Here is a 113,248-nt window from a genome sequence, read left to right as displayed (position 1 = left end):
TCGGCAAAGCGACGCGCTTCGTCCAGGTCCGGCTTGGCGGTTTCGCACCAGATCAGGTCGGCGTACGGCGCGTAGGCCAGGCCGCGAGCGATGGCCTGGTCGAGGCCGGCGCGCACTTTGTAGAAGCCTTCCTGGGTACGTTCGCCCGTCACGAACGGCTGGTCGTACGGGTCGCAGTCCGACGTCAGCAAGTCAGCGGCGTTGGCATCGGTACGGGCCAGGATGATGGTCGGGGTGCCTGCAACGTCAGCAGCCAAACGAGCAGCAGTCAGCTTCTGTACGGCTTCCTGAGTCGGCACCAGTACCTTGCCGCCCATGTGGCCGCATTTCTTCACCGACGCCAGTTGGTCTTCGAAGTGCACGCCGGCAGCGCCAGCCTCGATCATGCTCTTCATCAGCTCGTAGGCGTTGAGTACGCCGCCGAAACCGGCTTCAGCGTCCGCCACGATTGGTGCGAAATAGTCGATGTAGCCTTCGTCGCCCGGGCCTTTACCGGCTTTCCACTGGATCTGGTCGGCGCGGCGGAACGAGTTGTTGATGCGCTTGACCACGGTTGGCACGGAGTCCACCGGGTACAGCGATTGGTCGGGGTACATGGATTCAGCGGAGTTGTTGTCCGCTGCCACTTGCCAGCCGGACAGGTAGATCGCCTGGATACCGGCTTTTACCTGCTGGACTGCCTGGCCGCCAGTGAGGGCGCCCATGCAGTTGACGAAATCTTTTTCGGGACGGAAGGACGGCTTGGCACCCTGGGTGACCAGCTTCCACAACTTCTCGGCGCCGAGTTTTGCAAAGGTGTGCTCAGGTTGAACCGAGCCACGCAGGCGGACGACGTCAGCAGCGGAATAAGCGCGGGTTACGCCTTTCCAGCGTGGGTTTTCAGCCCAATCTTTTTCAAGGGCTGCAATTTGCTGTTCGCGTGTCAGTGCCATGGGAAAAACCTCGTCGCATAGGTCTAGGTGGAAAATTCCATTTGCCAGCCACGTACTCGGTGCGTGGTGATGGCTGCTCGCTGACCAGAAGCTTGGCGGTCAAGCCGGGTTTGGCGGGGAGGGCGACGGGATGAACGACAGGCTCAAGGGGGAGTTGAGCAGGTAAGGGCGAACTGCGAACGGTCTTCGGGCATCGTGGGCCTTTGTACGATCCATCAGTGTGTAGCCGGGTTACCTGGTTAGCTTCCGTCCCTCGGGACAACTTCGTTCCAGTCGCAACCTCGTCAAACACACCTTGTGGGCGGTACAGACACGAATCGGCTCAGGTGGGTAGCTTAGAGCGGCGATCCGAAGGCCCTTGCCAGGGCCCCTGATTAGCGGGAGCGAGGCCATCATGCACAGGCTTTTTTGGATCGTCAAATGTTTTGTAGTGCTTTTTTTAAAGCACTACATCTTTAGTCTAAGACGACTCGTCAGTCAGTTTTTGGTGCTTCAGTTCAAGGTGTCGACCTTGACCCGCAAAGTCAGGTCATCACGGCCTTGAGTAGAGTAATTGCGGGTTGTAGAGGATTTGTCGGCCTGGGTCTCACGGTTGATGCCGGCCAGGGGGATCCACTCGCCCAGCCTGCCGCTGACAGTTGTGTCGGTACTCTGAACGTTCACTACATCGGGACGTTCCTGGCTCATGCGGTCACGGTTGGTGCTGATGGCCAGGTGCACGGTCTCGCCGGTGACGCTGGCGGTGACGTAAAAGCCCTGGGTGACGTTGCGATACTGGGTCTGGTTTTGCGGGCGGCCGTAGGCGTCGGGCTGAGTAGTGGTCAGCGGTACGCTCTGGCCAACCTGGATCAGCGCGGGCACGCCTTCGCTGGCCTGGATCTGCTGGATGCCGCCGTCGCGGCTGGCGGTACCGTAGCTGATGATGCGCGTCTGGTTGTCGCCGCTGTTCTGCTGGTTGTTTTCGTTGGTGTCGACGGTAATCAGCAGGCGCTTGGCGGGTGTGTCCAACTGCGCGAGCAGCGCGCGCAGGTCCTCGATCTTGCCCGGGTCGGCTTTCACAATCAGCTGGTTGCCGTAGGCGCTGACGCTGCCGTCCTTGCCGATGAAGTTCTGCGCCACTGGCAGCAGGTCGGCGCTGGTGCGGTTGCTCAGGTTGACGACCGCGGTGTCGGCGATTGCCGAGGCGCTGACAGTCAGGAGGAGGGCGGTGAGCAGGGTGCGTAGGGACATGTCCGTTATCTCTGCGAGTCATTTAGCGTGATAGTGCCAGTTTGTCGGCCTGGCAGGTCGCAAGTTTAGTCGTGAGCCGGCTTGGTGCAGTGAGCGGCCTCGTTGTGGTGAGCGAGCTTGTTGTGGCGAGCGGGCTTGCCCCGCGTTGGGCTGCGCAGCAGCCCCAATAAAAAACGCCGCGTTCTTTCAGAAAGAACGCGGCGTCTGGTTTTAGGGCCGCTGCGCAGCCCAGCGCGGGCCAAGCCCGCTCGCCACAGGGATCAGCCTTCGCGCACCATGTCCACATGCGGAATCCCGACTTCAAGAAACTCATCGCTGACAATCTTGAAACCCAGCCGCTCATAGAACGGCGCCGCATACACCTGCGCACTCAGAAACTGCTTGGTCTGGCCGCGTTGCTCGGCCAGCCCAATCACCGCTTCCATCAGCTTGTCGCCAACCTTCAGGCCGCGCCAGTCCTTGAGCACCGACACGCGCCCGATCTCGCCACTGGGCAGCAGGCGCGCAGTACCAATCGGAAAATCGCCTTCGAACGCCAGAAAATGCACGGCGTCGGCGTCGTCCGCGTCCCACTCAAGCTCAGGTGGAACCGATTGCTCAGCGATAAATACCGCTTCACGAATGCGCCGAATCTCGTCGATATCCTTTCGCCAGTCCGCGACACTTACGTGAATCTTATTCATCGGCAAATCCCAGGCTTCCTTGCTTGACCAATTCGCACAGCAGGTCGCGACCGTCTTCGTCTGCGAGCCACTCGCCGAGGTTTTCGCTGTGCAAGGCGTCGGCCGAGCACACCAGCTTCAACAGCTCGCGCAGTTTGCCTGGCAGGTAACGGCTCTGACCGCTGGCGAACAGCAGTACATCGTCATCGACTTCCGACCACGCCATGCGCGCGCTTGGGTTGCGCACCAGGATCGCGCCGCCTTCCAGGCTGTTGACGAAGTCCTCTTCGCCCAATTCTTCGCCCGCCACCAGTTCAGGGTAGCGCGGCTCGGTCATGAACTGGCCAAACCAGGTCAGCAGCATGCGCTCGTCGCTCATGTGCTCGGCCAGCAGGCTCTTCAGGCGGTCCAGCGCGTCACCCTGGATCTGGTGCGGGTCGCTTGCCGGCTGGGCGTCGGCGTCGGTGTAACGCTCTTCGTCCGTCAGGTACTGGCTGAGGAAGTCGGTGAAGTGGGTCAGCACTTCAGCGGCGCTTGGCGCGCGAAAGCCTACCGAATAGGTCATGCAGTCATCTTCGGCGATACCGAAGTGTGCCAGGCGCGGCGGCAGGTAGAGCATATCGCCCGGTTCCAGCACCCATTCTTCGCTTTGTTCGAACTCGGCGAGGATGCGCAGGTCGGCATGCTGCAGCAGCGGGCTTTCGGAGTTGCACATCTGGCCGATTTTCCAGTTCCGCTTGCCTTGGGCTTGCAGCAGGAACACGTCGTAGTTATCGAAGTGCGGGCCAACGCTGCCGCCGGGTGCGGCAAAGCTGATCATCACATCGTCGATGCGCCAGCTTGGCAGGAAGCGGAAGTGCTCCAGCAACTCGGCGACTTCCGGCACGAACTGATCGACGGCCTGCACCAGCAGGGTCCACTCACGCTCGGGCAGGGTGCTGAAGGCGTCTTCGGCGAATGGGCCGCGACGCAGCTCCCACGGGCGTTCGCCGTGTTCGATCACCAGGCGCGATTCAACTTCTTCTTCCAGGGCTAAGCCGGCCAGTTCGTCGGCGTCGATCGGGCTTTCGAAGTCAGGGATGGCCTGACGGATCAGCAACGGTTTTTTCTGCCAGTAGTCGCGCAGGAATTCGCGTGCCGTGATGCCGCCCAGAAGTTGAAGAGGAATATCAGGATTCATGTGTAACCTATTGAAAGAAAGCACTTTTAAGACAGGAATAAAAACGCCCGGCGCGGCCGGGCGTCTCAAGAGGGCTTGCGCGAATCAGATGCGCTTGGCTTGGGCCACCGCGTTGCCGATGTAGTTGGCCGGGGTGAGCAGTTTCAGCTCGGCCTTGGCAGCGGCTGGCATCTCCAGGCCGTCGATGAAAGTTTGCAGCGCCTCGGGGCTGATGCCCTTGCCGCGCGTCAATTCTTTAAGCTTCTCGTACGGGTTTTCGATGTTGTAGCGGCGCATCACGGTCTGAATCGGCTCGGCCAACACTTCCCAGCACGCGTCCAGGTCAGCGGCGATTTTCTGCTCGTTGAGCTCAAGCTTGCTGATGCCTTTGAGGCTGGCTTCGTACGCGATCACGCTGTGAGCGAAGCCCACGCCGAGGTTGCGCAGTACGGTGGAGTCGGTCAGGTCGCGCTGCCAGCGGGAGATCGGCAACTTGCTGGCCAGGTGCTGGAACAGGGCGTTGGCGATGCCGAGGTTGCCTTCGGAGTTTTCGAAGTCGATCGGGTTGACCTTGTGCGGCATGGTCGACGAACCGATTTCACCGGCAATGGTGCGCTGCTTGAAGTAGCCCAGGGAGATGTAGCCCCAGATATCGCGATCAAAGTCGATCAGGATGGTGTTGAAGCGCGCAATCGCGTCGAACAGCTCGGCGATGTAGTCGTGCGGTTCGATCTGCGTGGTGTACGGGTTGAAGCCCAGGCCCAGCTCGTCTTCGATGAAGGCGCGGGCATTTTCTTCCCAGTCGATTTCCGGGTAGGCAGAGAGGTGGGCGTTGTAGTTGCCCACGGCGCCGTTGATTTTGCCCAGCAGCGGTACGGCGGCGACTTGAGCGATCTGACGCTCCAGGCGGTACACCACGTTGGCCAGTTCTTTGCCCAGCGTGGTCGGCGAAGCCGGTTGGCCGTGGGTGCGCGACAGCATCGGCACGTCGGCGAAACGGATCGCCAGTTCGCGGATGGCGTTGGCGGTCTGGCGCATCAGCGGCAGCATCACGTCATCGCGGCCTTCGCGCAGCATCAGGGCGTGGGACAGGTTGTTGATGTCCTCGCTGGTGCAGGCAAAGTGGATGAACTCGCTGACCTTGGCCAGTTCCGGCAGCTTGGCCGCTTGCTCTTTGAGCAGGTATTCGATGGCTTTTACGTCGTGGTTGGTGGTGCGCTCGATCTCTTTGACACGCTCGGCGTGCTCCAGAGCGAAGTTTTCCGCCAGGGCGTTCAGCACCGCGTTGGCTTCGGCGGAGAACGCCGGCACTTCGCTGATGCCAGGGTGGGCGGCCAGGCGCTGGAGCCAGCGCACCTCAACCAGAACACGAGCACGGATCAAGCCGTATTCGCTGAAAATAGGGCGCAGGGCCTGGGTTTTGCCGGCGTAGCGGCCGTCAACAGGGGAAACCGCAGTGAGCGAAGAAAGCTGCATGGGGTGTTCTCGGACAGTCGGGCAACGAAATGGGGCGCGTATCATACATGAAAAAATCCGCCGGTCCGTTGCCAACTGACCGGCGTATTACGCGTGAGGCGATAAAAATCCTGGTTGCTGCGACTTATTCGTTGCGCATCAACGGGTAAAGCTCTTTGAGCAATTTGCGTCGGCTGATCACCAGTTGCCAACGATGACCGCCCAACTGGCGCCACAACCGTGCCGAACGGATACCGGCCAGGAGCAGGGCGCGGATTTTAGAGGCATTGTTCGGTTGCTGCAGGTTGCGCATGTCGCCGTGCACCTGGATGCGTTGGCGCAAGGTGCTCAAGGTGTCCTGGTACAGCGCGCCGCAGGCGGCGATCACGTTTTCGTGGGCCGGGCCGAAGTGCTCGACCTGGGATTGGATCTGCGGCAGGCGCTTGCCGATGGTCTCGAGCATGTCGTCACGCTTGGCCAATTGGCGCTCAAGGCCGAGCATCGACAGGGCGTAGCGCAGGGGTTCGCGCTGCAAGGTGCTCGGATCGCGCTCCAGTGCGCCGATCAGCGCGCGATAGCCTTCGCGCAGCGCCAGGTCGTCGCCGCCATAGACTTCCAGGGTGTCCTTGGGGTCGCGGATCAGCAGGCTGCCGAGCATGCAGGTCAGGCCTGCCTCAGTCACCTGGCCGGTCTTGGCGATCTTGTCGACCAGTACCGCAGCGAGGAAAACCCCACCGAGTGCGGTCAGTTGCTCCTGGGTCGGGCTCATGCCGGGTTGCTCCAGGGTTCGGCGACTTCAATCACACCGCCCCCCAGGCAAATTTCGCCGTCATAAAACACCACGGACTGGCCAGGCGTGACCGCGCGTTGCGGGTCATCGAACGTGGCGCGATAGCCACTGGCGGTTTTCTCCAGGGTGCAAGGCTGGTCGCTCTGGCGATAGCGCACCTTGGCGGTCAGGCGGCGCGGCGTGCTTAGGTCGATCGGGTTGACCCAATAGATCTCCGAGGCCAGCAGCGCGCCCGAGAACAGCAGCGGGTGTTCATTGCCCTGGCCAACGATCAGCACATTGTTTTCCAGGTCCTTGACCAGCACGTACCACGGCTCTTCACCTGCGTCTTTCAAACCGCCGATGCCCAGGCCCTGACGCTGGCCGATGGTGTGGTACATCAGGCCGTGGTGGCGACCGATGACATCACCTTCGGTGGTTTTGATTTCACCCGGTTGCGCCGGCAGGTACTGCTTGAGGAAGTCGCTGAAGCGGCGCTCGCCGATAAAGCAGATTCCGGTGGAGTCCTTTTTCTTGGCGGTGGCCAGGCCGTGTTTCTCGGCGATCCGGCGCACTTCGGGTTTTTCCAGCTCGCCCACCGGGAACAGGGTCTTGGCGATCTGTTCGCCGCCGACGGCGTGCAGGAAGTAGCTCTGGTCCTTGTTCGGGTCCAGGCCTTTGAGCAGTTCGGTGCGGTCATCCACGTCGCGACGGCGCACGTAGTGGCCGGTAGCAATCAGGTCCGCGCCAAGGATCATGGCGTAGTCGAGAAACGCCTTGAACTTGATTTCGCGGTTGCACAGGATGTCCGGGTTCGGCGTGCGGCCGGCCTTGTATTCGGCCAGGAAGTGCTCGAACACGTTGTCCCAGTACTCGGCGGCGAAATTGGCGGTGTGCAACTTGATGCCGATCTTGTCGCACACGGCCTGGGCGTCCGCGAGGTCGTCCATGGCGGTGCAATATTCCGTTCCATCGTCTTCTTCCCAGTTCTTCATGAACAGGCCTTCCACCTCATAACCCTGCTCCATGAGCAGAACGGCGGAAACGGAAGAATCCACGCCGCCGGACATACCGACGATGACGCGCTTCTTTTGTGTGTCAGAAGGGGCTGGATCACGCATAGGATTTCAACGGGTGTCTTTAAAAAGGACGCGATTCTAGCAGGCTCGCGTCCGCAAGGCTAAAGAGAAGGGCGGATCAGTTCCAGACTGTGGCGCTGGCCGCTCAAATAATCATCGATGCAACGGATGATCAACTCGCTGCGCCAGTCGTCGCGCAGGGCCATCAGCTCGTCGCGGGTCAGCCAGCGGGCGCGGACGATGCCGTCGTCCAGTTGATAGTCCGGGTGGTGTTTCAGCGCCTTGGCGGTGAAGCAGACCCGCTGGTAGGTCACGCCATTGCTGGGCGCGGTGTACAGGTAGATCCCGACAATGCCGGTGGCCTCGACGTCCCAGCCGGTTTCTTCAAGGGTTTCGCGCACGGCGGCTTCGGTCAGGGTTTCGTTCGGGTCCAGGTGGCCGGCGGGCTGGTTGAGCACGGCGCGGCCGCCCTTGAGTTCCTCGACCATCAGGAAGCGGCCGTTGTCTTCGACGAGGGTGGCGACGGTGATGTGGGGTTGCCAGGTCATGGGAGGCCTCGATTCAAGATATGACGCGGTGTTTGGGCACAATTGCGGTCAGTGTGGGAGGGGGCTTGCCCCCGATGACGGTGTGTCAATTACCAATAGCTCGACTGATCCATCGCTTTCGGGGGCAAGCTCCTTCCCACATTTGATCCGGTTTCTTGCGTTGAACGGCACAAACAGAAACCCCGGCACGGGGCCGGGGCTTCTTTGCATCCTTACAACCTTACAACCTTACAACCTTACAACCTTACAACCTTACAACCTTACTTCAACTTGGCAATCGCCGCGTTGAGGGTGTTGCTTGGGCGCATGGCTTTGCTGGTCAGCTCCGGGTTCGGCGCGTAGTAGCCGCCGATGTCCACTGGCTTGCCCTGCACGGCGTTCAACTCGGCAACGATGGTCGCCTCGTTGTCGCTCAGGGTTTTGGCCAGTTCGCCGAACTGCGCTTGCAGTGCAGTGTCTTCGGTCTGGGCGGCCAGGGCTTGAGCCCAGTACAGCGCCAGGTAGAAGTGGCTGCCGCGGTTGTCGATGTTGCCGACTTTGCGCGATGGCGACTTGTTGTTGTCCAGGAACTGGCCAGTGGCCTGGTCCAGGGTCTTGGACAGCACCAGGGCTTTCGGGTTGTTGTAAGTGACACCCAAATGCTCAAGGGATGCTGCCAGGGCCAGGAACTCGCCCAGGGAATCCCAGCGCAGGAAGTTCTCTTCAACCAGCTGCTGCACGTGTTTCGGAGCCGAACCGCCGGCGCCGGTTTCGAACAGGCCACCGCCGTTCATCAGCGGCACGATCGACAGCATCTTGGCGCTGGTGCCCAGTTCCATGATCGGGAACAGGTCGGTCAGGTAGTCGCGCAGTACGTTGCCGGTCACCGAGATAGTGTCCAGGCCTTTGCGGGTGCGCTCCAGGGTGAACTTCATCGCGTCGACCGGCGACATGATGCGGATGTCCAGGCCGTCGGTGTTGTGGTCTTTCAGGTAGGCCTGAACTTTCTCGACCACGACGCCGTCGTGCGCGCGCTGTGGGTCCAGCCAGAAAATGGCCGGGGTGCTGCTGGCGCGGGCCCGGTTGACGGCCAGTTTGACCCAGTCCTGGATCGGCGCGTCTTTGGTCTGGCACATGCGGAAGATGTCGCCGGCTTCAACAGCCTGTTCCATCAGCAGGTTGCCCTTGCTGTCGGTGACGCGGACAACGCCGTCAGCCTTGATCTGGAAGGTCTTGTCGTGAGAGCCGTACTCTTCGGCTTTCTTCGCCATCAGGCCAACGTTTGGCACGCTGCCCATGGTGGTTGGGTCGAAAGCGCCATTGGCCTTGCAGTCTTCGATGACGGCTTGGTAGATGGTGGCGTAGCAGCGATCCGGGATCACCGCCTTGGTGTCGTGCAGCTGGCCGTCGGTGCCCCACATCTTGCCGGAGTCACGGATCATGGCCGGCATCGAGGCGTCGACGATCACGTCGCTCGGCACGTGCAGGTTGGTGATGCCTTTGTCGGAGTTGACCATCGCAAGCGATGGGCGAGCGGCGTAGACCGCCTGAATGTCGGCTTCGATCTGCGCTTGCTGCTCGGCCGGCAAGGCCTTGATGCGAGCGTACAGGTCGCCGATGCCGTTGTTCAGGTTGAAGCCGATCTGCTCCAGCACGGCAGCGTGCTTGGTCAGGGCGTCTTTATAGAACTCGGCAACGATCTGGCCGAACATGATCGGGTCGGAGACCTTCATCATGGTGGCTTTAAGGTGAACCGACAGCAGCACGCCTTGTTTCTTGGCGTCTTCGATTTCGGCGGCGATGAACGCGCGCAGGGCTTTTTTGCTCAGCACGGCGGTGTCGATGATTTCGCCAGCTTGTACCGAAGTCTTTTCTTTCAGCACGGTAGCGGTGCCGTCTTTGGCAACCAGCTCGATCTTCACCGCGTCAGCGGCTTCGATCTGTACGGCTTTTTCGCTGCCGTAGAAGTCGCCGTTGCTCATGTGAGCGACGTGCGACTTGGAGTCTGCAGCCCAGGCGCCCATTTTGTGCGGGTGCTTGCGTGCGTAGTTCTTGACCGACAGCGGTGCGCGGCGGTCAGAGTTGCCTTCGCGCAGTACCGGGTTCACGGCGCTGCCCTTGACCTTGTCGTAACGTGCACGGGTTTCTTTTTCCGCGTCGGTGGTTACGGTTTCCGGGTAGTCCGGCAGGGCGTAGCCCTGGGCCTGCAGCTCCTTGATCGCCGCTTGCAGCTGCGGGGTCGAGGCGCTGATGTTAGGCAGCTTGATGATGTTGGCTTCAGGCGTAACGGCCAGGTCGCCCAGTTCGGCGAGGTGGTCCGGGATAGCCTTGGTGCCCAGTTGCTCGGGGAAGCTTGCGAGGATGCGCGCGGCGAGGGAAATGTCGCGGGTTTCCACAGCAATATCAGCGGAAGCGGTGAAGGCCTCTACGATAGGCAGCAATGAATAGGTGGCGAGGGCTGGGGCTTCGTCGGTGAAGGTGTAGATGATCTTCGAGCGGGTGGGCATATTCGGATTAACTCTCTTCTTTGCTGAAAGCGTGCGCAGAAACTCGAGATGCGCCGGGTGGAGCGCGTTCGTTCAAAGTCATCCATGAGCGAAATGTCGAGGTTTCTTCGCGGTGATGTTGGGTTGCATCAGTCGAGCGTCAAGCGGGTGGACTATTGTAATAGTCCTGCTTTCTGGCTGAAGGCTACTGTCTAGAGCGGTCAGCTGTCGTGACTCTTGGGTCAGCGGCGGCATTATACATACGTCGCTATGCTTACGCCGAGCCTTCATACAAAAGGTGCGTCGTCCATTGGTCTAAAGGTCGCAGGTTGCCAGGTACGACTAACGTCGCGCGATGTGCTCAAGATTGGCGATTTTGCCTTTGCTTTCAGGCTTGTAGGCGACCAAATATGCTGTTTTCGATGCAAATGAGCGTGGCGTGAGGTTTCAGTCGCCATATATCTGGAGTAGGCTCGAACGCAGCCAGATGTTCAATCCATAGATGGAGTTCAGCATGGGATACAAGAAGATTCAGGTTCCGGCAGTCGGCGACAAAATCACCGTCAATGCAGACCATTCTCTCAATGTTCCTGACCAACCGATCATCCCTTATATAGAAGGCGACGGTATTGGCGTCGACATCAGCCCGGTGATGATCAAGGTGGTCGACGCCGCTGTTGAAAAGGCTTACGGCGGCAAGCGCAAGATCTCCTGGATGGAGGTTTACGCGGGCGAGAAAGCGACTCAAGTCTACGATCAGGACACCTGGCTGCCCCAGGAAACCCTGGATGCGGTCAAGGATTACGTGGTCTCCATCAAGGGGCCCCTGACCACGCCGGTCGGCGGTGGCATTCGTTCGTTGAACGTGGCCCTGCGTCAACAACTCGACCTGTATGTGTGCCTGCGCCCGGTGCGCTGGTTTGAAGGTGTGCCCAGCCCGGTCAAAAAGCCTGGCGATGTCGATATGACGATCTTTCGTGAGAACTCCGAGGATATTTACGCCGGCATCGAGTGGAAGGCCGGCTCGCCGGAAGCGATCAAGGTGATCAAGTTTCTCAAGGAAGAAATGGGCGTCACCAAGATCCGCTTCGACCAGGACTGCGGGATTGGCGTCAAGCCGGTCTCCAAAGAGGGCACCAAACGTCTGGCGCGTAAGGCCCTGCAATATGTGGTGGATAACGACCGTGATTCGCTGACCATTGTGCACAAAGGCAACATCATGAAGTTCACCGAGGGCGCCTTCAAGGAGTGGGCCTACGAAGTGGCGGCTGAAGAATTTGGTGCAACGCTGCTCGACGGTGGGCCGTGGATGCAGTTCAAAAATCCTAAAACCGGCAAGAACGTGGTGGTCAAGGACGCCATTGCCGATGCCATGCTTCAGCAAATTCTGCTGCGTCCGGCCGAATATGACGTGATCGCGACCCTCAACCTGAACGGTGACTACCTTTCCGACGCCCTGGCGGCGGAGGTGGGAGGGATTGGTATTGCGCCGGGGGCCAACCTGTCCGATACCGTGGCGATGTTCGAAGCCACCCATGGCACGGCGCCCAAGTATGCGGGCAAGGATCAGGTCAACCCGGGCTCATTGATCCTGTCGGCGGAAATGATGCTGCGCCATATGGGCTGGACCGAAGCCGCCGACTTGATCATCAAGGGCACCAATGGCGCGATTTCGGCCAAGACCGTGACCTATGACTTCGAGCGCTTGATGGACGGCGCCAAGCTGGTGTCGTCATCGGGTTTTGGTGATGCGTTGATTTCGCATATGTAAATCGCGGGCCATAAAAAACCGGCCATTCTGAAGTCTCGGAATGGCCGGTTTTTTTGTGGGGCACTTACTGAAAAAACTGATCAGGCCGTTTGCTTCTTCTTTGATTGAGTGGGCTGATCTGTCTTGAGCTTCTTTTCGTGCATTTCTTCAGGTGGTTGCGCCTCTGTTTGCGCCTCAGCCGCCGAGATTGCAATCGCGTGCAGTCCCTTGGGCCCCTGAATGGTTTCAAATGTCACTGCTTGGCCCGCTTTCAGCGTCTTGTACCCGTCCATGGTAATCGCTGAATAATGCGCAAAGAGATCTTCTTCGGGTTTTCCTTCTGCATTTATGAAACCGTAGCCTTTGGCATTGTTAAACCATTTGACCTTGCCATTGATCTTGACGCCAGACATACCATATCCCTCTGCACCAGACTCCATCACTGGAGTATCATCCAGTTTATCCGTCCTAACCCGAATAAATAAGGTTGACTGCGCGGACCTTTTTTACCCACTGTGGGCTCTATTGGTTGTAACACTGATTCGCCGATAGTCAAGGCGACCATTGGGTCAGAGTTGAAATTCTGACAGGTCGCCCCCATCACTGTACTTGAACCACTGACGAACCTTTCTTTCCATGCATGCAAACAGCCAGATTCGACTAACATTCAATCAGGATCGCCCGGATCAGGAACATGACGACGACGGTTCTGCGGGCATTGCTGTTCAGGAAGCGAAGCCTGCCTTACAGGCGCCGCCGATGTACAAGGTGGTTTTGTTCAATGATGACTACACACCGATGGATTTCGTGGTCGAAGTGCTCGAGGTGTTTTTTAACCTGAACCGCGAGTTGGCGACCAAGGTAATGCTGGCCGTTCACACAGAAGGACGGGCAGTATGTGGAGTGTTTACCCGCGACATCGCCGAGACAAAGGCCATGCAGGTCAACCAGTACGCCAGGGAAAGCCAGCATCCGCTACTCTGTGAAATCGAGAAGGACGGTTAACGCCGACCACTTGGGTATGAGGTGAAGCTATGTTAAACCGCGAGCTCGAAGTCACCCTCAATCTTGCCTTCAAGGAGGCCCGTTCGAAGCGTCATGAATTCATGACCGTCGAGCACCTGCTGCTGGCACTTTTGGATAACGAAGCTGCCGCCACCGTGCTACGTGCGTGCGGCGCCAACCTCGACAAACTCAAGCATGACCTGCAGGAGTTTATCGACTCCACTACGCCACTGATCCCCGTGCATGACGAGGACCGCGAAACCCAGCCAACCCTGGGCTTCCAGCGGGTCTTGCAGCGTGCGGTATTCCACGTCCAGAGCTCCGGCAAGCGTGAAGTCACAGGCGCCAATGTGCTTGTGGCTATCTTCAGCGAACAGGAAAGCCAGGCAGTGTTTCTGCTCAAGCAGCAGAGCGTTGCGCGTATTGATGTCGTCAACTACATCGCCCACGGTATCTCCAAGGTGCCAGGGCACGGCGATCATTCCGAGGGTGAGCAGGATATGCAGGACGACGAGGGCGGTGAGTCTTCTTCTTCAAGCAACCCGCTGGATGCCTATGCCAGCAACCTCAACGAGTTGGCGCGCCAGGGGCGGATCGATCCGCTGGTGGGCCGCGAGCTTGAAGTTGAGCGTGTAGCGCAGATCCTCGCGCGTCGTCGCAAAAACAACCCATTGCTGGTGGGCGAGGCGGGCGTGGGTAAAACCGCGATTGCTGAAGGCCTGGCCAAACGTATTGTCGATAATCAGGTGCCTGACCTGCTGGCCAACAGTGTCGTCTACTCCCTTGACCTGGGCGCATTGCTCGCCGGGACCAAGTACCGTGGCGACTTCGAGAAGCGCTTCAAGGCGCTGCTCGGTGAGCTGAAAAAGCGTCCGCAGGCGATCCTGTTTATCGATGAGATCCACACCATCATTGGTGCCGGTGCGGCTTCCGGTGGGGTGATGGACGCCTCCAACCTGCTCAAGCCGTTGCTGTCGTCGGGTGATATCCGCTGCATCGGTTCAACCACCTTCCAGGAATTTCGCGGGATCTTCGAGAAAGACCGCGCCTTGGCGCGTCGCTTCCAGAAAGTCGACGTGTCCGAGCCTTCGGTTGAAGACACCATCGGTATCCTGCGTGGGCTCAAGGGGCGTTTCGAAGCGCACCATGGCATCGAGTACACCGATGAGGCGTTGCGCGCAGCGGCCGAGCTGGCGTCACGCTACATCAATGACCGGCATATGCCGGACAAGGCCATCGACGTCATCGATGAGGCGGGTGCCTACCAGCGCCTGCAACCCGTCGAGAAGCGCGTGAAGCGCATCGACGTGCCTCAGGTCGAGGACATCGTGGCGAAGATCGCGCGGATTCCGCCAAAACACGTCACCAGTTCCGACAAGGAACTGCTGCGTAACCTGGAGCGTGACCTCAAGCTCACCGTGTTCGGTCAGGATGCGGCCATCGACTCGCTGTCCACCGCGATCAAGCTGTCGCGCGCGGGCCTCAAGTCGCCGGACAAGCCGGTCGGTTCGTTCCTGTTCGCAGGCCCTACCGGCGTCGGCAAGACCGAGGCAGCGCGGCAGTTGGCCAAGGCCATGGGCATTGAGCTGGTGCGCTTTGACATGTCCGAATACATGGAACGCCACACGGTGTCGCGCCTGATCGGTGCGCCTCCGGGCTACGTCGGTTTCGACCAGGGCGGTCTGTTGACCGAAGCAATCACCAAGCAGCCGCATTGCGTGTTGCTGCTCGATGAAATCGAGAAGGCCCACCCGGAAGTCTTCAACCTGCTGCTGCAGGTCATGGACCACGGGACCCTGACTGATAATAACGGGCGCAAGGCGGACTTCCGCAACGTGATCGTGATCATGACCACCAACGCCGGTGCTGAAACCGCCGCGCGGGCTTCGATCGGCTTTACGCATCAGGATCATTCCTCTGATGCGATGGAAGTGATCAAGAAAAGCTTCACGCCGGAGTTCCGCAACCGCCTGGACACCATTATCCAGTTTGGTCGCCTCAGCCATGAGGTCATCAAAAGCGTGGTGGACAAGTTCCTTACCGAGCTTCAAGCGCAGTTGGAAGACAAGCGCGTGCAGCTGGACGTAACGGACGCGGCGCGCAATTGGTTGGCGGAGGGTGGTTACGACGCGGCAATGGGCGCTCGCCCAATGGCACGTCTGATCCAGGACAAGATCAAGCGGCCACTGGCCGAAGAGATCCTGTTCGGCGAGCTCTCCGACCATGGTGGCGTGGTGCATATCGATCTGAAGGACGGCGAGCTGACCTTCGATTTCGAAACCACGGCCGAAATGGCCTGACATCGCTGACCGCAACAAAGCAAAAAGGCGCCCAAAGGCGCCTTTTTGCTGTCTGTCTCAAGCACTGAAGATCAACTGTGGGAGCTGGCTTGCCTGCGATTGGATGGGTCAGTCAGCGACGCGCTTACTGTCATACCGCTATCGCCAGGCAAGCAACTCCCTTATTAATCGCGCACACACAAAAACGCCCGGCAGAACCGGGCGTTTTGTATTGACTTGATTAACGAGCGCGGTAAGTGATGCGCCCTTTGCTCAAGTCATAGGGCGTCAGCTCGACGCGCACCTTGTCACCGGTAAGAATACGAATGTAGTTCTTGCGCATCTTGCCGGAGATATGCGCGGTTACGACGTGCCCATTTTCCAACTCCACACGAAACATGGTGTTGGGCAGGGTGTCGACGACAGTGCCTTCCATTTCGAAGCTGTCTTCTTTCGACATGCAGTAAAGCCCTCGGTATCCAGTGAATGGCCCGGTGCAACTGCGCCAGGCAAAAGCGGCGTGCATTGTGCCCGAAAAAGGGTGTTTAAGCCAAGGGGTTCTAGTTAAGCGTGACCCATCTTTGATTAATAAGTAGCTCAATCGGCCGATATTGGGTCTTGTAGTTCATCTTTTTGCAGTTTTTTATCCAGTAACCGAGGTACACCGCCTCCAGTTCCAGGCGCAAGGCTTCACCGATTTGCCACAAAATTGCAAAGCGTCCCAGGCTGCGACGTTCTTCGCTTGGCTCGTAGAACGTGTACACCGCGGACAGGCCGTTGGGCAGCAGATCGGTCACGGCCACCGCCAGCAGGCGTCCGTCCAGGCGAAACTCATAGAACCGAGAAAACGGCAGGTCGCGCACCAGGAACGTCGAAAACTGATCGCGACTGGGTGGGAACATATCGCCGTCGGCATGGCGTTGTTCGATGTAGCGCTGGTAGAGATCGAAATATTCTTCGCTGTACTGAGGCTTGGTGGCGGTCACCGTCAAGTCGGCATTGCGCTTGAGGATACGTTTCTGGTTACGGTCCGGCAAAAACTGCGCAGCCGGGATGCGTGCCGGCACGCAAGCATTGCAATTCTGGCAATGGGGGCGGTACAGGTGATCGCCGCTGCGCCGAAAACCCATCTCTGACAGGTCGGCGTACACGTGCACGTCCATTGGCTGGCTGGGGTCGAGGAACAGCGTGGTGGCCTGCTCGTCGGGCAGATAGCTGCAAGAGTGGGCTTGAGTGGCATAAAACTTCAAGCGCGCCAGCTCGGTCATGATCAACCCTCGGGATAAGCTTTGAAATAAGTGTAAGCCAGGTGCGAGAAAGTCGCCTAGGAAACCCACGGTCCAGAGCTGGGTTGGTCCAAATGGTTGCGCAGGAAGGCCGCGAAATCACTGCGCGGTATGGCGCGCGCGCCAAGGCTGTGCAGGTGATCATTGGGCATCTGGCAGTCGATCAACACAAAACCCCAAGCCTGCAACTGCCGGGTCAGGGTGGCGAAACCGAATTTCGACGCGTTGTCGGCGCGGCTGAACATGGATTCGCCAAAGAACAGTTGGCCCATCGCCAGCCCATACAGGCCGCCAACCAGTTCGCCGTCATCCCACACTTCCACCGAGTGCGCGTAGCCGCGCTGGTGCAGCGCCAGGTAGGCGCTCTGGATGCCCTCGGTGATCCAGGTGCCATCGGCGTAGCTGCGCGGTGCGGCGCACGCCTGGATGACGGCAGCGAAGTCCTGGTCGAACGTCACGCTATAACGCTGCTGGCGCAGCAGTTTGCCGAGGCTGCGCGAGACATGCAGTTCGTCGGGGAATATCACGGTGCGCGGGTCGGGTGACCACCAAAGAATCGGCTGGCCTTGCGAGAACCATGGAAAGCAGCCATGGCGGTAAGCCTCGATCAGGCGTTCGGCCGACAGGTCGCCGCCGGCGGCAAGCAGGCCATTGGGTTCGCGCATGGCCTTGGCCAGCGGCGGAAAAGTCAGGGAGTCGCGTTGCAACCAGGTCAGCATGGCATCCAGGCTTACGGAAGGGGAGGGGAGTGGCAGACGGGTCGCCTGCCGCGGCAGGGGTGATTATTGTCGACACAGCGCTGTGGGGCCAGCCCGAATCGGGGATCGACGAGGATTAGCGTGAGCGCGTGTTTCTGCAACTCTGTGCCCGAGGCGCGGTCGTAATCGGGTCCAGGCAATGCAGGCCATTTGCCAAGCTTGCCTGGATTGCTAAAAACAGCTCATAAGCCTTTGTCAGCAAAGACAATGCATGCTCAAATTGAACATGCTGTGACACTTCATTTGTCTATGCTGCTCAGTGATCGGCAAGGGCGTGGCATCGCGGGCGCAAACCCGTACAATGCGGCCATTGTGGCGTTATCGCCATTTCACCCTTTCATCACCCAGTGTTAAAAGTAGATTCAGCGACGTTCGTTCATTTTTCAGCCGCTCGGATTGAGCGGTAGTGTGCAGTCATTCAACAGATGGACGCGCTAAAGGCGCAGGAAAAGACCCGTTTTGAAGAAATCCGCCGCAACACCTAAAGCAGCAGTCGTGCCGGCCTGGCGCCAGCATCTGCACTACCGACTCAAGGAAGGAGCGCTGATCGCCATCGGCGCCCTGTGCCTGTTCCTGATGATGGCCTTGCTGACCTATGGCAAGGACGATCCGGGCTGGAGCCACAACAGCAAGATCGAAGACGTGCAGAACTTCGGTGGACCTGCCGGTTCCTACAGCGCCGACATTCTGTTCATGGTGCTGGGTTACTTCGCGTATATCTTCCCGCTGTTGCTGGCGATCAAGACCTGGCAGATCTTCCGCCAGCGCCACGAGCCGTGGCAGTGGAGCGGCTGGCTGTTCTCCTGGCGCTTGATCGGCTTGGTGTTTCTGGTGCTGTCCGGTGCGGCCCTGGCGCACATCCACTTTCATGCGCCTACCGGTTTGCCGGCGGGCGCGGGCGGTGCGCTGGGCGAGAGCCTTGGCGACCTGGCGCGCAAGAGCCTGAATATCCAGGGCAGCACCTTGATGTTTATCGCGCTGTTCCTGTTCGGCCTGACGGTGTTCACCGACTTGTCGTGGTTCAAGGTGATGGACGTCACCGGCAAGATCACCCTCGACCTGCTCGAATTGTTCCAGGGGGCGGCCAACCGCTGGTGGTCGGCGCGTGTTGATCGCAAGCGCATGGTGGCGCAGCTGCGTGAGGTGGATACCCGCGTCAATGAGGTCGTGGCCCCGACCACGCCGGACCGACGCGAGCAGGCCAAGGTCAAGGAACGCCTGATCGAGCGCGAGCAAGCCCTGAGCAAACATATGTCGGACCGCGAGAAGCAGGTGCCGCCGGTGATCGCCCCGGCGCCGCCCAAGGCTCCCGAGCCGAGCCATCGCGTACAGAAAGAGAAGCAGGCCCCGTTGTTTATCGACAGCGCCGTGGAAGGCACCTTGCCGCCGATCTCGATTCTCGACCCGGCCGAAAAGAAACAACTCAATTATTCCCCGGAATCCCTGGCGGCCGTCGGCCATCTGCTGGAAATCAAACTCAAGGAATTCGGCGTCGAAGTTTCCGTTGACTCGATCCACCCGGGCCCGGTTATTACCCGTTACGAAATCCAGCCCGCCGCCGGCGTCAAGGTCAGCCGCATTTCCAACCTGGCCAAAGACCTGGCCCGCTCCCTGGCCGTGACCAGCGTGCGTGTGGTGGAAGTGATCCCCGGCAAGACCACCGTGGGCATCGAGATTCCCAATGAAGACCGGCAGATCGTGCGCTTCTCCGAAGTGCTGTCGACGCCGGAATACGACAACTTCAAATCGCCGGTCACCCTGGCCCTGGGCCATGACATCGGCGGCAAGCCGGTAATTACCGACCTGGCAAAAATGCCGCACTTGCTGGTCGCCGGTACCACCGGTTCCGGTAAGTCGGTAGGCGTGAACGCGATGATCCTGTCGATCCTGTTCAAGTCCGGCCCGGATGACGCCAAGCTGATCATGATCGACCCGAAGATGTTGGAACTGTCGATCTACGAAGGCATTCCGCACCTGCTCTGCCCGGTGGTCACCGACATGAAGGACGCCGCCAACGCCTTGCGTTGGAGCGTGGCCGAGATGGAGCGCCGCTACAAGCTGATGGCGAAGATGGGCGTACGAAACCTGTCGGGCTTCAACGCCAAGGTCAAGGAAGCCCAGGACGCCGGCACGCCACTGACCGACCCGTTGTACAAGCGCGAAAATATCCACGACGAAGCGCCGCTGCTGACCAAGCTGCCGACCATCGTGGTCGTGGTCGACGAATTTGCCGACATGATGATGATCGTCGGCAAGAAGGTTGAAGAGCTGATCGCACGTATCGCCCAGAAAGCCCGGGCTGCCGGCATCCACTTGATCCTGGCGACCCAGCGGCCATCGGTGGACGTGATCACGGGTCTGATCAAGGCCAACATCCCGACGCGCATGGCGTTCCAGGTTTCCAGCAAGATCGACTCGCGCACCATCATCGACCAGGGCGGCGCCGAGCAACTGTTGGGTCACGGTGACATGCTCTACATGCCGCCCGGCACCAGCCTGCCGATCCGGGTTCACGGCGCGTTCGTTTCCGATGACGAAGTACACCGCGTGGTGGAAGCCTGGAAACTGCGCGGCGCGCCGGAATACAACGACGACATCCTCGCCGGTGTCGAAGAGGCCGGCAGCGGCTTCGACGGTGGCAGCAGCGGTGGTGACGACGACGCCGAAACCGACGCGCTGTACGACGAGGCCGTGGCGTTCGTGCTTGAAAGCCGCCGTGCCTCGATCTCTGCGGTACAGCGCAAACTGAAAATCGGCTACAACCGCGCCGCCCGCATGATCGAAGCCATGGAAAACGCTGGCGTCGTGACCGCAATGAACACCAACGGCTCGCGCGAAGTCATCGCCCCCGGGCAGATGCGCGACTGATCTCGTGCCGCGTGGCAGCACGCGGCTCGCCTTAACGACTCAATGAGGACTCCCATGCGTCTTATCCGCATGCTGTTGTTGCCGGCCCTGGCCCTGACTGCTGTTTCGGCCCACGCTGATCCGGCCTCCGTGGCCAGCCTGACCAACCTGTTGGACAAATCCAAGACCCTGACGGCGCGCTTCTCCCAGCTGACCCTGGATGGCGGCGGCACCCAGTTGCAGGAAACCGCCGGTGAAATGGCCGTGCAGCGCCCGGGCCTGTTCTACTGGAAAACCGACGCGCCGAACGAGCAGACCATCGTCTCCGACGGCCAGAAAGTCACCTTGTGGGACCCGGACCTGGAGCAGGCGACCATCAAAAAGCTCGACCCGCGCCTGAACCAGACGCCGGCGCTGCTGCTGTCGGGCGATGTGTCGAAAATCAGCGACAGTTTCGATATCACCTCCAAGCAAACCAGCAACGTGATTGAGTTCACCCTCAAGCCTAAGTCCAAGGACACGTTGTTCGACAGCCTGCAGCTGTCGTTTGGCAATGGCGTGATCAACAACATGCGCCTGATCGACAGCGTTGGTCAGCGTACCGATATCCTGTTCTCCGCGGTCAAGGCTAACGGCGTTGTCGATGCCTCCAAGTTCAAGTTCGTCATCCCCAAGGGTGCCGACGTGATCCAGGAATAAACTGTTTAGAGGTTTCAAGCGCTGCCCATGGATTTGTTTCGAAGTGACCCGATTGCTCAACCCTTGGCCGCGCGTTTGCGTTCGACCAACCTGGACGAGTACGTCGGGCAAGAACACCTGCTCGCTCGCGGCAAGCCATTGCGCGAAGCCCTGGAGCAGGGTGCGCTGCACTCGATGATTTTCTGGGGGCCGCCGGGCGTGGGTAAAACCACCCTGGCGCGCTTGCTGGCGAAGGTCTCGGATGCGCACTTCGAAACGGTTTCGGCGGTGTTGGCGGGGGTCAAGGAGATCCGCCAGGCGGTTGAGGTGGCCAAGCAGCAGGCCGGGCAGTATGGCAAGCGCACCATCCTGTTCGTTGATGAGGTGCACCGCTTCAACAAGTCGCAGCAGGATGCGTTTTTGCCGTATGTCGAAGACGGCACGCTGATTTTTATCGGCGCCACCACCGAAAACCCGTCGTTTGAACTCAACAACGCGCTGCTGTCGCGGGCGCGGGTCTATGTGCTCAAGAGCCTGGACGAAGCGGCGATGCGCAAGCTGTTGCAGCGTGCATTGAGCGAAGACAAGGGCCTGGGCAAGCGCCAGCTCAGCCTCAGCGACGAAGGCTTCAAGATTTTGATGAGCGCCGCCGATGGCGACGGTCGTCGCTTTCTCAACCTGCTGGAAAACGCGTCGGATCTGGCTGAAGACCACAGCGAGATCGGCGTCGACCTCCTGCAAAGCCTGCTGGGCGACACCCGCCGGCGCTTCGACAAGGGCGGCGAAGCCTTCTACGACCAGATCTCGGCGCTGCACAAATCCGTACGCGGCTCCAACCCTGACGGCGCGCTGTACTGGTTTGCGCGGATGATCGACGGCGGCTGCGACCCGTTGTACCTGGCGCGCCGTGTGGTGCGCATGGCCAGCGAAGACATCGGCAATGCCGACCCGCGCGCGCTGAGCCTGTGCCTCGCCGCCTGGGAAGTGCAGGAACGCCTCGGCAGCCCGGAAGGCGAGTTGGCAGTGGCGCAGGCCATCACTTACTTGGCGTGCGCACCCAAAAGCAACGCCGTGTACATGGGCTTCAAGTCGGCCCTGCGCGCCGCGGCCGAACACGGCTCGCTGGAAGTGCCGTTGCACCTGCGCAACGCCCCGACCAAGCTGATGAAGCAATTGGGCTACGGCGACGAATACCGCTATGCCCATGACGAGCCGGACGCCTATGCCGCCGGTGAAGATTATTTTCCCGATGAGCTTGAGCCACAGCCGTTCTACCAGCCGGTGCCCCGTGGGCTGGAGCTGAAGATTGGTGAAAAGCTCAATCACCTCGCCCAACTCGATCGCCTCAGCCCCAAACAGCGGAGAAAGTAGTGCTCAAGACCATTCTTGCCGTGTCCGTAGCCGGCATCGCTGGTACATTATTGCGTTTCGCCACCGGTACGTGGGTGAGCGCCAATTGGCCCAAGCATTTTTATGCGGCGACCCTGGCGGTCAACCTGGTGGGTTGCTTGATCATCGGGCTGTTGTACGGCTGGTTCCTGTTGCGCCCGGAAGTGCCGATTGAGATTCGCGCCGGCTTGATTGTCGGCTTTGTAGGCGGTCTGACGACCTTTTCATCCTTTTCACTGGATACGCTGCGCCTGCTGGAAAGCGGGCAAGCCCTGGTCGCCTTCGGCTACTTGGGCATCAGCGTGTTCGGCGGGCTGCTCGCCACCTGGGCTGGCCTGTCCTTGACCAAACTTTGATAACGAGAGACCGACATGCTCGATTCCAAACTGTTACGTAGCAACCTTCAGGACGTAGCGGACCGCCTGGCATCCCGTGGCTTTGCCTTGGATGTTGCGCGCATCGAAGCGCTGGAAGAACAGCGCAAGACCGTCCAGACCCGCACCGAAGCACTGCAGGCTGAGCGCAATGCACGTTCCAAATCCATCGGTCAGGCCAAGCAGCGCGGTGAAGACATTGCGCCGCTGATGGCCGACGTCGAGCGTATGGGCACTGAGCTGTCCGACGGCAAAGTCGAGCTGGAAGGCATTCAGAGCGAGCTGGACTCGATCCTGCTGGGCATCCCCAACCTGCCGCACGAATCGGTGCCGATTGGCGAAGACGAAGACGGCAACGTCGAGGTGCGCCGCTGGGGCACGCCCAAGGTCTTTGATTTCGAGATCAAGGACCACGTTGCACTCGGCGAGCTGACCGGTGGCCTGGATTTTGAAACCGCCGCCAAAATGTCCGGCGCACGCTTTGCCTTGCTGCGCGGCCCGATCGCGCGCATGCACCGCGCCCTGGCGCAGTTCATGATCAACCTGCACACCGCCGAGCACGGCTACGAAGAAGCCTACACCCCGTACCTGGTGCAGGCGCCGGCGCTGATGGGCACCAGCCAGCTGCCGAAATTCGAAGAAGACCTGTTCAAGATCAGCCGCGACGGCGAAGCCGACCTGTACCTGATCCCGACGGCCGAAGTGTCGCTGACCAACATCGTCGCCGGCGAGATCCTTGACGCCAAGCAGCTGCCGATCAAGTTCGTGGCTCACAGCCCGTGCTTTCGCAGTGAAGCCGGTGCTTCGGGGCGCGATACCCGCGGCATGATCCGCCAGCACCAGTTCGACAAAGTCGAGATGGTGCAAGTGGTCGAGCCGTCGACCTCGATGGAAGCCCTGGAAGGCCTGACCGCCAACGCCGAGCGCGTGCTGCAACTGCTGGAGCTGCCGTACCGCGTCTTGGCGCTGTGCACCGGCGACATGGGGTTCAGTGCCGTGAAGACCTACGACCTCGAAGTGTGGGTGCCGAGCCAGGACAAATACCGCGAGATTTCGTCGTGCTCCAACTGCGGTGACTTCCAGGCCCGTCGCATGCAAGCGCGTTTCCGCAACCCGGAAACCGGCAAGCCGGAGCTGGTGCACACCCTCAACGGTTCGGGTCTGGCCGTCGGCCGTACGCTCGTAGCCGTGTTGGAAAACTACCAGCAGGCTGACGGTTCGATTCGTGTACCTGAAGTGCTCAAGCCTTACATGGCGGGCGTTGAGGTCATCGGCTAAATGGAATTTCTGCCGCTGTTTCATAACCTGCGCGGCAGTCGTGTGTTGGTCGTCGGTGGCGGGGAGATTGCCTTGCGCAAATCCCGGCTGCTGGCCGACGCCGGTGCGTTGTTGCGGGTGGTTGCTCCCCAGATCGAAGACCAGTTGCGTGAACTGGTACTGGGCAGTGGCGGGGAACTGATTTTGCGCGGTTATCAGGAGCCCGACCTCGACGGTTGCACCCTGATCATCGCCGCGACCGACGACGAGCCGCTGAACGCGCAAGTATCCAGTGATGCCAAGCGTCGCTGCGTGCCGGTCAACGTGGTGGACGCGCCAGCCTTGTGCAGCGTGATCTTCCCGGCGATTGTCGACCGTTCGCCCTTGGTGATTGCAGTGTCCAGTGGCGGCGATGCGCCGGTGCTGGCACGCCTGATCCGCGCCAAGCTGGAAACCTGGATTCCGTCCACCTATGGCCAATTGGCCGGGTTGGCGGCGCGTTTTCGTGCCCAGGTCAAAGGTTTGTATCCGGATGTGCAGCAGCGTCGCGCGTTCTGGGAAGAAGTTTTCCAGGGCCCGATTGCCGACCGCCAGTTGGCCGGGCAGGGCGATGAGGCCGAGCGCCTGCTGATCGAAAAGGTCAACGGGAAACCGCCGCATGCGCCGGGCGAAGTTTACCTGGTGGGCGCAGGCCCGGGTGATCCGGACCTGCTGACCTTCCGCGCCTTGCGCCTGATGCAGCAAGCCGACGTGGTGCTGTACGACCGCTTGGTGGCGCCGGCCATTCTCGAGCTGTGCCGTCGCGATGCCGAACGGGTTTACGTCGGCAAGCGTCGCGCCGACCACGCCGTGCCGCAGGACCAGATCAACCAGCAATTGGTGGACTTGGCCAAGCAAGGCAAGCGTGTGCTGCGTCTCAAGGGTGGCGACCCGTTCATCTTTGGCCGTGGTGGCGAAGAGATCGAGGAGTTGGCGGCCCACGGCATTCCGTTTCAGGTGGTGCCGGGTATCACGGCAGCCAGTGGTTGCGCGGCGTATGCCGGGATTCCGCTGACCCATCGCGACTATGCGCAGTCGGTGCGGTTTATCACCGGGCATTTGAAAAACGGTACCTCGGACCTGCCTTGGCATGACCTCGTTGGCCCCTCGCAAACCTTGGTGTTTTACATGGGCTTGATCGGCTTGCCGATCATCTGCGAACAACTGATCAAGCATGGTCGCTCGGCGGATACGCCGGCGGCATTGATCCAGCAGGGCACCACCTCCAATCAGCGTGTCTTCACCGGCACCCTGGCGGATTTGCCGCGCATGGTGGCGGAGCATGAAGTGCATGCGCCAACACTGGTGATCGTCGGTGAAGTGGTGGTGTTGCGCGAAAAGCTGAAGTGGTTCGAAGGCGCACAGTCCCAGGTCTGACACGGCTCTTGGAGTGCGTGGTTTGAATGTGGCGAGCGGGCTTGCCCCGCGTTGGGCTGCGCAGCGGCCCTAAAACCAGACACCGCGGTTTGCTTGGCAGAACGCGGTGTTTTTACGGGGGCTGCTGCGCAGCCCAACGCGGGGCAAGCCCGCTCGCCACGAAAGCCCAATTGCTACCGGAAGAGGCGGTGTCAGTTCCAGACGGCTTTACCGCTCAGCCGCTCGCGATCATGCCCGGCATCAAAATGCTGCAACGGCCCTTTCGGCACAATCCCCGTCGGATTGATGGTGCGATGGCTCGCGTAGTAATGCCCCTTGATATGCGCAAAATCCACCGTCTCGGCCACGCCTGGCCACTGATACATCTCCCTCAGCCAGTTCGACAAACTCGGGTAATCGGCAATCCGCCGCAGGTTGCATTTGAAGTGGCTGTAATACACCGCATCAAAGCGAATCAGCGTGGTGAACAGCCGCACATCGGCTTCGGTCAGGTATTCGCCGGCCAAGTAGCGGTGCTTACCCAAGTGCTGCTCCAGGTGATCCAGCTCGGCAAACACATCGTCAAACGCGCTTTCATAAGCCTTTTGCGAGGTGGCGAAGCCTGCGCGGTACACGCCGTTGTTCACGGCGGGGTAGATGCGCTCGTTCAGCGCGTCAATCGCCTGGCGAAGCCCCTCGGGATAGAAGTCCAGCGTGTTGCCGGTCAGGTGGTTAAACGCGCTGTTGAACATGCGGATGATCTCCGCCGACTCATTACTGACGATGCGCTTGAGCTTCTTGTCCCACAGCACCGGCACGGTCACGCGGCCAGTGTAGTCGGCGGTGTCGGCGGTGTAGCGCTGATGCATGTAGGCAAAATCGTCGAGCTTGTCGCCGGTAGAGCCGTGGGACTTGTCGAAGGTCCAGCCGTTTTCCAGCATCAACCAACTGACCACGGACACCTCGATCAGGCTTTCCAGGCCCTTGAGCTTGCGCAGGATCAGGGTGCGATGCGCCCAGGGGCAGGCGAGGGAAACATACAGGTGGTAGCGACCGGCTTCGGCCTTGAAGTCACCTTCGCCACTCGGGCCGGGCTCACCGTCGGCGGTCACCCAATTGCGGCGCTGTGCCTGCTCGCGCTGGAAAGCGCCGTCTGCGCTACTTTCGTACCACTGGTCTTTCCAGTGTCCTTCGATCAGCAAACCCATGACTGGCTCCTTGGCTAATAAGCGTTGGAGGCCAGTGTAAAGGGATGAGTTCGAACTAAAAGCGCAAAGACTGCGGGGGAATGATCGATTAAATCGATTTGTCCCGCGCATCCCAGTATTGCTGGGCCAATGCGAACGCCTGCTCTCGCGGATGGCCGATACCGCGTAATGCCAGGGCCATGGTCGCGATCAGCGCCAGTTGCGGGTAACTGTCTTCAGCGTCACCCCGCCACACGGCTTTCAAGTGTTCGGGTTCCAGGCTGGCAGGTTTGACGTGGCGTTGGGCGGAGAGGGCGGGCCATTCTTCATCCCAGCTTTGGCCGCCAGTGGTGCCATACAGGTGACTGATCGTGTCCGGGTTGATCTCGACTTCGCCGCCATCGCCCTTGACCACGATCACATTGTCGCCAAGCAGGCCGCTGGCATCGCGGTGTACGCCCTGGTAACCGGGGTGGAAAATGCTTTGCAGACCGCAGCGCGCATTCAGCGGGTTGAGCAGGCGCGCCAGCGAGTGGATCGGCGAGCGCAGGCCCAAGGTGTTGCGCAGGTCGATCATGCGTTGCAGTTGTGGTGCCCAGTCGCCCAGGGGGATAAAAGCCAGGTTGCCGTGTTCGAGCGCCGTTTCGACCTGCTGCCAGTTACGGCACAACGGGATCTGTAAACCTTCCAGCAATTGCTCGGTGTACAACCGGCCAGCGGTGTGCGCACCGCCGCCGTGCATGAGGATGCGCACTCCGTTTTTCGCCAGGCACTTGGCTGCCAGCAAATACCACGGCAGGTGGCGTTTTTTACCGGCGTAGGTTGGCCAGTCGACATCCACCTTCAGCGCCGGCGCGCTCAGGCGTTCGCGCACGGCTTGGGTGAAACCTGCGAGCTCTTCCGGGCTTTCTTCCTTGTGGCGCAGCAACATCAGGAAGGCGCCGAGCTGGGTGTCCTCGACCTTCTCGTCGAGCAGCATGCCCATGGCTTCGCGGGCTTCCTCACGGGTGAGGTTGCGCGCGCCGCGCTTGCCTTTGCCCAGGATGCGCACGAACTGCGCAAACGGGTGCTCGGCAGGGGTTTCAAAGGTCAGCGGGGCAAAGTCGGTCATAAGCAATTCGTCGGCCTGGGCAGGCCCGCCAACTTGGCGGCGAGTTTGGCGGGAGTGCCGTTGAACAGTGTGTTGAGGTGCAGGCTGTTGCCCTTTTCCGGACCCAGCTTCAAGGCGGTGTACTTGATCAGTGGGCGCGTGGCCGGGGACAGCTGGAACTCTTCATAGAACCCGCGCAGCAGTTCGAGGATTTCCCAATGGGCGGCGGTCAATTCCAGGGGCTCGGCGGCGGCCAGTGCGTTGGCGACCTCTGCAGACCAGTCATTGAGGTCGACGAGGTAGCCGTCCTTGTCCAATTCGAGGGTGCGTTCGCCTACGGTCAGGGTGTTCATAGCCAGCTGTTGACCTTGTCGTAGTCGATGGACAGCTGCACAAAACCCGGGTAGTCCACGCTGTCGGCCCAGTCCGGTAGCGGCAGGTTGCGCGCCAGCATGTCTTCGGCCAATACAAACACTTTCACGCCCCTGGTTTGCAGCGCCGCGTTGTGCAGGCCGTAGGCGCCGTCGCCGCACAGCAGAATCGCGTCCGCACTGCCGCACACGCGCAGGCAACTGGCGAGGCGGCTATCGGTAAACGGTGAATGAGACACCACATGTAAAGTCGACATCAGAGGGTAATCACCTGGTCGTAACGGTCAATCAATTTGCAAATAGCGTCGTTGCTCAGTGCCTGGGCGCTGGCAGGGGCTGTGAGCCCGCGTTCGGCCAGGCTGTGGCCGCAGGCGAACACGTCATCAATGCCAAACAGGCCCAACGCCTGCAGGTTGGCACTCAAATCCTTTTGCTGCACGGCTTTGGCGTTTTGCTGCGGCGCCAGTTGAAACACGCCGTCGTCCATAAACAGCAGGCCGATCGGCAAGTCGAACGCCCCGCCGGCCAGCACAATATCCAGGGCTTCGCGCGCGCTTGGCCCGGACCACGGCGCCTGGCGGCTGATTACCAATAAGGATCTGGACATGTCACGGCCCTCCAAAACAAATCAGGCGGTCGGCGGCCTGGGCGGCATCGTGCAATTGCCCAAGGCCCGACAACGCCCACGGCGCATCCAGATTCACCGCGCTGCGTTGATAGCGCGTGGCTTCTTCGCTATTGAGCACGCCACGGCGCAAGGCGGCGGCAATGCATACAACGCCGTCCAGCTGGTGCGCGCTGACAAATTCGCGCCATTGCCGGGCAATATCTTGCTCATCCTGGGGCGCGACGATGTTGCTGGAGGCGCTGTACACGCCGTCCTGATAAAAAAACAGCCGCACAATTTCATGCCCACCGGCAATCGCCGCTTGAGCAAACAGCAAGGCGCGGCGCGAGGAGGGCGCGTGGGCGGCGGAAAACAGCGCAATTGCGAACTTCATGGAACACTCTGCAAGCAAACGTGGGCCAATGATAAAGCCGCCGCGGCGAAAAAGCCCGCCGTGATCAAAACGGTCACCCTCGCTGATCGTTCTGACGATTGCCGGTAGGATCAAGCCTGCCTACGCTGTGGGCATTCGAAACCGAAATGGAGTCTCCATGTCAGGTCCCTTGGCGTCCCTCAAAGTGCTGGATTTTTCCACCTTGCTACCTGGCCCGTTCGCGTCCTTGATGCTCGCGGACATGGGCGCCGAGGTGCTGCGGATCGAATCGCCTACGCGCGTGGATCTGTTGCGCGTCCTGCCGCCGCATGATCAAGGCACATCGGCCAGCCACGCCTACCTCAATCGCAATAAGCGCAGCCTGGCGCTGGACCTCAAGCAGGTTGAGGCGTTGGAGATCGTGCGTGAGCTGGTCAAGGACTACGACATCGTCCTCGAGCAATTTCGCCCCGGCGTAATGGAGCGTTTGGGACTGGGTTATGCGGCGCTCAAGGCGATCAACCCCAGGCTGATCTACGTATCGATCACCGGCTACGGCCAGACTGGCCCCTATAAGGACCGCGCCGGGCACGATATCAATTACCTGGCGCTGGCCGGCATTGCCAGCCACACCGGGCGCCAGGACAGCGGGCCACTGCCGCTGGGCGTGCAATTGGCGGATGTGGCCGGTGGTTCGCTGCACGCGGTGGTCGGGTTGCTGGCGGCGGTGATAGCGCGTCAGCACAGCGGCGTTGGGCAACACCTGGATGTGAGCATGACGGACTGTTCGTTCAGCCTGAACGCCATGGCCGGCGCGGGTTACCTGGCCTGTGGGGTCGAGCCGGAGTGGGAGACTCAGGTACTCAACGGCGGCAGCTTTTATGATTACTACCGCACGCGCGACGGGCGCTGGATGTCGGTCGGCAGCCTGGAGCCTGCGTTTATGCAGCAACTGTGCGCGGCGCTGGGGCGGCCGGAGTTGGCGGCGCAGGGCCTGTCGCCCAGGCCGGAACAGCAAAAAGCCCTAAAGCTGGCGCTGCAGGTCGAGTTTGAAAAGCGTAGCTTTGAGCAGTTGTGCGAGCTGTTTGCCGGGGTGGATGCGTGTGTTGAGCCTGTATTGAGTTTAAGTGAAGCGGTGGAGCACCCGCAGTTGAAGGCGCGGACGCTGATCAGCCAAGTGCCACGCGGCGATGGTTCGACTCAGGCGCAAATCGCCTGCCCGTTGAAATTTTCAGAGGGGTTGCCAGAGCCTCGGCATATTGGGGCGGCGGTGGGGGCGCATACGGATGAAGTGTTGGAAGAGCTGGGGCTCAGCGCGCAACGAATTGCAGAATTGCGGCGGGCTAAGGTGATTGGTTAACTGTTCGGCCGCTATCGCAGGCAAGCCAGCTCCCACATTTGATCGGCGGCACGCTCAAAATGTGGGAGCTGGCTTGCCTGCGATGGGGCCCTCACTCTACCCGGGTTTCCCCGGTGTACACCAAGGTATGCCGGCAACGCCTGCACAAGTACCGTCGCCCCTGGTTCACCAACCCATGGCGCTGGGCTGAAAACGGGAAATCACTGTCGGCACACGGGCAGCGATAGATGTAACGCGTCACTTGCCGACGCTTGATTGCATAGGTGTGGCAGCGATCCGGCGGCAGTTCGTAGACCCCGCGCATGATCAATTGCCATTCCTCGCCATGGGGCTGGATGCGTTCGCCAAACAATTGATGGGCGATCAGGTGCGCAACCTCATGGGCCACGGTCTGCTTCAGGAAATGTTGGCTGTTTTCACGGTACAGCTGTGGGTTGAAGCGCAGCAGGTTCTCGTGCAAATGCGCGACACCGGCCTTCTGGCCCCGCAGCTTGAGGCTGACCTGGGGGCGTTTGAAGCTTCGTTTAAAAAAGGATTCGGCTTGCAGGAAACAATCTTCGACGCGGGTATTGAGTTGCTCGGGCATGCTGACCATCTCTCCAGAGGCGCCCAGTATGCCGCAAAAGCAGGTGTTTCCGAATCTGTCAGGCGCCGAATGGTCATGCATGACGCACAAAGCCACCTTGCGGTGGCTTTGCCTGCGGTGTCAGCCGCTCAGTTGGTGTAGATCGGGCCTACGCCCAAACCCCAGACGATCACGGTAAACGCCATGATCGCCACCAGTACCACCAGCCCCACCGCCAGCACCGAGCTGGAAAACAGGAACCCCTCGTCCGGGTCGATGCTCATGAACGTGGGCAGCCCCACATACAGCAGGTACACCGTGTAACAGATGGCGGCCGTGCCGACGACCATGCCCAGCCACATATGCGGATACAACGCCGCCAGCCCACCGATAAACAGCGGGGTCGCGGTGTAGGTGGCAAATGCCACGCACCGCGCCATGCTGGGGCTGGCGTCGTAGGTGCGGGCCATCCAATGAATGAACGCGCCCATTACCGCCACGCCGCCGAGCATGGCCGCGTACGACATCAGGGTCATCCATAGAGCGCTTTCCTGGGTCAGCATCACCGGCGCGCGGCTGCCGATAACCCAGCCCACCCGGGTAGTGCCGATAAATGCCGAAACGGCGGGGATCGCCGCGAGAATCAGGGTGTGAGTCAGGTACATGTGGCCGATACTTTCTTCCTTATCGCCACGAATTTCCCGCCATTCCTGGTCGGGATGGGTAAACAGCCCCACGACGTGATGGATCATGCCAGTCACTCCTGTCGTTATTACCATCGCCCCCCATCGGAGCGCCCACGGGCCAAAGGCCTCAAAGGTCCCGGATAGTTGTGCGACCTTACGTCGCAGTATAGGAAGTGATGGCCGGAAAAACTGTAGGGCTTTAGAGCAAATTGCGCTGTAAAGAGTGGCGCTAATCGCGGTGAGGTCTGTCAGTAATGACTCGGTCCACTGTGAAGGTCGGCTTGCCTGCAATAGCGGTGGGCCAGCGAATTTTAATGGTTGTGTGACACCGCTATCGCAGGCAAGCCAGCTCCCACAATGGAACTCGGTCGGTCATGAAGGTAAAATGCCCGGCTTTTCGTCACACACCTCTAGCGGATCCAAGCGCCATGGGCACTCTTACGGTCAACCAGAACAAACTGCAAAAACGCCTGCGTCGCCTGGCCGGTGAAGCGGTCGCCGATTTCAACATGATCGAGGACGGCGACAAGGTCATGGTCTGCCTCTCCGGCGGTAAAGACAGTTACACCATGCTCGACGTGCTGCTGCACCTGCAAAAGGTCGCGCCGATCAAGTTCGAGATCGTCGCTGTCAACATGGACCAGAAACAGCCGGGCTTCCCCGAGCACGTATTGCCTGCCTACCTGAAAGCGCTGGGCATCGAGTACCACATCGTCGAAAAAGACACCTATTCGGTGGTCAAGGAGTTGATCCCCGAAGGCAAGACCACCTGCTCGCTGTGTTCGCGCCTGCGCCGTGGCACGCTCTACACCTTTGCCGATGAGATCGGCGCGACCAAGATGGCCCTCGGTCACCACCGTGATGACATCGTCGAGACGTTTTTCCTCAATATGTTTTTCAACGGCTCCCTCAAGGCCATGCCGCCCAAGCTGCGCGCCGATGACGGCCGCAACGTGGTGATCCGGCCGCTCGCGTATTGCAACGAGAAAGACATCCAGGCCTACTCCGACTTCAAGCAATTCCCGATCATCCCGTGCAACCTGTGCGGCTCCCAGGAAAACCTGCAGCGCCAGGTGGTCAAGGAAATGCTCGTGGACTGGGAGCGCAAGACCCCGGGCCGCACTGAAAGCATCTTCCGCAGCCTGCAGAATGTGATCCCCTCGCAGCTGGCCGACCGCAACCTGTTCGACTTCACCAGCCTGAAAATCGATGAGAGCGCCGCGTCGCGCTTCGTCAATGTTGTGAACCTCTAACACGTTTCAACGCTCTGAAAGACGGCGCTTACGGGCGCCGTCTTCAATTCAATTGCCAGGAGAGGGCATGCGCGATTACAAGTGGCTGCACGAATATTGTCTGAACCGTTTTGGTTCAGCGGCCGAGTTGGAAGCCCACCTGCCTGTGCCCAAGACCCCGGCACAGTTGCGCAAAATCAGTGACGATCGCTACCTGTCCACCCTGGCGCTGCGGGTATTTCGCGCCGGGCTCAAGCACAGTGTGGTGGATGGCAAGTGGCCCGCGTTCGAGCAGGTGTTTTTCGGTTTTGACCCGGAGAAGGTCGTGCTGATGGGCGCCGAACACCTGGAGCGCCTGATGCAGGACACGCGCATCATTCGTCACCTGGGCAAGCTCAAAAGCGTGCCGCGCAATGCGCAGATGATTTTGGACATTGAGCAGGAAAAGGGCAGCTTCGGCGCGTTTGTTGCCGACTGGCCGGTGACCGATATCGTCGGTCTGTGGAAGTACCTGAGCAAGCACGGCCACCAGTTGGGCGGGCTGTCGGCGCCGCGTTTTTTGCGCATGGTGGGCAAGGACACGTTTGTACCGAGCTATGACGTGGTGGCGGCGTTGAATGCGCAGAAGATCGTCGACAAAGTGCCGACCAGCCTGCGGGATTTGGCGACGGTGCAGGGCGCGTTCAACCAATGGCACGCCGAGAGCGGGCGGCCGATGTGTCAGTTGTCGATGATGCTGGCTTACACAGTGAATCATTGAGGCCGAGTTGATCCTATCGCAGGCAAGCCAGCTCCCACATTTGATCGGCGGCGCGTTCAAAATGTGGGCGCTGGCGTGCCTGCGATAGCGGTCTTCAGGCCGGCTGCAAATCTGCCGCCAGCCGCCGATTCAACTGATGCCGCCAGCGCACATATAACAGTGCGGTACAAAACACCGCCAGGCTCGCGAGCATCTCCAGCACCCCAAACCACTGGCGGTTCGGGTCATAGGCCGCCAGTGCGCCCTTGATGAAATACAAGTTCACCACAAAGCACATCCACGAATGCCCGCGTGCGCTGCCGAGCAGCATGCCCGGCGCCAGCACCAGCAGCGGCACCAGTTCGATCAGCAGAATCACCCACGGGCGCGCGCCGTGCAGGTCGGCGACGAACAGGTAATACCCGCACAGCAACCCCACCAGCCCAAGAAACGCCAGCAGGCTGAGCACGCGTGCGACGTTGACCCGTGGTTCCAGCCACGCCTGGGGCGGCAGGGCCTTAGGCTTTCTGGCCACGGCCGTTCTCCAGCAGCATGGCGGTGGTGGCCAGGCGCAGGCCAAGGGCGCGGCACAGGGTGATTTCGTGTTGGTCGAGCATGCGCTTGCCGTCGGGCCCCGAGTGATGGCTGGCGCCGTACGGCGTGCCGCCGCCCTGGGTGTCGAGCAGTGCTTGTTCGCTGTAGGGCAGGCCGGTGATCAACATGCCATGGTGCAGCAACGGCAGCAGCATCGACATCAGCGTGGTTTCCTGGCCGCCGTGCAGGCTGGCCGTGGAAGTGAACACGCCGGCTGGCTTGCCGACGAGGGCGCCGGTCAGCCACAGGTTGCTGGTGCCGTCGAGGAAATACTTGAGCGGCGCGGCCATGTTGCCAAAGCGGGTCGGACTGCCAAGGGCCAGGCCCGAGCAATTTTTCAGGTCATCGAGGCTGGCATACAGCGCGCCTTCGTCGGGAATGCTCGGCGCCACCGCTTCACACTCGGTGGAAATCGCCGGCACGGTGCGCAATCTGGCTTCCATCCCGCCCTGCTCGATACCGCGAGCAATCTGGCGGGCCATTTCGCTCACCGAGCCATTGCGGCTGTAATACAACACCAGCACATACGGCGCGGTCACGGCAGCAGCTCCAGCAGGTTTTCCGGCGGGCGGCCAATGACGGCTTTATCGGCGGTTTCCAGGATCGGGCGTTCCATCAGCTTCGGGTGTTCGGCAATCGCGGCGATCAGTTGCGCCTCGCTGAGGCTGGCGTCGGCCAGGTTGAGGGCTTTGTATTCGTCTTCGCCGGTGCGCAGCAATTGGCGTGCGCTGATGCCCAGCTTGCCCAGCAGGGTCTTCAATTGCGCGGCGTTCAGCGGGGTTTCGAGGTAGCGCACGACGGTGGGTGTGAGGCCGCGAGCTTCCAGCAGTTCGAGCGCACCGCGGGATTTCGAGCAGCGCGGGTTGTGATAAAGCGTCAGATCGGTCATGTGCGGGTCGCATCTTGCGTAAGGTGGCGGGTATTCTACCTGCGCAGCGTCCTGTCCTTAAACCGTAAGAGGCGATAGGTCGCAGCCAACGTTCATTTTTTTGCGAAGGATTACCCCATGACAAGGCGACTGATCGGTGCATTGGCGATCATCACAACCCTGCTGCTCAGCGGCTGCGGTAACGACTACGGCGTTGACCAATACGGTAAGAAGGTCGCGTCAGAACGCTTGGACAAACAGTGGGTGGTGCTCAATTACTGGGCGGAATGGTGTGGCCCGTGCCGCACGGAGATCCCGGAACTCAATGCCTTGGCCGAGCAGCTCAAAGGGCAGAACGTTGGGGTTTTCGGGGTCAACTTTGACAATGTGCAGGGTGAAGAACTCAAGGCCGCCAGCGAGAAGCTGGGGATCAAGTTCACCGTACTGGCGCAGAACCCGGAAGAGATTTTCGATATCCCGCGCAGCGAGGCGTTGCCGGTGACCTACATCATTGATGACAAGGGCAAGGTGCGCGAGCAGTTGATGGGTGAGCAGACGGCGCAAGGCGTGCTCGCCAAGCTCAAAGCCCTACGCGGTTAACTGTGTGGGAGCGGGCTTGCCTGCGATGCGGGCGACCCGGTATGCCTGTGATACCGAGTCGATGCTGTCTCAGGCAAGCCAGCTCCCACAGCAAAACCGGTGTGCAATGAAGTCGATCAGCCTTCTTCAAGCCACAGCCGAATAGGCTTGCCTTCAGCCGGCCAGAAACGCGTCTGCTCGATCGGCGAGATGTCCCAACGCTCGACGCCTTGCAGGGCCTGGAAGAAGCGGTGCTCCTGCTCCATCAAGGCCTCGGCGCAGAGTTTGCGAGTGCTGCCGATCTTGCCGAAGTTCAGCTTGTCACCCTCAATGGTGTACGGCGCAAACCAGTGGTTGCAACCGCCATTGCCGTAGGCGCGACCATCGGCGCCAAGGGTGACGGTCAGGTGCGCGTAATCCATCAGCGGCCGTTCACCAATCCATTCCACCACGTAGCTGTGATCCTGCTTGAGCTTCACCGCATCGCCGGCGCAGCCGGTCAGGCCCATGCCGACGGCCGCGAGCAGCAGCAGGCCTTTCATTGCGCGGCCTGCTGGCATTTAGGGCAGCGGTGCTTGTCGCCTTCGCTGGCCCAGCCCAATGCCTTGATGCGCGCGTTGGCGGCAGGTTGCAGCGGCTCTTTGGTCAGCTTGGTTTCTACCGCGAATTCAAATTCCAGCACGGTGTCGCAGCTGTCGCAGTTGACCTTCCAGGTATGAATCTCCAGCTCGCCGAATTTCGGCCCCTGGGCCATGGCGACCCATTGGCCTGCCGGGCGGATGGAGTAGCGCGCATCACCTTCGACGGTCAGGCGCATCGACAGGGTTTTACTGCCACGCAGGGTGACGATCAGCACGTCGCCGTGTTTGATCGAACCACCGTTACCGGTGACTTGATAACGGCCCGGTACCAGGGCGCGGCATTCGATCAGGGTGTGTTGCGGGCTCAGCAAGCTGAAGCGGAAATCGTGTTCGGCCATGGATCCTCCAAATAGGCGCGGCATCCTATCACGGGTGCCGGCCTATCATGAGCCTGGTATGTGACCGCCGATCATCCTTCGACCAGGTTCTGCGGCTGGCCTTTGGCCCACGCGGCAATATTGCCCAACGTGGTGCTGGCGATGGCCGCCAGGGCCTCGCGGGTGAGAAATGCCTGGTGCGCGGTGATGATCACGTTGGGGAACGTCAGCAGGCGTGCGAGCACGTCGTCTTGCAGCGGCAGGTCGGAGCGGTCTTCGAAAAACAGCTGGGCCTCTTCTTCATACACATCCAGCCCGAGGTAGCCAAGTTGGCCGTCCTTGAGGGCTTCGATCAGCGCCGGCGTGTCCACCAGCCCGCCACGGCCGGTGTTGATCAGCATTGCGCCGCGCTGCATCTGCGCCAGGGAGCGGGCGTTGATCAGGTGTTTGCTGTCGTCGGTCAGCGGGCAATGCAGGCTGATGATCTGCGCGTGCGCCAGCAGCTCGGGCAGGCTCACGTAACGTGCGCCAAGGGCCTGCACCTGCGGGTTGGGGAAAGGGTCGTAGGCCAGCAATTGGCAGCCGAAGCCGGCCATTATCTTGGCGAACGTGGCGCCGATCTGCCCGGTGCCGACCACGCCGACGGTCTTGCCCACCAGGTCGAAACCGGTCAGCCCATGCAAGCTGAAATCGCCATCGCGGGTGCGGTTGTAGGCGCGATGCAGGCGGCGGTTAAGGGCGAGAATCAGCGCCACGGCATGCTCGGCCACCGCGTGGGGCGAGTAGGCCGGCACCCGCACGATGGTCAGGCCCAGGCGCTGGGCGGCGGGCAGGTCGACATGGTTGTAACCGGCCGAGCGCAGGGCAATCAGGCGCGTGCCGCCTGCGGCCAGTTGCTCCAGCACCGGGGCGCTGAGGTCGTCATTGATAAACGCGCAGACCACTTCGTGGTGTTCGGCCAGGGCCACGGTGTCGAGATTGAGTCGCGCAGGCTGAAATTGCAGCTCAAGGCCGGCCGGCAGTGGCTCGCCAAGAAAGCTGTCGCGGTCGTAGGTCTGGCTGCTGAAAAGAATGACGCGCATCAAAAAAGCTCCCTGCAAGTTGCGAGTTGCAAACGCAGACCCTTGAAGACAGGAGCAAACCCGTGCCGCAAGCGCCCGCGCTTATAAAATAAACTCAGGCGCTGACGCGCGCCTCACTGGCCAGGCGGGCAATCGCCATGTCCAGTTCATCCAGGGCCGCCATGGCCTTGGCGTCATCCTGCTTGAGCAAGGTCTCCGCGCGTTGGCAGGCGGCGCGCAATTGCGGCACGCCGCAGTAGCGGGTGGCGCCGTGCAGCCGGTGGACGCGCTCGATCAGGGCATTGTTGTCTTTGGCTTCGCGGGCGACGGTGATCGCCAGGCGGTCGGCTTCCAGAGAGGCCAGCAGCATGGCGAGCATGTCGGCGGCCAGATCGGCCTTGTTGGCCGCCAGACGCAGGCCTTCCTCATGGTCCAGTACCAAAAGTTTCACGCCTGTGCCCGAACTGTCGCTGGTGCGTTCCGGGCCTTGGTTGCGCAGGGCCAGGCCGGTCCACTTCAGCACCACTTGGGCCAGTTGGCGTTCGCTGATGGGTTTGGTCAGGTAGTCGTCCATGCCGCTTTGCAGCAACGCGCGTTTTTCGTTGGCCATGGCGTGGGCGGTGAGGGCCACCACCGGCAACGGCGTGCCGTGGCGCTCGCTTTCCCATTGGCGGATAGCCTCGGTGCTTTGGCGGCCGTCCATGCCGGGCATTTGTACGTCCATCAGCACCAGGTCGAACGTTTCCTGTTTCACCGCGTCAATGGCGGCATAACCGCTTTCTACTGCCTGCACCTTGGCGCCCATGTCTTCGAGCAGGGTTTGGACCAGCAGCAGGTTTGCCGGGTTGTCATCCACGCAGAGCACGCGCGGCGCGCGGCTGGACAGCGGCTCGCCGGGTTCGCTGCGCAAGGGGCGCGGGCTGATCAGGTCGGCCAGTGCGCGGCGCAATTTGCGCGTGCAGGCCGGTTTGGCCTGCAACTGGCTGTTGGGGTTGGGCACCGATTGATTGAACAACATCTGTTCGGTGGTCGGGCACAGCACCAGCACTTTGCAGCCCAGGTGTTCCAGGTCCCACAAATGCTGGTTGAGGCGTTCGGGCGGAATATCATTGGCCGTGACGCCGAGCACGGCAAGGTCGATGGCCTGCTCGGTCTGATGCGCGCTGGTGATGCCGTTGGTCAGGCTTTCCAGGGTGTTGAACGGCGTCACTTCCAGGCCGCAATCTTCCAATTGGTGTTGCAGGGCCTGGCGCGCCAGCTCGTGGTTTTCCAGCACCGCCACGCGACGGCCCAACAGTGGCGCGCTGGGCAGATCGTCGACGTCATCGCGGGTTTTCGGCAGGTTGAGGCTGATCCAGAATTCAGAGCCTTCGCCCGGCGTGCTGTCGACACCGATCTCACCGCCCATCTGCTCGATCAGTCGTTTCGAGATCACCAGGCCCAAGCCGGTACCGCCCGGTTGGCGCGACAGGGAGTTGTCGGCCTGGCTGAACGCCTGGAACAGTGCGCGCACGTCCTGGTTGGACAGGCCGATGCCGGTGTCTTGCACGCTGATGCGCAGTTGTACGCTGTCCTCCTGTTCGTCCTCGACCATCGCGCGGGCAACGATAGTGCCTTCGCGGGTGAACTTGATCGCATTGCTGATCAGGTTGGTGAGGATCTGCTTGAGCCGCAACGGGTCGCCGACCAGCGCCAACGGGGTGTCGCGGTACACCAGGCTGACCAGTTCCAGCTGCTTGGCATGGGCGGCGGGCGCGAGGATGGTCAGGGTGTCTTGCAGCAAATCGCGCAGGTTGAAAGGCACGCTGTCGAGCACCAGCTTGCCGGCCTCGATTTTCGAGAAGTCGAGAATTTCGTTGATGATGCCCAACAGGTTGTCGGCGGACTTTTCGATGGTGCCCAGGTAATCCAGTTGGCGCGGCGACAGTTCGCTTTTTTGCAACAGGTGGGTAAAACCGAGAATGCCATTGAGCGGGGTGCGGATCTCATGGCTCATATTGGCCAGGAACTCCGACTTGATACGGCTGGCCTCCAGGGCCTCTTTGCGCGCCAGGTCCAGCTCGATGTTCTGGATTTCAATGGTTTCCAGGTTTTGGCGCACGTCTTCGGTGGCCTGGTCGATGCTGTGTTGCAACTCTTCCTGGGCATTTTGCAGGGTTTCGGCCATGCGATTGATGCCCGAGGCCAGTTGGTCCAGTTCCTGGCTGCCCAGGGGTGGCAAGCGGGTTTCCAGGTTGCCGTCCTTGAGTTGGGCCACGGCCAGCTTGATCTGGCCAATCGGTGAGTTGATCGTGCGGCTGATCCGCAGCGCGAGCGCGGCGGTGCAGATCAGGCCGATGGCAATCAACAGCAAGCTGGCGAACAGGCTGCGGTAGCCACGCAGCAGCATGCCATTGTGCGACAGCTCTACCTCGACCCAACCCAGCAAACGGTCGGCTTCATCGGGGATCAGCTCGCCGGCGAGGTTGCGGTGGCGGCCAAATACCGGCAGCAGGTAACGCGTGGCGTCATTGCCGGTGCGCTGCAGCAGGTGGGAGCTGTTACCGACGGGCGGCTGGTTGAGCATGGTCGGGCCGGCGTGCGCCAGCGGCGAGCGGTCTGGCGCCAGAAACGATACGGCGCGCACGTCCGGTTGTTCCAGCGACTGGGTAGCGATGCGTTCCAGCAGGTCGGTGTTCTTGCTACTCAGGGCCGGGGCTACCAGCGGCGCCAATTGCTCGGCAATCATTTCGCCACGCTGCAGCAACTGGGTTTGCAACTCCGAGAGCTGCATCCAGGTGAAATAACCCCCCAACAACAGGGCCATCAGGCTGGTCGGTAATAAGGTCAGCAACAGTACGCGGCCTTTTATCCCCATTCTTCTAAGCACGCCACTCTCCTGCTACCACATTGTTTTCGATTATCTGCGCGGGCATCCGGCCCACGCCACTTGCGCAGTGTAGCCATTTGCGCGGCCTGGAATCTCGCAAATTAATGACATACCGCAATCTTCGGGCCATTGAGAGCCGGGCGGCGATTGCCTGGGGCAGTTTAATCTTGAATAATCAGCGATTGAGAATGACTTGCAGACGCTAATGACTCCCGCAGCTGGCTCACCCAGTATCCTGACAATTGAAGATGACCCTGTGCTGGGTGCTTATGTGCATGAGCATCTGGGCCGCTGTGGCTTCCAGGTGACGTGGTGCCAGAATGGCCAGCAAGGTCTGCAAATGGCCCGCGACCAGGCGTTCGACGTGGTGTTGATGGATATCCTGTTGCCCGGGATGGACGGGTTGTCGATCCTCACCCACCTGCGCCAGAGCCATGCGATCCCGGTGATCCTGATGTCGGCGCTGGGCGCAGAAGCCGACCGAATCAGTGGCTTTCGCCTCGGTGCGGATGACTATCTGCCCAAGCCATTCAGCATGATCGAGCTGCGGGTGCGCATTGAAGCCATCTTGCGCCGCGTGGCCCTGGACCGGCGCCCGCTGCCCACGCCTCTGGCGGTGCGCGACGACAGTCGCACGCTGCGCTTTGACGACGAGCTGTGCGACGTCTTCTATCAGGCACACTGGGCCGGGCTGACCCGCAGCGAATACCGTCTGCTGGAAACCCTGCACCGCAATGCTGACGAAGTGCTCAGCAAGGCCTTCCTCTATCAGCATGTGTTGCAGCGCGGTTATGCGCCCCACGATCGCAGTCTGGACATGCATGTCAGCCAGATTCGCCGAAAGCTCAAGGCCATCGGCTACAGCGAGTGTGAAGTGCGCACGGTATGGGGCAAGGGTTACGTACTGAGCGGCCATGATGAAGGGCGTTGAGCGGTTGCCGGGCAAGCATTCGTTATTCTGGAAACTGGCCTGCCTGCTGATCGCGTTCTGTTTGCTGATGATTTGGCTCAGTTGGTCCTGGGGCCGCTACATGGAAGAGCAGAATGCCTACGTGGCCGAGGAGTGGCGCGAGATTCTGCGGGGTTATGCCGCGGGCGCCGAACTGGCCTGGAGTACCCAGGGCAGGGTAGGTGTGGATGCCTGGTTAGCGCTTATGGCCAGGCGTGAGGCCACGTGGATCGGTGTGATCGGCAACGACTTGCAGTCTCTGAGCAGCACGCCACTGAGTGACAAAGAAAGCCAGCGCCTGACCTTTCTGCGCGGGCTGGAGTGGCCGGTCAGCCGGCATGTCAAAGGCCTGCCGTGGATGAAAATTCCGTTTCCGGTCGACCCAGGCGCGGGTTCGCTGGTGATTGAGCTGCCCCAACGTTTCATGCCGGGGCGCTACCAGCTGTTTTGGCGCGTGGTGACCAATGGCGTGATCCCCGGCCTGTTTACGCTGTTGCTGTGTATTGGGCTTTATCGGCTTTTGATCATGCCCCTCAATCAATTGCGTGAGCAGGCCAATGCCTGGCGCGCCGATCAATTGAATACGCGCATGTCGCCTGAGGCCACCAGCCGTCAGGACGAGCTGGGCGAACTGGGCCGGGCCTTTGACCATATGTCCGAGCGCTTGCAGGGCACGGTGGTGTTGCAGCAACAACTGCTGCGGGACATGTCCCACGAGCTGCGCACACCGTTGAGCCGTTTGCGCGTGGCCTGCGACAGTGAACAGGATTTGACGCAGTTGCGTGAGCGCCTGGGCCGGGAAATCGATGCCATGCAGCGCCTGGTGGAGGACAGCCTGCAGCTGGCCTGGTTGGACAGCGAACGCACGCCGTTGCCCAATGAAGATATTCAACTTCCGGCCCTGTGGGACATGCTGAGGGAAAACGCCTGCTTTGAAAGTGATTGGCCGGCGTCGCGTTTACCCTGCCGGTTGCCCGCGGACTGCTGGGTACAGGGCAACCTGAACGCGCTGGCTCAGGCCTTGGAAAACATCCTGCGTAACGCCATTCGGCATTCTCCCCCGCATGGGCGGGTGCAGCTTGATGGCTGTCGAGACGCTGATTACTGGCATATCTGGCTCCAGGATCAGGGCGCCGGCATTGATGAACGTGACTTGGAGCGTATTTTTGCGCCGTTCACACGCTTGGAAGGTTCACGGCCCGGTGATGGCGGTTTCGGCCTTGGCCTGAGCATCGCCCGTAATGCCGTGCAGCGTCAGGGCGGGCGTTTGTGGGCGGAAAATACCGGGCAAGGCCTGCGTGTGCATTTGCGTCTGCTGGCGCGTTAGCTTTTTCACGCGCGACGCTGTTTGCGCTTCTTCCACTGATGCGCGACCCACCAACGCCAATAGCCCATGGTCAGGCAGTAGGCCAGCGCCCCCAACACCAGCCCCACAACCACCGATCCCAACAGAAATGGCTGCCACAGCGTGCTCAACTGGCCGCTGATCCACTCCCAGGTGAGGTTGTCCGGCAGGCTGCGCGGCGGCACGTTCATCAGCCAGGCACCGGTCAGGTAAGTGCAGATAAACACCACCGGCATGGTGATCGGGTTGGTCAGCCACACCAGGCTGACGGCGATAGGCATATTGCCGCGCACCACAATCGCCAGGATCGCGGCCAGCAACATCTGCAGCGGAATCGGGATGAATGCCGCGAACAGGCCCACCGCCATGGCACGCGCAACGGAGTGCCGGTTCAGGTGCCAGAGGTTGGGATCATGCAGCAACGTGCCGAGAAATCGTAAAGACTTGTGTTCCCTGATACTCGTGGGATCGGGCATGTACCGTTTGAATAAGCGCCGGGGCATAAGGGGTCCAGGTCAGTTCGAGGGGCAAGTATGCCCGCATTCTATAAACAGAAAATTCAGACTTTGTGACAAAACATCATCGGCAGCGCTGGGCGAGCGACTAAGACTGAGTGGATCACTTGCAAGGGATGATTCATGAAAATCGGCATGTTTGCGCTCGGACTTGGCCTGCTTTCGTTGCGACTTTTACCCGCACTGCCGCCTACCGGATGGCTACTGGCCATGTGGGTGATTGCGTTGATGTTGTTGCCTTTTCGCACCTATCCGGTGGCCTTTTTCCTGTTCGGATTGGGCTGGGCGTGTCTGAGCGCGCAGTGGGCCTTGGACGACCGTCTGAAGCCGGCGCTGGATGGTCAGACGCGTTGGGTAGAAGGCCGCGTGACCGGGCTGCCGCAGCAGACAAGCACTGGCGTACGGTTTGAACTGACCGACAGCCGGTCACGCACAGCCCGCTTACCCAAGCGCATTCGGGTGTCCTGGCACGGTGGCCCGCCAGTAAACAGCGGTGAGCGTTGGCGCCTGGCGATCACCTTGAAACGGCCCGCGGGGCTGCTCAACTTTCACGGTTTTGACCACGAAGCCTGGCTGCTAGCCCAGCGCATCGGCGCCACGGGATCGGTCAAGGACGGCCAGCGGCTGGCGCCAGCCCGCAATGCCTGGCGCGATGCTGTCCGCCAACGCTTGGCGGCGGTGGACGCCCAAGGGCGCGAGGCGGGTTTGGCGGCGCTGGTATTGGGCGATGGCTCCGGGCTGGCTGCCGGGGACTGGCAGGTATTGCAGGACACCGGAACCGTGCACCTGCTGGTGATCTCCGGCCAGCACATCGGCTTGCTGGCGGGGTTGATCTACGGCCTGGTGGCCGGGCTTGCGCGCCACGGCTGTTGGCCGCGAGCCTTGCCGTGGCTGCCATGGGCGTGTGGCCTGGCCTTTGCCGCCGCGCTGGGTTACGGCCTGTTGGCTGGGTTTGGTGTGCCGGTACAACGGGCCTGTGTGATGGTCGGCCTGGTATTGCTGTGGCGTCTGCGTTTCCGGCATTTGGGGATCTGGTGGCCACTGTTGTTGGCGCTCGACGCCGTGCTGGTGCTGGAGCCGTTGGCGAGTTTGCAGCCGGGGTTCTGGTTGTCGTTCGCGGCCGTCGCGGTGCTGGTACTGGCGTTCAGCGGGCGCCTGGGTCCATGGAGTCTGTGGCACGCATGGACGCGTCCACAGTGGTTGATTGCCATCGGTTTGTTTCCGCTCCTGCTGGTGCTTGGGTTGCCTGTAAGCCTGAGTGCGCCAGTGGCCAATCTGTTTGCCGTGCCATGGATCAGCCTGGTGGTATTGCCATTGGCCCTGCTGGGGACTGCGCTGCTGGCGATTCCGTTTGTGGGTGAAAGCTTGCTGTGGTTGGCCGGCGGCGCACTTGATGGGCTTTTCAGGGGGCTGACGCTGCTGGCGAGCCAGCAGCCAGCCTGGATACCGGCCGAGGTGCCCCTGGTGTATTGGTGTGTAAGCCTGGTGGGCGCGGTGTTGTTGCTGCTGCCCCAAGGCGTGCCGTTTCGGCTGCTGGGCTGGCCAATGCTGTTGCTGGCGGTCTTTCCACCCAGGCAGGCCGTGCCTTTTGGGCAGGTTGAAGTGGTGCAACTGGATGTCGGCCAGGGGCAGGCGCTGATCCTGCGCACGCGTCATCACACCTTGCTTTACGATGCGGGGCCGCGTTCCGGCGAGTTTGATCTTGGCGCGCGCGTGGTGCTGCCCGCGTTGAAAAAACTCGGGGTCGACACCCTGGACCTGCTGGTGATCAGCCATGCTCACGCGGATCACGCGGGCGGTGCGCCAGCCGTTGCCAAGGGGCTTGCAGTCCAGCGGGTGATCGGAGGAGAAACCCAAGGCTTGCCGGCATTGCTCGATACTCAACCCTGCGTCAGTGGCGAGCAGTGGGAGTGGGACGGTGTAGCGTTTGAACTGTGGCAGTGGCCTGGCGCCACTAGCAGCAACCCGAAATCCTGTGTGTTGGGTGTAAAGGCCAACGGCGAACGCCTGCTGTTGACCGGCGATATCGACCGCGCTGCCGAACGGGCTTTCCTCGCGTCCTCCCTGGCGGTACGGACCGATTGGCTGCAGGCGCCGCATCATGGCAGTCGCAGTTCTTCATCCTGGCCCTTGCTGGAACAGCTGGCGCCCAAATCGGTCCTGATCTCACGGGGGCGTGGCAACGCGTTCGGTCATCCGCACCCGCAGGTGCTGGCGCGTTATCAGGCGTTGGGCAGCCTCGTGTACGACAGCGCCGAGCAAGGCGCCGTGCGTGTGCAATTGGGCGCCTTTGAACCACCTGAAGTTGCTCGCAGTCAACGCCGCTTCTGGCGTGAGGCGTTACCGTAAATCAACCTCGCCCAAGACCCAGGCCCGCGACGGGCGGGCCGGTGGCTGACGAGCCCCGCTGACGAACCTATATGGTAAAGTGGCGCACTTTTTCGAGGGGACATTCACTGTGTGGGAATTGGTCAAATCCGGCGGCTGGATGATGTTGCCGATCATCTTGAGCTCCATCGCCGCACTCGGCATCGTCGCCGAACGCCTGTGGACCCTGCGTGCCAGCCGCATCACGCCCGAGCATTTGCTGGGGCAGGTGTGGGGCTGGATCAAAAACAAACAACTGGATAAAGACAAACTCAAGGAATTGCGCGCCAACTCCCCCCTGGGTGAAATCCTGGCTGCCGGCCTTGCCAACTCCAAACATGGTCGCGAGATCATGAAAGAGTGCATTGAGGAAGCCGCCGCCCGGGTCATCCATGAGATGGAGCGCTATATCAATGCGCTGGGCACCATCGCGGCCATGGCGCCATTGCTGGGCCTGTTGGGTACGGTGTTGGGCATGATTGATATTTTCAGCTCATTCATGGGCTCAGGCATGACCACTAATGCCGCAGTATTGGCAGGCGGTATCTCCAAGGCCCTGATTACCACGGCTGCGGGCCTGATGGTCGGTATTCCCTCGGTGTTTTTCCACCGTTTCCTGCAACGCCGTATCGATGAACTCGTGGTAGGCATGGAGCAGGAAGCCATCAAACTGGTGGAAGTGGTGCAGGGCGATCGTGATGTCGATTTCGTCGAGGGCCGGGTGTGAAATTTCGCCGCAAGCAACGGGAAAACGTTGATATCAACCTCGCGTCGCTGATTGACGTGGTGTTCATCCTGCTGCTGTTCTTCGTCGTCACCACCACGTTCACCCGGCAAACCCAGCTGCGTGTCGACTTGCCGGAAGCGGTGAGCGGCTCGCCGGCCGAGGACCAGGACGCCAAGCAACTGGATATTGCCATCAGCGCCGACGGGGTGTTTTCGGTGAATAACCAATTGCTTGAGAAAAATGACCTCACCAGCCTGATGGACGCCTTGCAGAAAGAATCCGGCGGCGATACCAACATGCCGCTTTCGATCAGTGCAGACGGCAAAACCCAGCATCAAGCCGTGATCACCGCGATGGATGCCGCCGGCAAGCTCGGCTTCACCCATCTGCGCATGACCACTGTAGAGGCGGCGGCCCAACCCTGATGGCCATGTCCGATCGTTTGCTCAAGGCCTGGTACGAAGGCCACCCGGCACTCACGCTGCTGCGGCCGCTGGAGTCTTTGTATCGGCGTGTGGTGCAGCGCAAACGTGCGCGTTTTCTCGCGGGCGAGGGCGCGATCTACCAATCGCCGGTACCGGTGGTGGTGGTCGGTAATATCACTGTGGGCGGAACGGGCAAAACGCCGCTGATTCTGTGGCTTATCGATCACTGCCGGCGCAGTGGTTTGCGGGTAGGGGTGGTCAGTCGCGGTTACGGTGCCAAACCGCCGCAGTTGCCGTGGCGGGTCGAGGCCAGCCACAGCCCTGAAGTGGCCGGTGACGAGCCGTTGCTGATCGTGCAGCGCAGCGGCGTCCCGCTGATGATTGACCCAGACCGCAGTCGCGCGGTGAAAGCGCTGCTGGCCAGCGAGCCGCTTGACCTGATTCTTTCCGACGACGGCCTGCAGCATTACCGCCTGGCCCGTGACCTTGAACTGGTGTTGATCGATGCCGCCCGTGGCCTCGGCAACCGCCGTTGCTTGCCGGCCGGACCTTTGCGCGAGCCGGTCGAGCGTCTGCAGAGCGTCGATGCGCTGCTCTATAACGGTGCCGCGTCCGATCGCGAGGATGGCTTCGCCTTCCGTCTCCAACCCACGGCACTGATCAATTTGAAAACCGGTGAGCGCCAGCCCGCCGATTATTTTCCGGTGGGCCAGCAGGTCCATGCGGTCGCGGGTATTGGCAACCCGCAGCGTTTCTTCACTACCCTTGAAACGCTACACTGGCGGCCGATACCGCATGCGTTTGCCGACCACGCGCCCTACAGCGCCGACGTCTTGAATTTTACGCCGACATTGCCGTTGGTCATGACCGAAAAGGACGCGGTGAAGTGCCGCGCCTTTGCCCGTCCCGACTGGTGGTACCTTGCAGTGGATGCGCTGCCGTCACCGGCGTTTGTCGCCTGGTTCGACACGCAACTGATGCGCTTGCTGCCCGCCCGACTCTTGCCTTAAATCGCTTTTACCCAGGAAACGCTCATGGACACCAAACTGCTCGACATCCTCGCTTGCCCGATCTGCAAAGGCCCGCTCAAGCTCAGCGCCGACAAAACCGAGCTGATCAGCAAAGGCGCCGGCCTGGCGTACCCGATCCGCGATGGCATCCCGGTGATGCTGGAGAGCGAAGCCCGTACCCTGACCACCGATGAGCGTCTGGATAAATGACCACCGCCTTTACCGTTGTCATTCCTTCGCGCTATGCATCGACCCGCTTGCCGGGTAAGCCGCTGCAATTGATCGGCAACAAGCCGATGATCCAGCTGGTGTGGGAGCAGGCCTGCAAAAGCAGCGCCGAACGGGTCGTGGTGGCCACCGATGACCCACGCATCATCGAGGCCTGCAAAGGTTTTGGCGCCGAAGCAGTGTTGACCCGCGAAGACCACAATTCCGGCACCGACCGCCTGGCCGAAGTCGCCACGCAGCTGGGCTTGGCGGCGGATGCAATTGTGGTCAACGTGCAGGGCGACGAGCCATTGATCCCGCCGAGCGTGATCGATCAGGTCGCCGCCAACCTGGCTGCCCATGGCGAAGCACGCATGGCGACCCTGGCCGAGCCTATCGAAGACATCGACACCCTGTTCAACCCGAACGTGGTCAAGGTGGTCAGCGACATCAATGGGCTGGCGCTGACATTCAGCCGCTCGACCCTGCCTTGGGCGCGCGACGCGTTTGCCAGGAGCCGCGACGTCTTGCCGGAGGGCGTGCCGTACCGCCGCCACATCGGTATCTATGCCTATCGCGCCGGTTTCCTGCATGACTTTGTCAGCTGGGGCCCGTGCTGGTTGGAAAACACCGAGTCTCTGGAGCAACTGCGTGCCTTGTGGCACGGCGTGCGTATCCATGTGGGCGACGCGCTGGAAGCACCGCCGGCCGGCGTCGATACCCACGAAGACCTTGAGCGCGTCCGTCGCCTGCTGGGGGCCTGATGGAGGTTCTGTTTGTCTGCCTGGGCAACATCTGCCGTTCGCCGACCGCCGAGGGCGTATTGCGCCATAAACTGCGCGAAGCGGGCTTGGCAGGCCAGGTCGAAGTGGCGTCTGCGGGCACCGGTGAATGGCATGTCGGCAACCCGCCGGACCAGCGTAGCCAGCGTGCGGCGTTGGTGCGCGGGTATGATCTGTCGGCTCAGCGTGCCCAACAGGTCTCGCGTGCCGACTTTGCACGTTATGACCTGATCCTGGCTATGGACCACAGCAACCTGCGCAACCTTAAGGCGCTGCACCCCGGGCAGGGTAAAGCGGAGCTGGACTTGTTCCTGCGCCGTTTTGAGTCTGAAGTAGACGAGGTGCCAGACCCTTACTACGAAGGTGAACAAGGCTTTGAACGGGTTCTTGACCTGATCGAGCGCGCCTGTGATTTATTGGTAATCGAATTGAAGGGGCGGTTATGACCTTGCAGGTGCTTGCGCAGGTATCGCTCAAGCCATTCAACAGCTTTGGCATCGACGTACGCGCCCAATTGTTTGCCGAGGCCCATAGTGATGCCGATGTCCGCGAAGCCCTGGCTTACGCGGCTGCGCACGCAGTGCCGCTGCTGGTGATCGGTGGCGGCAGCAACTTATTGCTGACCCAGGACATTCAAGCATTGGTGTTGCGCATGGCGACCCAAGGCATTCGCGTGTTGCAGGATGATGGGCAGCAGGTGGTGGTCGAAGCTGAGGCGGGCGAAGCGTGGCACCCGTTTGTACTGTGGACCCTGGAGCACGGTTTCTGTGGTCTGGAAAATCTCAGCCTGATCCCCGGCACCGTCGGTGCCGCGCCGATGCAGAACATTGGTGCCTATGGTGTAGAGATCAAGGATGTGTTTGCCGGCCTGACCGCTCTGGATCGCCAAACGGGCGAGCTGCGCGATTTCAGCCTGCAAGAGTGCAACTTCGCTTACCGCGACAGCCTGTTCAAACACGAAACCGGGCGCTGGTTGATTCTGCGCGTGCGTTTTGCCTTGAGTCGCACCAGTCACCTGAAGCTCGACTATGGCCCGGTGCAGCAGCGCCTGGCCGGGCAGGGGATCACCGAGGCGACGCCCAGCGACGTCAGCCGCGCAATCTGCAGCATTCGCCGGGAAAAACTGCCGGACCCGGCCGAGCTGGGTAATGCCGGGAGCTTTTTCAAGAACCCGCTGGTGTCCCAAGCGCTGGCCGCAGAGCTACAGGCGCTGTACCCGGACCTGGTGGCTTACCCGCAAGCTGACGGGCAGATGAAACTCGCGGCCGGCTGGCTGATCGATAAGGCCGGCTGGAAGGGCTTTCGTGATGGCGATGCGGGCGTACATAAGATGCAGGCACTGGTGCTGGTCAACTATGGTGGGGCGACAGGGCACGATATTGCCGACCTGGCGCTGCGTATCCAGCAGGACATTGCTGGACGCTTCAAGGTTGAGCTGGAAATGGAACCTAATCGGTACTGAACCGTTAGAAACAAAAATGCCCCGCATCTTTCGATGCGGGGCATTTTTTATGGCGCTAGCAATCAGTCATCACGGCCCATGATGCCGAAGATCTGCAACAGGCTGATGAACAGGTTGTAGATCGATACATACAGGCTGATGGTCGCCATGATGTAGTTGCGCTCACCGCCGTGGATGATGGCGCTGGTCTGGAACAGGATGCATACAGAGGAGAACAGCACAAACCCTGCGCTGATCGCCAACTGCAAGCCGCTGATCTGGAAGAACATGCCTGCGACCACTGCTGCCAGCAACACGAAGAAGCCAGCGGTGATGAAGCCGCCCAGGAAGCTCATGTCCTTGCGGCTGATCAGCACGTAGGCCGACAGACCACCAAAGACCAGGGCCGTCATGGCAAACGCCGAGCTGACCACTTGCGCGCCGCCGGCCATGCCGAGGTAACGGTTAAGGATCGGGCCGAGGATAAAGCCCATGAAACCCGTCAAGGCAAACGCCGACACCAGACCCCAGGCCGAGTCACGCAGCTTGTTGGTCAGGAAAAACAGACCGTAGAAACCGATCAACACGACAAAGATGTTCGGGTAGCCAACGCGCATTTGCTGCGCTACATACGCCATTACGCCGCTGAATGCGAGGGTAAGGGCGAGCAAGCCGTACGTATTGCGCAACACGCGGCTGACTTCAAGCTGCTCAGCCTGCGCGTTACCATTCACTGCGTAATTCTGTTCGCGCATGGCGACACTCCTTCAGTTTTGAAACGTTCAGTCGCAAAGATCATAACAGACGCTCTGTAACAAGCGATGCCGAGAGTTTGACAGTGTGTTTCATTCGGGTATTATGGCGCCCGCTGACACGGGATGGGCTACTATAATCCTGTGATGCGAAAGGGAAATTGGCAGAGTGGTTGAATGCACCGGTCTTGAAAACCGGCGAACGTTAATAGCGTTCCCAGGGTTCGAATCCCTGGTTTCCCGCCAAGATTTACACAAAAGCCTCGCGAAAGCGGGGCTTTTGCGTTTCCGGGGTTTGAGAAATCAAGCAGCCTAGCTACTGATCGTTTTCGCATCATTTCAGGCGGTTTCCGCAACTCATTGCAAATTGCGGTCAGCGGGTCGGCTTAACGATCTGCCCGACGCGCTGATAAACCATCTCTGTTATTCGCTAGTCCGTGTGCCCGAGCAGGTGGCTGGCGTCGCACTGCTTTAATTTACCTTTCAGGCCCGGCAGTCAAATGCTGGGCCCATCCGCCGCATCGGCATCAGCGCACTCATTCGGCTGTTCGACGCGCGGCGATCACGACGTAGCGGGCTGTCACTGATCTTCGAATGCATGGCGATTCTAGGCAGGAACTAAAGCCCTCGCTTACCATTCGTGGCTTACCGCCAACATTTGGGGGGAGAGTGGGGGACGTGCAAGATCAGCACAAAAAGTTTGATTGGTAGTCTTGCAGTGTTGATCATCAAGCGCTGGATCAGAATGGAGCAGTTATGACTCGAGTATGGAAGATTTCAGCACTTGTCTGGTTGGCGCTCCTTAGCGCTTGCACGATCACAGGGCCAACATTTACACCTCTTAAAAACGTGGATTCACAACAGGGTGTCATCTATGTCTACAGGCCCAGTAACTACGACATGGGCTTAATGTCTGCCATGATTTCTTTGGATGGCAAGCAAGTAGCGTCTCTGGAGAACGGTGGTTACATAGCCGTACCTGTTACACCAGGTGAGCACAGGGTCACTCAGAAATGGAAAGCTGGAATTCTGGGGAATTCTGATCTTGAGGGCGGCACCACCGCCGTTGTCATCGACGTTAAAAGCTCAGATGCCTCGTACATCAGCCTCACGTCCAGCAGCGCCAGAGTGCGTGTAAACCAATCAAACGCTGTCAAGCTGCATTGGCAGCTTAATAAAATCTCTGCCGACCAGGCATTGCCCGAGATTTCTCAATGTAGAAAGGTTGAGGCGATCTAGTTCCAATCGGGCCGCAATACCAACAGCCAAATTGTGCGCAAAGAAAAGCCCGCGATGGGGATCAGCGGGCTTAAAGGGATGTTCACCAGGAGCTTGGGTTAACCATAGGCGCTTGACTGTGAAAAGTTTGTGAGTGTCTGGCGAGGTCACTGCCTGGATTGCGATATAACGGCAATGGCGTCCACCTAAAATCCGTGGGCAGCCATGCCAAGGGCTTTAGGCGGCCTACGGTGCAACACCGCGCCGTGATGACATAAAGGCGTTATTCTGGGGACAGGCGACGCAGCATGGCGCCGCCGTTCCGCTTGTATCCGCCGGTAAGCATCAGGAGATCCTGTGTCCACTTCCGAGCTGACTTCGCACATCTTCAGTACGCCCCGTCATACGACGCACTATGTGGCGTCGGGGCCTGCCGAGGGGCCATTGATGATGTTCCTGCACGGCTGGCCGGAGCTCGGTCTGATCTGGCGCGCGCAGATGGAAGCGTTCGCTGCCCAGGGCTGGCACTGCGTTGCACCCGACATGCGCGGCTATGGCGGCTCTTCTGTGCCGGCGGACACCCGCGCGTACTCCATTGAAAACATCGTGGCGGACATGGCAGAGCTTCATGACCATCTCGGTGGAATGCCCGCCATTTGGGTGGGCCACGATTGGGGCAGCGTTGTGGCGGGTGAATTGGTTGCTCATGAGCCCCAGCGCAGCCGCGGCGTTGTGCTGATTTCGGTCCCGTACTTCCCCACCACCAACGCGCTGCCGACGCTCGTCCCGCTGGTTGACCGGACAATCTATCCGGCAGACGAGTATCCAGACGGTCAATGGGACTATTACCGCTATTACAACACGCACTTCGAGTCCGCCGTCGCAGACCTTGATGCAGATAAAGCCGCATCACTGGCTTCGATTTATCGACGAGGCGACCCTGCGAGCATCACTAAAGTCGCATCAAACGCCCAAGTCACCAGCAAAGGAGGGCGGTTTGGCGCAGCGCACCGAGCCCCGCCCACCCAGCCCGACCCCGCGCTCTGGCCGCAGGCGGACTTCGCGGCACTGGTGCGCAGTTTTGAGGAGCATGGTTTCCGCGCGCCCTGCGCGTGGTATTTGAACGACGACGCCAACATCGCTTATGCCCATCGAGCGCCCAATGGCGGCCGCCTGTCCCTGCCCGTACTGTTTGTGAACGGCGACTACGACCCGATGAATACCATCAAGGGTAATCAGCTGGGCGAGCCAATGCGTGCGGCCTGCGCAGACCTCACTGTGACGAGCTTATCTGGCGGGCATTGGTTGCCGGTGGAGTGCAAGGCCGAACTCGTTGAAGCAATCAGTACCTGGCTTCAGCGCAGAAACTTACGATGAGTATCGAGACATTGACGTTGAGGTGCGCCGGCTAAGGCTTGTGAACGTTTCGGCATGGCTCATGAACACGGCCATGATCACCAGCCGGTTATTGACAGGCCTCACTACCCGGCAAACTGCGCGTCTGCCGGGCTTGAAGAGCGTTTAAGGCATCAAGACCGAGTCGACAACGTGGATCACGCCGTTGGACTGCATCACGTCTGCGATGCTGATACTTGCCTTACCGCCTTTGGCATCTACCACCCAAAGCTTGCCGTCGTGCAGCTTGATATTCAGCGACTCACCTTGAACTGTTTTCAGCATAACGGTGCCGCCGTTCTTTTTGGCGTCGGCCTTAAGTTGTGCCGATGTATGAGTGCCGGGTACGACATGGTAGGTCAGGATTTTAGTCAGGTCGGCTTTGTGTTCAGGCTTGACCAGCGTATCGACGGTGCCTGCGGGCAGCTTGGCAAAGGCTTCGTTTGTCGGCACGAATACGGTGAATGGTCCTTTGCTATTAAGCGTATCAACCAACCCGGCAGCCTTGACTGCTGCAACCAGCGTCGTGTGGTCCTTTGAATTGACCGCGTTTTCCACGATGGTTTTACTGGGGTACATCGCTGCGCCTCCGACCATCACAGAGTCGGCGGCGAAGCTTGCGGTTGCAGTTACGGAGAGAATAGCGAAGCAGGCTGCTGCAGCAATTTTTTTGTAAAAGGCGTGCATGGTGTATCTCCTTGGCTCGTATGCCCTGCGAGTGAGGGTATTGAATCTACGCGCCAGCGATCAAAGTGGATGCACCCGTTCATACAATAATTTTGTGAGCGTCTCGCGTGTTCGCTCAAGTTTCTTCCTGAAGTGGCAGCTAATGGCCGAAGACTTCAAGGTTTGAATGCCGAACGAATCTTTTCCGCTGTAGTACAACCCTCGCCAGGAGCGTGTGTTTTGAGATTACAAAACTGACTTTTCTGAGCGGAACAAGGTTTCTATAAGGACCTTGGCTGGGCGTAAAACACATTCAGTAGTTGGCTTTTCTGTAGCGCTGCTCGCCGATAGGGTTTGGCGCGCTCATCCGGTCGAATCCGGCGGGGGTCAGGGGCGCCTGCAGCGTGTCGACCCGTTGCGCACCCTACGCAGGTGGTGCCCGACAGATGCGTTTTTACCCAGTACCTGCCCATCCAACTGCGCCATGAAAAGGCATGAGAACTGCTGTCAGGCCGTTCCCGCACTCTTGTACTGCGCTGCCAACCGCTACATAATCCCACCGCTGAGGTTGATGTCTTTAGCAGCAAGGACGAAGACTGTGCCGCTTATGAGTCGTGCATTTTTCGAGCTGCGCCGATTGCACTGCCAAGCATTTATATATTGAAGAAATCAACGCTACACACATTGACGCCCCTCAGGAAAAAACATGTACAAGATGATTGCGGCACTGAGCTTTCTCGCTATAACTTCAGCGACAATGACTGGATGCAATGAAAAGGAAGGAAGCAAGGAAAACGCGGCAGCTACCAAAACCACTTATAACCCATCTGATAAATGCGCCATTGACACCATCGCCGGAAAGACCGGTGCAAGTATTTACGTTCCGCGCAGCGTTGTTCAATTCAACGGCTGGGCTTTCGATAGCGTTAACCAAAGTGCTTCGAAGGAAATCAAACTTCGCCTGAACGGTTATAAGGGCGATCCTGTCGCATTCAAGGATCATACTGTTATTGATCGCCCGGACGTGGCAAAGGCATTCAACAATCAGAAGCTCTTGAAGTCAGGTTTCTCCTTCAATGCTGATTTGTCTTCGTTGGAACCAGGTGGCTACAGCATCTCCATTGAGATCCCTGGAGAGAATTCCTCTCTGCTATGCCAATCCAAGGTCTTGCTTGTAATCGAATAACCCCAACATTCGCTGCCAGCCTCGAAGCCACTTCAAATGAAGCCGTTCAAATGAAGTCGCGAGCATGAGCGTTGAGGCTCGCAGCGCTTGATCTAAAAGTCTTCAGCCGATTGAAAAGCTGAATTCAGCACGACAAAAATGCCCTACTGGTACGCGTAATATTGCTCACTTAAGCGCAGCAATCCTACGATCCCGCCTCGGACGGTACTTCAGAAGCGTCCCGCTTACACCGACCCACAGCCTTCACCATTTGCAAAAATAGTATTGCTGCGGTTTCAAAGTGCATGAGAAAGGCTCTTGCTTGACTCACACAAAAGCCCCGTTAAAGCGGGGGCTTCTGCATTTCTGGGATAAAAGACGCTCGACGCAGGAGCCTCCGATTATTTCTTCTTACTTGAACAAACCACCGATGGCATTGATCGCATCCGCGGCCTTGTTCACGTTTTGCTGGCGTTGAGGATGGGTGTCCACCTGCGCCTGAGCGTTGTAGTTGGAATTACTGCAGCTTTTGTTGGTTTGCGTCAGCGCTGCCTGGAAGGCCGTCGCGCGCAAGGTGTCACCCTTGGCATTGGCCGCGTTTATGTTTGCCTGCAGGTCGCGGATCTGTTGCTGGCAGGAGGCGTTAGTGGTGTTGAGGGTGTTGCTGTTGCTGGCGCCGCCCAGGGCAGACGACAGGGCGCCTGTCAGGGCGGTCAGGTCGGCAGCGTGGGTGGGCAGGGTAAGCAGGCTGAGCAGGGTGGCGGCTGGCGCGAGTTTGGAAAGACGCATGGCAAACCTCAATGTTTGATTGCCTGCGCTCAAGTGGGGACCCGAGCTGGCGCAGAACAATATCCGTATAGAGGTGAGCGCTCGGGTGGAACGAAATATAGGTTGGTCAATTATTGACCTTCAATATCGGCGTTGCATAAATGTGAGTTGTTTCACGTTGTGCGTCGCCATCGCTGGCGGCCCACCAGGTTTACAGCGGCTCTACCTGCGTGCGGTAGTAAACATCCAAAGCTGAAAGCCTGAATGCCGAGCGCTGATCGGCACCATTCGTCTAATGCTTTGCACTCTGAATGCTGCGCCGTCTCTCAAGCTTAAGTGCGCATTTCCCGTGCGCCAAAGCGGAGAGTCAACATGGAAATCAACGAGAAGGCGCCAGGAAACCTTTCCCAACAAGCCGTGACGCGCGGCACAGACAACGAAACGGGCCACGATCCGCGCCAAGATGAGGGCGCGCTCCCATTGCCGCCTGACGACGACGCGCCGCTGGAAGAGGATATGTCGGATGTGGACGCGGCTGATTCAGTCGCGAGTGAACACCCCGATAATTGATCATTTCACTTCAGCGACCCGGCCACTGCGCCGGGTTTTTTATTGCCTGCAAAACGTGATCACCCATGCAACCCGTCTAGATCAAAGGTTTTAAGCCGACTCAGGGTTGCCATGCGTGGTTTTGGCGATTAACCTGAAAATGTTTGAATTGTTACGAATAATTTCGGGTGCGACCGATTTCGGTTTTGCACGACTTCAGGATGAGGAACGAAAAATGTTTTCACACGAAGGTCCCGCACTAGAGCTGTTACTGTTCGTTTTTGGCTTGGCAGGCCTGCTTCTGGTCGTCTGGTTCTGTCATCACCAATACGAGCGAAAAACCGGGAAGGGCGTTAAAAAACAACAAAATCGTAACGAAAGCCGCTCGAACTAGGGTGATCAACGCGGTGCCAGCGGTCGGCCATTAAGCCTGACCGCCGGCAAAATGCAGCGTTACGCGACGGTGCAAATCCAGCGGTGATTTTGCCGATACGGCGCGCGGGTGAAGTGCACATCTGAAACCAGATTCAGGCCGCGCTCCTGAAGCGCTTCGGTTAATGCTACGAGTGTCTCTGCTTGGATAGTCATTGCTGTTACCTCGTCAGATTTACTGCGTTCATAGTTCTTGACCGGGCGGGCAACTGACTAATTCAAATTATCTATGCGCGTGTTTAACCTCTTGCGCCGGGTGGCGATTGGTTCAGCGTCATCGCTCATTCATCCAGTTCAGTAAACAGGTGAAATGGAGCAAAAAAACCGCGCAGCCAGTGCTGTGGTACGACGATAAGGCGAGTATCCAATGAGAATCGCAGACAAAGAAAAGCCCACGATGGGCGCGCGGGCTTAAAGGTGTTCACTTAGGAGCTGAGTTGAGCCTATGCGCCCGACTGTGAAAACCGTGTGAAATGCGCTCCTCGGTTAGGCTTTTTTGCACCTTGGCGGCGTGCTCACGTACTGTGCGGCTTCCTTACCCAAACTTTGCGGTGGTGTTTGCATGTCAGATGAAGTGCGGCTTGTCGTCATTATCAATACGCAGCCCGGCAAGGGCGCCGAGCAACGTGCAGCGTTCGCCAAACTGGCCCCATTGGTCAGGGCTGAGCAGGGCTGTCTGCAGTACGATTTGCACCCCGTGGGCGGCAACCCTGACAGTTTTGTCTTGATCGAAAAGTGGGCTTCGAAGGACGCCCTGGCCGCCCACCATGAGGCCGCTCATATGGTTGAAGCAGCCAGGCACAATCCGTCTTTTCGCGCCGGCCCCGCGACCGTTCTGCTGTTAGAGGATGCGCTCTAGCCTCATAGCTGCACCCGCCGCAGCCTGCCACTGAGCGGCGCCACAGTGCCGTCGGGTGTCGGCAGCGGTCGGCCCGTCAAGCCCATGCCTTCGCTCACCACTACCGCGTCCTGCACCACACACAGGTTGGACGGCGTATCCAGCCCGCGCGCGAGCACTTCCACTGTTGCGTTGCGCAGGTCACAGCGCAACAGTCGCCCGGTAAAGCGGGTAAAGCCTCCGTGCAGCGGCTCGCCGTTCCAGTCCGGCAGCAAGGGCTGTTGCAGATGGCTGCACAGCTCCAGCACCAGCAGATTGCCTTGCGGGCACAGCGCCAGCCCGGTGGGCAGTTGCAGGCCGCGAATCACCACTTCGATTTGCCCACTGGCCGGGTGAACTCGAATCACTTGCCCGGCGTAGTCGGCAAAGTCGATGCCTTTGCGCGCGGGGTCGCCGTGCAATTCCCCAGAGAACAGGCTGATCAACACGGCGTCTGTGTGCGGCTCGTACACCAGGGTGACAGGAACAGCTTCCTGATCCTCATCCAGAACGGGCAATTGCGCGAGCACACGTTCTTGCTCGCCGTGGCTGAACTCCACCAGTTGATTGGTATCCGGTTTCACCGCCAGCCAACTGCGTCGCGTCGGGTGGTAGCACAGCGCGTTCAGGTTGCCACGGCTGTGGAATACCGGCTCGGGCGGGCTGTATTGCAGGTCGAGCAGTCTGGAACCGCCGACGTAATCGGTTTGGCTGGCCAGGCAACGTCCGTCACCACAGGCGATGTCGGACAGGCCCATGATTTCATCGCGCAGCATGCGCGCCTGCAGGTTCATGCTGCGAAAACCCTGTGCGAGCACTTCGCCGGGCAGATAGGCCCAAGGCCTCAGCGGGTCGGGCTGCAGCCGACTGATGCGACTGCTGAACGGCTGGTCTGCCACGCCTGAGCCGGCTTCGGCCAGCCACAGGCTGCCATCGGCTTGCAGGCACACGCCACGCGGGTTGAGCAGGCCTTCGGCGATTACGCTGCTCGGGCGCAGGGCTTCGATGGGCTGTGCGGGAATATGAAGTGTCATAGCGTTCGCTTCCTATTGCGGTGGCTGCCACGGGCTGCCGGTGAGATAGGCCCGCAGCAGTGCGCGCTGAGCGGGGGACATCGAGCGCACCACCGGCATGAACAGCGTGGTGCCTTTGTAGGCGTCCGAGGTGCGCGCAAGGATCGCGTTCTTCGCGCCCATGATCGCGTCAGGCTGGTTCAACGGCACGTAGCGCGACATGGCGGGGAAGGCCAGGTAGTGAAAGCGCAGCACATTCGGGTACACCTGTTGCCAGGTAATGACGCTGCCCTTGGCGATGCCAAAGTCGGTCTGAGCGTATTTTCGGAAGTTGGTGAAAAAGGCGCCGTTGTCCACGCCATTGGCCGTGTAGGTCAGGGCCACGAAGCCCGCCTGGGCGGCGCTGCCGGTTTTGAGCGTAACGGGAAAACTCACCGTCTGTTGGCCAGCATTCACCGTCAGCGAGGTCGGAAAGTTGAGAAAGTCCGTGTATTGCTTCTGCTCGTAGACGCCCGGCGCACTCGCTGCCAGGCTGACTTTGGTGGCGCCGGGCACCGGCCCGCCCAGGTAGCGAACCTGCAAGGTGACCGTCAGGCCGTTGGGGTAATCCTCCAGGTACACGTTGCGCTGATCCGCATACACCCGATAGGTCGACTCGGTCGCCTGCAACTGAGTCCCGGCCACCTGGCCAGGGGCGTTGATCGCCAACGGCGTGGTCCTGACGGCCTGCTGCTGGCTGGTGGTCAGCGCCACATCGACGATGCCGCCATACACGTAGTAATTGACCAGCGGGCTGGCAGTCGGGTTGAGGGTGATCAGCGGCGCGGCACCGGCCGAAATGGTCACCGGCCCATAATTCGCATTCGGCCCGATCGGGCTGGTGATGTCGTCCCGTACCGCGCGGAAGGTTTGCTTGGGAATCACATTGACCATGTCCAGGCTCAACAGCCCGTTATTGCCCAGCGCCGCATAGGCGGCGTTGTTCGTGGCTGCGTTGACCAATTGCCGCCCCGGCTGGCAGCTCAGCGGCTCGCTGGCAAACGCCGGGGCCAGCGTACCGATGACCCGGCCAATGCTCGGGTTGGGCGTGTATTTACCGGCAGCATAATCGGCATCGAGCTGCGCGGTGGTCATCTGCGGGCACATCTCGAACATCACGAAACGCAGGACGATGCCCGTCGCGCCCGGCGCCTGGATGATCGCCTTGAGGCCGCTGCTGTTCGGGTTCCAGCTGACGATGCTGCTCAGCGGGAACGTCAGCTGGAACGTGCCGCTGGCATGGAACGACCCCGGAGCGTCCATTTTTGCCGGCTCGAGCACGCGCCCGGTCACGTCGAAACTGCTGCACACCGCATTGCAGCGAATCAGCAGTTGGATATTGTCGTTGCTGCCGATTTGCAGGCCGCCGACAAAAATCTGCGTGGTGGTCGAGGCGCTGGGGTCCAGATCCACCATCATCGGCCCGGACACCGGTGCCTGGCCGCTCACCGGGTCCACCGAACCGAGCAGGTACACCGGCTGACCGACCTGGTCACCCGTGGTGCTGATATTGCCGGGGCTGCCTTGGGAACTGATCAAGGCGTTCTGCATGTCCACCACGTGCTGGCCGTAGTGGTTCCAGCCGCCGGCGGTGTAGTAGTTACCGTCGGGCGCGTTGATCATGCTGTTCAACTGGTCATCGGTGTAAGACTGCGCGCCGGGTGCCAGGGTCGAAGTGGTCAGGTCGAAGAGCGGCCATTGCTTGTTGCCATTGAAAGGAATGGTCGGCGAGTTGTTCGGCAAGCTCACGTCCGTGCGGATGCCGCCCCAGAAATTCAGTCGTGGTCCGTTGAGGATGCTCATGGTCTATTCCTTGCCCGTGGCGTGTGGGGTGATGGGGCTGTTGGCAAATTTGAACAGGTAGGAGAAGTCGGACTTGAACGGGCTCTTCACCGGTGTCGCCATCGAATGGCAGTTCATGCAACTGCTGGTGGGCTGGATATAGCTTTCCATGGTCACGTTGGCCGACAGCGCCGGGGTCGGCTGGCCCAGTGGGTTGCCTGGGTTGTTCGGCATCAGCGGGCGCTGGGTGGTGATCAACTGGTAGTACTTCAACACGCTGCGTTGCAGGCCCGGATCGTTGCGGTAGTTGTTGTTCACCCAGCTCGTCACATCCGCAATGGGCGTTACGCGGTTCAGCGGGTTGGGCGTCTGGAATGTGGTGCCGGGCTTGGGCACGCAGACCAGCTGGGTGCCTTGTGTTTGCCAGTTGCAGGGTGACTGGTTCAGCGCGGAGGTGGGCGCGGCCGCATTGAAGTAGGAATAGGCCGTGCCGGGCGCCGGTTGATCGACCCAACGACCGTTGACTTTGGCTTTGGGCGGCACGTTCTCGACCTGCTCGAAAGTGGACCAGATCCACTGCGGGTAACCGTTGACCTTGGTGATGATGTGCAAGCCCACCAGGCCCAGGTACGCCTCGCCGACCCCAATGCGTTGCCCCTGGCTGTTGAACCGCGCCACGCGGGCAAACTGTGTGAGGTAATGGCTGGCATTGTCACGGGCTGTGAGCACGCGCCAGCTGGATTTGACCTCGATCACGCCATTGGGGAAGTTGATGGTATTGGCCTTGGACACCACATTCGCGTTGTAGAAGTTATTGACGACGATGTAGTTGTAGGACGCCTGGTTGGCCGAAATATCGTAGTAGGTCGGGTTGCCTGCCTGATCGATCAACCAGCCGCCCACCGCCTGGTCGATGGAGTTGACCAGTGAGCTGTTTTTCAGCGCTGCGATGTTGATGATGCCCAGGCTTCTGGCGGTCAGCGGGCTATTCCACGGCCCGGGGTTGGCGGCCCCCGGCAGGAAAATTTCGCTGACGGTCTTGTAGGTCTGCCACACGGTGTAGCCGGGGTCGCCGGGTTGTTTGCTGCAGTTGGGCGCGCCGCGCTGCCCGTCCTGTGCCGGCCAGTTCAAGGCAACAAAAAGCTGCCAGCTGTATTGATCGAACTGGTCCTGGCTGGCAGTGGCTGCGGGCGCGCTCGTGGGCGGCTGGCAATTGAGTTGCGTGGCCAATGCCGAGGGCTTGCCGCTGTCGTCCCTGGCAAAGGCGCCGGGGCTGAGCAGCATCAGCAATAGCAACAGTCGGCTCAAGAGGCTGGCGTTCATAACACACTCCTTTGAAAACCGGGTGACAGGGGCGTCACCCGGTGGTCCTGTGCGTGGCTTACGCGTAGTCGTTCATGCTCAGCGGGATGGGTGGATAGTTACGCTTCACCAACGCCTGCGCCCATAGTTCCAGCACGGCGCGACGGCTTTGCGGCATGTCCCGCGTGATGGGCATCGCCAGCGTGCTTTCCTCCTGATACGCCTTGCTGATCAACACGATCAGTTGGTCGACGGCGCCCTCGATGCGCGTCAGGTTATTGAGCGGCATGTACTTGCTCATGATCGGGTAGAGGTAATAGAACGGCTGCAGGATGAACGGGTAGATGAAGGTCTCCCAGATCAGTTGGCCGGCATTTTCACGCTGATAAATCAGGTTCCAGGCGTTGACGAAATCCTGCTGCATCTGCGGTTCCAGCGGCAGTACACGCAGCGGCGCGAGAAAATCGGTAAAGGCCTGGTTGAGCGGAAAGCTGAAAGGAATCTCCGGTTCCTGCTGGCCTTCCTGGACAAAGAAACGCAAGGTCGGAAAGCCCGGCGCCTGGGCCGTGACCGTCAGGTTAGCGATGCCATTGGCGTCGGTCTGGATCTTGGTCAGGCTAAATTGCACCGGGCTGTTCAGCGGGTCTTGCAACGTGCGTTGCAGGGTGATCGGGTTGGCGAACGTCAGCGTCGGGCTCAGGGCGACAGCGGCGGGCGTCGGCAGAAATTGCTGGTAGGTCACCGGCACGGTTTGATCGGCGGGCACCGCCAGCCGGGTTGCCATGAGCTGGCGGCCCGTGCCTTCGGTGATCTGGCCGGCCAAGGTCTTCGCACCGACGAATTGCGGCAGGCAGGGGCTGTTGTTGGCCGGGTTCTGCGGGTCGTTGTTGAACAGCGAAAAGTCCGCTGCGTTACTGAACGCCAGGTAGTAATCGGTGGTGCACAGCATGTAGGCATTGCCGTATTCGGCCACCCACAACGTGGTGCCGGCCGGTGCGGGCTGGCCGTCGTATTGCACCATCACCTGCAACGTCTTGGTGTCGCCCACGTCGATAAAGCTGGCGCTCTCTACCACCTCGGCGGTCCACAGTTGCTGGGTCGCGGCGATGACCGGCGTGGTGCCTTGCTGTTGCAGTTCCAGCGTGCCGGATTGCAGCTGCGCCTGGGCCTCGACGGTGAGCGGCAGGTCGAGGATGCCGGCGCGCTTGTCGAACGCCAATTGCTGGTAATCGTCATAGCCAAAGCTGGCCAATGGGCTGAATTGCGTGCCTTGGCGGATACCGATCTGGTAGTTGCCGGCCTGGTACTTGGCCGCGACCGGAATGTCGGCTTTGCTGTCGATGGGGTAGAACGGAAAGGCGTTGCCCAGGTCCAGCGACAAGGTATTGCCATGGGCCTGGGCCGAGATCACGCCCAGTTGAACCTGGCTGGTGGTGCCCGGTGAGGTTTTGTAGATCGCCACCTTGGCGGCCGGCACCAGGCGCCTGCCTGCCGGCGCGGTGGGAAATTCATCCTCAAACCACAACCCCAGGCTGCCGACGGTACGGCTATAGGCCGGGTTGAAGAAAATATCCCCGACGTTATCCAGCGCCTGTTGATACATGGCCTGTACCTTGGCCTGGGCTTCGGGCGTGGCGCTGTGGGTGTTGATGGGTGGATAGTTGTTGAAGATGCCGTTCTTGTCGTAGCAGGTCAGGTAGGTGGTAAAGCGGAACATCAGCCCCTTGGCCTGTTGTTGCGCCATCTGCGCCTGCAGGTTTTGCAGCAAGGCCGAGTTGCCGATCACCCACGTCAGGTTTTCTTTCGGGAAGCAGGTCTGCCAGGTGGTGGTCACGTACGCCAGGCCGCCGAGGTTGGCCCAGTTGAAATTGAGGAAACGGTCGAGCATGCGGTGCTCGCGGTTGAGCGTCAGGCCGCATTGCGCATTGCCCAGCACCAGCTTGTCGAAGTACAGCGCGGTGAAAGTGTTCTGCCACGGGCTCACGTCGACAAAACGCGCCGGCGACGTCGGCGCGCCGCCAAACGGATTGCCGAGCAGCTGATAACTTTGATTGATCAGCGGGTCCTGGCTGACGTAACCACCGTCGGGCAACTCGCCGCCGGTGATCACCGACTGGGTCTGGTTGTAGCTCACGGTGCCGCAGGCGTTATCGCCGAACAGGTTCCATTCGCCGGGAATCATGGGGGATGCCAACTGCCCGGCATTGCCCGGCACCTGCATCACGTAGTCCGGCACGGCGGCCGGCGCCAGTGGCGCGATGGTCCACGGCAGCAGTTGGCTGGCGGCGTTCAGCGGCGTGATCTTGAAGGCTTCCAGAAACCGCCAGTTCATCTGCATTTTGACCGCATCGTAAAGCGGGTACATGTCGTTGTTGTTGGCGGTCGGCGGGTTCCAGAACATATGGCCGCCCAGGTAGATACGCGGGAAATTCAATACGCTCATGTGAGGCTCCTTAGCGTTGCCACTGGGCGCGTTTGAGCGACCAGACAAAGTCCAGTTTGTGATACCCGACAAAGTCGGAAGCCGGCAGTGCGGCGGTTGGGTAGACGATGCCGCCGTTTTGTTTGAGGGCGAAATTGAAGTAGCCCTTGGTCGGCGAATACGCGGCGGTGCCGTGGCAGGCGAAACACGACGACTGGTTCTGGAACGCCGATTCCAATTGGGAGTTGGCGAGCAGCGTGGGCGTGGTATTGGATTGCACGCCGATCAACTCGTATTGCGCCAGCGTCGGGTTGCTTGCCTGAAAACTCGTATTGACCGGTTGCGCCGCCGGGGTCGGCCCGGTGCTGTTGGTCATCGGCGTGGGCGGGATCGCGTTGGTCACGGTGTACTTGCTGTTGTTGCGGTTTTCGAAGGTGGTCCACACCCAGTCGGGGTTCAACTTGTTGATCACATGCAAGCCGCTCAACGCGGCATAGCCGACCACGTACTCACTGCCTTGCTGGTAGTAGGTCTGGGCGATGTAGTAGCCATCGTTGGTCAGTTGCTGCTGGTAGGTCGGGTTGTTGCCGATCCACAGCCAGGCGGCCTTCAGTTCCCAGGCCGTGGAGGGAAAGTTGAGGTCGCTGGTCAAGGCGGCCTGGCCATTCACGTTGTAAACCTTCTGCTGCACGATGTAGTTGAAGGTGTCCGGGCCCATCAGCAGCTGAAACCGCACCGCCTGGCCTTGCTGGGCTTGCGGCACCTGGCCGCCCATTTCCAGGATCAGCCCGTCCACCTGTTGCGTGGCGTTGAGGTTGTGAAACAGACGATTGACGTTCATGCCCATCGCCTGGGCTTGCGTCAGCACCGCAGCGGGCACGGGTGTGCGCTGGGCGTAGGGCAGGGGTTGCGTGCCATTGGCCAGGTAAACCTGGTCTGAAGGCTTCATGGTTTCCCAGGCCCGATCAGGGCTTTGTGCCGCAGCCGGTTGGTTGAGGCAGACAAACCAGTTCCAGGCCAGGGTCTCGGGGCTCTGGGTGAAGGTGGCTCGCGTCTTGTCGAGGTTGCCGCCAAACTGCAGAAAATTCGTGCAGTCGAAGGCCGTGCTTGCGCCTTGGGCCTGGGCCAATCCGGCCAGTGCACTCAGGACAGTGATAGATAAGGCTCGCCGCATGGAAGCTCCTTGGCATTGGCCAGTTCGAGGTGTGGGCGCCCCAGGAAATGTTCCAGGAGCAGTTGCTTGACTGCCGTCGCCGCAAGCTGCTGCGGTAACGCCAGGTCGCAATTGGTGATCAGCAATGGGCCGGTCTGTGCGCTGCTGGGCAGGCGGCCGTGGCTGCCACGCACCAGCGTGGTGTCCAGCGCGATCAGGTCCATGTAGTAGCGAAAGCCGAGCTTTTTTTGCAGCAGGCGGCGCGCCATTTTCAGTTTGGGGAAGCGAATCGCCGGGTCGATGAACAGCTCGACCGGGTCGTAGCCAGGCTTGCGGTGGATGTCCACGGTGCGCGCAAAGTCCGGCGCCTTGCGCTCATCCAGCCAGTAGTAGTAATCGAACCAGTACCCCGCGGCGGCCACGGCCACCAGCTCGCCGCTGCGCGGGTGATCGAGCTGCCAGGTGCGTTGCTCGGCTTTATCGAGCACCTGCTCGATACCGGGCTGGCGCTGCAGCAAGGCTTTGATCCGCGCAATGTCCTGTGCCTGCTTCACGTAGATGTGCGCAACCTGATGATCGGCCACCGCAAACGCCGCACTGGCGCCCGGGTCGAGCAATTCCCAGCTCAAGGATTGGCGCACCTGCAACAGGCCTTCGGCGCGCAGCACGCGGTTGATCGACACCGACTGCTCGACCGCTTCGATGCCGTACTCGGACAGCACCATCACCGCTGCCCCCTGCGCCTCGGCGAAGGCCAGCAGGCGCCCCACCTCGGCGTCGATGGCGCGCACTTCATCGGCAATCGAGGGGTGCTCAGGCCCCACGCGCTGCAAGCTGTAGTCGAGGTGAGGCAAGTAGATCAATTGCAGGTGAGGGCGATTGATCTGGAACTCGGCCATTGCGCAATCGACGATCCAGCGGCTTGATGCAATGCCCGCCGCCGGCCCCCAGAAGCCATGGAAAGGGAACTCGCCAATCTGCGCCTCGATCTGCTCATGCAGGCCGGGCGGTGACGAATACAGGCCGAACTGTTTGCGCCCATCGGCCGGGTAATGCGGGCGCGGGGTGATGGCGGCGTCTACGTCGGCGTACATGTTGTACCACCAGAACAACTGGCTGCAGCGAAAGCCCGGCAGCTCGCGCTTGAGCGTGTGCCAGACCTTTTCGCCCTGGATCAGCGCGTTGGGTTGCAGCCAGAAACGCACCTCGGCCTGATCGCGAAAGTACCAGCCATTGCCGACAATCCCGTGCTGCGACGGCGGTACGCCGGTGAGGATCGAAGCTTGCACCGTCGAGGTCACGGCGGGGAACACCGGTTGCAGGCTGGCCAGCTTGGCGGTCTTGAGCAGGGTGTTGATGTGCGGCGTCGCTTCGCCCAGCAGCGAGGGCGTCAGCCCGACCACATTGATCAGCAGCAGCGGTTGTTCAGAGGGCATCGGCGTAGGCCTCCCGCACATGCAACAGGTTGCGCTGGCGCAGTTGCTCTTCGACCCAGCGCAGTTCGGCGGCGATGCCGGCCAGTTGAGCGGCCTCGGTTGCGGGCCGCAATTCGACGGGCAGCACGCCCCAGCTGTAGGTTTCCACCTCCAGCACCGGGCGAAAATCGGCATGCGCCGCCAGGTAATCGAAGGTCTGCGCCAGGGCAACCTGGCTGCCGCTGAGTTCGGGCAACAACAGGTGGTCGCTGAACAGCGGGATGTGGAAGTGGATGCGCAGTTCGTCGAACCCGGCGCAGTCATTCAGGGCGGCCGGCAGGTCTGGCCAGGCCACTCGATGGCCCTGGGGCGTGAGCGCTTTCACCTGGTGCAAGTAGGTGAGTTCGGCGAAGGTGCTCAGGGTCTTGAGCACGTGTTCGCGCCGGCTGGCATCGTCCGATGGCAAGCGGCAAATCATCGCGTTGGACAGCTGGACCTTGCCCACCGGCACCCCGGCCGCGCGCAGCCGTTCCAGCGACTGGTAGCAGTCTTCGAACATCACCGCCTGGTGGCACACATCGAAGCACAACGCCAAGTAGGCATGGTTGGGGTCCATGGCGTGTCGGCGCTGGAAAAACGCGATGGCCTGCTCGGTGTTTTCCAGCACGCAGTCCGGTTCCATTTCCAGGCAGAACACGATTTTCTTGCCGGTTTGCCAATGCAGGTGGGCGAGTGCGGCGGTGAGTTGGCTCAGATGCTCGTCGGCGCGCGCCTGCAATGCCGGCGTCCAGGTGGCGGCATAGCCCAGCGGTACCGTGGAAATCACGCCGTGGCGGCAGTCGTTTGGCAAGGCATCGGCGAGGATGCGCGCCAGGTCCAGGCTGTAGACCAGGCGTTGCGGGTCGGCCCAATTGGGCAGGTAGACGTCGGCTTTGACGGCGCCCTGATGAAATTCGCCATAGGGAAAACCGTTCAGCGAGGTCAGGCGCAAGCCGCTTTGCGTGAGCAATGCCAGGAACGGCACGCGCGCCGATTCCTGCTGCAGCTGCGCCGCCGCATGAGCGCAAATCCACAGGCCGCTGTCCTGTTGCCGCAGCCCGCGCAAACTGCGCACGCCCTCAAAGTGCTGCTTGATCGAGGCACGTAACCCGGCCAGGTCGCGGGTCGGGTGCACATTGCTGCAATACCCGAGTTGGGCGGCCGTCCAGCCGCTGCCGGCACTCATTTGACCACCGGTTCCTGGCCGCGCAGGGCGGAGTTTTCCTGCCATTGCTTGCGCTGGTCGATGGGCAGCGGCGTGCTCACCAGCGCCTTGTCGAGCTGGCCACTTTGGGCAAAAAAATCCACCGGGTTATGGAACAGCACCTGCTCCACCTGGGCTTCGCTGAAGCCTGCGGCCAACATCGCCTGGCCGGTCTTGGGCACTTTGAGTGGGTCGCTGATGCCCCAGTCGGCAGCGCTGTTGACCACCATTTTTTCGGTGCCGTATTCCTTGAGCAGCGCGACCATGCGCTGCTCCGACATCTTGGTGTTGGGGTAGATGGAATGGCCGCGCCAGCACTCGCTGTCGAGCACCAGCGGCAAGGTCAGTTCGTTGAGGTGGTCGATGATCACCAGGTGCTCGGCGATGCCTACTTCACGGATCACCGCGAGGGTGCGTTTGGTGCCGCCGATCTTGTCGCGGTGCGGCGTGTGCACCAGCACCGGCAGGTTGAATTGCTTGGCCAGCTCCAGCTGCGCGGCGAGAAAACGGTCCTCTTCAGGGGTGATGTCGTCGTAGCCGATTTCGCCCACCGCGACTACGCCGTCCTTGACCAGGTAGCGCGGCAGAATCTGCAGCACTTCATTGGCGATCGACAGGTCATTCGCTTCTTTGGGGTTAAGGCCGATGGTGCAGAAATGATGAATGCCAAACATGCTCGCGCGAAAGCGTTCCCAGCCCAGCAGCGTGTCAAAGTAGTCGACAAAACTGCCGACACTGGTGCGCGCCTGGCCCTGCCAGAACGCCGGTTCGATCACGCCGGTGATGCCGGCGGCGGCCATGTTCTGGTAGTCGTCGGTGGTGCGGCTGACCATATGAATATGCGGATCGAAGTACTTGAGCATGGTGAATCCTCGTCAAGGGCAGGGGCGGCGTTGTGCGGTGTCAGTTCAGGCAGGCGCGCCATTGCGGCGGCAGGTTCAGGCTTCGCAGGCGCTGGTGTTGCGCCGGGCTGAGCAGGTCAAAGGCGATGACGGTGGGCAGCCCGGGGGACACGGTTCGCTCGGCCGCGAGCTGTTCATCGAGCAGGTCAAGGGCCAGCTGGTTGAGCGTGACGCCCTGGCGCTGCGTGAGGCCCATCAAGCGCCCGACGTCGAGGCCCATGCCGAGCGCTTTGAGTACCAACTGGTGAAAGGCGCGCTCCGGGTAATGGCGTGACGGGTAGGCCGTGTCGAGGGCAAGGGCGGCAAATACCTGCGGGTTGCTGGTGCGCCCGGCCTGCAGGGCGAGCTCCACGCAAAGGCCTTCGCTGTCGAGCCAGTCGAGCGCACCCAGCAGGGCGATTTTTTCCTGGTCATCACCCCACAGGAACAGCTGGCGCAGCAACGGTACCTGCTCGGTGGCCGGGGTGTGTTCGAGTGCCTTGGCCGCTAACAGCGCACGTGCCAACTCGACGGCCGGCGGGGGCAGCAGGCGCTTGCATTGGCCGCTCAACAACGCCGCCAGTGTGGCGCTGGGTTGCTGGGCAAGCTGCGCCTGCGCCTGCTGCCACCAATCCAGTTCGGCGGCGTTCAGTTGCTGGGTCAGGGCTTGAAGGTGTGCGGCGAGGCCATCCTGGCGCATGTTCATGTCGGCTTGATCCAACGCTGAAAATGGGGAAGCAGGAAAAACACCAGCACACACAACAGGCTGCCCAACGGTTGGTTGGCCACCGCCAGCACCAGCGCGTCGAACAGCGGCAGGGCGGCCAGGCCAGCGCCGATAAAGGCACGCACCTGGCGTTGTTGCGGGTTGGCCAGGTGTTTCCAGTAATGCCAGCCCAGCCAGCCGAGCCACAGCAGCAATACCGGCCAGAACCACAGCGTGTTGGAGTAGAACGCCAGGGCCAGTGGGCTGAGCATCAGCAGCAATGGCAAGCGGCTGATCAGCTGGTTGCGATGCTCCTGGCGCGCCAGGTAGGTCAGGCCGCTGATGTACACCCCAAGCAGCATCGCGCACAGCCAGATCGGCTCCGGCGGCACCGCCAGGCTGGCCGCTGCCGTGAGGTACAGCGCCGAGCGACAGGCGCCCATCAGCCACACGCTGTGGGCGTATTTCTTGTGCAGCAGGTTGTAGCCGACGATGCAGCCCACCAACAGCACCACGCTGCCAAGCAACCAATGCGGCTTGTCGATCAAGCGGCTCAGGCCCAGTACCGCTGCGGCGGCGAGTATCAGCAGCAGCGCCGTGGCCAGGCCGACTTGTTGCCGGCTGGCCAAACCCAGGGTGATCGGACGCGGGTTGTGGTGTTGCCGATCCCAGTCGGCGTCGAGCCAGTCGTTCAAGAGCATGCCGGCCAGGTACAGCAGCGACAGCGTGATCAGCAGCAACCCCCACACCAGCGACGACGGCGGTGCCAGGGCGCCGGCGCTGCTGGCGAGCAGGGCCGCAGCGAGGGTGTTGGTCCATACCGTGGGCAGGTTGGAGACGCGGCCCAGGGTCATCCAGGTTTTCATCGGGCTCATTGTGCGTAACCCTCGCCCAGCGTCAGCGCTGCTTCGCTTGCGGTCGACAACCGTTGCAGCGCGACCTCCATCGTCGCGCTGTCGATTTCATGCAGGTCCACCGACTGGCCGATGCGGTTGAGCATGGGGATCGACAGTTGCCCGCCCAGGTGCTGGCGGAACTCCTCCAGCCCCAGCAACAGCGGCGAGCGACCCTGCGCATCTTTCAATGCCAGCTCCGGCGGGCACAGGTTGAAGCCCAGTTTGCGCAGCAGGCTCATCACTCGCTCAGTGTCGGTATCGCTCAACAACCCCAAGGCATTCGCATACAGCCCATCCAACGCCATGCCCACCGCGACCGCTTCGCCATGGCGCAGCCGGTGGTGGCTGAGGTTTTCCAATTTGTGCGCGGCCCAGTGGCCGTAATCCAGCGGCCGGCCGTTGCCGCGTTCGAACGGGTCGCCGGCGCCGGTGATGTGCGCCAGGTGCAGCTCGGCGCAGCGGCGAATCGCATGGCGGCTGGCCGGGTGATCAAAGCGGGCGAGGGCATCGGCGTGTTGTTCCATCCACGCGAAGAACGCCTGGTCCTTGATCAGCGCCACCTTGACCGCTTCGGCCAGCCCGGCGATCTGGTCGCGGCGGGTGAGGCTGGTGAGCAGTTGGAAGTCGTTGATCACCGCCGTGGCAGGGTAGAAAGCGCCCAGCAGGTTCTTCTGGCCGAAGGCATTGATGCCGTTTTTCACGCCGATGCCGGCGTCGTTCTGGGCCAGTACCGTGCTGGGAATACGGATCAGGCGAATGCCGCGGTGGAAGGTGGCGCAGGCGTAGCCCACCGCATCCAGGACCGCGCCGCCGCCCAGGGCCAGCACGTAGCAATGCCGGTCCAGGCCGTGTTGCAGCATGTCGGTGTAGAGCTGCTCCAGCACGCGTGAGGTTTTGCTCAGTTCACCCGCCGGCACGGCGATGGGGGCGGTTTGCAAATGCAGGTCTGCATGGGCGGCGAAATAGGCGTCGATTTGCGCCAGCAATTGCGGGGCGCTGTGCAGCAGTTGCGCATCGGCGAACACCATTACCGTCACCGGCGCCTCGTGCTGGGTGACGAGCGCGCGGTGCAGGCACGGGTTGAGCGGATCAAACACGTGATCGGTGAACATCACCGGGTAGTCGTAACTGACCTCGAACCGTCCGCGCAGCGGCTGCTGCCCATCGGGTTTGCGTTTGAGCAGGCTGTAACCGGCCATAAACGCCAGCGGCAGCACCATGCTGGCGAGGAGGGTGACCAGCAGCGAGTTCTGCTCGATCAGCAACGTGCCGATGGCGGTGTAAGCCAGTGCCAGTCCGGCGTTGGCCAGGGTGGTGATCAGCAAGAATGCGCGCAGCGGGTAGCGTTGCATGCCGGCGGCCACCACCGAGGTTTCCGCCAGCACCGGCACGCCGCGCAGGCAAATCAGCGACAACGTGCCCAGCCGATACGCCAACTGCCCAGGCTGACGCTGAGGCAAGCCAAGGCGGCCGGACAGCAAGCGCAAATAGCCGGCGCCAAGGGCATAGCCCAACCCGGCGCCCAGGCACAGCCCAATGAAAATCACCAGGTAACCGCCAAGGCTGCCGAGCATGGCCACCGCCAGCAACGCCACCAGGCTTGACGGCACTGGCAACACCACATCGAGGGCGAGCAGGGCGAGCAACAGCATCGCCAGGTTGAATGCCTGGGCAGGCGTCGAAGGTTGGTACAGGTTGAGGTGAATCAGGAAGTCCTGGATCTGTTGTTCAAACAACAGGAAGCTGGCGATCACCAGCACAGCAAAGCCCATCAACGACAGCCAAAAATGTTCGGCTGGCCCCTTTTTCGAGAACGCACGGTACCACCGGCTGCGCTTCATCAAAGCATCCCTTTTGAGAGTTAAGACTAAGTTCCGTGTCAGTGTTAAGCGCTGTTTTCAGAGCAATAGAGTTCCTCGCCCGTCGGGCTGGTTGTGTGCGTAATGGCTGATGGCTTTCACGGTATTCATGAACGTAGCCGGTTGTGGTTTTTTTGCAAGTTTGCGCCGCAAGGAGTTTAAAACCGGCAGGTTGGCGAGGTTTACACAGCGATATTTATCTACGTTTTACAAGTAGTTGTATGGCTTTTTTTAAAGCGTCAAGAACCCGTTGTTGCAGGCGTTGGCAAGTAACAAGTTCAATACAAGGTCTTAACGTTGGTTATTTAGATTATTGCCGCTGGCTATAAGTCGTTCGGCACTAAGTGCTTGTCGAGAATGGTTCCGCTTAAGGCGTCTGCATAAGTGTGTTACTTACCCATGAACCGAAAACCGCCGGACAACTTATCCTTTAGATAGCCAACTAACGTACTGACCGATTTAGGTACATGGGGCGAGTACGGTCGAATCAGGTAAATCTCATCGGCAAACGCGCCCTTAAGCGTCCAGCCCTTGAGCACCTGCACTAATTTGCCACTGGCCAGTGCGGCCTGCGCGCTGAAATCCGGGAGCAGGGCGATGCCCAGGTGGTTCACCGCCGAGTCGCGCAGCGCTTCACTGTTATTGGTCGAAAAACTCCCAGCGATCGGCACGGTCACCCGTTCAACCTGTTTGCCGCCGCGTTCAAAGGTCCATGCCGGCTGGTCGGTGCCCCGCGGGTAGTACAGGCAGTTATGCGCGGTGAGGTCGCCAGGTTCGCGCGGTTCGCCTTGCTGCTGCAGGTACTCGCGCGTGGCGACCAGCACCGAGCCGGTGTCGCACAGCTTCCACGCCACATGGGTTTCCGGTACCTGGAAGCCGTGCCGTACCGCCAGGTCGTAGCCTTCGGCCGCCAGCGAACTCAAGGCATCCGAGACGTCCAGCTGGATGCGCACCTGCGGGTAAAGCTGCAGGAACTCGGACAGGTGCGGCACCAGCTGCTGGCGGGCAAACGCCACCGGCGCGGTGAGGCGCACCAGGCCGCGAATTTCCCCGGCAGCGTCGCGCACCGACGAGAAACTACGCGCGATGTGCGCATAGGCGCTGCGCACTTCGCGGGTCAGTGACAGGCCCGCATCGGTCAGCCGCACGCTGCGCGTGGTGCGGGTGACCAGCCGGGTGCCGGTGGCTTTCTCCAGGTCTGAAATGCGCTGGCTGACGGCGGACTTGCTCACCCCCAGGCGCGCGGCGGCGGCGGTGTAGGTGCCTTGCTCCTCAAGCACCGACAGCCAATGAATGTGGGTCCACAGCCCTTCGATCTCAGCTTTTTCCATGATTCTATTGTTCGCCTGTGAGGACAATAAGTTCTGGATTCTGCTCTGGTTCGGAACAAACTGAAAGCCTATCGTGGGCTCCAACGTTACCGACCTGGGACCAATTGCCATGCGCACCATCGAGCATTACATCAACGACCAGCGCGTTTCCCGCGATGATCGCTATCAGGACGTTTACAACCCGGCCACCGGTGAGGTGAACGCTCGCGTGGCCTTGGCCAGCCGCCGGACCGTGGGCGAGGCCGTCGCCGCTGCCCAGGCCGCCTTCGCCGGTTGGGCCGACACCCCGCCGATCCGCCGTGCCCGCGTACTGTTCCAATACCTGCACCTGCTGCGTGAACGCAAAGACGACCTGGCGCGCATCATCGTCGCCGAACACGGCAAGGTGTTCACCGACGCCCAGGGCGAAGTCGACCGGGGCATCGACATCCTCGAGTTCGCGTGCGGCATTCCCAACCTGCTCAAGGGCGAACATTCCGACCAGGTGTCGCGTGGCATGGACAACTGGACGATGCGTCAGCCTTTGGGCGTGGTGGCCGGCGTGACGCCGTTCAATTTCCCGGTGATGGTGCCGATGTGGATGTACCCGATCGCCATCGCGGCGGGCAACACCTTCATCCTCAAGCCCAGCCCGACCGACCCGAGCGCGTCGCTGTTCATGGCTGAGTTGCTGCGCGAAGCCGGCCTGCCCAACGGCGTGTTCAACGTGGTGCAGGGCGACAAGGAAGCGGTGGATGCCCTGCTCGAACACCCGGACGTCAAGGCCGTGAGCTTTGTCGGCTCCACGCCGATTGCGCAATACATCTACGAGACCGGCGCGCGCAACGGCAAGCGCGTGCAAGGCTTGGGCGGTGCGAAAAACCACATGGTGGTGATGCCCGATGCGGACATCGAAAAAACCGTCGACGCGTTGATGGGCGCCGCCTACGGCAGTGCCGGCGAGCGCTGCATGGCGATATCGGTGGCGGTGCTGGTGGGTGATGTGGGCGATAAAGTCATCGCTGCCTTGACCGAGCGCGCGAAGACATTGCGCATCACCGACGGCCGCGATTTGAAAGCCGAGATGGGCCCGATCGTCTCGCGTGCCGCACTGGAACGCATCAGCGGCTACATCGAACAAGGCGTGCAGGCCGGCGCGCAATTGCTGCTCGATGGCCGTGACTACGTGCCCACCGAACCGGGCCTGGAAAACGGCTTCTGGCTCGGCGCAACCTTGTTCGACCACGTGACGAAAGACATGAGCATCTACCGCGAAGAAATCTTCGGCCCGGTGCTGGCCTGCGTGCGCGTGAATGACTTCGGCGAGGCGATCAAGCTGGTCAACGACCACGAGTTCGGCAACGGCGTCAGCTGCTTTACCCGCGACGGCAACATTGCCCGCGAGTTTGCACGGCGTATCGAAGTGGGCATGGTCGGCATCAACGTGCCGATTCCGGTGCCGATGGCCTGGCACGGCTTTGGTGGCTGGAAGAAGAGCCTGTTTGGCGACATGCATGCCTACGGCACTGAAGGCGTGCGCTTTTATACCAAGCAGAAATCGATCATGCAGCGCTGGTCGGAGAGCATCGAGCAGGGCGCGGAGTTTGCGATGCCGGTGTCCAAATAGTTCGATAACACCGTAGATCAACTGAGGGAAATCCACTGTGGGAGCGGGCTTGCTCGCGAAGGCGGTGTGCCAGCCAGCTCATGTGTCACTGACCCAACGCATTCGCGAGCAAGCCCGCTCCCACAATTTGACCGAGTTCAACTGCCAGCCCCGTGGTGCTCTGCTTTTCTGTGGGAGCTGGCAAGCCAGCTCCCACACTTTTTTGACCGCGTTTATTCAGGCCGTGGTTTTTGTCGGGTTCAGGCACTCAATGGAGCGATCCACCGTCGTCCTGGCCATCTCCAGCAAATGCCACACCGCCAGAATCTTCGCCCGCTCGGGGTTTGGCAGCAGCTCGCTGCAATTGAGGGTGGTGGCCGACGCGCTGTCGAGCAGGCTCGCGGTGTAGAGCAGGGCGTCTTCGAAGCTCAAGTCTTCGATGGGAACACCCTGGGCGGGCAGGTAATGGTCGATGGCGCGGTTGAATGCGGCGCGGGCCTTGGCTGAACTGAGGGGTGGGTCGGGGACGACTTTATTCATGGTGTAACTCCTATTGAACAAGGAAGCTACCGCCAACGCTGCTAAACGAGGGTGGCAGCTGTACGCGGGTTAGCAGACCGGTCAATAGGAAAACCAGCGCACCCGAAGGTGCCCCACGCACAGCCACCATAAAAGCAGAAGTGAACCGTGTGCCTATTGAAGTCAGGCTGCTAAACCCGGTCGCTGAAATGCAGCGACGGACCGCAGACTAGCCACCGATTCCAACAGGCACAAGGCGGCGGGGATTGTCTAGGAAACGTCCTGCGATTAAAAGCGACGCGCCTTGCTGGCCTTTTCAAAACCAGAAAAAAAGCCATTTCCTACTCATTGGTGGTGCTCGTGGGTTGACCGCGTACTGAATGTCTACTACTGTATATAAACACAGTGTTTAAGCGCTGATCAGCCAAACCCGGCATTACCAGCCACGCCGAACACTGTGTGCAAGTTAACGGATTAACTTGAATCACCGGCTCGCACTGTCGAGCCGCTTTTTATGAAAGAGAGGGAACTCATGTCGTATCCAGAAAGCAAGCTCATCGGCTTGACCGGTTTCGCCCTTGCGGCAAAAGTCACCGGTGGTTGGGCGGGCCAGGTGGTCAGTATCACCACGCTGGACCAACTCAAGGCCAATATTGGCGACACCACCCCGCGGGTGCTGGTGATCAACAGCAATATCTCGGCGTCGAGCCTGACCAAAGTGAACATGGGCGCCAACAAGACCCTGATCGGCTCCTTCCAGAACCGTACGCTGGAGAACATCCACCTGCGTGCCACGGCGCAGTCGCAGAATATTATTCTGCAGAACATTATCTTCAAGCATTCGGCAAGTATTAAGGCCAATGACGATATCCAGGTGTACCTGAGCTACGGCAGTAAATACTGGATCGACCATTGCTCTTTTGTCGGCCACACCTGGTCCACCACGGACGGCAGTGAAGATAAACTGGTGTATATCGGCGAAAAGGCCGACTACGCCACCATCAGCAACTGCTTTTTTGGCAACCACAAATACGGCTTGATCTTCGGCCACCCAGCCGATGACAACAACGCAGCTTTCAATGGTTACCCGCGTCTTACGCTGTGCCATAACCGCTTCGACAACATGGAAGTGCGCGCGCCGGGTTTGATGCGTTACGGTTATTTTCACGTGTATAACAACTACGTGAATAACTTTCACCTGGGTTTTACCCTGGCGCAGAACGCCAATATCCTTTCTGAAAGTAATTACTTCGGCGAGGGCAGCCAGAATAACGGCATGTTGGACGATAAAGGCACTGGTACGTTCACCGACATCAACAGTGTGCCCAGCATCACCAACCAGAAGTCGCCTAACGCCCAGTGGACAGCGCGTTCCAACTATAACTACACCTTGAAAACCGCAGCGCAGGCCAAGGATTTCACGCAAAAGAACGCTGGGGCTCAGGCGGTAGCGCTGGTGTTTGGTAGTTGAGCAGCTCACTGTCTATTGATCGATCATTTATGAAGCGTGCCACTGTATTTATATCAAGGATATAAATACAGTGGTGGCACTTGTGACTTAAATAATTCTTAATGTTGTCATCAATAGGCTTCATGTTAAACCTTGTTTCGCACATATAGAGCCAACTACGGCTCGCTCTTTTCAGTCGCAATGCAGTTGCCGGCTGTCAGTGTTATTTAATCTTCGCTTGTCACTAAAGCGTCAGTAAAAGGACATCATCATGAAACCTGCGAATCACACACCCACTCGTTGGACTCGGGCCGATGCGCTAAAAGTTAATGAAAATGACCCGACGACTACACAGCCGTTAGTGAGTCCTGATTTCCCTGTCATGAGTGACACCGTGTTTATTTGGGACACCATGCCATTGCGTGAACTGGATGGCACGGTGGTATCAATTAATGGTTGGTCGGTTATCTTCACGTTGACCGCAGACCGTCGCCCGCATGATCCACAATTTATCAATGCCGATGGCCGTTACGATATCAAGCGTGATTGGGAAGACCGCCACGGCCATGCGCGCATGTGCTACTGGTATTCGCGCACCGGCAAGGACTGGATCTTCGGTGGCCGCGTGATGGCCGAAGGGGTTTCGCCGACCACCCGCGAATGGGCAGGTACGCCGATCCTGCTCAACAACCACGGCGATATCGACCTGTATTACACCTGCGTAACGCCAGGGGCCACGATTGCCAAGGTCAGGGGCCGGGTCGTCACGTCGGACAGCGGCGTTACGCTTGAGGGCTTCACTGACGTCAAGTCGCTGTTCGAGGCTGATGGCACGTATTACCAGACCGAAGCGCAGAATGCGACGTGGAACTTTCGCGATCCCAGCCCGTTTATCGACCCCAACGACGGCAAGTTGTACATGGTGTTTGAAGGCAATGTCGCGGGCGAGCGCGGTACTCACGAAGTAGGCCCGGATGAACTCGGCCTGGTGCCACCTGGCCATGAAGGCGTCGGCGGTGCGCGGTATCAGGTCGGTTGCATTGGCATTGCTGTCGCCAAGGACCTCAGCGGTGACGAATGGGAAATCCTGCCGCCGCTGGTGACGGCGGTGGGCGTGAACGATCAAACCGAACGCCCGCATTATGTGTTCCAGGACAACAAGTACTACCTGTTCACCATCAGCCACAAGTTCACCTACGCGGACGGTGTGACCGGGCCGGATGGCGTCTACGGGTTTGTTGGCGATCATCTGTTTGGTCCCTACACGCCGATGAATGGCTCGGGGCTGGTACTTGGCAACCCACCATCGCAACCTTTCCAAACCTATTCGCATTGCGTGATGCCCAATGGCCTGGTGACGTCGTTTATCGACAGCGTGCCCACCTCCGGCGATGACTACCGTATCGGCGGCACCGAGGCGCCCACCGTGAGGATTGTATTGAAGGGGGACCGTTCGTTTGTGCAGGAGGCCTACGATTACGGTTACATCCCGGCAATGCGTGATGTTGTGCTGAGCTAGACCGGCCAAAAAGAAGCCACTCATTCGAGTGGCTTTTTTTATGGCTGTGATTCAGCGCCGCCCGGCCCGCGTACTCACATCCACCCACACCGCCAGCACCAGAATGCTGCCCTTTACGATCATCTGCCAGTAACTGTCCACATCCAGCATCGACATGCCGTTATCCAGGCTGGTAATCACCAGCGCGCCGAGCAACGCGCCATACACCGTGCCCGAGCCACCGCGCATGGAGGTGCCGCCGATAAAGCATGCGGCGATGGCATCCAGTTCGCCCATGTTGCCCGCCGACGGTGAACCCGCCGCGAGGCGCGCGGTGTTGACCAGGCCGGCGAGGGCGCACATCACGCCCATGATGCCGAAGATCCACAGTTTCACCGCCTGCACGTTGATGCCCGACAGCCGCGTGGCCTCCATGTTGCTGCCCACCGCATACACGCGGCGGCCGAACACGGTCTGGCTGGTGACGTAGCTGAATACGCCGAGCAGCACCAGCAACAACAGCACCGGCACCGGGATGCCATCGTAGCTGTTGAGGGTGGTGACGAACCCGGCGAGCACCGCGCCAATCACCGCCACGCGCAGCCCATCACGCATCAGGGAGTGCGCAGCCAGGCTGTGCAGGGCGCGGTTACGCCGTTGTTTCCAGGTGAGGAACAGGGTCAGAGCGAACAGCAAAACCCCAAGGCCGATACCCACGCTGTGCGGCAAATAGCCTTGGCCCACATACACCAGCGACGGCGACACCGGCGCGATGGTGGTACCGCCGGTAATCCCCAGCAGAATCCCGCGAAACGCGAGCATGCCGCCCAGGCCGACGATAAACGACGGGATGCGCAGGTAGGCGGTCATGTAACCGTTGGCCAGCCCGAGCATCAGGCCGCACAGTGCCACCAGGCTGAGGTTGGCCAGCAGCGGGATGTGATAGACCACATCCAGAATCGCCGCGAGCCCGCCCAGCAATCCGAGCAGTGAACCCACCGACAAATCGATCTCGCCGCTGATGATCACCAGCACCATGCCGCACGCCAGGATGCCAGTTATCGACATCTGCCGCAGCAAGTTGGAGAGGTTGCGTGGCGTCACGAAACCGCCCTCGGTCTGCCAGCTGAAAAACAGCCAGATAAACGCTACGGCAATCACCAGGGCGAGCATTTTGTAGCGGGTAAACAGCTGTTTGACGTGGTTCATCTACGCGGTCTTCCGATCATTATTGTTATGGCTGAGCGCGGCGGCGAGCACCTGTTCCTGGGTGAGGCCCTGGTTGATGAAATCACCGCGCAACTGGCCGTCGCCGATCACCAGCACGCGGTTGGAAACCCCCAGCACCTCGGCCAGCTCCGAGGAGACCATGATGATCGCCACGCCTTCGGCCGCCAGCGCACACATCAGTGTGTAGATCTCATACTTGGCGCCCACGTCTACCCCACGCGTAGGCTCGTCGAGGATCAGCACCTTGGGCTTGGTCATCAGCATTTTTGCCAGCACGGCCTTTTGCTGATTGCCCCCGGACAGGCTGGTGATCGGCAAAAACGGGCTGGCAGTCTTGAGGTGCATACGCGCGATTTGCTGGTCGATGCTGCCCAGTTCGGCCTCGGCGTCGATGCGGGTCAGGTGCGCATAGCTATCGAGCACCGCCAGGGTGATGTTCTGGCCCACACCCAGGTCGGGAATGATGCCTTGGCGCTTGCGGTCTTCGGGCACCATGCACAGCCCGGCGCGGATCGATTTGAGCGGTGTGCGCGTGTCGATCACCTGGCCATCGAGCCACACTTCGCAGCTGTAGCGGCCGGGGTACGCGCCGAACAGCGCCGACACCAGCTCCGTGCGCCCGGCCCCCACCAGCCCGGCAATGCCGAGGATTTCCCCGCGCCTGAGCACAAAGGAAATATCGTCGACGCGTTTGCGCTTGGGGTTGTCCACGTCATAGCAGGTCACGTTACGCGCTTCGAAAATCACCTCGCCGACCTCGTGCGGCTCGGTGGGGTAGAGGTTGCTCATCTCGCGGCCTACCATCTGGGTGATGATCTGCGGGATATCCATGTCGGCCATGGCGGTGGTAGCGATGTGTTTGCCATCGCGGATCACCGCGATGGTGTCGCACACCGCTGCCACTTCATCGAGCTTGTGCGAGATATACACGCAGGCCACGCCCTTGGCTTTGAGGTCACGGATGATGTCCAGCAGTACGTCGATTTCCGAGCGGGTCAGGGCCGAAGAGGGCTCGTCGAGGATCAACAGGCGCGCCTGTTTGTTCAAGGCCTTGGCGATTTCCACCAGCTGCTGGTAGCCGCCGCCGTACTGTGAAACCGGCAGCGCCACGTTCATGTCCGGCACCTTGAGTTCACGCATCAGTGCCTGCGCACGATGAATCATCGCCGGGTAGTTCATGCGCCCGCCGGGCAGGGTCAGTTCGTGGCCCATAAAGATGTTTTCGGCCACCGACAGGTCCGGCACCAGCGTCAGTTCCTGGTGGATGATGACGATGCCCGCGGCCTCGGTTTCGCTGATCGACTGGGCCTTGAGTGGCTGCCCATCCCAGAGGATTTCACCGTCCCAGGTGCCATACGGGTAAACCGCCGACAGCACCTTCATCAAGGTGGATTTGCCCGCACCGTTTTCACCGCACAGGCCAACACATTCCCCCGGCCGTACCTTGATATCGATGCCGTTCAGCGCCTTGACACCGCCAAAGGTTTTGACGATGCCGTTCATTTGCAGCAAGTAGTCGGCCATGGCGGTCACTGCCCGGCAATCTGCTCTTGGGTATAGAACCCGTCTTTCTCCAGCAGGTCGATATTGGCCTTGGTCAACGGCGTAGGCGTGAGCAGGATGGTGTCGACCTTCTTGCTGCCGTTGTCGTATTGCGAGCTGTAGGTGGGTTTCTCATTGCGCGCCAGTTGCACCGAGAGTTTCGCCGCTTCCGAGGCGATCAGTTTGAGCGGCTTATACACGGTCATGGTCTGGGTGCCGTCGATCACGCGCTTGACGGCAGCGAGGTCGGCGTCTTGCCCGGAAATCGGCACTTTGCCCGCGAGTTTCTGCGCGGCCAGGGCCTGGATCGCACCGCCGGCGGTGGCGTCGTTGGACGCGACGATGGCGTCGATCTTGTTGTCGTTTCGGGTCAGGGCGTTTTCGACAATGCTCAGGGCTTCGGTGGGGTTCCATTCCTTGACCCACTGCTGGCCGACAATCTTGATGTCGCCCTTGTCGATGGCCGGTTGCAGCACTTTCATCTGGCCTTCGCGCAGCACCTTGGCGTTGTTGTCGGTGGGCGCGCCGCCGAGCAGGAAGTAGTTGCCTTTGGGCGCCGCTTGCAGCACGCCGTTGGCTTGCATCTCGCCGACTTTTTCATTATCGAAGGAGATGTAGGCGTCGATATCGGCGTTGAGGATCAGGCGGTCATAGGACACCACCTTGATGCCGGCCTTCTTGGCTTCGGCGACGGCGTTGGTCAGCACGGTGGCGTTGAACGGCACGATAACGATCACATCGACGCCTCGGGAGATGAGGTTTTCGATCTGCGAGATTTGCTTCTGTTCATTGGCATCCGCCGACTGTACGAAGACCTTGGCGTCGAGTTTTTCGGCCGCGGCGACGAAGTAATCACGGTCACGGGACCAGCGTTCCAGGCGCAAATCGTCAATGGAGAAACCGATTTTTGGATGGGCGGAATCGGCCATCACCGGCAGGGCGAGCAGGGCCAGAGCAGTGGCGAGCAAGGTGCGTTTAAATGACTTCATGGTGGTGCGTCCTTTTATTGTTGTTGGAAAGACACGGTGTGACGACTGTAGGCGAACAGTGTAGTTGTGGCGAGCGGGCTTGCCCCGCGTTGGGCGGCGCAGCAGCCCCATTCCTGGCGACCCGTTCTACCTGAAATACCGCGGTGTCAGGTTTCAGGGCCGCTTCGCGCCCCAACGCGGGGCAAGCCCGCTCGCCACAACAAGCCCGCTCGCCACAGGCAGACACCCTGTCAGGTATAGATAAACCGGTTGACCACGCCTTCAAGCATCTCCTGCCGGCCACTCACGGCCTGCGGGTTCAGCTCGTGTGCAAAGGCATGCTCGGCCAGCGACTCCAGGCTGAACTCACCGGCCAATACCGCCCGGCCCAATGGCTGGTTCCAGCCGGCATAACGCTGATCCTTGAACTGCTGCAGCCGGTCGTTCTGCACCATTGCCGCTGCGCGCTCCAGCGCCAGTGCCAGCACATCCATGGCGGCGACGTGGCCGTGGAACAGGTCGACATCGTCCAGGCTCTGGCGGCGGACTTTGGAATCGAAGTTGTAGCCGCCGTTCTTGAACCCGCCGGCCTTGAGGATTTCGTAGGTGGCCAGGGTCATCTCCTCGACGCTATTGGGGAACTGGTCGGTGTCCCAGCCGTTCTGCGGGTCGCCGCGGTTGGCGTCGATACTGCCGAAAATCCCGAGGGACACGGCGGTGGCGATCTCATGATGGAAACTATGACCGGCGAGGGTCGCGTGGTTGGCCTCGATATTCACTTTGATCTCGTGTTCCAGGCCGTACTCATGCAGGAAACCGAACACCGTGGCGCTGTCGTAATCGTATTGGTGTTTGGTCGGCTCCTGGGGCTTGGGCTCAATCAACAGGTCGCCCGTAAAGCCGATCTTGTGCTTGTGCTCCACCACCATGCGCATAAAGCGTCCGAGCTGTTCGCGCTCGCGTTTGAGGTCAGTATTGAGCAGGGTTTCGTAGCCCTCGCGGCCGCCCCACAGCACATAGTTGGCACCCTTGAGCCGCAGCGTGGCGTTCATCGCGCTGAACACCTGCGCGGCGGCGTAGGCGAACACCTCCGGGTCCGGGTTGCTGGCAGCGCCGGCGGCAAAGCGCGGGTTGCTGAAGCAGTTGGCGGTGCCCCACAGCAATTTGATGCCGGTCTGTTCCTGGTGGCGCTCCAGGTGGTCGACCATTTGCGCAAAATGGTTGCGGTACGCCTTGATCGAGGTGCCTTCGGGGGCGACGTCGGTGTCGTGAAAGCTGTAGTAGTCGATGCCCAGTTTGGAGAAAAACTCGAACGCCGCTTCTGCCTTGCCGATGGCCAGTTCCATCGTGTCGCCGGTGCGCTGCCAGGGGCGTTTGAAGGTGCCTACACCAAACATATCCGCCCCTGGCCACACAAAGGTGTGCCAATAACAGGCTGCCATGCGCAGGTGCTCGCGCATGGGTTTGCCGAGGATGATTTTGTTGGCGTCATAGTGGCGAAAGGCGAGGGCAGAGTCGCTGCTGGGGCCTTCGAAGCGAACCTTCTCGACACCGGGGAAGTACGGCATGGCGATTTCCTTATTGTTCTTGGCGGTGACTCGATACTAGCAACGGCATCGGGACTGCCGATTATGAAAATCACCAAGCCATGGTGCGATTTTGACTAGAGAGGTCTAGGCTGTGGCGACCGGCTTTAAGGATAAAAACAATGAAAACCCTACCGCCTGTTCACCGCATTGCCTTGCTGTTCAATGGCAGCAAGATCTACGACCGGGGCATCATCACCGGCATCGGCAATTACCTGAGCAGCACGCGCGTGTCCTGGGACCTGTTTCTTGAAGAGGACTTTCTGTGTCGCCTCAAGGGCATCGAACGCTGGCAGGGCGATGGCATCATCGCCGACTTTGACGACCCGCTGATCGGCGAGGCGCTGGCCGACATCAAGCTGCCGGTGGTGGCGGTGGGCGGCTCCTATCAGGATGCGCGTGCCTACCCGAAGGGCATTCCCTATGTCGCCACCGACAACCGTGCGTTGATGAAGCTGGCGTATGAGCATTTGATCGAGGCAGGCCTGCGCCGTTTTGCCTGTTTCAGCCTGCCGGAAGCCCAGGCCAATCGCTGGGCTCAGGAGCGTGAGAAAGCCTTCCGCCGTCTGTTGCAACGCGATGGCCTGCACGTGGAGGTCTACCGCGGCCTGGGCACCAGCGCACCGTTGTGGGACAGCGCCGTGGAACAGCAGATTGCCTGGCTGCACAGTTTGCCCAAGCCCATCGGCATCATTGCCGTCACCGACGCCCGCGCACGGCAGCTGCTGCAAGCCTGCCTCACTGCGGGCATTGCCGTGCCCGAAGAAGTCGCATTGATCGGCATCGACAATGACCCGCTGACTCGCACGCTGACGCGCGTGCCGTTGAGTTCAGTCATCCAGGGCACCGAGACCATGGGCCGCACGGCCGCGGCGCTGCTGCACCAGATGCTGCACGGCAAACCCTGCGCGGGCACACAGATTCTGGTGCCGCCGGATGCGATCAATGTGCAGGCGTCCAGCTTGCATCAACCGTTGGGTAACCCGTACGTGATGCAGGCGCTGTTGTTTATCCGCCAGTACGCTTGCCAGGGCATCAAGACCGCCCAAGTGGCGGCCTATGTTGGCGTTTCGCGCTCCTCCCTCGAATCACACTTTCGCAAGGCGCGCGGCTGCAGCGTGCACGATGAGATCCTGCGCTTCAAACTTGCGGCCGCCGCCAAGGGCCTGGAAAACCAAACCCTGGCGATTGCCGACATCGCGGCGCGCTGCGGCTTCAAATCGGCGCAGTACCTGCACACCGTGTTTCGGCGGGAGTTTGGGTGTACGCCGCGTGAGTATCAGCACACAGCGGCTTCATAATGTCGGCAGACGCGGGGAAAGGGATAAGGACATGCGGTATTACTTACTCAGGCCGGATCACTCAGTGCCGCACAAATGGGTGCTTGGAGACATACGGCACGTTAATAACTGGCACTTCAGTAATCCGCCGCCCAATTACATGGAGCCTGGCACGTACACCCTCGACGTCAGGTTCGAAGGGGTTGAGGTTGATTACGCGCTGGCGGGTTATGGCAGTGTTCCGGTATTGAGCAGAAGAGCACGTGATGCATTAGTGGGCTTGCCGGAGGTGGATAAGCCTTATCACCATCTCGTACTTGAGCCGGTGCACATCGCGAACACGCACGTTGAACAGGACTATTTCGTGATGATCATCGAGACGCAGGTTGAGTGCGTTGATCAACAACGCTCGGAATATCAGCGGTATGCCGTGGATGACCCGGTGCGGCCGGACCGGGCGGGGGATTATCGCGGCTTTACCAGGCTCGTTATTGATCCGGTAAACGTGGGTGGCCGAGATATTTTCAGGCTTAAGCACTATCTGGGTGCAATCATCGTCAGCGAAGAGGTAAAGCGTCGCTTCGAGAGCGCAGGGGTAGTCGGGATGGCGTTTGATTCGGTAAATGGTGACACAACCACTGTGACCTGACAGGCGCGAGACGCAGCTGGCGCTCGCGCCTCGGCCCTTATCCGGTCAGAAAGTGGCCTTCACCTGTAAACCCACTACCAGCGCGTTGTCGATGTTCTCACCGGAAAACGCCCCCGGCTCGATGATGTATTGCACATCCGGGCGCAACGTCAGCCACGGCGTGGCCTGGTAGCCGTAACTGAGTTCGATCAGTTGCTCGGCATTGTTCAGGTTGGGGTAGTCGGTGCCCGCGTTGAACGCCGCCAATTCCTGCACATCCCGACTGCGCGGGTTCGGCACCGCACGGCCATAACCCAGGGCGACGGTGTCGCGCGGGCGGCCTTCGAACGGTTTGTACAGCACCACGCCCGCGCCATACCACTTGCTGAACGGCGAGGCAGCCTCGCTGGCGGCCGAGTATTGGCCGAAGGCGTGCAGCACGCGACCGGCTGATGTGCTGGACGCCCACACGGCCTGGTCGATCAGCAGGTAGTGACCGCCGCGCCCGCTGACTTCTTTGTTGCTACCGATGCGTTTGACGTCGGAGCTGTCGTAGTAGTAACCCAGCTTGTATTCACCCGGCAGCGTGCCCGCGTGTTTGTAGACCAGCTCGATCGGTACCACGGTGCCGGTGGTGCGTTTAGGGTCCAGGTGCCAGGCGCGGCTGGAGTTGCCGTTACTGTCCGGGTCGACATTGAACGCTGCCACGCGCAGTTGCCAGGATGGCGAGAAATCGTATTTCACCCGCGCGCCGAGGCGCGCATTCGGGTAGTTGGTCCAGCCGCTGCCGCCGGACATGTTCAGCGGGTGCCCACAGAAACCGGCGTTCATGAAGTTGCACAGGATGCCGCTGTCGAGGCCGCCGAGGTCATTGCCCATGGCCATGTAGCCCAGCTTGATGTTCAGCGCGGGGGTGAACAGCGTGCGTTCGTAGCTCAACTCGGTGAGGCGGGTGTAGAGGCCGCCGTAGTTTTCCTGGATCGGCAGGCGGTTGCCCACCAGGTCTTCGGAGGCGCTGTTGCCGCGCCGGTCGTTGATGGTCAGCTGGATGCGGTCGCCGTTGTTGAAACCGTAGAGCTTGCCCAGGTCGAACTGCACGCCAAGCTTGATGTTTTGCGAGTAGCGCGCCGAACGGTGTTGGCCGCCGTCGGCGTTGTAGGCGGTTTCGCCGCTGTAGTCGCCGGTGAAGCGGATGCCTTGCTCGTCGAGTTCACGGCGCAGGCCGCCCCAGTCGCCGGTCAGGGTGGTGTCGTCGGCTTGAACGGGCAGGGCGGCAGCAAAGGCCAGGCCCAGCACCAGGCGGCCAAGGGGCAGATGAGAAGTGGGGGTCATGCGTGGTTTTCCAGACAAAAAGCGCGGTGCCGGAGGGCGACACCGCGCGAACACGGGGTTATGGCAGGGCGTAGGCGATCACGTAGTCGCCACGGTCAGTGGACTGGCGCGCGCCGCCGGCGGTGATGACGATGTATTGCTTGCCGGTTTTCGGCGACACATAGGTCATCGGGCCGCCTTGGCTGCCCACCGGCAGGCGGGCTTTCCAGACTTCATCACCGTTGCCGCTGTTGAAGGCGCGCAGGTAGAAGTCCTGGGTGCCGGCGATAAAGATCAGGCCGCCCTGGGTGGACAGCGTGCCGCCGAGGGTCGGCAGGCCAATCTTGATCGGCAGGTGCATGCGGATGCCCAGCGGGCCGGTGTCTTCAACCGTGCCCACCGGCACTTGCCAGGCGATCTGCTGGGTCTTCATGTCGATGGCGGTCAAGGTACCGAACGGCGGCGCCTGGCACGGGATGCCGGCCACCGACAGGAAGCGGTTTTTGTTCACCGCATACGGCGTGCCCTTGAGCGGTACCGCGCCCATGCCGGTGTTCAGCGCTTCGCCACCGGACGAGGCCTTGGCCTTGTTCTGCGACGGGATCATCTGGATCCACAGGCCCAGGCGCATGTCGTTGACGAAGATAAAGCCATGTACCGGGTCGGTGGAAATGCTGCCCCAGTTCATGCCGCCCAGGGAGCCTGGGAAACTCAGCGATTTATCGGTGCCCGGCGCGGTGTACAGGCCTTCGTAGCGCATGCCCTTGAAGTCGATACGGCACAGCAACTGGTCGTAGGGCGTGGCGCCCCACATGTCCGATTCGTTCAGGGTTTGCGCGCCGATCTGCGGCATGCCCACCGATTTAGGCTGGGTCAACGAGTACGGCTCGTTGGGAATGTTCGCGGCCTTGACCGGCACTTCCTTGACGTCTGTCAGCGGCTTGCCGGTGGCGCGGTCGAGCACGTAGATCTGCCCGGCCTTGGTGCCGATCACTACAGCCGGTACTGCCTTGTCGCTGCCCGGTGGGGTGAAGTCGATCAAGCTCGGCTGCATCGGCAGGTCGAAGTCCCACAGGTCGTTGTGGACGGTCTGGTACACCCACTTTTCTGCGCCGGTGGAGGCGTCCAGCGCCAGCACCGAGGCGCCGTATTTGTGATTCAGTTGGGTACGTTCAACGCCATAGATGTCGGTGGACGAGCTGCCCATCGGCAGGAAAACCGTGTTCATCAGCGGGTCGTACGACATCGGCGCCCAGCTGTTCGGCGTGCTGCGCACGTAGGTGCTGCCAGCGGCTGGCGCTTGTTTGTCTTCGGGGTTGCCCGGGTCGAAGGCCCAGCGCATTTGGCCGGTGATCACGTCGAAACCACGGATCACGCCGCCGGGCATGTCGGTTTGTACGTTGTCGGCGACGCGGCCACCGACGACGACGGTGGTGCCGGCCATCAACGGTGCCGACGACAATTGGTAGTAGCTGTCCGGCACATCGCCCAGGCCGGCTTTGAGGTCCACTTGGCCGTGGGTGCCGAAGTCTTCGCAGAATTTGCCGGTGTCGGCATCCACCGCGATCAGGCGTGCATCAATGGTGTTGGTCAGCAGGCGACGCTGGCACTGTGCACCGGCCGCCACGCTGGCAGCCATGATCGGCGAGCTGTTGGGTTGGGTCGGCTGGGCAATGGGCGCGGTGGCGTCGAAATACGCCATGCCACGGCAACGCTGCCACACCGCCGATTTGGCGTTGACTTCGTTCTTCCACAGCTCTTTGCCGGTGTCGGCGTCCAGTGCGATCAGGTTGTTGTGCGGCGTGCAGATGAACACCTTGTTGCCGATCTGCAGGGGCGTCAGTTGGTCTTCGGCACCGTTGCCGTCGCTGATGGCGACGTCGCCGGTGTGGTAGGTCCACGCCACTTTGAGCTTGTTGACGGTGTCGCGGTTGATCTGGTCCAGCGCGGCAAAACGGCTGCCGCCTTCGGTGTTGCCGTAGTGGGCCCAGTCTTTCTGCGCGTCGGCGGCAGCCACCGGCGTGATGCCCGGGCCTTTACCGGTAGGCGCCACGCTTGGGTGCGCCACGAACATGTTGCCTGCAGCGACGGCCACGCCCACTGCCAATACGGCAGCAATGCCATACGCGCCGCGAGCCGGCTTGCCGGCCAGCAGCGGATACACCAGCGCCACCACCACGCCGATCACCGCAAACATGAATAGCCGCGAGAACAGCGGCCAGTACACCAGCCCTACATCCGCCACCGCCCAGACCGCCGTGCCCACCAGAAAGGCGGCGAACAACCACGCGCCAGCCGGGTTGCGTCGCGCGATCAACAGGCCGGAAACGGCCATGGCCACGCCACCGGTCAGGAAGTACCAGGAACCGCCCAGGCTGACCAGTTTGGCGCCGCCAACGGCCAGGGCCACGCCGAGCAGGGCAATGATGATGCCCAGGCCCAGCAGGAGATATCGTGAGGCGCCAGTGGCGCGGGATGCTCGTTTCATGTCGACAGGACTCGAAGGTGAGTGACTAAAGATCGAATGTTAGCAAGATAAGTAACTGGTTAGTACATTCTACTGGGTAATAGTCTGTTACAGGCTTTGGGATGATGGTGTTGCAAACCGCCTTGAAGTGGCAAGCAGGCTTTTTTGTGTGGCAAGCAGGCTTTTGTGTGGTGAGCAGGCTTTGTGTGGTGAGCAGGTTTTGTGTGGCGAGCAGGCTTGTCCTGCGTTGGGCTGCGAAGCAGTCCTGAAAACAAACACCGCGTTCTGGCTGGCAGACCGAGGTGTTTTTATTGGGGCCGCTTCGCAGCCCAACGCAGGGCAAGCCTGCTCGCCACTCTTCACTCCAGGGAGGCGAGAAACTCGGCTACACACGCCATGCACGCTTCACGCTCTTCAACATGCGGCATATGGCTGGACTGCTCGAAAATCTGCCAGCGCACGTCGCTGATGCCGTCGGCAAACGGCTGCACCGTGGCCGGTGTGGCTTCGTCGAAGCGCCCGGAGATCAGCAGCGTGGGCACCTGGATTCGCGCCAGGCGATCAATGATCGTCCAGTTGCGCATGCTGCCGATCACATGGAACTCAGTGGGACCGTTCATCGCGTGGTAGACGGTGGGGTCTTCTTCGATGGCGGCATTGGTGCGCTCAACTTCGGCCGGTATCGGTTGGGTACGGCACACATGGCGCGCGTAAAACACCTCCGCTGCGGCGAGGTATTCAGCGGTGTCGGTGGTGCCGGCGGCTTCGTGGCGCAGCAACGTGGCCTGCACCTCGGGCGGCAGCGCCTGGCGCAGCTCATTCGCCGCTTCGCACCACAAGTCCATCGAGGCTGGCGAATTGGCAATAATCAACGCTTTCAAGCCGGCAGGCTGGCGCACCGCGTGCTCGGCGCCGAGCATGCCGCCCCAGGACTGGCCCAACAGCGCGTAGTCGCTGATCTCAAGGTGCTCGACCAGGTTGTCCAGCTCTGCCAGGAACAGTGCCACGCTCCAGAAATCGACAGAGGCGCCGGGTAAGTGGGTCGAGCGGCCATTGCCGACCTGATCGTAATGCACCACCGCGCGGCCCGTGGCGGCCAGGTCTTTGAAACTGTCGACGTAATCATGGGTGCAGCCCGGGCCGCCGTGGGCAACGATCAAGGGCAGACGCCCTGAATTCAAGTCGCCGGTGACCCGGAACCACGTCCGATAGCCACGGAAATCGGCATAACCTTCGCGAACCTGCATGTTCTGTACCTCATTGGGATCGATGCGGTACAGGCTAGCCAAAACGGCGCGTCAGGTGCACTGGTAAAAGTGATAGGTTCTCAAACTTCCACCAGCCGGTAGTGCAAACCACGCGCCACGGCTTCGACGCGATTGCGCGCACCCAACTTGCGCGCGGCGGCGACCAGGTGCAGGTTGACCGTCGCCTCGGAGCGGTTGAGGGCGGCCGCAATGCACTTGGCCGACAGCCCCTTGGCCGAATGCTGCAGGCACTCGCGCTCGCGCCGGGTGAGGTGAACATGGGTGCAACAGCGCTGCGCCGGTGCCAGCAGTTCGCTGGCCCGGGCCTGGAAGGTGTGTGCCAATCCCAGCATGTCACCAAGACTTTGCCGGGCCTGCTGCTCGGCCTGCGCCGGGGTGCCGTCGATGATCGCGGTGAGCGTGGCAAAGCCGCCATCCGGCAAGTGCAGCGGCACCGTCAGGCCGGTGCTCAGGCCGTAGTCGCGGACATAGTGGGCCACCGGGCGATGGGCGTCGGTCAGGGCGACGTTCCACTTGGTGTCGCTGCCGAATGACCACACAAACGGCGTGGTTCTGCGCGCTGCGCATTGCTGCACCGGGTCGATCTGGTAATAGCCGCCTGTGCACCACAGGTCGTGCATGTCCAGCGGTGCATTCAGCGCCTTGAACACCGACGGGGTGATCAGCGCGCCTTCATGGCTGACCGGCACTGGCGCAAAGTCGTAGATCAGCGTGTTGAACCCCAACCGGTTGGTCGCCGCCTGCACATGCGCCAGGCACGCATCCAGGCTGGTCAGGTGGGCGAGTTGCTCGCTGAATGTCATCAGGTCGGTGTGCATGACGCCTCCGGGCGGTGGGATGCGCGGTTTCTCCAGCAAACGCCATACCAACGGTTGTCATGCGGGCCTTGGCGCATCGCGCACCGAACCGGCGGTGGCAGATGAAATGCGCCTGACGAGCACCACCTGCCTTCGTGAGCCTGTTGATGCGCTCAGCCGATGCGCTCGCCACCCAACGCATCGCGCTGCATCGACTGCAGGTTTTTCTCGATGGTTTCGCAGATGCTTTCCATCTGGATCTGGTGCTCGCTGGAGTGAAACGGGCTTTGCAGGTCGGTGCCGATACGCTCGATCGCCAGCAGCATAAAGCCCACCACCGTCGAGGCCAGCGGGGTGAACCAGCCCAGGGACTCCACCAGCCCGACCGGCACGATCAGGCAGAAAAGAGAAATAAACAGCCGTGGAAAATACACGTAAGGGTAGGGCAGCGGCGTATTGGCGATGCGCTCCATGCCACCTTGGGCATTGGACAAGTCCACCAGGGTTGACTCCAGTCGCGACAGGCGGATGCTGTCCAGGTGGCCGGCCTTGTACTCCCTGGCCAGCAATGCCGCCGAGCCGGTAAGGATGTCATTGGCGAAGTTATTGGTCGCACCGTTGCGCGCGAACTCCTCGGCCGGGATGAACGCACGCACCTCGTCGGGGCACGGTTTGCCCCTGAGGTGCGCCGCCAGGCAATTCACATAGGCCACATGACGGCGCAGCAGCGTGGCTTTGGCCGGGTTCACTTCGCCGTCCGGGTCGTCCAGCAGCGTCAGCACCTGTCGGGCAAAACTGCGTGAGTTATTGACCATCGCGCCCCATAGCGTGCGGGCTTCCCACCAACGGTTGTAAGCGCTGCTGTTGCGAAAACTGATCAGCACCACCAGCGCCGAACCCAGCAAGGTCAACGGCATCAGCGGCAAATTGATCTTGGTGGTGAGAAACAGCATGAAATCCACCGTCACGGCGACATCCCACAACAACAGCCAGAACAGGGCCCAGCCCACATAGCCCATGGTCTTGATGATCAGGCGGTATTTTTTGATGATGGCGGCTTTCAAACGAGGTCCTCGCGGCGAGCGGTAAGCAACAATGCCTTAGCTCGGACGCTGGTTTGGGGGGAAGGTTCGCTGTTGACCTGAATCGTTTAAGGCGAGTGCGGTCAATGTTCATAACCCTTTAGGAGGCTCTATGAAAATTGGCGTGATTTCCGATACCCATGGCTTGCTGCGGCCTGAGGCGATCGCGGCGCTGCAAGGCTGCGAGCAGATTATCCATGCGGGGGATATCGGCGGGCCGGACATCCTTGAACACCTGGCGCGGATCGCGCCGGTGCATGTGGTGCGCGGCAACAATGATCAGGACGCGGCCTGGGCGCAGCAGGTGCCTGACCATCTGAGCATTGATCTTGACGGCTGGAAAACCCTGGTCGTGCATGACATTGCCGACGTGCCCGCGTTACTCGACCCGCACACACGGCTGGTGATCACCGGTCACTCGCACAAACCCTTGATCGTGTGGCGCGGCGCAACGTTGTACGTCAACCCCGGCAGCGCTGGCAGGCGCCGGTTCAAACTGCCGGTGACACTTGCGGTGCTTGAGATCGTTGAGGCGTCGATTGAGTCGCGGCTGATTTCGCTGGTGGACGCTGTTCAGTAGCCGATTGGCTCAATCAGGTGACGCCCGTCGTGCATTTACAACGGGGTCAGCACGTTCATCACCGTGTCCAGCGCCACGCGCGTGTCGTCCAGTTGCACCAGCGAAGCGTGGCGGGCGCCGAGGGCGTCGCGGTTCTGGATCGCCGTGAGAATGGCCTTGTGACGCGGCAGGCTCAGGCCCTGGATGTCCGGGCGGCGATTGGTGATGTTGATCGACTCGCGCAACGGCAGCGAGAGCATGTTGCACATATAGGCAAGCAGGTCATTGCGGGTGGCGTCGGCAATCGCGCGGTGAAAGTCCAGGTCGGCCTGCAGCAGGTCGTCGTGGGTCTTGGCGGTTTCCATGCCCAGGTAGGCTTGTTCGATGGTGGCAATGTCTTCATCGGTGGCGGTGGTCGCGGCCATGGCGGCGATTTCCGGTTCGAGGATGCGCCGCACGCCGGCCAGGGTGTTGAAAAACTCACTGTGCGGCGTGGTCTGCATCAGCCAGGACAACACGTCAGGGTCGAGCAAATGCCATTTCAGGCGTGGCCGCACCACCGCGCCCACCCGCGGTTTGGAATACACCAGGCCCTTGGCGCTGAGCACGCGCGTCGCCTCGCGCAACACCGACCGGCTGACCTTGTACTCCTCGCACAGCGTGGCCTCCATGGGCAGGCGTTCTTCGGGTTTGAAGCGACCGGAAACGATGTGCATGCCCAAGTCCTGAACGATCTGGGCATGCATGCTCTTGCGCGGCTTGGACGGCTGGTGATCCATAACGAACGGGAGGCCCTGGCTAAATAGGCGGCATCATAGCATCCCAATTAGTGGGAATGACGGGGGACTTCAGCCCCACGGCAACCCACCAGAAAGTCGAAGTCGCAGCCTTGGTCGGCCTGCAGCACATGGTCGATGTACAGCTGACGGTAGCCGCCGACGATCAGCTTCTGCGGTGGCGGCAGCTCGGCCATGCGTGCCGCCAGCTCTGCGTCGGGGATGTCCAGGTGCAGGCGGCCATTGGCGCAGTCCAGTTCGATCCAGTCGCCTTCCTGCACCGTGGCCAGCGGCCCACCGGCGGCGGCTTCGGGTGCCACGTGCAACACCACCGTGCCGTAAGCGGTGCCGCTCATGCGCGCATCGGAAATACGCACCATGTCGGTCACGCCCTGGGCCAGCAGCTTGGCCGGCAAGCCCATGTTGCCGACTTCGGCCATGCCTGGGTAACCCTTGGGGCCGCAGTTTTTCATGACCAGGATCGAATTGGCATCCACGTCCAGTTCAGGGTCATTGATGCGCGCCTTGTACATGTCGAAGTTCTCGAACACCACCGCGCGGCCGCGATGCTGCATCAACTCGGGGCTGGCGGCCGAGGGTTTGAGCACGGCGCCCAACGGCGCGAGGTTGCCGCGCAGCACGCAGATGCCGCCGTCGGCGCGGATCGGGTTGTCGAGGGTACGGATCACTTCGTCCTGGCCGTAGATCGGCGAGTCCTTGGTGTTCTCGCCCAGGGACTTGCCGTTGACGGTCAGCGCATGCGGGTGCGGGATCAGGTTGGCTTCGCCCAATCGGCGCAACACGGCGGGCAGGCCACCGGCATAGTAAAACTCCTCCATCAGGAAACGCCCCGACGGCTGCAGGTCGACAATGGTCGGCACGCCGCGGCCCATGCGCGTCCAGTCATCCAGGTCGAGCTCGACGCCAATGCGCCCGGCGATGGCTTTCAAGTGAATCACCGCGTTGGTCGAACCGCCGATGGCCGCGTTCACGCGGATCGCGTTTTCAAACGCTTCCTTGGTGAGGATCTTCGACAGCTTCAAGTCTTCGCGCACCATCTCTACCGCACGCATGCCGGACATATGCGCCAGCACATACCGGCGCGCATCCACCGCCGGGATCGCCGCGTTGTGGGGCAGGGAAGTGCCCAGTGCCTCGGCCATGCAGGCCATGGTGGAGGCTGTGCCCATGGTGTTGCAGGTGCCGGCCGAGCGCGACATGCCGCCTTCGGCCGCGAGGAAATCGTCCAGGGTGATGGTGCCGGCCTTGACCTGTTCGCTGAGCTGCCACACCACCGTGCCCGAGCCGATGTCCTGGCCTTTGTGTTTGCCATTGAGCATCGGCCCGCCAGTGACGACGATGGCCGGCACGTCGCAACTGGCCGCGCCCATCAGCAGCGCCGGGGTAGTTTTGTCGCAGCCGGTGAGCAGCACCACGCCGTCGATGGGGTTGCCGCGAATCGCCTCTTCCACGTCCATGCTCGCCAGGTTGCGCGTGAGCATGGCGGTGGGGCGCAGGTTGGATTCGCCATTGGAGAACACCGGGAATTCCACCGGGAAGCCACCGGCCTCGATCACACCACGTTTGACATGCTCGGCGATCTGGCGGAAGTGCGCGTTGCACGGCGTCAGCTCCGACCAGGTGTTGCAGATACCGATGATCGGTTTGCCATGGAACTGATGGTCGGCGATGCCTTGGTTCTTCATCCAGCTGCGGTACATGAAGCCGTTCTTGTCGGCGGTGCCAAACCACTGGGCGGAGCGGAGAGTGGGTTTTTTATCAGGCATGGTGGTCTCTCTTATTGTATGACTATATGTTCTATATGCGGCTAAACATAAGCGCAAAATCGAGGCTTTGGAAGAGTTGTTTTGTAAATAGTCATACTATATAGTCGGCTTCAAATGAGGTATCGCCCTGCCTGAATTTGGCCAGCGGCAACCCCGAGCTTCTATAAAAACAACAATCGGAGATCGACCCATGAGCCAGGAACTGCGGCTTATTCGGCGCATCACGCTGAAACTGATTCCCTTCCTGATCCTGCTCTACCTGATCGCCTACGTGGACCGCTCGGCGGTGGGTTTCGCCAAGCTGCACATGGGCGCCGATGTCGGCATTGGCGACGCCGCCTATGGTTTGGGCGCGGGGCTGTTCTTCATTGGCTACTTCCTGTTCGAGATTCCCAGCAACCTGATGCTCGACCGCTTCGGCGCCCGGCGCTGGTTTGCGCGCATCATGCTGACCTGGGGCGCGATCACTATCGGCATGGCCTTCGTGCAGGGGCCGCACAGTTTCTACGTGATGCGCTTTCTGCTCGGCGCGGCGGAGGCGGGGTTCTTTCCGGGCGTGCTGTACTACATCACCCAGTGGTTCCCGGTGCGCCATCGCGGCAAGATCCTCGGGCTGTTCATCCTTTCCCAACCCATTGCGATGATGATCACCGGCCCCGTGTCCGGCGGCTTGCTGGGCATGGACGGCATCCTCGGCCTGCATGGCTGGCAGTGGTTGTTCATCGTCATCGGCACGCCGGCGTTGTTGCTGACCTGGCCGGTGTTGCGCTTGCTGCCGGACGGCCCCCAGCAGGTCAAGTGGATGAGCGAGGACGAGAAATCCTGGCTCACTGGCGAGCTGAATAAAGACCTGCAAGCCTACGGCCAGACCCGCCACGGCAACCCGCTGCATGCACTGAAAGACAAACGAGTGCTGCTGCTGGCGCTGTTCTACCTGCCCGTGACCTTGAGCATTTATGGGCTCGGCCTGTGGCTGCCGACGCTGATCAAGCAGTTCGGCGGCAGTGACCTGGTCACCGGTTTCGTCTCGGCGGTGCCGTATATCTTCGGCATTCTCGGCCTGCTGATCATTCCGCGCAGCTCCGACCGTTTGAATGATCGCTACGGCCATCTCGCGGTGCTGTATGTGCTGGGCGCCATCGGGCTGTTCTTGAGTGCCTGGCTGAGCTTGCCGGTGCTGCAAATGGCCGCGCTGTGCCTGGCGGCGTTCGCGCTGTTCTCCTGCACGGCGGTGTTCTGGACCCTGCCGGGGCGCTTTTTCGCCGGCGCCAGTGCGGCGGCGGGCATTGCGTTGATCAACTCGGTAGGCAACCTCGGCGGCTATATCGGTCCCTTTGTGATCGGCGCGCTCAAGGAGTACACCGGTAACCTGGCCTCGGGCTTGTACTTCCTGTCGGGTGTGATGGTGTTCGGGTTACTGCTGACCGGCGTGGTGTACCGCGTACTGGAACGCAAGCACGTGCTGCCCACCGAGCAATTTGCCGCCAGCGCCCGGGGTGCCACGCGGACTTAATCAAGGAGACATTTCATGCGTTTAGTTCAGTTTGAGTTACGCAACGGTGAGCGCCGTGTCGGCGTAGTAGAAGGCACCAAGCTGCGCGAGGTGCAGACGGCCCGCAGCGTGCGTGAACTGGCGTTGGCGGCCATCGAGGCGGGCGTCAAATTGGCGCAGCAGGTCGACAAGCTGGGCCTGGGCGACAGCTACGATTACCGCGCATTGCTGGCTGACCTGAAAATCCTGCCGCCACTCGATCACCCGGACCCGGCCCACATGTTGATCAGCGGCACCGGCCTGACCCACCTGGGCAGCGCCTCGGCGCGGGACAAGATGCACCAGCAGGCCGGTGACGACAGTGCGATAACTGACACCCTGCGCATCTTCAAATGGGGCGTGGAGGGCGGTAAGCCCGCGTCTGGCCAAGCGGGTGTGCAACCGGAGTGGTTCTACAAAGGCGACGGCAGCATCGTGGTACGCCCGGGCCAGGCTTTCCCGGTGCCGCCGTTTGCCGAAGACGCCGGTGAAGAGCCGGAAATCGGCGGCCTCTACGTGATTGGCCACGACGGCAAACCCTATCGGCTGGGCTTCGCCATGGGCAACGAGTTCTCTGATCACGTGATGGAGCGCAAAAACTACCTGTACCTGGCCCACTCCAAGTTGCGCAGTTGCAGCTATGGTCCTGAGTTACGCGTAGGCGAGTTGCCGCAGCACCTGGCGGGCACCAGCCGCATCCTGCGTGACGGCAAAGTGATCTGGCAAAACGAATTCCTCAGTGGCGAGGCCAACATGTGCCACAGCCTGGAAAACCTTGAGTATCACCACTTCAAATACAGTCAATTCCTCACACCGGGTGACGTGCACGTGCATTTCTTCGGCACTGCTACCTTGTCATTTGCCGACGGTATACGTACTGAACCGGGCGATGTGTTCGAGATCAGCCAGGCCGAGTTCGGCGCGCCGCTGGTCAACACGGTCGGCAAGGCCGACGCGGTGTTCGAGCCCGGCAATGTCATCACCCTTTAAGGAGATCAACATGACCCAATTCCTCGGCCACAACTACATCGGCGGCCAGCGCAGCGCCCTCGGCAGCGTGACCCTGCACAGTGTCGATGCCAGCACCGGCGAAGCCTTGCCGCAGGATTTTTTCCAGGCGACCCCCGAAGAAGTCGACGCCGCCGCCACGGCGGCCGCCGCGGCTTACCCGGCATACCGCGCGTTGAGTGCCTCGCGGCGCGCGCAGTTTCTCGACGCAATAGCCGACGAGCTGGACGCGCTGAGCGATAACTTCATCGCGCTGGTGTGCCGCGAAACGGCACTGCCCGCCGCGCGTATCAAAGGCGAACGCGGGCGCACCAGCGGCCAGATGCGCCTGTTTGCCACCGTGCTGCGGCGTGGCGATTTCTACGGCGCACGCATCGACAAAGCCTTGCCCGAGCGTCAGCCGTTGCCGCGTCCGGACCTGCGCCAATACCGCATTGGCCTGGGCCCGGTTGCAGTGTTTGGCGCGAGCAACTTTCCGCTGGCATTTTCCACCGCCGGTGGCGACACCGCAGCGGCGCTGGCGGCGGGTTGCCCGGTGGTGTTCAAGGCCCACAGTGGGCACATGGCTACGGCTGAGCAGGTCGCCGATGCAATCCTGCGCGCGGCCCACGCCACCGAAATGCCGGCGGGCGTGTTCAATATGATCTTCGGCGGCGGCGTCGGTGAGGCGCTGGTCAAGCACCCGGCGATCCAGGCGGTGGGTTTTACCGGCTCGCTCAAGGGCGGTCGCGCCTTGTGCGACATGGCCGCAGCCCGCCCGCAGCCGATCCCGGTGTTTGCCGAGATGTCGAGCATCAACCCGGTGATCGTATTGCCGCAGGCATTGCAGGCGCGGGCGCACACCATCGCCCGCGACCTGACGGCCTCGGTGGTGCAAGGCTGTGGTCAGTTCTGCACCAACCCAGGCCTGGTGATCGGCATTGCATCGCCGCAGTTCAGCGCATTCACCCAGCAGGTGGCCAGCCTGATCAATGATCAGCCGGCGCAAACCATGCTCAACGCCGGCACCTTGAGCAGCTATGGCAAAGGCCTGGAAAAGCTGCTCGCGCACCCGGGCATCCAGCATCTGGCGGGCAGCGCTCAAGCAGGCAATCAGGCGCAGCCGCAGCTGTTCAAGGCCGACGCCCGCCTGCTGATCGACGGCGATGAAGTGCTGCAGGAAGAGGTGTTCGGCCCGACCACGGTGGTGGTTGAAGTGACTGATCAAGCCCAACTCCGCGCCGCCTTGCAGGGGCTGCATGGCCAACTGACGGCGACGATTATCGGCGAGCCGGCCGACTTTGAGCAGTTCACCGAACTGACGCCGTTGCTGGAACAAAAAGTCGGCCGCATCCTGCTCAATGGCTACCCTACCGGCGTTGAAGTCTGCGACGCGATGGTCCACGGCGGGCCCTATCCGGCCACTTCGGACGCGCGCGGCACCTCGGTCGGTACCTTGGCCATCGACCGCTTTCTGCGTCCCGTGTGCTTCCAGAATTACCCTGATAGCCTGCTGCCCGACGCGTTGAAAAACGCCAACCCGTTGCGCATCCAGCGGCTGGTCGATGGCACGCCATCGCGCGAGCCGCTGTAAAAAACAGGAGGTCACATGCCGTTTAATGCCGTTACCGCACACCGTGCACAGTTGGGCGAAGGCCCGTTTTGGGATGCGCCGACCCAGGCGCTGTATTGGGTCAATATCATTGGCAAACAGGCGTTGCGCCTGATGGACGGGCAGTTGCAGATCTGGCAGTTGCCCGAGCACGTCTCGGCGTTTATCCCCTGTGAAAGCGGCGATGCGCTTGTGACCTTGAGCAGCGGCGTCTACCGGCTCGACCTGGCGACCGAAGTGCTGACGCTGCTGTGTGTGGCCGACCCGCAACCCGGCAACCGTGGCAATGAAGCGCGCTGCGATGCCCAGGGCCGCCTGTGGCTGGGCACCATGCAGAACAACATTGGCGAGCGGGGCGAAGACCTGCCGATCACGCGACGTTCCGGTGGCCTGTTTCGCATCGATGCCGATGCGCAGGTCACGCCGCTGCTGCGCGGCCTGGGCATTCCCAACACCTTGCTGTGGAGCGAGGACGGCAGCCAGGTGCATTTCGGCGACAGTCTGGACGGCACGCTCTACCGGCACGTGATCCAGGAGGGCGGCCAACTCGACCCGGCGCACGTCTGGTTTGGCCCGCATCCACGCGGAGGGCCGGACGGCTCGGCGATGGACAGTCAGGGTTATGTCTGGAATGCACGCTGGGACGGCAGTTGCCTGCTGCGCCTGACGCCAGACGGCGCAGTGGACCGCGTCATCGAACTGCCCGTCAGCCGCCCCACCAGTTGTGTTTTTGGTGGGCCCAATCTCACCACGCTCTATATCACCAGCGCCGCCAGCCCATTGGATCACCCCCTGGATGGCGCGGTATTGGCCATCGAGGTCGATGTGCCCGGCATACCCTGTCACCGCTTTGCCGGTTAAATCCTGACATTCAAAAACAACAACAAGGAGTCACCCGTATGAATCGTCGTCGTGGTTTGCGTTCCCTGTGCTGCGCCGCTGTGGCGGTGTCAGCCCTGAGCCTGAGCGGCCTGTTGCTGGCTGCTGAAGAAGTGAAGATCGGTTTTCTGGTCAAGCAGGCTGAAGAGCCGTGGTTCCAGACCGAATGGGCGTTTGCCGAAAAGGCCGGCAAGGAACATGGTTTTACCGTGATCAAGATCGCCGTGCCCGATGGCGAGAAAACCCTGGCGGCCATCGACAGCCTGGCGGCCAACGGCGCCAAGGGCTTTGTGATCTGCCCGCCGGACGTGTCCCTCGGCCCGGCCATCGTCGCCAAGGCCCGTGTCAACGGCCTGAAAGTGATTGCCGTGGACGATCGCTTTGTCGATGCCAAGGGCAACTTCATGGAGGACGTGCCGTACCTGGGCATGGCCGCTTTTGAAGTCGGCCAGAAGCAGGGCGCGGCGATGGCGGCAGAAGCGAAAAAACGCGGTTGGGACTGGAAGGACACTTATGCGGTGATCAACACCTTCAACGAACTCGACACCGGTAAAAAGCGTACCGACGGCTCGGTCAAATCCCTGGAAGATGCAGGCTTTCCCAAGGATCACATCCTGTTCACGGCCGCCAAGACGCTCGACGTCCCGGGCAGCATGGACGCCACCAACTCGGCTCTGGTCAAGCTGCCCAGCGGTGCGAAAAACCTGATCATTGGCGGCATGAACGACAACACGGTGCTCGGCGGCGTACGCGCTACCGAAACCGCAGGCTTTGCCGCGGCCAATGTGATCGGCATCGGCATCAATGGCACCGACGCCATCGGCGAATTGAAGAAAGCCAACAGCGGCTTCTTCGGCTCAATGCTGCCCAGCCCGCACATCGAAGGCTACAACACCGCGAAGATGATGTTCGACTGGGTCACCACCGGCAAGGAGCCACCGAAGTACACCGCCATGGATGAAGTGACGCTGATCACCCGCGAGAACTTCAAGCAGGAACTGGAAAAAATCGGCCTCTGGAACTGAGTAGTGGCCAAACCGATGAACCATTGCTGAGCCATGCTCAGCGAGCACTGAATGTGGGAGCGGGCTTGCTCGCGAAAGCGGAGTGTCAGTCACTGCGTCTGGCACTGAACCACCGCTTTCGCGAGCAAGCCCGCTCCCTCAGTTCAATCGGCGGAGAACTTGAACACGGTGTTCTGGGTGTAGGTCTGCCCAGGGTTCAACCGGGTCGATGCAAACGTTGGCTGGTTGGGTGCGTCCGGAAAGTGCTGGGTTTCCAGGGTAAACGCGCTCCAATGCGCATACACCTTGCCGGCCTTGCCCTTCACCGTGCCATCCAGGAAGTTGCTGGTATAGAACTGCACGCCGGGCTCGGTGGTGTAGAGCTGCAAACGTCGGCCGGAGGCGGGGTCGTGTACGTCGGCGGCGAGTTGCTTGATATCGCCTTTGGTATCCAGCGCCCAGTTGAAGTCAAACCCACCCTGTTTGGGCTCGGCGAACTTGAGCTGCGGATGGTCGTCCTTGATGTGCTGGCCGATCGGCGTGGGTTTGAGGAAATCCATCGGCGTGCCTTTGACCGGAGCCAGTTCGCCGGTCGGAATCAACGTGGCATTTACCGGTGTGTAGTGGCTGGCATGCAAGGTCGCCACTTGCTTGAGGATGTCGCCATTGCCTGCGCCGGCGAGGTTGAAGTAGCTGTGGTTGGTGAGGTTCAGCACCGTCGGTTTGTCAGTGGTGGCCTTGTAGTCGATGTGCAGTTCGTTTTTATCGTTGAGGCTGTAGGTGACCTCGGTCTTCAGGTTGCCGGGGAAGCCCATTTCACCGTCCTTGGACAGGTAGCTCAGCTTCACGCCGACCGAATCCTTGCCCTTGACCGGTTCGGCCTGCCACACGTGCTTGTCGAAACCCTGAGCACCGCCGTGCAGCGAGTTGGGGCCATCGTTGAGCGGTACCTGGTAACGCTTGCCATCGAGTTCGAACGCCCCGGCGGCCAGACGGTTGCCGAAGCGGCCGATGCTCGCGCCGAAAAAGGCCGTACCGCTCTGATAGCCCTGCACGTCGTCGAAACCGAGTACCACGTCATCGACCTTGCCGTTTTTATCCGGCACTTTCAGCGACTGCAATACGCCGCCGTAAGTGATCACCGTGGCTTGCATGCCATGGCTGTTGCGCAAGATGTATTGCTCGACGGCGGTGCCGTCGTTGGTTTTGCCGAAAGGCTTGTGTTCACTGCTAAGCCCGGCGGCCTGGGCGCCACCGCTGGCAACCAGCATGGACAAGGCGAGGCCTGAAAGCAGGTGTCGAGGGTGCTTCATGGTCGAACTTCCTTTTGTTGTTTTCAGTGGAATAGTTCTACTAATGTGCGATATTTCGTCGAGTTGACAGCGAATTTATAGCCTTAAACCCCAGATACGCCAAATAAAATAAGACTAATTGATCGAGGCAAGCGTTATATGAGTACTGCACACGCCGTTTATCCCGACCTGAAGGGTAAGACCGTACTGATTTCCGGAGGTGCCTCGGGCATCGGCGAATTCATGGTGCGCGCCTTCGCCGCGCAGGGCGCCAAGGTGGCCTTTGTGGACCGCGCGCAAAGCCAGGGCGAGCGGCTCGCGGCGGTGTTGAGTGTCCAAGGGCATAGCGTTGAGTTCGTGTGTTGCGACATCACCGATGAAATCGCCTACAAAGCGGCGATCGCCCGTTTTGAGCAAACGCTGGGGCCGATCACCGTGCTGGTGAACAACGCAGCCAACGACGTGCGTCATACGCTGCAAGAGGTCGATTCGGACATGTTCGACAGGCTGATCGCCGTCAACCTCAAACACGCCTTTTTTGCCGCCAAGGCCGTGGTGCCGATGATGAAAAGCGCGGGCAGCGGGGCGATTATCAACCTGGGCTCGGTCGGCTGGATGATGGCGTCGGCGGGCTACCCGGTGTACGCGGCCAGCAAGGCGGCGGCCCATGGCATGACCCGAGCGCTGGCGCGGGAACTGGGCCCCAGCCGTATCCGCGTCAACACCCTGGTGCCCGGCTGGGTCATGACCGAAAAACAGCTGGCGATGTGGGTGGACGATGCGGCCAGGGAGCTGATCAGCCGCAGCCAGTGCTTGCCAGGCAGTGTGCTGCCGGAACACATCGCCAACATGGCGCTGTTTCTTGCCTCCGATGCGTCGGCGATGTGTTCGGCACAAAACTTTATTGTGGATGGTGGCTGGGTCTAGGCCAGTTATTCGATGGGGTATTTCCTGAACGCCGGATGCTGTTCCAGCTGATTGGCGTGGCGTTGAAGGCTGGGATACGCCTGGGCCTTGAGCAGCGTCGGCAGTTTTAACTGCGTGAACGACCAGGCGACGGCCGCCGTCAGCGCGGCCTGGTTCAGGCGTTCACCGCTCGCTTGGGCCAGGTGTGTTTCCAGCAGCGAATAAGCGGCCAGCAACTGCCCGGTTACGCGATCGAGCCACGGTTCATGCAGTTTTTCCGCTGGGCGCAAGTGGTGCTCGTAGACGATCTGCACGGTTTTCTCACACGCCGCCAGGGCCAGGCCGAGCACTTGCAGCTCTTTGGCGCGTGCGCCGGCGTTGTGTGGCAGAAGTTTTTTGTCGGTCGGCGCCAGGGTTTCGAAGTAGTCCAGGATCAGGCTGGAATCCATCAGCACCGTTCCATCATCGAGCACCAGCGTGGGCGCCTTGACCACCGGGTTGATTGCAGAAAATTCAGCGTAGGTGCTGAACACCGAGAGCGACTCGTGTACGAAATCCACGCCGTACAGTTCAAGAGAAATTGCGACGCGACGAACGTAAGGCGAGTCCAGCATGCCGACCAGTTTCATGAAGCCTCCAAGGCTCTCAGGGTGTTTGGCTCAAGAGATTAAAGGCACCGGGCCGGCCTGCGCAATGGCCGCGCGCAGCGGCTGATAGGCGTGCACGAGTCGCTCCAGGCTGAACGCCAGGTTGCGCCCGCTCGGGTTGGGCAACACCCATACCGAGGCGCCGCCCAATAGCTGCGGCTGCAGCCCCCAGGCGATCTCGCGTTGGCCGGACAACGCGCTGTAACCGACCTTGCCCAGGAACGCCACACACCGCGGCTGGCAACGACGGATCTTGTGTTCAAACGCCGTCGCCGCTTCGGTGAATTCATGTCGCGCCAATTCCCCCGCGCTCGCCGTCGGGCGCTCGACCAAGGTGGTCAAGCCGCAGTGATAGTCGAGCAGGCTGCGCGCATCCTCCGGGCGGATTTCATGCGGGGTAAAACCCGCCAGGTGCAACGTGCGCCAGAAGCGGTTGCTGCGATTGGCGAAGTGCAGGCCGAGGGCGGCAGAGCCCTTGCCCGGGTTGATGCCGCAGAACACCACATGCAGGTGGTCGGCGAGGATGTCTTCGAGGCGGATGGCTTAATCGTCCTTGGCCAGGAGCGTGCGGGCAAACTCGTCGGAGGCGATAAAATCCAGGGTCTGGCGCAGCTGCGCCGCCGCTTCACGGCCAAACGCCTGATCAAAGCGCTCGGCCATTTGCGTCGAGATGCGCTTGGCGGCCGCGTGCGTGCGCTGGCCTTGCTCGGTCAGCAGCACGCGGCGGGTGCGGCGGTCGAATTCGTCCACGCGCAGCTCTACCAGGCCATCGCGCACCAATGGCTTGAGTGTGTGGCCCAGGGCGGACAAATCCATCACCAGGGCTTGCGCCAGTTCGCCCATCTTCGGCGTGCCGGCCTTGGCGATGCGGTTGAGCACCGCGTATTGAGTGGCTTTCAACCCGCAGGGCGCATACGCCTCGTCATAGATCTGGCCCAGGCGACGGGACGTGCGGCGCACGGCACCGTTCACACAGGCGCTGGAACTCTCGGAGCAAGGCGGGGTAGATTTCAAGGGCAGATACTCTCTGATACAAAACACGACGCGGGTGATTATGCCTGCGCGACCTGTCAGGACAAGGCCTTTCAGACCGAAGATGGCTTGCAGATGAAGACTGAGACAGCTTGAAACAAATTAGTTGCGTACGCCACTAAATTAGATATCGTGGCATATGCCTCTTTGTGACCGGATGTCGTTACAAGCTCCCCAGGAAACGCGTGGGGCGAGGCGGGAAAACGGCACGGCTCTGCCTGCTTGATCATCCAACCCCTGTCTGGATCACCTCCTATGCTGAGCCTCGTGCGCATCGCGTTGCGGCGCCCCTATACCTTTCTGGTATTGGCTATTTTCATCCTGATCATCGGCCCGCTGGCGGCCTGGCGAACGCCGACCGACATCTTTCCCGAAATCCGCATTCCGGTCATCGCGGTGATCTGGCAGTACACCGGCCTGCCGCCCGACCAGATGGCGGGGCGCATCACGTCGCCGTTCGAGCGCGTGCTGACCACCACGGTCAACGACATTCGCCATATCGAAGCGCAGTCGATGAATGGCTACGGCATCGTGAAGATCTTCTTCCAGCCCGGCGTCAACATCAGCACGGCCAACGCCCAGGTCACGTCGGTGTCCCAGGCGATCCTGCGGCAACTGCCGCCCAGCACCGTGCCGCCGCTGGTGCTCAACTACAGCGCCTCCACCGTGCCCATCGTGCAGTTGGCCCTTTCGGGCGCGGGTTTGAGCGAGCAGCGCCTGGGTGATATTGGCCTTAACCAGGTGCGCCTGATGCTCACCACCGTGCCCGGTGCGGCGCTGCCATACCCATTTGGCGGCAAGAGCCGCCAGGTGCAGATCGACCTCGATTCGGCGCGCATGCAGGCGCGCGGCCTGTCGGCGCAAGACGTCGCCACCGCCCTGGCCACGCAGAACCTGATCACGCCGGTGGGCACGCAGAAGATCGGCAGCTACGAATTCAACCTGCAACTGAACAACGCGCCGTCGGATTTCCATGACCTGGAAAACCTGCCGATCAAGACCGCCGATGGCACCACCGTGTTGATCCGCGATGTGGCCACCGTGCGCGACGGCAACCCGCCGCAAACCAACATCGTGCACGTGAACGGCAACCGCTCGGTGCTGCTGCCGGTGCTCAAGACCGGCTCGGCATCGACCTTGGGCGTGATCGCCGGGATCAAGGAAAAGCTCGCGGACAACAAGGCCGCCTTGCCGCCTGACCTGAACATCGACCTGATCGGCGACCAGTCACTGTTCGTGCGCTCGGCCATCAGCGGCGTGGCCCGTGAAGGCGTGATCGCGGCGGCGCTGACCAGCCTGATGATCCTGCTGTTCCTTGGCAGCTGGCGTTCGACGGTGATCATCGCCACGTCGATTCCGTTGGCGATCCTGGCCTCGATTGCCACGCTTTCGGCTCTGGGCGAAACCCTCAATATCATGACCCTCGGCGGCCTGGCGCTGGCGGTCGGCATCCTGGTGGACGACGCCACGGTGACCATCGAGAACATCAACTGGCACCTGGAGCAGGGCAAGCCGGTGGAGACGGCGATCCTCGACGGCGCGGCGCAGATCGTCACGCCGGCGTTCGTTTCGCTGCTGTGTATTTGCATCGTGTTTGTGCCGATGTTCTTCCTCGACGGCGTGGCGCGCTTCCTGTTTGTACCGATGGCTGAGGCGGTGATTTTCGCCATGATTGCCTCGTTCATCCTGTCGCGTACGCTGGTGCCGACACTCGCCAACTACCTGCTCAAGCCGCATGTGCATGGTGAGGACGGGCACGCGCCGTCGCGCAATCCGCTGGTGAATTTCCAACGTGGTTTCGAGCGGCATTTTGAAGGCTTTCGCGAGCGCTACCACAGCGTGTTGGACAGTGCCTTGCACCATCGCCGCACGGTGGTGATCGGCCTGCTGGCGTTTGTTGCGGTGTCGTTTGCGCTGGTGCCGTTCCTGGGGCGCAACTTCTTCCCCGAGGTCGATTCCGGCTTGATCCTGCTGCACGTGCGTGCCCCGGTGGGCACACGGGTGGAAAGCAACGCGCACCTGATCGCCGACATCGAGAACGCGATCCGGCGCAAGGTCCCGGCCAATGAGCTCAAGGCGTTGGTCGACAACATCGGCCTGTCGATCAGTGGCATCAACGTGGTGTACAACAACACCGGCACCGTGGGCTCCCAAGACAGCGACATTCAGATCAGCCTCAATGAAGGCCACCGCCCGACCGCAGAATACATGCGCATATTGCGCGAAACCCTGCCACGCGAGTTCCCCAGTGCGGTGTTCTCGTTCCCGGCGTCGGACATTGTCGGGCAGATCCTTAACTTCGGCTCCTCGGCGCCGATTGACCTGCAAATCACCGGCAATAACCTGGCGGGCAACTTCACGTACGCCAGCGCGTTGCTGCGTGATATTCGTCGGGTGCCGGGCGTGGTCGATGCGCGCATCCAGCAGTCGCGGCAATTGCCGACGTTCAATATCGACGTGGACCGCACCCGCGCGCAATTGGTCGGCTTGACCGAGCGCGACGTGACCAACAGCCTGGTGGTCAACCTCGCCGGTTCCAGCCAGGTGGCGCCGACCTTTTGGTTGAACCCGGCCAACGGCATTTCCTACCCGATCGTGATGCAAACCCCGCAGTACAGCCTTGAAAGCCTGGCGGCGCTGCACAACCTGCCGTTGAGTGGCAGCAGCGGGGCGGCCACCGACCAGACATTGGGCGGCCTGGCGAATATCCAGCGCAGCCACAGTAATTCGGTGTTCACCCAATCGGATATCCAGCCGGTGGTCGAAGTGCTGACCGCGATTCAGGACCGCGACCTCGGTGGCGTTGCCGCCGATATCCAAAAGATCATCGCCGCCCACGCCGGTGAAGTACCGACCGGCTCCAAGGTCATCCTGCAAGGCCAGGTACAGACCATGAACGCGGCGTTCAGTGGCTTGCTGTTCGGCCTGCTCGGCGCGGTGGTGCTGATCTACTTGCTGATCGTGGTCAACTTTCAGTCCTGGGCCGACCCGTTTGTGATCATCACCGCGTTGCCGGCGGCGCTGGCGGGCATCGTGTGGATGCTGTTTATCACGCACACGCCGCTGTCGGTGCCGGCGCTGACCGGGGCGATCATGTGCATGGGCGTGGCCACTGCCAACGCCATTTTGGTGGTGAGCTTCTGTCGCGAACGCCTGGCGGTGCACGGCGATGCGGTGCAGGCCGCGCTCGAAGCCGGCTTCACGCGGCTGCGGCCGGTGTTGATGACGGCCATTTCGATGATCATCGGCATGGCGCCCATGGCCTTGGGCCTGGGCGAGGGCGGCGAGCAGAACGCGCCACTGGGCCGCGCGGTGATCGGCGGCCTGGCGTTTGCCACCGTCGCCACGTTGATTCTGGTTCCGTTGATTTTCAGTCTTGTCCACGGGCGTCGCCAGCACGCCACGCGTGCGACCACCGTTACCCAAGGGGTTTGACATGTCCGTTTCCGTTTCTAAATCCAAGTCTTCCCGTGGCCTGCTGTGGCTGATCGTGGGCGCGGCAGTGGTGGTTGTCATCGTCGGTGTCGGCATCGGCGTGCGCGCCAGTGAATCGCGCGACCTCAAGACCTGGACCGACGCCCAGGCGTTGCCCAGCGTCAACCTGATCAAGCCGGTGGTGCAGGCCCAGGGCCCGGTGCTCAACCTGCCGGGGCGGATGGAGGCGTATTCACGCGCGTCGATCTTCGCCCGGGTCAACGGCTACCTGAAATCCTGGAATGTCGACATCGGCACCCGCGTCAAAGCCGGGCAAGTGTTGGCTGAAATCGACACCCCGGAACTCGACCAGCAACTGCTGCAGGCCCGTGCCACGTTGGCCTCGGCCCAAGCCGATGAGCACCTCGCCGAAACCACCGCCAAACGCTGGCAGGCCATGCTGGCGAACGACTCGGTGTCGCGCCAGGACGTGGATGAACGCACCGGCGACCTGACCGCCAAGCAAGCCAAAGTGGCGGCGGCCAAGGCCAATGTCGACCAGCTGGTCGCAACCAAGGGCTTCCAGCATCTGGTTGCGCCGTTTGCCGGTGTGGTCACCGCGCGCAGCACTGACGTAGGCGCGTTGATCAGTGCGGGCGGCACCGCCGGCAAAGAGCTGTTTGCGGTGGCCGATGTCAGCCGCCTGCGCGTGTATGTGCAGGTGCCGCAAACCTTCTCGCCACAGATTCGCGAAGGCACCACCGCGCGCCTCAGCGTGCCGGAGTACCGCGGCGAAACCTTCACCGGCAAAGTGATTGCCACCGCCGACGCGGTCAACGCTGCCTCCGGCAGCACGCTCGTGCAATTGCTGGTGGACAACCCCGGTGGCCGCTTGCTGCCCGGTGGCTACACCAGCGTGCAGTTTGACTTGCCGGTGCAGGCCGACGTCATCCGCGTGCCGTCCAGCGCCTTGGTGTTCGATGACAAGGGCATGCGCGTCGCGACCCTGGACGCCAACAACCATGTGCACTTCAAGACCGTCAGCATCGCCCGCGATTTTGGTGACAGCGTCGAAATCGCCAGCGGCCTGCAAGCCGCCGACCGCGTGATCGACACGCCGCCCGATGGCCTGGCTGATGATGATTCGGTGCAGCTGGCGGTCGCTGCCACTGAGGTCAAACCCCATGGCTAAGCGCAATGTGCTGGGCTTGATCGCCACGCTGAGCCTGGGCGCCTGCTCGTTGGCGCCACCGCTGAACGTGCCGCAAACACCGATGGCTGCGCAGTTTCACACCCAAGGGCCCTGGACGGTCGGCACGCCGAACGATCAGGCCAACCGGGATGGCTGGTGGCGCGTGTACAACGACCCGCAGCTGGATGCGATGCAGCAGCAGTTGTTGAAAAACAACGCCGACCTGAGCGCCGCGCTCGCGCATTACCAGCAGTCTCAAGGGTTCCTGGCCCAGGACCGTTCGGGGCTGTTCCCGAAGATCTCGGCCATTGGCAACGGCCAGCGCATTCGCCAGTCAGACACCAAACCGTTGCGCTCGGCCACTTCACCGGATGTCTACAACTCCGCGACCCTGGGCCTGGAAGTCGACTATGAAGTCGACCTGTGGGGCCGCGTGCGCGACACCGTGGCCGCCGGCACCAGCGACTCGGATGCGGCCAAGGCAGACCTGGCGTCGGTACGCCTGAGCCTGCAGGCGCAACTGGCCGACAGCTACATCCGCCTGCGCGGCATCGACTGGCAGAACCAGTTGCTGGCGCAGACGCGCGACGCTTACGCCAAGGCCCTTGGCCTGACCGAAGGTTTGCATGGCGGCGGTATCGTCTCCGGCCTGGATGTGGCGCGGGCGCGTACGCAGTTGTCGACGGTTAAATCGCAGCTCAGCCAGAGCCAGGTGCAACGGGCGCTGCTGGAGCATTCGATAGCGGCGATGCTCGGTGAGTCGGCTTCCACTTATAGCGTCGCCGTGAACGTGGCGCCGATTGCCTTGCCGAACGTGCCGACCGGCGTGCCTTCCAGTCTGTTGCAGCGCCGACCGGATATTGCGGCTGCCGAGCGTCGCATCGCTGCGGCCAATGCGCGGATTGGCGTCGCCAAGGCGGCGTGGTTCCCGCAGATCACGCTGAGCGCCCAAGGCGGTTATCAGAGTGACGAGTTTGCCCGCTTGCTCAGCGCGCCCAACCTGTTCTGGGCCATCGGCCCATCACTGGTGGGCACCCTGTTTGACGGCGGCGCGCGCCAGGCCCAGGTGGACATCGCCAAGGCCGCCACCGATGAAGCGGCGGCCAAATACCGTGGCGTGGTGTTGAGTGCGTTCGAGCAGGTGGAGGACAACCTGTCGCAAATCGCCGGCCTGGGCACGGCCCTGGATGATCAGCGTGATGCGGCGGCTGCAGCGCAATACGCCGAAGACCTGTCCACCTCGCGTTATCGCCAGGGCGCCGTGGCATATCTGGATGTGGTGACGGCGCAAGTGGCGGCGCTGGAAGCCAAGCGCAGCGTGTTGCAATTGCAAACCCAGCAGTTGAGCGCCAATGTGGGCCTGATCAAGGCTCTGGGCGGCGGATGGAACGTGGCTCAATTGGCTGCGTCGACCCCTGATGAAACCAAGGAGAAGTGAACATGACCGAGTACGTACCCCCGAAAGTCTGGACCTGGGACACTGAAAGCGGCGGCACCTTTGCCAGTATCAACCGGCCTATCGCCGGTGCGACTCACGAGCAGGAATTGCCGGTTGGCAAGCACCCGTTGCAGCTGTATTCGCTGGCCACACCCAATGGCCAGAAGGTCACGATCCTGCTGGAAGAACTGTTGGCCCTGGGGCATGCCGGCGCGGAATACGATGCCTGGCTGATCAAGATCGGTGACGGTGATCAGTTTGGCAGCGGGTTTGTGGCGGTGAACCCGAATTCGAAGATCCCGGCGTTGCTGGACCGCAGTGGGGATACGCCGATTCGGGTGTTCGAATCGGGGGCGATTTTGCAGTACCTGGCGCAGAAGTTTGGGGCGTTTTTCCCCACTGAGCCGGCGGCGCGTGCGGAGTGTTTGTCGTGGTTGTTCTGGCAGATGGGCAGTGCGCCGTACCTGGGCGGCGGGTTTGGGCATTTTTATGCGTATGCGCCGAGCAAGATGGAGTACCCGATCAATCGGTTTGCCATGGAGACCAAACGCCAGCTGGATGTGCTGGATCAGCGGTTGGCGGTGAGTGAGTACATTGCCGGGGATGAGTACACCATTGCGGATATTGCGATCTGGCCTTGGTATGGCGGGTTGGTCAAAGGCCGGTTGTATGGGGATTCGGCGGAGTTTTTGTCGGTGCATGAGTACAAGCATGTGCTGCGTTGGGCGGACGCGATTGAGGCGCGACCGGCGGTGCAGCGGGGGCGCAGGGTGAATCGGGTTTCTGGGGAGGTTTCGGAGCAGTTGCGTGAGCGGCATGATGCGAGTGATTTGGACTGACTTTTTTTGGGGGGGGGTGAGTACATATCCGTTGCTGCGGTAACGGCCACTTAG

Annotated in this window: 104 protein-coding genes and 1 tRNA gene (1 of these 105 cut by a window edge); 45 read left to right on the top strand and 60 right to left on the bottom strand. The window is 60.9% G+C overall.

What is annotated here, in order from left to right:
* From aceA to NTD89_RS09975, 9 genes are all read right to left on the bottom strand, one after another.
* On the bottom strand, nt 1–932 hold the 5' portion of the coding sequence (gene aceA, locus NTD89_RS10015) for an isocitrate lyase (protein ID WP_003219577.1). It extends 394 nt beyond the left edge of the window; the window shows 932 of its 1,326 coding nt (coding positions 1–932); its start codon is at nt 930–932; the stop codon falls past the left edge of the window.
* A gap of 492 nt (nt 933–1,424) precedes the next feature.
* A complete protein-coding gene (locus NTD89_RS10010) occupies nt 1,425–2,162 on the bottom strand; it encodes a secretin N-terminal domain-containing protein (protein WP_145164684.1) in 738 nt (245 codons plus the stop codon).
* 260 nt (nt 2,163–2,422) lie between these two features.
* Entirely contained in the window at nt 2,423–2,845 is a 423-nt protein-coding gene (locus NTD89_RS10005) for a GNAT family N-acetyltransferase (protein WP_145164686.1), read from the bottom strand.
* Nucleotides 2,838–4,004 carry a cupin domain-containing protein gene (locus NTD89_RS10000; RefSeq protein ID WP_124417851.1) on the bottom strand — a complete coding sequence of 389 codons (1,167 nt, stop codon included), beginning with the start codon at nt 4,002–4,004 and terminating at the stop codon, nt 2,838–2,840. Before NTD89_RS10000 ends, NTD89_RS10005 begins: the two co-directional genes overlap by 8 nt.
* A gap of 84 nt (nt 4,005–4,088) precedes the next feature.
* Entirely contained in the window at nt 4,089–5,459 is a 1,371-nt protein-coding gene (purB, locus tag NTD89_RS09995; protein ID WP_242199463.1) for an adenylosuccinate lyase, read from the bottom strand.
* Nucleotides 5,460–5,583: 124 nt separating this feature from the next.
* Complete coding sequence (gene hflD, locus NTD89_RS09990) at nt 5,584–6,207, bottom strand: high frequency lysogenization protein HflD (protein ID WP_046068637.1); 624 nt, start codon at nt 6,205–6,207, stop codon at nt 5,584–5,586.
* Nucleotides 6,204–7,328, bottom strand: coding sequence for a tRNA 2-thiouridine(34) synthase MnmA (mnmA, locus tag NTD89_RS09985; protein ID WP_262207367.1), 1,125 nt, complete (start codon nt 7,326–7,328; stop codon nt 6,204–6,206). The genes hflD and mnmA overlap by 4 nt, the downstream gene beginning before the upstream one ends.
* 59 nt (nt 7,329–7,387) lie before the next feature.
* Nucleotides 7,388–7,834 carry an NUDIX hydrolase gene (locus NTD89_RS09980; RefSeq protein WP_124417848.1) on the bottom strand — a complete coding sequence of 149 codons (447 nt, stop codon included), beginning with the start codon at nt 7,832–7,834 and terminating at the stop codon, nt 7,388–7,390.
* A 260-nt stretch (nt 7,835–8,094) separates the two neighbouring features.
* Complete coding sequence (locus NTD89_RS09975; RefSeq protein WP_262207365.1) at nt 8,095–10,320, bottom strand: NADP-dependent isocitrate dehydrogenase; 2,226 nt, start codon at nt 10,318–10,320, stop codon at nt 8,095–8,097.
* Nucleotides 10,321–10,813: 493 nt separating this feature from the next.
* Between NTD89_RS09975 and icd the strand changes: the two genes are divergently transcribed.
* Nucleotides 10,814–12,070: an NADP-dependent isocitrate dehydrogenase gene (icd, locus tag NTD89_RS09970; protein ID WP_122729012.1), complete on the top strand. Its 1,257-nt coding sequence runs from the start codon at nt 10,814–10,816 to the stop codon at nt 12,068–12,070.
* Between the two features lie 80 nt (nt 12,071–12,150).
* On the opposite strand, the gene cspD is transcribed toward icd, so the two are convergent.
* A complete protein-coding gene (gene cspD / locus NTD89_RS09965) occupies nt 12,151–12,462 on the bottom strand; it encodes a cold shock domain-containing protein CspD (protein WP_262207360.1) in 312 nt (103 codons plus the stop codon).
* 223 nt (nt 12,463–12,685) lie between these two features.
* Here cspD and clpS point away from each other — a divergent pair, with 223 nt between their 5' ends.
* A complete protein-coding gene (gene clpS, locus NTD89_RS09960; protein WP_005789091.1) occupies nt 12,686–13,054 on the top strand; it encodes an ATP-dependent Clp protease adapter ClpS in 369 nt (122 codons plus the stop codon).
* 29 nt (nt 13,055–13,083) lie between these two features.
* Entirely contained in the window at nt 13,084–15,354 is a 2,271-nt protein-coding gene (clpA, locus tag NTD89_RS09955) for an ATP-dependent Clp protease ATP-binding subunit ClpA (RefSeq protein WP_106579861.1), read from the top strand.
* A gap of 220 nt (nt 15,355–15,574) precedes the next feature.
* Here clpA and infA read toward each other — a convergent pair whose 3' ends face one another.
* From infA to aat, 3 genes are all read right to left on the bottom strand, one after another.
* Nucleotides 15,575–15,793 carry a translation initiation factor IF-1 gene (infA, locus tag NTD89_RS09950; RefSeq protein WP_002553999.1) on the bottom strand — a complete coding sequence of 73 codons (219 nt, stop codon included), beginning with the start codon at nt 15,791–15,793 and terminating at the stop codon, nt 15,575–15,577.
* 100 nt (nt 15,794–15,893) lie between these two features.
* Nucleotides 15,894–16,601, bottom strand: coding sequence for an arginyltransferase (locus tag NTD89_RS09945; RefSeq protein ID WP_145164694.1), 708 nt, complete (start codon nt 16,599–16,601; stop codon nt 15,894–15,896).
* Nucleotides 16,602–16,657: 56 nt separating this feature from the next.
* Entirely contained in the window at nt 16,658–17,338 is a 681-nt protein-coding gene (aat, locus tag NTD89_RS09940; RefSeq protein WP_262207357.1) for a leucyl/phenylalanyl-tRNA--protein transferase, read from the bottom strand.
* A 498-nt stretch (nt 17,339–17,836) separates the two neighbouring features.
* Between aat and NTD89_RS09935 the strand changes: the two genes are divergently transcribed.
* The 6 genes from NTD89_RS09935 to cysG are packed head-to-tail and all read left to right on the top strand — an operon-like array spanning nt 17,837 to nt 25,338.
* Complete coding sequence (locus tag NTD89_RS09935; protein ID WP_145164713.1) at nt 17,837–20,245, top strand: DNA translocase FtsK; 2,409 nt, start codon at nt 17,837–17,839, stop codon at nt 20,243–20,245.
* Nucleotides 20,246–20,299: 54 nt separating this feature from the next.
* Entirely contained in the window at nt 20,300–20,923 is a 624-nt protein-coding gene (gene lolA, locus NTD89_RS09930; RefSeq protein WP_106579857.1) for an outer membrane lipoprotein chaperone LolA, read from the top strand.
* Between the two features lie 27 nt (nt 20,924–20,950).
* Entirely contained in the window at nt 20,951–22,273 is a 1,323-nt protein-coding gene (locus NTD89_RS09925; RefSeq protein ID WP_106579856.1) for a replication-associated recombination protein A, read from the top strand.
* On the top strand, nt 22,273–22,647 hold the full coding sequence (crcB, locus tag NTD89_RS09920; protein ID WP_034098661.1) for a fluoride efflux transporter CrcB: 375 nt from the start codon (nt 22,273–22,275) through the stop codon (nt 22,645–22,647). The genes NTD89_RS09925 and crcB overlap by 1 nt, the downstream gene beginning before the upstream one ends.
* Nucleotides 22,648–22,662: 15 nt before the next feature.
* Nucleotides 22,663–23,943, top strand: coding sequence for a serine--tRNA ligase (gene serS / locus NTD89_RS09915; protein ID WP_262207354.1), 1,281 nt, complete (start codon nt 22,663–22,665; stop codon nt 23,941–23,943).
* Entirely contained in the window at nt 23,944–25,338 is a 1,395-nt protein-coding gene (gene cysG, locus NTD89_RS09910; RefSeq protein WP_119736257.1) for a siroheme synthase CysG, read from the top strand.
* Between the two features lie 191 nt (nt 25,339–25,529).
* Here cysG and NTD89_RS09905 read toward each other — a convergent pair whose 3' ends face one another.
* From NTD89_RS09905 to tusD, 6 genes are all read right to left on the bottom strand, one after another.
* Complete coding sequence (locus tag NTD89_RS09905) at nt 25,530–26,525, bottom strand: glutathione S-transferase family protein (protein ID WP_262207352.1); 996 nt, start codon at nt 26,523–26,525, stop codon at nt 25,530–25,532.
* Between the two features lie 88 nt (nt 26,526–26,613).
* On the bottom strand, nt 26,614–27,615 hold the full coding sequence (locus tag NTD89_RS09900) for a glycosyl transferase family protein (protein WP_262207350.1): 1,002 nt from the start codon (nt 27,613–27,615) through the stop codon (nt 26,614–26,616).
* Entirely contained in the window at nt 27,612–27,947 is a 336-nt protein-coding gene (locus tag NTD89_RS09895; protein WP_145164721.1) for a TusE/DsrC/DsvC family sulfur relay protein, read from the bottom strand. Before NTD89_RS09895 ends, NTD89_RS09900 begins: the two co-directional genes overlap by 4 nt.
* A complete protein-coding gene (gene tusB / locus NTD89_RS09890) occupies nt 27,944–28,222 on the bottom strand; it encodes a sulfurtransferase complex subunit TusB (RefSeq protein ID WP_106579850.1) in 279 nt (92 codons plus the stop codon). The genes NTD89_RS09895 and tusB overlap by 4 nt, the downstream gene beginning before the upstream one ends.
* Entirely contained in the window at nt 28,222–28,572 is a 351-nt protein-coding gene (gene tusC / locus NTD89_RS09885; protein ID WP_262207347.1) for a sulfurtransferase complex subunit TusC, read from the bottom strand. Before tusC ends, tusB begins: the two co-directional genes overlap by 1 nt.
* Nucleotide 28,573: 1 nt before the next feature.
* On the bottom strand, nt 28,574–28,966 hold the full coding sequence (gene tusD, locus NTD89_RS09880) for a sulfurtransferase complex subunit TusD (protein ID WP_145164727.1): 393 nt from the start codon (nt 28,964–28,966) through the stop codon (nt 28,574–28,576).
* A gap of 157 nt (nt 28,967–29,123) precedes the next feature.
* Here tusD and NTD89_RS09875 point away from each other — a divergent pair, with 157 nt between their 5' ends.
* Nucleotides 29,124–30,305 carry a CaiB/BaiF CoA transferase family protein gene (locus tag NTD89_RS09875; protein WP_262207345.1) on the top strand — a complete coding sequence of 394 codons (1,182 nt, stop codon included), beginning with the start codon at nt 29,124–29,126 and terminating at the stop codon, nt 30,303–30,305.
* A 91-nt stretch (nt 30,306–30,396) separates the two neighbouring features.
* On the opposite strand, the gene NTD89_RS09870 is transcribed toward NTD89_RS09875, so the two are convergent.
* Nucleotides 30,397–30,891: a SprT family zinc-dependent metalloprotease gene (locus NTD89_RS09870; RefSeq protein ID WP_064454959.1), complete on the bottom strand. Its 495-nt coding sequence runs from the start codon at nt 30,889–30,891 to the stop codon at nt 30,397–30,399.
* A gap of 128 nt (nt 30,892–31,019) precedes the next feature.
* Nucleotides 31,020–31,622 (bottom strand): Yip1 family protein, encoded by a 603-nt coding sequence (locus NTD89_RS09865; protein ID WP_106579846.1) that lies wholly within the window; start codon nt 31,620–31,622, stop codon nt 31,020–31,022.
* Nucleotides 31,623–31,984: 362 nt separating this feature from the next.
* On the opposite strand from NTD89_RS09865, the gene ttcA reads away from it, so the two are divergent.
* A complete protein-coding gene (gene ttcA / locus NTD89_RS09860; RefSeq protein ID WP_106579845.1) occupies nt 31,985–32,809 on the top strand; it encodes a tRNA 2-thiocytidine(32) synthetase TtcA in 825 nt (274 codons plus the stop codon).
* Between the two features lie 67 nt (nt 32,810–32,876).
* On the top strand, nt 32,877–33,548 hold the full coding sequence (locus NTD89_RS09855; protein WP_119736245.1) for a DNA-3-methyladenine glycosylase I: 672 nt from the start codon (nt 32,877–32,879) through the stop codon (nt 33,546–33,548).
* Nucleotides 33,549–33,642: 94 nt separating this feature from the next.
* On the opposite strand, the gene NTD89_RS09850 is transcribed toward NTD89_RS09855, so the two are convergent.
* Genes NTD89_RS09850 through arsC form a run of 3 tightly spaced genes read right to left on the bottom strand, consistent with a single transcriptional unit; the run spans nt 33,643 to nt 35,010 of the window.
* Nucleotides 33,643–34,062, bottom strand: coding sequence for a DUF2069 domain-containing protein (locus NTD89_RS09850; RefSeq protein WP_262207340.1), 420 nt, complete (start codon nt 34,060–34,062; stop codon nt 33,643–33,645).
* Nucleotides 34,046–34,660 (bottom strand): NAD(P)H:quinone oxidoreductase, encoded by a 615-nt coding sequence (wrbA, locus tag NTD89_RS09845; RefSeq protein WP_106579842.1) that lies wholly within the window; start codon nt 34,658–34,660, stop codon nt 34,046–34,048. The genes NTD89_RS09850 and wrbA overlap by 17 nt, the downstream gene beginning before the upstream one ends.
* Nucleotides 34,657–35,010 (bottom strand): arsenate reductase (glutaredoxin), encoded by a 354-nt coding sequence (arsC, locus tag NTD89_RS09840; protein ID WP_145164734.1) that lies wholly within the window; start codon nt 35,008–35,010, stop codon nt 34,657–34,659. The genes wrbA and arsC overlap by 4 nt, the downstream gene beginning before the upstream one ends.
* A gap of 117 nt (nt 35,011–35,127) precedes the next feature.
* Here arsC and NTD89_RS09835 point away from each other — a divergent pair, with 117 nt between their 5' ends.
* Nucleotides 35,128–35,589 carry a TlpA disulfide reductase family protein gene (locus NTD89_RS09835; protein WP_145164736.1) on the top strand — a complete coding sequence of 154 codons (462 nt, stop codon included), beginning with the start codon at nt 35,128–35,130 and terminating at the stop codon, nt 35,587–35,589.
* 116 nt (nt 35,590–35,705) lie between these two features.
* Here the strand turns inward: NTD89_RS09835 and NTD89_RS09830 are convergent, their stop codons facing one another.
* The 4 genes from NTD89_RS09830 to NTD89_RS09815 form a co-directional block, all read right to left on the bottom strand.
* Complete coding sequence (locus tag NTD89_RS09830; protein ID WP_262207339.1) at nt 35,706–36,110, bottom strand: META domain-containing protein; 405 nt, start codon at nt 36,108–36,110, stop codon at nt 35,706–35,708.
* Nucleotides 36,107–36,547, bottom strand: a complete 441-nt coding sequence (locus NTD89_RS09825; RefSeq protein WP_106579838.1) for a hypothetical protein — start codon at nt 36,545–36,547, stop codon at nt 36,107–36,109. Before NTD89_RS09825 ends, NTD89_RS09830 begins: the two co-directional genes overlap by 4 nt.
* A 71-nt stretch (nt 36,548–36,618) precedes the next feature.
* On the bottom strand, nt 36,619–37,608 hold the full coding sequence (locus NTD89_RS09820; protein ID WP_262207336.1) for a 2-hydroxyacid dehydrogenase: 990 nt from the start codon (nt 37,606–37,608) through the stop codon (nt 36,619–36,621).
* Nucleotides 37,609–37,702: 94 nt separating this feature from the next.
* Nucleotides 37,703–40,456 (bottom strand): response regulator, encoded by a 2,754-nt coding sequence (locus NTD89_RS09815; RefSeq protein WP_145164741.1) that lies wholly within the window; start codon nt 40,454–40,456, stop codon nt 37,703–37,705.
* Between the two features lie 205 nt (nt 40,457–40,661).
* Here NTD89_RS09815 and NTD89_RS09810 point away from each other — a divergent pair, with 205 nt between their 5' ends.
* Nucleotides 40,662–41,387 carry a response regulator transcription factor gene (locus NTD89_RS09810; protein WP_262207334.1) on the top strand — a complete coding sequence of 242 codons (726 nt, stop codon included), beginning with the start codon at nt 40,662–40,664 and terminating at the stop codon, nt 41,385–41,387.
* Nucleotides 41,374–42,732: a sensor histidine kinase gene (locus NTD89_RS09805; protein WP_262207401.1), complete on the top strand. Its 1,359-nt coding sequence runs from the start codon at nt 41,374–41,376 to the stop codon at nt 42,730–42,732. Before NTD89_RS09810 ends, NTD89_RS09805 begins: the two co-directional genes overlap by 14 nt.
* A gap of 5 nt (nt 42,733–42,737) precedes the next feature.
* Here the strand turns inward: NTD89_RS09805 and NTD89_RS09800 are convergent, their stop codons facing one another.
* Complete coding sequence (locus tag NTD89_RS09800) at nt 42,738–43,253, bottom strand: DUF2062 domain-containing protein (RefSeq protein ID WP_145164745.1); 516 nt, start codon at nt 43,251–43,253, stop codon at nt 42,738–42,740.
* Between the two features lie 135 nt (nt 43,254–43,388).
* Between NTD89_RS09800 and NTD89_RS09795 the strand changes: the two genes are divergently transcribed.
* The 8 genes from NTD89_RS09795 to murB all read left to right on the top strand — a co-directional run bounded on the left by NTD89_RS09795 (nt 43,389) and on the right by murB (nt 50,245).
* Nucleotides 43,389–45,614 carry a DNA internalization-related competence protein ComEC/Rec2 gene (locus tag NTD89_RS09795; RefSeq protein ID WP_262207332.1) on the top strand — a complete coding sequence of 742 codons (2,226 nt, stop codon included), beginning with the start codon at nt 43,389–43,391 and terminating at the stop codon, nt 45,612–45,614.
* 109 nt (nt 45,615–45,723) lie between these two features.
* Nucleotides 45,724–46,359 (top strand): MotA/TolQ/ExbB proton channel family protein, encoded by a 636-nt coding sequence (locus NTD89_RS09790; RefSeq protein WP_106579832.1) that lies wholly within the window; start codon nt 45,724–45,726, stop codon nt 46,357–46,359.
* On the top strand, nt 46,356–46,784 hold the full coding sequence (locus NTD89_RS09785) for an ExbD/TolR family protein (protein ID WP_106579831.1): 429 nt from the start codon (nt 46,356–46,358) through the stop codon (nt 46,782–46,784). The genes NTD89_RS09790 and NTD89_RS09785 overlap by 4 nt, the downstream gene beginning before the upstream one ends.
* Nucleotides 46,784–47,794: a tetraacyldisaccharide 4'-kinase gene (gene lpxK, locus NTD89_RS09780; protein ID WP_262207330.1), complete on the top strand. Its 1,011-nt coding sequence runs from the start codon at nt 46,784–46,786 to the stop codon at nt 47,792–47,794. Before NTD89_RS09785 ends, lpxK begins: the two co-directional genes overlap by 1 nt.
* Nucleotides 47,795–47,818: 24 nt before the next feature.
* A complete protein-coding gene (locus tag NTD89_RS09775; protein WP_003174668.1) occupies nt 47,819–48,004 on the top strand; it encodes a Trm112 family protein in 186 nt (61 codons plus the stop codon).
* Nucleotides 48,001–48,765, top strand: a complete 765-nt coding sequence (kdsB, locus tag NTD89_RS09770) for a 3-deoxy-manno-octulosonate cytidylyltransferase (protein ID WP_145164751.1) — start codon at nt 48,001–48,003, stop codon at nt 48,763–48,765. The genes NTD89_RS09775 and kdsB overlap by 4 nt, the downstream gene beginning before the upstream one ends.
* Complete coding sequence (locus NTD89_RS09765; RefSeq protein WP_106579828.1) at nt 48,765–49,229, top strand: low molecular weight protein-tyrosine-phosphatase; 465 nt, start codon at nt 48,765–48,767, stop codon at nt 49,227–49,229. The genes kdsB and NTD89_RS09765 overlap by 1 nt, the downstream gene beginning before the upstream one ends.
* Complete coding sequence (murB, locus tag NTD89_RS09760) at nt 49,226–50,245, top strand: UDP-N-acetylmuramate dehydrogenase (RefSeq protein ID WP_262207329.1); 1,020 nt, start codon at nt 49,226–49,228, stop codon at nt 50,243–50,245. The genes NTD89_RS09765 and murB overlap by 4 nt, the downstream gene beginning before the upstream one ends.
* A gap of 62 nt (nt 50,246–50,307) precedes the next feature.
* Here murB and NTD89_RS09755 read toward each other — a convergent pair whose 3' ends face one another.
* Nucleotides 50,308–50,979 (bottom strand): Bax inhibitor-1/YccA family protein, encoded by a 672-nt coding sequence (locus NTD89_RS09755; protein WP_145164757.1) that lies wholly within the window; start codon nt 50,977–50,979, stop codon nt 50,308–50,310.
* Nucleotides 50,980–51,131: 152 nt separating this feature from the next.
* On the opposite strand from NTD89_RS09755, the gene NTD89_RS09750 reads away from it, so the two are divergent.
* The 3 genes from NTD89_RS09750 (at nt 51,132) to NTD89_RS09740 (ending at nt 53,571) form a co-directional block, all read left to right on the top strand.
* Nucleotides 51,132–51,222 (top strand) — tRNA-Ser (locus NTD89_RS09750).
* Between the two features lie 510 nt (nt 51,223–51,732).
* Nucleotides 51,733–52,215 carry a DUF2846 domain-containing protein gene (locus NTD89_RS09745; protein WP_242198590.1) on the top strand — a complete coding sequence of 161 codons (483 nt, stop codon included), beginning with the start codon at nt 51,733–51,735 and terminating at the stop codon, nt 52,213–52,215.
* Nucleotides 52,216–52,551: 336 nt separating this feature from the next.
* Nucleotides 52,552–53,571, top strand: coding sequence for an alpha/beta fold hydrolase (locus NTD89_RS09740; RefSeq protein ID WP_262207326.1), 1,020 nt, complete (start codon nt 52,552–52,554; stop codon nt 53,569–53,571).
* Nucleotides 53,572–53,715: 144 nt separating this feature from the next.
* Here the strand turns inward: NTD89_RS09740 and NTD89_RS09735 are convergent, their stop codons facing one another.
* The gene (locus tag NTD89_RS09735) at nt 53,716–54,276 is read right to left on the bottom strand and encodes a fasciclin domain-containing protein (RefSeq protein WP_262207325.1); all 561 of its coding nucleotides are present in this window, start codon (nt 54,274–54,276) and stop codon (nt 53,716–53,718) included.
* 685 nt (nt 54,277–54,961) lie between these two features.
* Between NTD89_RS09735 and NTD89_RS09730 the strand changes: the two genes are divergently transcribed.
* The gene (locus NTD89_RS09730) at nt 54,962–55,441 is read left to right on the top strand and encodes a hypothetical protein (RefSeq protein ID WP_242198585.1); all 480 of its coding nucleotides are present in this window, start codon (nt 54,962–54,964) and stop codon (nt 55,439–55,441) included.
* Between the two features lie 390 nt (nt 55,442–55,831).
* Here the strand turns inward: NTD89_RS09730 and NTD89_RS09725 are convergent, their stop codons facing one another.
* Nucleotides 55,832–56,209, bottom strand: coding sequence for a DUF1090 family protein (locus tag NTD89_RS09725; protein ID WP_262207323.1), 378 nt, complete (start codon nt 56,207–56,209; stop codon nt 55,832–55,834).
* 351 nt (nt 56,210–56,560) lie between these two features.
* On the opposite strand from NTD89_RS09725, the gene NTD89_RS09720 reads away from it, so the two are divergent.
* Together NTD89_RS09720 and NTD89_RS09715 are read left to right on the top strand one after the other, a co-directional pair.
* Nucleotides 56,561–56,758 (top strand): hypothetical protein, encoded by a 198-nt coding sequence (locus tag NTD89_RS09720; protein ID WP_145164776.1) that lies wholly within the window; start codon nt 56,561–56,563, stop codon nt 56,756–56,758.
* Between the two features lie 973 nt (nt 56,759–57,731).
* Nucleotides 57,732–58,028: a putative quinol monooxygenase gene (locus NTD89_RS09715; RefSeq protein WP_262207322.1), complete on the top strand. Its 297-nt coding sequence runs from the start codon at nt 57,732–57,734 to the stop codon at nt 58,026–58,028.
* Nucleotides 58,029–58,030: 2 nt separating this feature from the next.
* On the opposite strand, the gene NTD89_RS09710 is transcribed toward NTD89_RS09715, so the two are convergent.
* From NTD89_RS09710 to NTD89_RS09655, 12 genes are all read right to left on the bottom strand, one after another.
* The gene (locus NTD89_RS09710) at nt 58,031–59,080 is read right to left on the bottom strand and encodes a hypothetical protein (protein WP_262207321.1); all 1,050 of its coding nucleotides are present in this window, start codon (nt 59,078–59,080) and stop codon (nt 58,031–58,033) included.
* A 12-nt stretch (nt 59,081–59,092) separates the two neighbouring features.
* Nucleotides 59,093–60,901, bottom strand: a complete 1,809-nt coding sequence (locus NTD89_RS09705; protein WP_262207320.1) for a hypothetical protein — start codon at nt 60,899–60,901, stop codon at nt 59,093–59,095.
* A gap of 3 nt (nt 60,902–60,904) precedes the next feature.
* Entirely contained in the window at nt 60,905–62,203 is a 1,299-nt protein-coding gene (locus NTD89_RS09700) for a hypothetical protein (protein WP_262207318.1), read from the bottom strand.
* 58 nt (nt 62,204–62,261) lie between these two features.
* Complete coding sequence (locus NTD89_RS09695; protein ID WP_262207315.1) at nt 62,262–64,625, bottom strand: hypothetical protein; 2,364 nt, start codon at nt 64,623–64,625, stop codon at nt 62,262–62,264.
* Nucleotides 64,626–64,635: 10 nt separating this feature from the next.
* Nucleotides 64,636–65,778 (bottom strand): hypothetical protein, encoded by a 1,143-nt coding sequence (locus NTD89_RS09690; RefSeq protein ID WP_262207314.1) that lies wholly within the window; start codon nt 65,776–65,778, stop codon nt 64,636–64,638.
* Nucleotides 65,748–67,193, bottom strand: coding sequence for an alkaline phosphatase family protein (locus NTD89_RS09685; protein WP_262207312.1), 1,446 nt, complete (start codon nt 67,191–67,193; stop codon nt 65,748–65,750). The genes NTD89_RS09690 and NTD89_RS09685 overlap by 31 nt, the downstream gene beginning before the upstream one ends.
* Nucleotides 67,183–68,397 carry a metabolite traffic protein EboE gene (eboE, locus tag NTD89_RS09680; protein WP_262207311.1) on the bottom strand — a complete coding sequence of 405 codons (1,215 nt, stop codon included), beginning with the start codon at nt 68,395–68,397 and terminating at the stop codon, nt 67,183–67,185. Before eboE ends, NTD89_RS09685 begins: the two co-directional genes overlap by 11 nt.
* On the bottom strand, nt 68,394–69,278 hold the full coding sequence (locus NTD89_RS09675) for a TatD family hydrolase (RefSeq protein ID WP_145164796.1): 885 nt from the start codon (nt 69,276–69,278) through the stop codon (nt 68,394–68,396). The genes eboE and NTD89_RS09675 overlap by 4 nt, the downstream gene beginning before the upstream one ends.
* Nucleotides 69,279–69,318: 40 nt before the next feature.
* Nucleotides 69,319–70,002: an EboA domain-containing protein gene (locus NTD89_RS09670; protein WP_262207309.1), complete on the bottom strand. Its 684-nt coding sequence runs from the start codon at nt 70,000–70,002 to the stop codon at nt 69,319–69,321.
* A complete protein-coding gene (locus NTD89_RS09665) occupies nt 69,999–70,868 on the bottom strand; it encodes a UbiA family prenyltransferase (RefSeq protein WP_145164922.1) in 870 nt (289 codons plus the stop codon). The genes NTD89_RS09670 and NTD89_RS09665 overlap by 4 nt, the downstream gene beginning before the upstream one ends.
* Nucleotides 70,869–70,873: 5 nt before the next feature.
* Nucleotides 70,874–72,739 carry a 3-dehydroquinate synthase gene (locus NTD89_RS09660; RefSeq protein ID WP_262207307.1) on the bottom strand — a complete coding sequence of 622 codons (1,866 nt, stop codon included), beginning with the start codon at nt 72,737–72,739 and terminating at the stop codon, nt 70,874–70,876.
* Between the two features lie 407 nt (nt 72,740–73,146).
* On the bottom strand, nt 73,147–74,088 hold the full coding sequence (locus NTD89_RS09655; RefSeq protein ID WP_262207305.1) for a LysR family transcriptional regulator: 942 nt from the start codon (nt 74,086–74,088) through the stop codon (nt 73,147–73,149).
* Between the two features lie 109 nt (nt 74,089–74,197).
* On the opposite strand from NTD89_RS09655, the gene NTD89_RS09650 reads away from it, so the two are divergent.
* Nucleotides 74,198–75,694, top strand: coding sequence for a CoA-acylating methylmalonate-semialdehyde dehydrogenase (locus NTD89_RS09650; RefSeq protein WP_262207398.1), 1,497 nt, complete (start codon nt 74,198–74,200; stop codon nt 75,692–75,694).
* A 216-nt stretch (nt 75,695–75,910) separates the two neighbouring features.
* Here the strand turns inward: NTD89_RS09650 and NTD89_RS09645 are convergent, their stop codons facing one another.
* A complete protein-coding gene (locus tag NTD89_RS09645) occupies nt 75,911–76,213 on the bottom strand; it encodes a DUF6124 family protein (RefSeq protein ID WP_145164805.1) in 303 nt (100 codons plus the stop codon).
* Between the two features lie 511 nt (nt 76,214–76,724).
* On the opposite strand from NTD89_RS09645, the gene NTD89_RS09640 reads away from it, so the two are divergent.
* Nucleotides 76,725–77,663: a pectate lyase gene (locus NTD89_RS09640; protein ID WP_262207303.1), complete on the top strand. Its 939-nt coding sequence runs from the start codon at nt 76,725–76,727 to the stop codon at nt 77,661–77,663.
* Between the two features lie 250 nt (nt 77,664–77,913).
* Complete coding sequence (locus NTD89_RS09635; RefSeq protein WP_262207300.1) at nt 77,914–79,161, top strand: glycoside hydrolase family 68 protein; 1,248 nt, start codon at nt 77,914–77,916, stop codon at nt 79,159–79,161.
* Nucleotides 79,162–79,212: 51 nt separating this feature from the next.
* On the opposite strand, the gene NTD89_RS09630 is transcribed toward NTD89_RS09635, so the two are convergent.
* From NTD89_RS09630 to xylA, 4 genes are all read right to left on the bottom strand, one after another.
* Complete coding sequence (locus NTD89_RS09630; protein WP_145164811.1) at nt 79,213–80,349, bottom strand: sugar ABC transporter permease; 1,137 nt, start codon at nt 80,347–80,349, stop codon at nt 79,213–79,215.
* Entirely contained in the window at nt 80,350–81,894 is a 1,545-nt protein-coding gene (gene xylG, locus NTD89_RS09625) for a D-xylose ABC transporter ATP-binding protein (protein ID WP_262207299.1), read from the bottom strand.
* Nucleotides 81,895–81,899: 5 nt separating this feature from the next.
* Nucleotides 81,900–82,901 (bottom strand): D-xylose ABC transporter substrate-binding protein, encoded by a 1,002-nt coding sequence (xylF, locus tag NTD89_RS09620; RefSeq protein ID WP_145164815.1) that lies wholly within the window; start codon nt 82,899–82,901, stop codon nt 81,900–81,902.
* A 230-nt stretch (nt 82,902–83,131) separates the two neighbouring features.
* Entirely contained in the window at nt 83,132–84,448 is a 1,317-nt protein-coding gene (gene xylA / locus NTD89_RS09615; RefSeq protein WP_262207296.1) for a xylose isomerase, read from the bottom strand.
* A gap of 140 nt (nt 84,449–84,588) precedes the next feature.
* On the opposite strand from xylA, the gene NTD89_RS09610 reads away from it, so the two are divergent.
* Together NTD89_RS09610 and NTD89_RS09605 are read left to right on the top strand one after the other, a co-directional pair.
* Nucleotides 84,589–85,767 (top strand): XylR family transcriptional regulator, encoded by a 1,179-nt coding sequence (locus NTD89_RS09610; protein WP_145164819.1) that lies wholly within the window; start codon nt 84,589–84,591, stop codon nt 85,765–85,767.
* Between the two features lie 31 nt (nt 85,768–85,798).
* Nucleotides 85,799–86,395, top strand: a complete 597-nt coding sequence (locus tag NTD89_RS09605; protein ID WP_262207295.1) for an imm11 family protein — start codon at nt 85,799–85,801, stop codon at nt 86,393–86,395.
* 45 nt (nt 86,396–86,440) lie between these two features.
* Here NTD89_RS09605 and NTD89_RS09600 read toward each other — a convergent pair whose 3' ends face one another.
* The 5 genes from NTD89_RS09600 to NTD89_RS09580 all read right to left on the bottom strand — a co-directional run bounded on the left by NTD89_RS09600 (nt 86,441) and on the right by NTD89_RS09580 (nt 93,281).
* Nucleotides 86,441–87,706, bottom strand: coding sequence for a carbohydrate porin (locus tag NTD89_RS09600; RefSeq protein ID WP_262207294.1), 1,266 nt, complete (start codon nt 87,704–87,706; stop codon nt 86,441–86,443).
* Nucleotides 87,707–87,764: 58 nt separating this feature from the next.
* A complete protein-coding gene (locus tag NTD89_RS09595) occupies nt 87,765–90,173 on the bottom strand; it encodes a glucose/quinate/shikimate family membrane-bound PQQ-dependent dehydrogenase (RefSeq protein ID WP_262207292.1) in 2,409 nt (802 codons plus the stop codon).
* Between the two features lie 338 nt (nt 90,174–90,511).
* On the bottom strand, nt 90,512–91,399 hold the full coding sequence (locus NTD89_RS09590; RefSeq protein WP_262207290.1) for a proline iminopeptidase-family hydrolase: 888 nt from the start codon (nt 91,397–91,399) through the stop codon (nt 90,512–90,514).
* Between the two features lie 80 nt (nt 91,400–91,479).
* Nucleotides 91,480–92,238 carry a helix-turn-helix transcriptional regulator gene (locus tag NTD89_RS09585; RefSeq protein WP_262207288.1) on the bottom strand — a complete coding sequence of 253 codons (759 nt, stop codon included), beginning with the start codon at nt 92,236–92,238 and terminating at the stop codon, nt 91,480–91,482.
* A 152-nt stretch (nt 92,239–92,390) separates the two neighbouring features.
* On the bottom strand, nt 92,391–93,281 hold the full coding sequence (locus NTD89_RS09580; protein ID WP_262207286.1) for a bestrophin family protein: 891 nt from the start codon (nt 93,279–93,281) through the stop codon (nt 92,391–92,393).
* A gap of 130 nt (nt 93,282–93,411) precedes the next feature.
* Between NTD89_RS09580 and NTD89_RS09575 the strand changes: the two genes are divergently transcribed.
* A complete protein-coding gene (locus NTD89_RS09575) occupies nt 93,412–93,879 on the top strand; it encodes a metallophosphoesterase family protein (RefSeq protein ID WP_145164834.1) in 468 nt (155 codons plus the stop codon).
* A 35-nt stretch (nt 93,880–93,914) separates the two neighbouring features.
* Here the strand turns inward: NTD89_RS09575 and NTD89_RS09570 are convergent, their stop codons facing one another.
* Nucleotides 93,915–94,637 carry a FadR/GntR family transcriptional regulator gene (locus NTD89_RS09570; protein WP_145164836.1) on the bottom strand — a complete coding sequence of 241 codons (723 nt, stop codon included), beginning with the start codon at nt 94,635–94,637 and terminating at the stop codon, nt 93,915–93,917.
* A gap of 47 nt (nt 94,638–94,684) precedes the next feature.
* On the bottom strand, nt 94,685–96,421 hold the full coding sequence (locus NTD89_RS09565) for an IlvD/Edd family dehydratase (protein WP_262207283.1): 1,737 nt from the start codon (nt 96,419–96,421) through the stop codon (nt 94,685–94,687).
* A 190-nt stretch (nt 96,422–96,611) separates the two neighbouring features.
* Between NTD89_RS09565 and NTD89_RS09560 the strand changes: the two genes are divergently transcribed.
* Genes NTD89_RS09560 through NTD89_RS09540 form a run of 5 tightly spaced genes read left to right on the top strand, consistent with a single transcriptional unit; the run spans nt 96,612 to nt 102,455 of the window.
* Nucleotides 96,612–97,934 carry an MFS transporter gene (locus NTD89_RS09560; RefSeq protein ID WP_262207280.1) on the top strand — a complete coding sequence of 441 codons (1,323 nt, stop codon included), beginning with the start codon at nt 96,612–96,614 and terminating at the stop codon, nt 97,932–97,934.
* A 15-nt stretch (nt 97,935–97,949) separates the two neighbouring features.
* Nucleotides 97,950–98,942, top strand: coding sequence for an AraD1 family protein (araD1, locus tag NTD89_RS09555; protein ID WP_262207278.1), 993 nt, complete (start codon nt 97,950–97,952; stop codon nt 98,940–98,942).
* Between the two features lie 10 nt (nt 98,943–98,952).
* Nucleotides 98,953–100,533 carry an aldehyde dehydrogenase (NADP(+)) gene (locus tag NTD89_RS09550; RefSeq protein WP_262207276.1) on the top strand — a complete coding sequence of 527 codons (1,581 nt, stop codon included), beginning with the start codon at nt 98,953–98,955 and terminating at the stop codon, nt 100,531–100,533.
* A gap of 15 nt (nt 100,534–100,548) precedes the next feature.
* Nucleotides 100,549–101,412, top strand: a complete 864-nt coding sequence (locus tag NTD89_RS09545; RefSeq protein ID WP_262207275.1) for an SMP-30/gluconolactonase/LRE family protein — start codon at nt 100,549–100,551, stop codon at nt 101,410–101,412.
* Between the two features lie 38 nt (nt 101,413–101,450).
* Complete coding sequence (locus tag NTD89_RS09540) at nt 101,451–102,455, top strand: substrate-binding domain-containing protein (protein WP_242198523.1); 1,005 nt, start codon at nt 101,451–101,453, stop codon at nt 102,453–102,455.
* A 143-nt stretch (nt 102,456–102,598) separates the two neighbouring features.
* Here NTD89_RS09540 and NTD89_RS09535 read toward each other — a convergent pair whose 3' ends face one another.
* Nucleotides 102,599–103,747, bottom strand: coding sequence for an aldose epimerase family protein (locus NTD89_RS09535; RefSeq protein ID WP_262207274.1), 1,149 nt, complete (start codon nt 103,745–103,747; stop codon nt 102,599–102,601).
* 138 nt (nt 103,748–103,885) lie between these two features.
* Here NTD89_RS09535 and NTD89_RS09530 point away from each other — a divergent pair, with 138 nt between their 5' ends.
* Entirely contained in the window at nt 103,886–104,653 is a 768-nt protein-coding gene (locus tag NTD89_RS09530) for an SDR family NAD(P)-dependent oxidoreductase (RefSeq protein WP_262207272.1), read from the top strand.
* Nucleotides 104,654–104,658: 5 nt separating this feature from the next.
* On the opposite strand, the gene NTD89_RS09525 is transcribed toward NTD89_RS09530, so the two are convergent.
* From NTD89_RS09525 to NTD89_RS09515, 3 genes are read right to left on the bottom strand one after another with little or no spacing between them, the layout of a single operon-like run.
* The gene (locus NTD89_RS09525) at nt 104,659–105,261 is read right to left on the bottom strand and encodes a glutathione S-transferase family protein (protein WP_262207270.1); all 603 of its coding nucleotides are present in this window, start codon (nt 105,259–105,261) and stop codon (nt 104,659–104,661) included.
* 30 nt (nt 105,262–105,291) lie between these two features.
* A complete protein-coding gene (mug, locus tag NTD89_RS09520) occupies nt 105,292–105,819 on the bottom strand; it encodes a G/U mismatch-specific DNA glycosylase (RefSeq protein WP_262207397.1) in 528 nt (175 codons plus the stop codon).
* A gap of 3 nt (nt 105,820–105,822) precedes the next feature.
* Entirely contained in the window at nt 105,823–106,293 is a 471-nt protein-coding gene (locus NTD89_RS09515; RefSeq protein ID WP_262207269.1) for a MarR family winged helix-turn-helix transcriptional regulator, read from the bottom strand.
* A gap of 273 nt (nt 106,294–106,566) precedes the next feature.
* On the opposite strand from NTD89_RS09515, the gene NTD89_RS09510 reads away from it, so the two are divergent.
* From NTD89_RS09510 to yghU, 4 genes are read left to right on the top strand one after another with little or no spacing between them, the layout of a single operon-like run.
* On the top strand, nt 106,567–109,746 hold the full coding sequence (locus NTD89_RS09510; protein ID WP_262207267.1) for an efflux RND transporter permease subunit: 3,180 nt from the start codon (nt 106,567–106,569) through the stop codon (nt 109,744–109,746).
* Between the two features lies 1 nt (nt 109,747).
* Complete coding sequence (locus NTD89_RS09505; RefSeq protein WP_145164863.1) at nt 109,748–110,917, top strand: efflux RND transporter periplasmic adaptor subunit; 1,170 nt, start codon at nt 109,748–109,750, stop codon at nt 110,915–110,917.
* Nucleotides 110,910–112,355, top strand: coding sequence for an efflux transporter outer membrane subunit (locus tag NTD89_RS09500; protein WP_262207265.1), 1,446 nt, complete (start codon nt 110,910–110,912; stop codon nt 112,353–112,355). Before NTD89_RS09505 ends, NTD89_RS09500 begins: the two co-directional genes overlap by 8 nt.
* A gap of 2 nt (nt 112,356–112,357) precedes the next feature.
* Entirely contained in the window at nt 112,358–113,194 is an 837-nt protein-coding gene (gene yghU, locus NTD89_RS09495; protein WP_262207263.1) for a glutathione-dependent disulfide-bond oxidoreductase, read from the top strand.
* Nucleotides 113,195–113,248 lie beyond the last annotated feature (54 nt).

It is taken from the genome of Pseudomonas sp. 14P_5.3_Bac1, assembly GCF_025466135.1.
Lineage (GTDB): Bacteria > Pseudomonadota > Gammaproteobacteria > Pseudomonadales > Pseudomonadaceae > Aquipseudomonas.
Note: the sequence above shows the minus strand (reverse complement) of the source record. Positions and strands in the feature narration are given on the sequence as shown.

Coding starts and splice junctions, on each gene's coding strand:
- NTD89_RS09745 (WP_242198590.1), top strand. CDS start 51,733: ATGACTCGAGTATGGAAGATTTCAGCACTTGTCTGGTTGGCGCTCCTT.
- NTD89_RS09690 (WP_262207314.1), bottom strand. CDS start 65,778: ATGCGGCGAGCCTTATCTATCACTGTCCTGAGTGCACTGGCCGGATTG.
- tusD (WP_145164727.1), bottom strand. CDS start 28,966: ATGAAGTTCGCAATTGCGCTGTTTTCCGCCGCCCACGCGCCCTCCTCG.
- NTD89_RS09665 (WP_145164922.1), bottom strand. CDS start 70,868: ATGAAAACCTGGATGACCCTGGGCCGCGTCTCCAACCTGCCCACGGTA.
- murB (WP_262207329.1), top strand. CDS start 49,226: ATGACCTTGCAGGTGCTTGCGCAGGTATCGCTCAAGCCATTCAACAGC.
- lolA (WP_106579857.1), top strand. CDS start 20,300: ATGCGTCTTATCCGCATGCTGTTGTTGCCGGCCCTGGCCCTGACTGCT.
- NTD89_RS09800 (WP_145164745.1), bottom strand. CDS start 43,253: ATGCCCCGGCGCTTATTCAAACGGTACATGCCCGATCCCACGAGTATC.
- NTD89_RS09715 (WP_262207322.1), top strand. CDS start 57,732: ATGTCAGATGAAGTGCGGCTTGTCGTCATTATCAATACGCAGCCCGGC.
- xylF (WP_145164815.1), bottom strand. CDS start 82,901: ATGAAGTCATTTAAACGCACCTTGCTCGCCACTGCTCTGGCCCTGCTC.
- NTD89_RS09870 (WP_064454959.1), bottom strand. CDS start 30,891: ATGCCCGAGCAACTCAATACCCGCGTCGAAGATTGTTTCCTGCAAGCC.
- NTD89_RS09700 (WP_262207318.1), bottom strand. CDS start 62,203: ATGAACGCCAGCCTCTTGAGCCGACTGTTGCTATTGCTGATGCTGCTC.
- NTD89_RS10010 (WP_145164684.1), bottom strand. CDS start 2,162: ATGTCCCTACGCACCCTGCTCACCGCCCTCCTCCTGACTGTCAGCGCC.
- NTD89_RS09670 (WP_262207309.1), bottom strand. CDS start 70,002: ATGAACATGCGCCAGGATGGCCTCGCCGCACACCTTCAAGCCCTGACC.
- mnmA (WP_262207367.1), bottom strand. CDS start 7,328: ATGCGTGATCCAGCCCCTTCTGACACACAAAAGAAGCGCGTCATCGTC.
- NTD89_RS09795 (WP_262207332.1), top strand. CDS start 43,389: ATGAAAATCGGCATGTTTGCGCTCGGACTTGGCCTGCTTTCGTTGCGA.
- NTD89_RS09585 (WP_262207288.1), bottom strand. CDS start 92,238: ATGCACACCGACCTGATGACATTCAGCGAGCAACTCGCCCACCTGACC.
- NTD89_RS09565 (WP_262207283.1), bottom strand. CDS start 96,421: ATGCCTGATAAAAAACCCACTCTCCGCTCCGCCCAGTGGTTTGGCACC.
- NTD89_RS09875 (WP_262207345.1), top strand. CDS start 29,124: ATGTCAGGTCCCTTGGCGTCCCTCAAAGTGCTGGATTTTTCCACCTTG.
- NTD89_RS09710 (WP_262207321.1), bottom strand. CDS start 59,080: ATGACACTTCATATTCCCGCACAGCCCATCGAAGCCCTGCGCCCGAGC.
- infA (WP_002553999.1), bottom strand. CDS start 15,793: ATGTCGAAAGAAGACAGCTTCGAAATGGAAGGCACTGTCGTCGACACC.
- hflD (WP_046068637.1), bottom strand. CDS start 6,207: ATGAGCCCGACCCAGGAGCAACTGACCGCACTCGGTGGGGTTTTCCTC.
- clpA (WP_106579861.1), top strand. CDS start 13,084: ATGTTAAACCGCGAGCTCGAAGTCACCCTCAATCTTGCCTTCAAGGAG.
- NTD89_RS09600 (WP_262207294.1), bottom strand. CDS start 87,706: ATGACCCCCACTTCTCATCTGCCCCTTGGCCGCCTGGTGCTGGGCCTG.
- NTD89_RS09720 (WP_145164776.1), top strand. CDS start 56,561: ATGGAAATCAACGAGAAGGCGCCAGGAAACCTTTCCCAACAAGCCGTG.
- NTD89_RS10000 (WP_124417851.1), bottom strand. CDS start 4,004: ATGAATCCTGATATTCCTCTTCAACTTCTGGGCGGCATCACGGCACGC.
- NTD89_RS09535 (WP_262207274.1), bottom strand. CDS start 103,747: ATGAAGCACCCTCGACACCTGCTTTCAGGCCTCGCCTTGTCCATGCTG.
- NTD89_RS09595 (WP_262207292.1), bottom strand. CDS start 90,173: ATGAAACGAGCATCCCGCGCCACTGGCGCCTCACGATATCTCCTGCTG.
- tusB (WP_106579850.1), bottom strand. CDS start 28,222: ATGTCGACTTTACATGTGGTGTCTCATTCACCGTTTACCGATAGCCGC.
- NTD89_RS09905 (WP_262207352.1), bottom strand. CDS start 26,525: ATGGGTTTGCTGATCGAAGGACACTGGAAAGACCAGTGGTACGAAAGT.
- NTD89_RS09730 (WP_242198585.1), top strand. CDS start 54,962: ATGTACAAGATGATTGCGGCACTGAGCTTTCTCGCTATAACTTCAGCG.
- NTD89_RS09925 (WP_106579856.1), top strand. CDS start 20,951: ATGGATTTGTTTCGAAGTGACCCGATTGCTCAACCCTTGGCCGCGCGT.
- NTD89_RS09575 (WP_145164834.1), top strand. CDS start 93,412: ATGAAAATTGGCGTGATTTCCGATACCCATGGCTTGCTGCGGCCTGAG.
- NTD89_RS09975 (WP_262207365.1), bottom strand. CDS start 10,320: ATGCCCACCCGCTCGAAGATCATCTACACCTTCACCGACGAAGCCCCA.
- clpS (WP_005789091.1), top strand. CDS start 12,686: ATGCATGCAAACAGCCAGATTCGACTAACATTCAATCAGGATCGCCCG.
- NTD89_RS09695 (WP_262207315.1), bottom strand. CDS start 64,625: ATGAGCGTATTGAATTTCCCGCGTATCTACCTGGGCGGCCATATGTTC.
- NTD89_RS09610 (WP_145164819.1), top strand. CDS start 84,589: ATGAAAACCCTACCGCCTGTTCACCGCATTGCCTTGCTGTTCAATGGC.
- NTD89_RS10005 (WP_145164686.1), bottom strand. CDS start 2,845: ATGAATAAGATTCACGTAAGTGTCGCGGACTGGCGAAAGGATATCGAC.
- araD1 (WP_262207278.1), top strand. CDS start 97,950: ATGCGTTTAGTTCAGTTTGAGTTACGCAACGGTGAGCGCCGTGTCGGC.
- NTD89_RS09900 (WP_262207350.1), bottom strand. CDS start 27,615: ATGACCGACTTTGCCCCGCTGACCTTTGAAACCCCTGCCGAGCACCCG.
- NTD89_RS09525 (WP_262207270.1), bottom strand. CDS start 105,261: ATGAAACTGGTCGGCATGCTGGACTCGCCTTACGTTCGTCGCGTCGCA.
- NTD89_RS09895 (WP_145164721.1), bottom strand. CDS start 27,947: ATGAACACCCTGACCGTAGGCGAACGCACCCTCGAATTGGACAAGGAC.
- lpxK (WP_262207330.1), top strand. CDS start 46,784: ATGGCCATGTCCGATCGTTTGCTCAAGGCCTGGTACGAAGGCCACCCG.
- NTD89_RS09865 (WP_106579846.1), bottom strand. CDS start 31,622: ATGATCCATCACGTCGTGGGGCTGTTTACCCATCCCGACCAGGAATGG.
- NTD89_RS09540 (WP_242198523.1), top strand. CDS start 101,451: ATGAATCGTCGTCGTGGTTTGCGTTCCCTGTGCTGCGCCGCTGTGGCG.
- tusC (WP_262207347.1), bottom strand. CDS start 28,572: ATGTCCAGATCCTTATTGGTAATCAGCCGCCAGGCGCCGTGGTCCGGG.
- NTD89_RS09500 (WP_262207265.1), top strand. CDS start 110,910: ATGGCTAAGCGCAATGTGCTGGGCTTGATCGCCACGCTGAGCCTGGGC.
- xylG (WP_262207299.1), bottom strand. CDS start 81,894: ATGGCCGACTACTTGCTGCAAATGAACGGCATCGTCAAAACCTTTGGC.
- NTD89_RS09570 (WP_145164836.1), bottom strand. CDS start 94,637: ATGGATCACCAGCCGTCCAAGCCGCGCAAGAGCATGCATGCCCAGATC.
- NTD89_RS09645 (WP_145164805.1), bottom strand. CDS start 76,213: ATGAATAAAGTCGTCCCCGACCCACCCCTCAGTTCAGCCAAGGCCCGC.
- eboE (WP_262207311.1), bottom strand. CDS start 68,397: ATGAGTGCCGGCAGCGGCTGGACGGCCGCCCAACTCGGGTATTGCAGC.
- ttcA (WP_106579845.1), top strand. CDS start 31,985: ATGGGCACTCTTACGGTCAACCAGAACAAACTGCAAAAACGCCTGCGT.
- cysG (WP_119736257.1), top strand. CDS start 23,944: ATGGAATTTCTGCCGCTGTTTCATAACCTGCGCGGCAGTCGTGTGTTG.
- NTD89_RS09735 (WP_262207325.1), bottom strand. CDS start 54,276: ATGCACGCCTTTTACAAAAAAATTGCTGCAGCAGCCTGCTTCGCTATT.
- NTD89_RS09550 (WP_262207276.1), top strand. CDS start 98,953: ATGACCCAATTCCTCGGCCACAACTACATCGGCGGCCAGCGCAGCGCC.
- NTD89_RS09835 (WP_145164736.1), top strand. CDS start 35,128: ATGACAAGGCGACTGATCGGTGCATTGGCGATCATCACAACCCTGCTG.
- NTD89_RS09655 (WP_262207305.1), bottom strand. CDS start 74,088: ATGGAAAAAGCTGAGATCGAAGGGCTGTGGACCCACATTCATTGGCTG.
- NTD89_RS09945 (WP_145164694.1), bottom strand. CDS start 16,601: ATGACCGAGCTGGCGCGCTTGAAGTTTTATGCCACTCAAGCCCACTCT.
- NTD89_RS09510 (WP_262207267.1), top strand. CDS start 106,567: ATGCTGAGCCTCGTGCGCATCGCGTTGCGGCGCCCCTATACCTTTCTG.
- NTD89_RS09825 (WP_106579838.1), bottom strand. CDS start 36,547: ATGGCCGAACACGATTTCCGCTTCAGCTTGCTGAGCCCGCAACACACC.
- NTD89_RS09590 (WP_262207290.1), bottom strand. CDS start 91,399: ATGCAGGTTCGCGAAGGTTATGCCGATTTCCGTGGCTATCGGACGTGG.
- xylA (WP_262207296.1), bottom strand. CDS start 84,448: ATGCCGTACTTCCCCGGTGTCGAGAAGGTTCGCTTCGAAGGCCCCAGC.
- yghU (WP_262207263.1), top strand. CDS start 112,358: ATGACCGAGTACGTACCCCCGAAAGTCTGGACCTGGGACACTGAAAGC.
- NTD89_RS09505 (WP_145164863.1), top strand. CDS start 109,748: ATGTCCGTTTCCGTTTCTAAATCCAAGTCTTCCCGTGGCCTGCTGTGG.
- NTD89_RS09675 (WP_145164796.1), bottom strand. CDS start 69,278: ATGCTCAAGTACTTCGATCCGCATATTCATATGGTCAGCCGCACCACC.
- NTD89_RS09855 (WP_119736245.1), top strand. CDS start 32,877: ATGCGCGATTACAAGTGGCTGCACGAATATTGTCTGAACCGTTTTGGT.
- NTD89_RS09830 (WP_262207339.1), bottom strand. CDS start 36,110: ATGAAAGGCCTGCTGCTGCTCGCGGCCGTCGGCATGGGCCTGACCGGC.
- NTD89_RS09545 (WP_262207275.1), top strand. CDS start 100,549: ATGCCGTTTAATGCCGTTACCGCACACCGTGCACAGTTGGGCGAAGGC.
- NTD89_RS09775 (WP_003174668.1), top strand. CDS start 47,819: ATGGACACCAAACTGCTCGACATCCTCGCTTGCCCGATCTGCAAAGGC.
- NTD89_RS09605 (WP_262207295.1), top strand. CDS start 85,799: ATGCGGTATTACTTACTCAGGCCGGATCACTCAGTGCCGCACAAATGG.
- NTD89_RS09640 (WP_262207303.1), top strand. CDS start 76,725: ATGTCGTATCCAGAAAGCAAGCTCATCGGCTTGACCGGTTTCGCCCTT.
- cspD (WP_262207360.1), bottom strand. CDS start 12,462: ATGTCTGGCGTCAAGATCAATGGCAAGGTCAAATGGTTTAACAATGCC.
- NTD89_RS09810 (WP_262207334.1), top strand. CDS start 40,662: ATGACTCCCGCAGCTGGCTCACCCAGTATCCTGACAATTGAAGATGAC.
- NTD89_RS09630 (WP_145164811.1), bottom strand. CDS start 80,349: ATGAACCACGTCAAACAGCTGTTTACCCGCTACAAAATGCTCGCCCTG.
- NTD89_RS09805 (WP_262207401.1), top strand. CDS start 41,374: ATGAAGGGCGTTGAGCGGTTGCCGGGCAAGCATTCGTTATTCTGGAAA.
- NTD89_RS09755 (WP_145164757.1), bottom strand. CDS start 50,979: ATGCGCGAACAGAATTACGCAGTGAATGGTAACGCGCAGGCTGAGCAG.
- aat (WP_262207357.1), bottom strand. CDS start 17,338: ATGCTGACCTGGTTGCAACGCGACTCCCTGACTTTTCCGCCGCTGGCC.
- icd (WP_122729012.1), top strand. CDS start 10,814: ATGGGATACAAGAAGATTCAGGTTCCGGCAGTCGGCGACAAAATCACC.
- NTD89_RS09980 (WP_124417848.1), bottom strand. CDS start 7,834: ATGACCTGGCAACCCCACATCACCGTCGCCACCCTCGTCGAAGACAAC.
- NTD89_RS09820 (WP_262207336.1), bottom strand. CDS start 37,608: ATGCGCGTCATTCTTTTCAGCAGCCAGACCTACGACCGCGACAGCTTT.
- kdsB (WP_145164751.1), top strand. CDS start 48,001: ATGACCACCGCCTTTACCGTTGTCATTCCTTCGCGCTATGCATCGACC.
- NTD89_RS09685 (WP_262207312.1), bottom strand. CDS start 67,193: ATGCCCTCTGAACAACCGCTGCTGCTGATCAATGTGGTCGGGCTGACG.
- arsC (WP_145164734.1), bottom strand. CDS start 35,010: ATGACCGATCTGACGCTTTATCACAACCCGCGCTGCTCGAAATCCCGC.
- NTD89_RS09765 (WP_106579828.1), top strand. CDS start 48,765: ATGGAGGTTCTGTTTGTCTGCCTGGGCAACATCTGCCGTTCGCCGACC.
- NTD89_RS09635 (WP_262207300.1), top strand. CDS start 77,914: ATGAAACCTGCGAATCACACACCCACTCGTTGGACTCGGGCCGATGCG.
- NTD89_RS09530 (WP_262207272.1), top strand. CDS start 103,886: ATGAGTACTGCACACGCCGTTTATCCCGACCTGAAGGGTAAGACCGTA.
- serS (WP_262207354.1), top strand. CDS start 22,663: ATGCTCGATTCCAAACTGTTACGTAGCAACCTTCAGGACGTAGCGGAC.
- NTD89_RS09650 (WP_262207398.1), top strand. CDS start 74,198: ATGCGCACCATCGAGCATTACATCAACGACCAGCGCGTTTCCCGCGAT.
- NTD89_RS09560 (WP_262207280.1), top strand. CDS start 96,612: ATGAGCCAGGAACTGCGGCTTATTCGGCGCATCACGCTGAAACTGATT.
- NTD89_RS09705 (WP_262207320.1), bottom strand. CDS start 60,901: ATGAGCATCCTCAACGGACCACGACTGAATTTCTGGGGCGGCATCCGC.
- purB (WP_242199463.1), bottom strand. CDS start 5,459: ATGCAGCTTTCTTCGCTCACTGCGGTTTCCCCTGTTGACGGCCGCTAC.
- NTD89_RS09660 (WP_262207307.1), bottom strand. CDS start 72,739: ATGAAGCGCAGCCGGTGGTACCGTGCGTTCTCGAAAAAGGGGCCAGCC.
- NTD89_RS09725 (WP_262207323.1), bottom strand. CDS start 56,209: ATGCGTCTTTCCAAACTCGCGCCAGCCGCCACCCTGCTCAGCCTGCTT.